Source organism: Tenacibaculum sp. (assembly GCF_050290165.1).
Classification (GTDB): domain Bacteria; phylum Bacteroidota; class Bacteroidia; order Flavobacteriales; family Flavobacteriaceae; genus Polaribacter.
This window is the reverse complement of the sequence record NZ_JBNKHD010000011.1, coordinates 173,015-288,357: the sequence shown is the minus strand read 5'-3', so window position 1 is coordinate 288,357 and position 115,343 is coordinate 173,015. Positions and strand designations below refer to the sequence as shown.

The window sequence follows — 115,343 nt, the reverse complement described above, 5'->3', positions numbered from 1 at the left end:
GTGCCGATGCGTCTATCGTAAACACTCCATTGGTTACGATTTCTTCACCTGACTCTAATCCTTTTTCCACCTGATAACTCTCTCCAACTCTTCCTCCTAACAACACTTCTCGCATTTCAAAAATTGGTTGTTCACTCTTCACTTTTACATACACCACAGAACGCTTTCCTGTCCATAAAACCGCTGTAACAGGAATACTTAACTGTTGCTCTGCTTGCTTTTCTTTAGTCGTTATTTTTCCTGTAACAAACATCGCTGGCTTAAACCTCCCTTGAGTATTATTCAACACAGCACGCATTGTTACCGTTCTTGTCTTAGAGTTCAACACAGGATCAATAAACGATATTTTTGCATCAAAAACTTCGTTTGGGTACGCATTGGTAGTAATCGCTATTTGTTGCCCGACATTAAAATTATTGATTTGACTTTCATACACATCAAAATTTGCCCATACAGAACTCAGGTTTGCGATTTTCAATAAGGCTTGTCCTTGACTTATATAATCACCTTGTTGCACTAATTTTTCAGAAACTGTCCCAGAAACTGTAGCATACACAGGAAAGTTTTCTTTAACTTCCCCTGTTTTTTCTATCTGATTGATTTGGTTTTCAGACAACTTCCATAATTTCAACTTATTTCGAACTGCTTTGTACAATGCTGGCTGACTTTCTTTTAGGGAAGCAGCAGTTAACAGCTCTTGTTGTGCTTTTACCAATTCTGGAGAATATACCGTTGCCAACAACTGACCTTTGTTTATTTTTTCTCCTGTAAAGTTCACATTTAAACGCTCAATTCTTCCTGCAAAATAGCTTACCTGTACCGCATTCGATTTTTCATTTTCTGCAATTTTTCCTGATACGGTAATTGTATTATCTGTATTGGCAACATCACCAATCACAGTAGTTTGCACATTCGCTAACGCTAAAGCATTTTTTGTCAATTTAAATTGATTTGCAGACAAACCTTCTGCTCCAACTTCTGCAGGAATTAACTCCATTCCACAAATAGGACAATCTCCCGGTTCTGGTTGCATAATTTGTGGATGCATAGAACATGTCCACATTTTCTTCGTTTCTCCAACTTCATCGGTATGTTTTTCTTCGCTATGAGTAGAACCTCCAAAGAGTAGCCACCCTAAAAATAATCCAGCGATTAAAATTCCTATATAGATTATATATTTTTTCATTTTATTGTATTAAGTAATTAATGATAGCACTTTGTGTATAATAATTTACCACCGACGTTATCATATTCGTTTGAAATTTTAACTGTAATTCTTGAATATCTAACACGTCGTTAAAGTCTATTGTTCCTGTTTCGTAACTTTTTACTAAAATTTGCTCTGCATTTTTTGCTTGACTCAAATTTTTAAGCTGTGTTTGATAACTTATTACAGCTGTATTTCTGTCTGAAACAGCTCTATACAACACAGCTTCTAACGTATTGTATCGTTGCTCTTTTTGTGACAGAATTTCCTCTTGTTGTAACCTATTTTGCTTGCTTATAGATTTGTTTTTCTTATTGAAAATAGGAATTGACAACGACACCATTGGCATGATAATATCCTTTCCATTATCTACCACATTCATATCCGTACGTTTTTCAACATTCACATAATCCAACCCAAAACCAATCATCGGTTGTTTTTCTTTTTGATTTAACAACTCTGATTTTTCAACAGATGCATATAACTTATCAAACTTCACCAACTCCGGATGCAGCTTTAAAGTATTTGGTTGCATCTTATCTACTTCTGTCGGAATTTGTAAACTATCAATTACCGAAACTGGTGTGTTCACCTCCTGATTCAACAGCTTATTAAAGGCTTTTTGCATTCCTAAAAAAGTTTCTTGCAATACTTCTTTCTGTTGATTTAATTCATTTTGTCTAATCTGTAATCTCAATACATCTACTACTGATGCCTTACCAACCTCTACTGAAGTTAATGCTAGCTTTTCGTATGTTTTCAGCAAATCAATATTTTCATCTAATACTTTTTGTTTGGCATTGATTTCATACAGCTTATAATATGATTGCGCAACGGAAGTCGCTAACTTACGTTTCACAATTACCATATCTTGGTAAGTAGCATCTGCCAACGACGATACATAATTTTCTCTTGCCGTTATGGTTCCGAAAAAAGGAATCATTTGTTTTACAGACAACTTAAATCGCTGTGGACCTGTTCGTGTTTCTGGAGTACTCACAAAATACCCTGCTCCAAATTCAGTATTTGGCAATGTATTTACTTCTTCCTTCTTTTCTGAAATACGCTTGTATTTTGTATCGAACTGCTGTACTTCTGGATTATTTTCTAAGGCTATCTTTATATATCCTTGTAAATCTTGCCCCTGCATATTCCAAACAAAGACCATAGATGCAAAAAATAAGATTATCTTGTTATTACTCATCTCTCTTTATTTTTTGTTTCAATAAAAATTCTTCACGCCAACTATACAGTACAGGCACTATAAAATAGGACGTCACATCTATAATCATTCCTCCAAAAGCTGGAATAGCCATCGGAATCATGATATCACTACCTCTTCCTGTTGAAGTCAATACAGGCAACAATGCTAAAATGGTAGTTGCTGTTGTCATTAAACAAGCTCGAATACGCTTGTTACCCGCATGCAATGCTGATGTTCTAATATTGTGAACCGTATCTGGTTTTTCTCTATCAAACGACTGCTTTAAATAAGTTGCCATTACCACACCATCATCTGTCGCAATTCCAAATAAGGCTATAAATCCTACCCAAACAGCAACACTCAAATTAATTGGATGCATTTGGAACAGTTCCCGTAAATTCTCTCCAAAGACACTAAAATTTAAGAACCAATCTTGTCCATACAACCACATCATGATAAACCCACCTGCAAAAGCTACCGTAATCCCCGTAAATACCATTAACGAAGTAGCTACCGAACGAAACTGGAAATACAATATTAAAAAGATAATCATCAAAGCTAACGGTACCACTACCGATAAAGTTTTCTCTGCTCTTAATTGATTTTCATACGTTCCTGTAAACTGATATGAAATCCCTTTAGGAACTTCCAATTCACCTGAATCAATCTTTTGTTGAATTACTTTTTGAGCAGTTTCTACCACATTTACCTCAGCAAAACCATCCAACTTATCGAACAACACATACCCTATTAAAAATGTATCCTCACTTTTAATTACCTGTGGACCCTGCTCGTAACGAATTGTTGCCAACTCACTTAATGGGATTGGAGTTCCTTTTGCTGTTGGTATGTATATGTTTTCCAAATCCGTTGGATTGGAACGCAATTCTCTAGGATAACGAACTCGGATTCCATAACGTTCTCTCCCTTCTACTGTTTGCGATAACTGCATACCTCCTACCGCTACTTTTAATACATCTTGCACCGTTTGAATTGCAATTCCGTAGCGAGCTAGTTTCTCTCGGTTAATATCAATTAACAAATAAGGTTTCCCTACAATTCTATCAGCGAAAACAGCTTCTTTTTTAACCCCTTTAACCTGTTTTAAAATTCCTTCAAGCTGTACTCCAAAAGTTTCAATCTGTTTTAAATCTTGCCCCTTAACTTTAATTCCCATCGGTGCACGCATCCCTGTTTGTAACATAACCAATCGGGTTTCAATAGGCTGTAACTTAGGCGCCGATGTTACTCCTGGCAACTTGGTTGCTTTTACAATTTCATTCCAAATATCATTAGGAGATTTGATATGCGGACGCCAATTACGGTAAAACTCTCCATCTTCATCAGGGATAAGTTCCCTATTCGCATCAATAGTTTGCCATACGCTACCTTCTTTCACTTTCAATAACGTTCCATCTTTCAGGATGAAATCACCATTTTCATCAACCTTAAATCGCTGACGTTCACCATCAGAATTTAAAGCATATTCTGGTTTATAATTAATGATATTTTCATACATCGATAAAGGTGCTGGATCTAATGCCGAATCTGTTCTTCCTGCTTTTCCAACCACTGTTACTATTTCCGGGATATTAGCAACTGCCATATCTAATTGCTGTAACACTCGCTTATTTTCCTCTGTACCTGAATGTGGCATTGAAGTTGGCATCAGTAAAAACGACCCTTCATTTAGTGAAGGCATAAACTCTTTCCCTGTATTTTTAAATATGAGAAATCCACAAATTAAAACTGTCATAGGAATCCCTAAAAACAATAACTTATTGTTCAGTGCCCATTGTAATATTCGACTGTAATATTTTTGAAGGAGGCTAAAAAATCCTAGCAAGCCAAAACAGATTATCGCTACAAACAACAAGTTTGTAAAAACAGATTTATCAACCCCCAAAGGCCTCCAATACTCAGCCAATAAACCAACAATTGCCAGAGTTGATATGATAATATTAATGGTATTTATTGAAAGAGAAAAATCATTCTTGGAAAATGAAAAACGAATTATTGTTTCTCCAGAATAGCTACTCCAGAACTGCAAACCTCCAAAAGTTACTAGTACCAATCCTAGCCAATATCCATAAAAAAGAGCTGCAATTCCTAGTACTACTAAAATTCCATTTAAAATGTATTTATACCCTTTGTTAAGGTTGCTCTTTTTGAATAGAACAGCAGCAAATGGCGGAATAAGGAATAGCGCTACAATAATTGCTGCTATTAACGCAAAAGTTTTGGTAAACGCTAGTGGACGGAATAATTTTCCTTCAGCTCCAATCATAGTAAATACTGGAATAAAACTAATAATAGTTGTCATTACAGCAGTAACTATAGCCCCTGAAACTTCTGCTGTTGCATTATAAACTAGTTTATTTATTGGTAGTTTATCTTTTTCTCTCTCCAAATGACTTATGATGTTTTCGGAGAGTATCACTCCAACATCTACCATAGTTCCAATAGCAATAGCAATTCCTGATAGAGCAACAATATTTGCATCTACACCAAAGGCTTTCATTGCTATAAAAACCATCAATACTGCCACAGGTAATAGTCCTGAGATTAATACAGAAGCTCGTAAATTAAACACCATTACCACAATTACCAGAATCGTAATCAATATCTCTAAAGTAAGTGCTTCGTTCAATGTACCTAAAGTCTCGTGAATCAATTCTGTTCGATCATAAAAAGGAACTATTGTCAACTGAGAAGTTCTGCCATCCTGTAATTTTTTACTAGGTAAACCTGCACTCAGCTCTTTAATCTTTGCTTTTACATTCGTAATTACTTCTAAAGGGTTTGCTCCATAACGCGATACAACTACCCCACCTACTACTTCTGCTCCTTCCTTATCTAAAATCCCTCTACGAGGCATCGCTCCTAGCGATACATTTGCTACATCTTTTACTCTAATTGCAGTATAATCTTCCGCAGTTACTACCGCGTTTTCGATATCTGCAATAGATTTGACATACCCTAAACCACGTACTAAATATTCTGCTTGATTTATCTCTATTGTTTGCGCTCCAATATCTTGATTACTTTTTTTAACAGCTGCTACAATCTGTTGTAAACTAATATTGTATTGACGCATCAACTCTGGTTTTACATCTATTTGATATTCTTGCACATATCCACCAATAGAACTTACTTCCGATACCCCGTTTGCTGATGACAAAGCATATTTAACATAGTAGTCTTGTACACTACGTAATTCATGCAAATCCCAACCTCCAGTTACATTTCCATTTTCATCGCGTCCTTCTAGTGTGTACCAAAAAATTTGCCCCAACCCTGTTGCATCTGGTCCTAAAGACGGACTTACTCCTTCTGGCAATAAGTTGCTTGGTAATGAATTTAATTTTTCAAGAATTCGAGAACGGCTCCAATAAAAATCGACACCTTCATCAAAAATGACATAAATACTTGAGAGTCCAAACATAGAAGAACTACGAATGGTTTTTACTCCTGAAATCCCTAGTAAAGAAGTTGTTAATGGATACGTTATTTGATCTTCTATATCTTGTGGAGATTGCCCATCCCACTTGGTAAAAACAATTTGTTGATTTTCACCAATATCAGGTATAGCATCTACCGCTACAGGATTACTAGGCAAAAAACCTGTATCCCAATTAAAAGGCGCATTCATAGTTCCCCATCCTATAAATAAAACGAGTAATATGACAGCTACCAGCTTATTTTCTATTAAAAATTTAATGCTTTTATTCAGCATAAGAAATGATTTTTAAACAATTAAACATTGATGTTAAAAAACACCGAATACGACAAATCATCCTTATGAGTTTTTCAAAAGGACAACTAGTTATTGTTTATAAATCATATTAAATATACCTCATCAAGTACATGAATATCCTTGACGACGAGTGGCGAAGTGTAGTTTTTAAAAGGAATTACTTTATCGTGTAATTCTTCAAAAAGATTTATATAGCTATAATAAAATGAAGCTACAAATACTTGCTGATCGAATGACAATTGATCAAAAGAAGTATTTTTTAAATCATCTTGCCCATCAATTACTGATGCTTCATCATGGCAACAGTTCTTTTTCATCACAGAACAATCATTTGATTTTGCTCCTTGTGACATTTCCATTCCGCAAGATTTCGCTTTTCCAAAATAACTTGTTTCCACTAGTACATCCCCACAAAAGTGACTACTTATGGTAAACGACATTGTAGAAAACACTACTATTAATGCCATTGCTATAGACGCTATTTTTTGAAATGCTTTTTTCATTCCTACCTACAAAAATACAAATTTTTCAATATCAAAAACTTAAACAAAACTTAAAACCACTTTTTGTACCTAAAAAAACCTAACATTATCACTACTATCAACATAATAACTCCCAACATAGCATAGTATCCGTAACGATAAGTTAGCTCTGGAATATACTCAAAATTTGTACCATAAATACCTGCTATAAATGTAATTGGTATAAAAATCACCGAGAATATCGTCAGAATTTTCATAATGTCATTTAAGCGGTTATTGACATTTGTTGAATACACCGTAAGTTGTTCACTCAACATATTCTTGTAATTCTCAACCAAGTCGTAACTTCTTTGAATTAAGTCTTGCAAATCATTAAAAAAGGGTTGTTCATTTTCAGTAATTAAATCGGTTTTAAATTCTTTAAAGTTACTTATTGCCTCTCTTGCTGGTCTTATCGCTTTTCTAAAATAATTAAGCTCAACCTTATTTTTATTGATCTCTTCTAAAATATTCTTATTGGGCTCTAGTAAAATTTTATCCTCTAAATCTTCTACTTTCTCCCCAAAAGTTTCCATTAAAAAATTGTAGTTGTCTACAATCAAATCCAACAAACAATATTTTAAATAGGTGACATTGTAATTACGAACTCTTCCTTTTTTGTTACGCAGCCTTTCTCTCACCGGCTCAAAAATATCTCCTTGCTTTTCTTGAAATGTGATAAGTATATTTTGTATTAAGTACATAGAAATTTGCTCTGCTTCTAGTCGATGTTTTTTTTCGTCTAAAAACATCATTTTAATACTCGTAAAAATGTAATTTTCACCAATATCTACCTTGGGTCTTTGACCTGTATTTGCAATATCTTCAAGAACAAGTGTATGAATAGCAAAAAGCTTTCCTATTTCTCCAAGTAACTCTACATCATGCAATCCATCAATATTAATCCATATTTTTTCATACTTATTTAAATAGTCTGAAAGCTCATTTACAGTTTGTAACTCTACCTCAATAATTGTATCTGTATCATAACCAATTAATCGTATTCTTGTATTTTCTTCCTTTTGATTCCCAACAAAAACTGGTTTTCCAGGAATTATGTGTTTTGTGTGTTTTTGTTTTGTAATAAATCGAGTCATGCTCTTACTTTAAGCGAGTTTGAATAGTTTATATAATTTAGCAAGAATTATGAGTTCAGACTTATTTTTTCCTGCATATGTACCTGTAATTTCATGTGAGGCAACTAGTAAATTATGAATTACTTCTTTTGAAAATTCTTTTTGATGCGTTAAATAATAACTTTTAAAATTCTCGTATGCTTCTTCTGAGCTCGCTTTTTCACTTATTAAATGCCTTAATCTTTCATAAATTAACTCGCTATCAGATTTATCTTCTGAAGTAGACCAATTTTTTTGTACTCTTTTAACAATACTTTTCTTTTCCTCTACAGTCATTTTTTTGTCTGCCATTGAAACCGCATAGAACAAGTTTGCTATATTCTCATAAAATTCTTCGGTAAAATTCATAATTATGCTATTTCTGGTAATATCAATATAGGTATCTTACTATGAAATGCCGATTTTTTAATCACATTCTCTTCCAATAAACGATTAAAGAAATTGTATTTATGATTTATTAAAACCAGCAATTCACTTTCGGTTTCATCTATATGTTTTTCAATAGTCAATGTCTCGGAACCTTCCCAATCAATTTTCCTGTAAGTAACATTTAAGTCTTGTAGTATTTCTCTTAACTTAACTTTGTTTCTTTGTTGATTCTCTGTCAAAAAGTTTTCTTCTGATAAATTTACTACTTCAAGTAAACATTTTTTTACAACACTTAAGTTAATCAAAAACTGCAATTCTTTTGTTGAGTATTGTCTTTTGTAATTTGTAGAAAACACAATTTGATGTAACGATTTATATTTATAATCCATAGGAACCACAATCAAAGGACAGCTATCTATAGCATTTATCATTTTCATAGTATTGGTACCTATAAATGTTTCTGCTAAACTTTTGGCTCCTTTTGTTCCCGTTACTACAACATCTATATTCTTTTCATCAATAATCTTATTTATAGCTTTAGTTAACGAATTTGATTCTACTAAATACTGGTAGTTAAAAGTACTTTCTTCTCTTTTCAAAACATCCAATAAATATTTTAGCTCATCTTCAATTTCATTATCCATTTCGTCGAACCATTTCTCATTTTCCTCATCACTCAATAATTCGGAAGGCTGACTTACATAAACATCTAACAAATAAATATTCGCTTCAATTCCTTTGAATAATTGTTTAGTGTAATTCAAAGCATTAATAGCAGCTTCAGTAAAATTATATGGAATTAAAATGTTTTTCATAACGATAATAAGATTATGATTACCTATCAAATATAATTTTTTATTTCGAGATTATATTTACGAAACCAGAAGTATATTTGTATTAAAAAACCTCAATCATGAAGAATCATTTTTTAGAATTGTCTATTTACAACCCTATCTTGCAATTCTTGCTTTTATTAACAACTTTATTTTTTTTGATTCACATTACTAAAAAACTTACAAGATCTTATATTGTAAAAAATGCTATTGAACCTCATAGAAGAAAGTTAATTTTAAATCTAAGCTACTTTTTATATTACACCTTAACTCTCTTTATATCATTAATTATTTTTGGTATCAATTTTAAAGAAGTAATTGTTTTTGCTTCTTCTATACTTGCAGTACTTGGTGTTGGTTTCTTTGCTCAGTGGTCTATTTTGTCAAATCTAACCGCTAGTATTATTTTGTTCTTTTACCACCCTATGCGTATAGGTGACACCATAAAAATTATTGATAAAGATTTCGATTTACAAGGTGTTGTAAAGAATATTACTGGTTTTTATGTTCTTTTGTACATGCCTGAAGAAAAAAGGGAAATTACCATACCTAATACAACTATTTTATACAAAGGAATTGAGTTAATCAAGAAACAAAACAACAGCTAAAAAACTACAAGACAACACTTTAAAAAAAATAAAAAAAAATTTATCGTATTAAAAAATAGTTTACATTTACGACATCTTATTATATAAGTCGAATGTTACGTTTTACTTATTTCGGTAATAACTTTTACGGGAAGATTAAGAGTTATTTAGTGTTTTGGAAACACAACGAAAAAATTAAGGTTTCTTCCACACCTCAATACTCTCTACCACTGAATTTTTACAAACAGTGCGGTGATTGTTTAGCTTTACGAATCTAACTATTCATTTTATTTCGGTTTAACAATCTTGTTATAAACAACAATGAAATTTGTTATCTAATTTATTTAAAAAAGTTTTGGCTTGCTCCTTAACTACTTTTTGAATAACTTTTCTGTACTCAAAACACAGATACAACTAAAATAATAATGAATACTAAATATAAAGATTTAATAGAACAAACATTTGATTTTCCTCAGGAGGAATTTCATACAGAAGAGAATAATTTATTTTTTCACGACATTGATTTGATGCAGTTAGTAAAGCAGTATGGCGCGCCGCTAAAGTTTACTTATCTGCCAAAAATTTCTGAAAATATAAATAAAGCTAAGAACTGGTTTCATACAGCTATTGAAAAACACAATTACCAAGGAAACTACAATTACTGTTACTGTACTAAGAGTTCTCATTTTAAATATGTGTTAGACGAAGCTTTAAAAAATGATATCCATATTGAAACATCTTCTGCTTTTGATATTGATATTGTAAAGTCATTAAAAAAAGAAGGAAAGCTTAAAGATGACACTTATGTATTGTGTAACGGTTTCAAGCGTGATCAATACATTGCCAATATTGTTAGTTTAATCGATGGTGGACATACGAACTGTATTCCTATAATTGATAATTATGAAGAACTTGATTTACTTTTAGATGAAACTAGAAGCAAATTTAAGGTAGGAATCCGTATAGCTTCTGAAGAAGAGCCTAAATTCGAATTTTATACCAGCAGATTAGGAATTGGTTACAAAAATATCGTATCTTTTTACGAGCGTGAAATTGCTAATAATCCACAAGTTGAATTAAAGATGTTACACTTCTTTATCAATACAGGGATTAGAGACAACGCTTACTATTGGAACGAATTATTAAAATGTTTAAGTGTATACATCAAGCTTAAAAAAGTTTGCCCTACACTAGACAGTTTAAATATTGGTGGAGGTTTTCCTATTAAAAACTCATTAGCATTTGATTTTGACTATGAGTATATGGTAGAAGAAATCATCAACCAAATTAATGTGGCATGTAAAGAAGCTGATGTGGATGTTCCTAACATTTTTACAGAGTTTGGAAGTTTTACCGTCGGAGAAGCTGGAGGTGCTATTTATGAAGTTTTGTACCAAAAAAGACAAAACGATCGTGAAAAATGGAATATGATTAACTCATCTTTCATAACAACATTACCAGATTCTTGGGCTATTAATAAGCGTTTTATTATGCTTCCTGTTAACAAATGGAACCATAGATACGAACGAGTATTGTTAGGTGGTTTAACTTGTGATAGTGATGATTATTACAACTCAGAACAACATGTAAATGCGATATATTTACCTGTGTATGAAAAAGAATCTCCACTATATGTCGGATTTTTCAACACAGGAGCCTATCAAGAAACCATCGGTGGTTTTGGCGGATTACAACACTGTTTAATTCCAACACCAAAGCACGTGTTAATTGATAGAAACGAAAATGGTGATTTCACCACTAAATTATTTAAAGAACAACAAAAAAGCGAAGAACTATTATCTATTTTAGGATACTAGTTTAATATTAATAAAAATGGAAAAAAGAAATTACGCAGGTATTCCTGATCAATACGCAAAGTTAGAAACTGCAAAAGTAGTATTAATCCCTGTTCCATATGATGGAACTAGCACTTGGCAAAAAGGAGCAGACAAAGGTCCAGAAGCATTTTTAAACGCTTCTGAGAATATGGAATTGTATGACATTGAAACTGATAGCGAAGTTTACAAAGAAGGTGTTTATTTAGCAGATCCTGTTACAGAAGCTTCTTCTCCTGAGGCTATGGTTGAAGCAGTACATGCAACTACCAAAAAATACATCAATAAAAACAAGTTTGTAACTCTTTTTGGTGGTGAACATTCAATTTCTATCGGAACTATCCGAGCTTTCAATGAGTGTTTTAACAACTTAACAGTGTTACACATTGATGCGCATGCCGATTTACGTAAAGAATACGAAGGAACTAAATGTAACCACGCTTGTGCTGTTTACGAAGCTAGCCAAACTACCAACTTAGTTCAAGTAGGAATTCGTAGTATGGACGTTACAGAAAAGTCTTCTATGAATATGGAAAAAGTATTCTTTGCGCATGATATGGCTGTAAATGAATATTGGATGGACGATGTAATCGATCAATTAACAGGAAATGTTTTTATTACGTTTGATTTAGATGCTATTGACCCATCTTTATTACCAAGCACAGGAACACCGGAACCAGGTGGGTTGTTTTACTACGAAACTTTAGAGTTTTTAAAGAAAGTGTTTACAGAAAGAAACGTAGTAGGTTTTGATATTGTAGAGTTATGCCCTAACGAAAATGAAAAATCATCAGACTTTTTAGCGGCTAAACTATATTATAAAATGTTGAGTTATAAATTCACTTCTAATATGGAAGATGAAGAAGATTATAGCGATGATGATAGCTCACCATTTAATAAATTATCAAAGTTTAAAAGCAACGACGACGATTATTAAAATGCGTTTACAAGCTATTGCATATCATTTAGAAAAACGGATTGCACTTAGTACTGTTCGCAAACAGTTTAAAACATACAATTTAGTAAAAAGAGAACATTCTTTTTTGTTGTATAAAATTGAAAACAATACATATATTTATGTAAAAGATTATGGAAGTGTTGTTTTTATTAATTGCGAAAATGTAATAATAAATGAAGTTGTTAGTTTTTTAATCGGTAAAGAAAATTCAACCACTAGTCATTTACCCTCAGAAGAGTATATCGTAACCTTTTCTAATACGGTTGAAGTTGATTTTGGAAGTATTCAGATTAAAGAATTAAACGATGATGTAGCACATACCATTATGCTCAACCTATCGCAATCGGTAGCATTAATGAATTATGTAAACAAAACATCTGATTTACACGATAAAACATTAGTATATTCAAGGCAATTGGAAAGAACTGGGAGCTTTAAGCTCTCTAAAGTTCAAATGAGAAAATTCATTGGTAAAACCATGAATTTAAAAAACAACATTGCAGAAAACCTATTTGTTTTTGACTCGCCAGATGTGGCTTGGAACAACAAAGATTTATCTGATTTAGATTATAAATTAAAAGATGAATTAGATATTATAAAACGTCATCAAGGAATTGAAAATAGTTTAAACGTAATTAAAGAAAATTTAGATTTATTCAGTGATATATTACAACACAAATACAGCAGTATGCTAGAATGGATTATTATTATTTTAATCCTCTTTGAAGTTGTACAAGTTATTATTGAAAAATTGATTTAAAAACATCCGAGTTTATGAAATCATCCCTTCTTTTAATAATAGAAGCAATTTCATAAACTCACAAAAAACAAAAAAATGAACACACCTATAACCAATTTTATAGAAAAATACTTCTTACACTTTAACGCAGCTGCATTGGTAGATGCCGCAAAAGGGTACGAAGCACAATTAGAGCAAGGTTCAAAAATGTTAGTCTCTTTGGCAGGTGCTATGAGTACTGCTGAATTAGGTAAAATTTTCGCTGAAATGATTCGCCAAGATAAGGTTGATATCATTTCTTGTACAGGAGCAAACCTTGAAGAAGACATCATGAATTTAGTAGCGCACTCTCATTATAAAAGAGTTCCTAACTACCGTGATTTAACTCCGCAAGACGAGTGGGATTTATTATTGAAAGGATTAAACCGTGTTACCGATACTTGTATTCCAGAAGAAGAAGCTTTTAGACGCTTACAAAAGCATATTTTCAAAATTTGGAAAGACGCTGAAGAAGCTGGTGAACGCTATTTTCCACATGAATTCATGTACAAACTATTATTATCGGGGGTTTTAGAAGAGTATTACGAAATCGATTTAAAAGATTCTTGGATGTATGCTGCTGCAGAAAAGAACTTACCAATTGTAGTTCCTGGTTGGGAAGACAGTACCATGGGTAACATTTTTGCTTCATATATCGTAAAAGGAGAATTAAAAGCTTCTACCATGAAATCAGGGATTGAATACATGACTTTTTTAGCTGATTGGTATACTGACAACTCAGAAAAAGGAATTGGATTCTTCCAAATTGGTGGAGGAATTGCTGGAGACTTCCCTATTTGTGTGGTTCCTATGTTATATCAAGATTTAGAGAGAGAAGACACTCCTTTCTGGAGCTATTTCTGTCAAATATCGGATTCAACTACAAGTTATGGTTCTTATTCAGGTGCTGTACCTAACGAGAAAATTACTTGGGGAAAATTAGATATTGATACACCTAAGTTCATTATAGAAAGTGATGCAACTATTGTTGCCCCTTTAATATTTGCTTATTTATTAAAAATGTAATTTTATGAAACGAGTTATTGTAGACTATGCAAAGTTAACTACCGATATTTTGGATTTATTGGTAGAAAAATATCCTGATGGATATGATCACTCAGACATTATCTCCTTCAAAAACAGTAAAGGTGAAACCGTAAAAGCTGTAGAGGTTAGTACTGATGATACATTATTTTTGGTTAAAATAAGTTCTCAATTACAACAAACAATGGAGGATTATGAACCTGAAGAAGATGAAGACAATGACGAGTTTGATGAAATAGAAGTAACTGACGATTTTGATAACGATTAAATGGACAGCTTATGAAATCAGCTTTTCACATATCTCTTCCATGTTTAAACATTGAAGAGACTATACAATTTTATACAGAAGAATTAGGTTTTGAATGCGGTAGAAAAAACACCAAATGGGTTGATATCAATTTATTTGACAATCAACTAACTTTTGTTTTAGCAGATCAATTCAATTTTGAATACCCAAGTTATTCTTTTGAAAAAGATATTTTACCTTCTTTTCATTTTGGTGTTGTTATAGATACTAAAACATGGGAAGAAATGTATCAAAAGGTAAATCGTGATTCTTCAGAAGGTATTCTTAAAAAGACCTTTTTAAAGGATAAAAACGGAGAGCATGTTTCTTTTTTCATAAAAGATCCTAATGGGTATACTTTAGAATTTAAATGTTTTTTAAAAGAAGATCAAGTGTTTGCCTCATAAATAAAATATAGGTAGCCATGACTCATTACAACTCACAACCAACAGTTACATTAGTCGGCGTTTATCAAGGATATACAAACGGCTATTATGTTTTTGAATTAGAAAATGGTGATATTATAGATTTTGAAAGAGTAAATAAGCAAAATTTAGGTCATTTAGACTTAAAATCATCTACACTCAAAAACAAAAAATTTGAAATTACCTACAAGGAAATTTTTGATGATCTTGATGAAGAAGACATCGTTATTTTTAAATTAGAAAATCTACACATACTTTAAAAAAAATCCCATTCTGAAAAGAATGGGATTTTCATTTTTATAAAATTTGGAGCATCGCTTTATATTGATCAAGATCTATTTTACCACTAAATATTTTAGTCGTTTTGATAATGATTTCCTCAGCTGTATCTTGAGAAAAACCTAACTGAATAGCATATTTTAAAATGAGTTTTCTTTCTGAATCGTCAATTTGATGATCTGCATAAATAATTTTAAATAAATCTAGTAATCGTTCTAATCTATCATCAGATCTTGGCTGTGGCACAACTGGATATTTTTTTGAATTTTTTATAATTTCAGCGTATTCAGCTTCTGTAATATCCAATTTTCTTGCAAAACGGTTTACCAATATTTCTTCATCTTTGTTTAAATCGCCATCAACCATAGCAATATTTACGATGGCGCTAAAGTGCGCTACATTATTTCTATGCTTACTTGACTCATATAAATCTACAATGCTCATAGTTATTCTATTTTTTTTATTGAATGTAATTTAGGAGCTTCGATTATTTCGTCATCATTTTCTGAAGTTTCATAATCGTATACAATTTCAAACTCCTGGTCTATAAATTTTTTATCGTTTAAATTATAAATTTCTAATAACTCTTCCGCAATAACCTCAAAAGTAATTGTCTCTTCATCACCTTCGTCATTTATGAATAAAAAGTTATATCCATAGTCATCATGCCCTTGAAAGGTTGCTCTTACTTTTATTGGATCAACTGTATTTGAATTATCAACAGTTACCCCAAAAACGCTAGTGGTTACAAATAGTATAAAAATTGTTTTAATTAGTATCGCTTTCATCTTCTTTAAAGTTTTTGATTATTAAATCTTTCTCTCTTGGATATTAGCCACAACAAGTCCAAGTCTTTTAGCAAAAACTTCCTAATAGTTATGCTCGTGACTATAAAGAAAATGGTTTTACATAGGCATCAATTTTTTTAACTACTATCGTTTAATCCCTATAAAGATACACTATTTTTTAATCAATTTCCACAGCTCTTTTTTATTTAACTAAAAAGATAATGTTAATTAAAAAGACCTTGAATTTAACACTCAAGGCCCTTTCGTCTAACCAAACTTAGTATAAAAACTAACTACTACTATTTTTAAATCTTATTTTCAAAAAACTTCTCCTTTCTGCTTTTACCACTTACTAAGAGAAGTTTCTTCATTTAAGGATTGTATTATATAAAAATCTGTTATTATCTCTTATTTACACTATTATGACACTATTATCTTAAAATAGTCACATAAAAACATAAAAAAACTCAAAAAAAGTTTTTTTTTTGAGTTTTTAATACAAATATCTTCTTAACACTACTCTGTGCTCTGGTATTGATTTATCATAATCTTCCACCAAAAGCTCAAGTATTTCTGGCGGATTTTTTCCTATTTCTTTTTTCGAATTATATTTCGAAACATACAAACTATACACTGGATTTGTGTCTTGATTTTTTTTCTCAAAAATTAGAAAATGTTCCTCATTTAACTCAGAGTAACATATTTCATTTTTTTGAAATGCTCCTGAATTATCAACAAAAAAGTCTGAAAATTCGTAGTATCTAAAAACGTTTTCCATTCTTAAACTATCTCTGCTGATAAACCTAATTCTAACAGTTTAGAACATCTTGGTTCTAAATCTTTATACTCTCCTGTTTTAACAGCGCATTGTCCCTTATAATGCACTAAAATGGTACATTGTTCAGCTTGCTCTAAAGTATGATCACATACTGCTACCAAACTATCAATTACAAAATCAAAAGTATTTACATCATCGTTATACAAAACAATTTCATGCTCTCTAGTACCTTTTAGTAGGACCTCAAGCTCTTCTTGAATTTTTTCTATCGTACTCATTTGTTTTATTTTTGATATTGCAAAGCTACCCAATTATTTCTTTCTATGGTATTTTTTAGTGTTAAACCATACTTAGAAACCTCATTATCAATCACTGGAATATCTTCTGTATAAAATCCACTTAATAATAAAACTCCTTTTTCATTTAAACAATTGGTATATGTTTTCATATCATTCAGCAAAATATTTCGATTGATATTAGCTATGATCAAGTCATATTTTTTCCCTTCTAAAAGAGACGCATCCCCTTCATAAACCGATATATGCTTACAGTTATTTCTCTCTACATTTTCTAACGAATTTTCGTAACACCAAGCATCAATATCAATAGCGTCAATAGGTTGTGCTCCTTTCATTTCAGCAAAAATTGCTAAAATTCCTGTACCACATCCCATATCCAATACTTTTTTATCAGCTACATCTAAGCTAATCAAATGCTGTACCATCATGTGTGTTGTTTCATGATGACCTGTACCAAAACTCATTTTAGGTTCAATGACAATGTCGTATGGTAAGTTAGGATTTTCATGAAATGGGGCTCTGATACTAACTATATCATCAACTTGAATTGGATTAAAATTCTTTTCCCATTCTTCATTCCAATTCGTTTGCTCTACTTCATTATGTTCATATTGAATTGAAAACTCTTTTGAATTTAAAACAAATACATCGTTTAAAATATCCTCGCTCCAATCTTCTTTTTGAATATAAGCTATTACTCCATTCTCATTTTCAACAAAGCTTTCAAATCCTAACGCTCCTAACTCAGCAATCAAAATTTCAGTTGCTGGTTCTTTAGGGCTTACTTCAAATGTATATTCTATATAAATATTGTCCATTAAATTGATTTAATAATTGCTACAAAATCCTCAGTTTTCAATGCTGCTCCTCCAATCAAACCACCATCTACGTCTGGTTTTGAAAAAATTTCTTTCGCATTGGCTGGCTTTACACTTCCGCCATATAAAATTGAAATCACATCCGCTATTTCATTTCCATATTCTTTAACAAAAAGCTCTCTTACAAAAGCATGCATTTCTTGTGCTTGTTCTGGGCTAGCAGTTTCACCTGTTCCAATTGCCCAAACTGGTTCGTATGCTAAAATGATATTCTTGAAATTATTTTTTTGTAAGTGAAATAACGCCTTTTTTATTTGACTTTCTACTACAGTAAAATGATTTCCCGACTTTCTATCTTCTAATAATTCTCCAAAACAAAAAATAACCTCTAAACCTTGTCCTAAAGCAGTATCAACTTTTTGCGCTAATAATTCATCTGTTTCTCCAAAGTATTCTCTACGCTCTGAATGACCTAGAATTACAATATTAACGCCAATATTTGTTAACATATCAGCTGACACTTCTCCCGTAAAAGCACCACTTTTTGATTGATGCATGTTTTGTGCAGCTACTTCTATAGTTGACTTTTTTGTTTTTTTAGCTGCATAGTGCAGATTCACAAAACTTGGAGCAATAATTACTCTTGTTCCCTCATTTAAATCTCCTTTAACTTCTTTCTTTATCCCTTTGATTAAGACTTTAGCTTCATCTAGGTTTTTATTCATCTTCCAGTTACCTGCAACTATCTTTTGTCTCACTTTTGTACTTTTTTCTGGTTATTGATTTTATGTTTGCAAAATTACATTATTTCTAAGCTTTGACGAATTAATTTATCAGTAGCTTTTGTTGCGTCAAAAACAACAATTTTTCCTTTTTCATCAATCACTAAAAACCTAGGAATCCAATTTAACCCTAGAAACTCACCAAATTTTCCTTCCCATCCTGATTGCATAAAATAATGATCTCCTTTAATTTTTAATCGGTCAACACCATTTTTCCAATCTGTTTGATTTCTATCTAAAGAAAGATACATATAGGCTATTTCAGGATTTTCTTCTTGCAGTTGCTTTATTACTGGCAAACTTTTTAAACAGTCAGTACACCAAGACGCCCAAACATCTATCAATACTTTTTTGCCTTTATGTTTTTCGATAACTTCTTTAAACGGAACTTCTTTCCCTTCTAAAGAAATAAAAACATCATTTAATGCTTCCTCTGTAAATTTAGTTGATTGTTTTGTAGTACAACTTAACATTGTTATTCCTACAAAAAATAGGATTATAATTTTTCTCATTTTATTGAACGTGATTTTCTAATTTCTCTGATACTTTAGATGATTTGAATACTTTAATTTTCCCTGCTTCATCGACTATCAAAAACCTAGGAATCGTTTTTAACTTTAAAAACTCGCCCAAGGCTCCTTTTCCTTTCTTTGGAATGTAATAATGCTGTCCTTTAACAGGAATATTTTCCAAACCTCTTTTCCAGTCAAAATAAGAATGATCAACTGACAAAAAGATGTATTCAATTTTTGGATTTTTTTCCTGAAAAACCAATACATCATCAAAACTATCTTGGCTTACTGGGCAGTACGTCGCAAAAACTTGTATAAATTTTTTCTTACCCTTATTGTTATTTAAAATTTCTTGAAATGAAATTGGATTTCGATCTAAAGTAAGTAGCTCTTCCTGTAATGCTTCTGTTGCAAAATTTTTTGGTTGAAAAACAGCACAACTTGTAAGTGTTAATAACACTAGTGATAGTAAAAAAAATCTCATAATTAATGTAATCTTATTCGTGGGTCTAACCAACTATATAAAATATCTACTAAAATATTGATGATGATAAATAACGTTGCTACAACTAATACAGCTCCCATAATGACTGGCAAATCTAGGGTATTTAATGAATTTACTATTTCTTTCCCTAATCCGTTCCAGTTAAAAATATACTCTACAAAAACCGCACCTGCCAACATCGATGCAAACCAACCAGAAATTGCTGTAATTACAGGATTTAAAGAGTTTTTTAAAGCATGCTTTCGAATTACTTGATACATGGTTAATCCTTTTGCTTTTGCTGTACGAATATAATCTTGATTTAAGGTTTCTAGCAATGAATTACGCATCAACTGAATTACTACTGCTAACGGACGAATACCTAATACTATTGCTGGCAACAGTAAGTTTTTCCATTGAATATAGGTTCCTTCTCCAAAATCATCTACCTCATATAAACTTCCTGTCATTTCTAAATTGGTGTATTTGTGCAACACAAAACCAAACAACCAAGCAAATAATATTGCCGAGAAAAAAGAAGGCACACTCATTCCTAAAGTACTTACAACAGCTATTATTCTATCAAAAAAAGTATCTTTAAATAATGCCGAAAATACACCTAATACAATCCCTAAAAACAACGCAATAGTTATAGCTACAATAGCTAAAATAGCGGTATTGGGTAAGGTTTCCTTAATTACTTCAGAAACATTTTTTCCATTTTTTTGAAAAGATTGACGCAAGTATGGTGTTTTTATAACAACAACAGAATTCCCAACAGAAAACAATGGTTGAGCACTATATTTTCCTTCAGACAAAAAAGTATAATCATCTACATTTTTACTATGAAACGACAATGGAGAAACATCATTCAAATAATATAAATACTGTGTAAATACTGGTTTATCAAATCCATATTTCTTTCGGATATTTTGTAGCTGTTCAGTATCTTCTCTTTGATCTAACATCATACGAGCAGGATCACCTGGTAAGATATTAAACAGTAAAAAAATTACAGTAACTACACCAAACAATGTTAAGAATCCGTAAAAAATTTTGTTGCTGATATATTGAAACATATGTAACAAAGATAATAGAAACTGCTAAATTTATGTACTTTTGCTTAACTTTTACAACAACACATGACAACACAACAACTTGTATCTGAAATTCGAAAAAAGAAATCGTTTTTATGTATTGGACTGGATGTTGATTTAGACAAAATTCCAGCACATTTACTCCAAAAAGAAGACCCAATTTTTGCTTTTAACAAAGCCATTATTGATGCTACTCATCATCTTTGTGTAGCCTACAAACCTAACACTGCTTTTTATGAAGCTTATGGAATTAAAGGCTGGAAATCTCTTGAAAAAACCATTAATTACTTAAACGAAAAACATCCTGAAATTTTCACCATTGCTGACGCGAAACGTGGAGATATTGGCAATACGAGTACCATGTATGCAAAAGCTTTTTTTGAAGATTTAGCTTTTGATTCGGTAACTGTAGCTCCATATATGGGTAAAGATTCTGTTGAACCTTTTTTAGCTTTTGAAGATAAACACACCATTATATTGGCATTAACTTCTAATGAAGGTGCTTTCGATTTCCAAACAAAAAATGTTGATGGTAAGGAATTGTACAAACAGGTTATTGAAATTTCTAAATCTTGGAAAAACTCACAAAACTTAATGTATGTTGTGGGTGCTACCAAGGCTGAATATTTAGCAGACATAAGAAAGATTATTCCTGAGAGTTTTTTATTAGTTCCAGGAGTAGGTGCTCAAGGTGGAAGTTTAGAAGAAGTATGTAAGTACGGAATGACTGACACTATTGGTTTGCTAATCAACTCTTCTCGTGGAATTATTTATGCTTCTAACGAAAATGATTTTGCTGAAGCTGCAGCTGCAAAGGCCACAGAACTACAACAGCAAATGGAAACTATTTTAAAATAAAAAAGTCAAGAAATCATAGGGTTAAATGGGGAGATTTACTCCCTTTTTTATATTTTTGATAATAACTTTATATTTTAAAAAACTTAGTACTCTACTACTTATAAACAGAACTTACTCTTCTTTTCTAAAACTAATACTCTTATTACTAAAAACTTGCATTTACAAAATGAAAAAGCCATAATATTTAAAAAAAATTATTGTTAAAAAGGGAGGTAAACACTACTTTTGGGCTAACAAAAACAGGTAGTCGAAAATGTAATAGAGTAGACAAAAACTAAAAAAATTATATGAAAAAATTTATTCTGCTATTAACCTTTTTTATAACCATAACTGTTAATAGCCAATCGAAATCTGAAGTAGAAACTATGGCTATAAAACATGCTGAGTCTGGTTTTAGCTTAATGAATGACTATTCTCAATCCTTAAACATAACTTTATTTGGATACTATGATGAAGCATTCAGAAAAAGAAAACAAGAAATAACAAATCAGAGCTCTGAAAGTACTAGCAGTTCTACTAAACCTTCGAGTATCTCTTCATCTGGGGATAATGTAGGTCTTATTGAAGGAGGTGCAACTTTAGACAAATTTCTAGATGAATTAATTGAAGAACTAAAGGATGTTTTTAATTAATTTTTTATAACTGGAAAATAAAATATTTAAAAAAGGGAGATACATATACTGTTTCTCCCTTTTCACCTTAATAATTATCCTTATAAAATTTAAAAACTTAGGAATAGTATCTTTTTCTACCTATCTTTTTATTATTGAATCATTATTTTTACGCAATGAGCTCCAATAAAAATTATAAACGAATTATTTCTTTAGTACCCAGCCAAACAGAATTATTGGTTGATTTAGGTCTTGAAGATAGTATTGTTGGTATTACTAAGTTTTGCATTCATCCTAAGCATTTAACTAAAGCAAAAACAATTGTTGGCGGTACAAAAAATATTAAAATTGATGTAATCAAAGCTCTAAACCCAGATATTATTCTGTGTAATAAAGAAGAAAACACCAAAGAAATTGTAGAAGCTTGTCAGCAAATAGCTTTTACTCACGTTTCTGATATTTTTACACTCACTGATGCTAAAGACTTAATTTCCTTATATGGAAACTTTTTTAACAAGCAAGCTGAAGCTTTCAAAATGACTAGTAACTTAGAGTCTAAAATAACAGATTTTAAAAATTTTATACAAAACCATAAAACAAAAAAAGTCGCTTATTTTATTTGGAGGAATCCATGGATGGTTGCAGCAAATAATACTTTCATAAATCATTTGCTAGAGCTAAACAAATTCGAAAATATTTACGCTGACGAACAACGATACCCAGAGGTAAATATTGAAAATATTTCATATAAAAACCCCGAGCTCATCTTACTTTCTTCAGAGCCTTTTCCTTTTAAAGAAAAACATATTTTAGAAATGGAGGAGTATACAAACAAAACCTCCTTTATTATGGTTGATGGAGAGTTTTTTTCTTGGTACGGTAGTAGGTTGTTAAAAGCCTTTGATTATTTTAAAAAATTACATAACAGTATTTGACAAATCTTCATCTAAATATTTAATTCTATTTAGTTTTTCCAAGATCTTCATTGCTTTAAATGCTGAGCGATCGCTTTTACATTCATCCACATACTTATAATCATTAGCCCTTTCAACCAACTTACGATATCTATCTTCTAAATGCATTCTATACCTGCGTAATTGGCTAATTCTTGACATTCTTATTAAAATTAAGTTATTTATAAATATACATAATTATTTGATTTACAAACAACTAAAAATACATCAAAATATAAAATGGGTGAATTTCCTATTTTCAACATCCCAAACAACAAAAAAGCCCTTGAGAAATCAAGGGCTTACATATTCATCATTTTTAATTCTATTTCTATCTATTGTCTTGTAACGCGAAAACTTGTCGTAACAAAGCTGTATCTCTCAACCCTACTTTTTCACGAATTCCTTTTTCTTCTACCGCAATCATAGTAAATACTCCTTCTAAAGCCTCCGTAGTAACATAATCTGTTAAATCTGGATTTACTTTTTTTACAAAAGGAATACTGTTGTATTTTGTGATTAAGTTTGACCAAATTTTATCGGCTCCTACTTTCGCAAACGAATTCTTAATTACTGGATTAAACTCACTATATAAAGCTGTTGTTGTTTTTCCTTCTAAATATGAAGTTGCAGCATTTTCTGCTCCTAATAATATATTCTTTGCATCTGCGAAGGTAATTTCTTTAACAGCATTTACAAAAATTGGAGTAGCTGTCTTTACAGCGTCTTCTGCAGTCCTATTAATTGCCTTTAAACCTTCATCTGCTAAACTTCCTAAACCAATCTTACGTAACCCTTTATCAACAGCCTGTAGTTCTTCTGGTAATAAGATTTTGACTAAGTCATTTTTATAAAACCCATCGGTAGCAGTTAGTTTACTTACTTGATGTCGTATACCATTATCTAATGCTTGTCGCAAACCATTTCCAATTTGCTCTTGCGTTAACACTCCTCCTTGCGGTAATTGGTTTACTACTTTTTGTAATTCTGCACAGCTCATAAAAGTAAGTGCAATAAAAAATACTGTAATTTTTTTCATGTTTACGTGTTTGATTTTATCTATTAGAAACAATAAACTAATTTTTGTCACATTTATTTGAAGCTATCCGTTTTTTTATCATATCCATAAGGACAATGCTTACAACCACTTTTACAACAATATCCGCGTCTTAAGTGGTATGTCTCTTTGAAAACTCGATACCCATCTTCATTTATATAATACTCGTCTGGAGTAGGCTTTAATATTTCATTTCTCATGTTACAAATATCATAAAAAAAATACGTTAAACAGGTTTTTATATTCCTGCTTAACGTATCAATATATTTAAAAATAAAATTTTACTTTTTTGCTGCTGGAGGATATTCCGCCATAATTTCAGCAACAAACTCTTTAATACGAGCTTCTTTACGTTGTACACTGCTTGTACTCAAAGCTCCGGTACCTATCCCTTGCCATACTAACTCTTTTTTGTTAGCATCTAGCAAATCAATAAACAAAGTTCCTTCAGTATATTGGGAAACAGTCACTGGACTTGGACCATAATACCATGGATAATAAAATCCTCCATAATAATTATCGTTCACATTGATACGTTCACGTGATTTGGTAAATAAACTTACCAATACATCCGGCGAAGCTGATTTAGTCATTCCTTTTGCCATCAACTCTGCTTCAATAGCACGCATAATGCGTTTCTTATCTAAATCAGAGATTGGAGCTTTATCTATTCCTGTTTTGTAAAACGCAAAAGTCTTATACTGATTAAAATTAGTTCGAGTATCATAATCAGTTGTTACTCTTACCGAGCTACACGAGGTTACCAATAAAGCTATAATTGGTAATACTAGTAATTTTATTTTTTTCATTTTCTTAGGATTTACATATTCTCTAACAATGCATCATCCACTAAATTTGGAAGTGTTACTTTTAATTTCTTTTCAACTTCCATCGCTCTCTTAATAGCAAAAACAGCTTCTTCATTTCTTGCCCAACTACGTCTTGCAATTCCGTTATTTACATCCCAGAAAAGCATTGATTTTAAGCGCCTTGATGCATCTTTAGAACCATCAAGAAGCATGCCAAATCCACCATTAATTACTTCTCCCCAACCTACTCCACCTCCGTTGTGGATAGAAACCCAAGTAGCTCCTCTAAAACTATCTCCAATTACATTATGAATTGCCATATCTGCTGTAAAACGAGATCCGTCGTAAATATTTGAAGTTTCACGGTAAGGTGAATCGGTTCCTGAAACATCGTGGTGGTCACGACCTAAGACTACTGGACCTATTTTTCCTTTCTTAATTGCCTTATTAAACGCTTCGGCTATTTTCATACGTCCTTCAGCATCTGCATATAAAATACGCGCTTGTGAACCTACTACTAACTTATTTTCTTGTGCTCCTTTAATCCACTGAATGTTATCCGCCATTTGCTGTTGGATTTCTTCAGGAGATTTTTTCATGATTTTCTCCAACACCTTACAAGCAATTGCATCCGTTTTTGCTAAATCTTCTGGATTTCCTGAAGTACATACCCAACGGAAAGGACCAAAACCATAATCAAAACACATAGGTCCCATAATATCTTGTACATAACTAGGATACTTAAACTCTCTTCCTAAAGTCGGATTTGGATTCATTACATCAGCACCTGCTCTACTCGCTTCCAATAAAAAGGCATTTCCGTAATCAAAGAAATAGGTTCCTTTTTCCGTGTGCTTATTAATAGCTTTTGCGTGACGACGTAAGGTTTCTTGCACCTTTTCTTTAAACAACTCCGGATTGTTAGCCATCATTTCGTTTGACTCTTCAAACGACATATTAACAGGATAATAACCTCCTGCCCAAGGATTGTGTAATGATGTTTGATCTGAACCTAAATCGATATAAATATTTTCTTCTGCAAACTTCTCCCAAACATCAACTACGTTTCCTAAATATGCTAAAGAAACAACTTCTTCGTTTTCTTTTGCTTTACGAACACGTGCTACCAATTCATCTAAATCGGTAATTTTTTCATCAATCCATCCTTGATCTAAACGAACTTGCGTTATTTTTGGATTTACCTCAGCACAAACCGTAATACAACCTGCAATATTTCCTGCTTTTGGTTGTGCTCCACTCATTCCTCCTAAACCAGCAGTAACAAATAAGTTTCCTTTTGGTGATTTTCCTATCTTTCTAAATCCATTTAACACAGTAATGGTAGTTCCATGCACAATTCCTTGCGGACCAATATACATGTAACTTCCTGCTGTCATTTGCCCGTATTGGGTTACTCCTAAAGCATTAAACTTTTCCCAGTCATCTGGTTTTGAATAATTCGGAATCATCATTCCGTTTGTTACCACAACTCTCGGTGCATCTTTATGTGATGGAAATAATCCCATTGGGTGCCCTGAGTACATTACTAACGTTTGCTTATTTGTCATTTCCGACAAGTACTTCATCGTTAATAAGTACTGTGCCCAGTTAGAAAATACTGCTCCATTCCCCCCATAGGTAATCAATTCATGTGGATGTTGTGCTACTGCATAGTCCAAATTATTTTGAATCATCACCATAATAGCTTTCGCTTGTTCAGATTTTCCAGGGTATTCCTCTATAGGACGCGCATACATTTTATAGTCAGGACGAAGACGGTACATATAAATTCGTCCGTACTTTTCTAATTCTTCAGCAAACTCTGGTAATAACTCTTCGTGATGTTGTTTATCAAAGTAACGCAACGCATTACGTAAAGCCAATTTTTTTTCTTCATCAGTTAAAATATCCTTACGCTTTGGTGCGTGATTTATTGTAGTATCATACTCCTTTTTTGGAGGTAATGCAGTTGGTATTCCTTGTTTTATTTGTTCTTTAAAAGTCATTTTATACGGTTTTTTAGTTTTCAATAAAAAGTTGAAAACTTGTTAAGTTTAAATCTGTTGATAATCGTAAAAATGAAAAAACTATGGATAACGGATATCTGCTCGGTGATACTGAGCTTCAATCCTCTTTTTATATTTTAAAGTTAAAAAATCCATCTTCTTTGAAGTTTGCACAAATATAAGTGTATACCGTTAAAAAAGCTGAATTTAAAAATCATAAATTTTCTATCACTACTTATTTATTCCTTCGTCCTAACAATAAATTGTACCTTTGACAAGTTTATTGTGTAAACTTATTTATGATATTTATTTCAAAACATATAATCCCTAAAGGTTTTGCTGGATTGACATTATATCCTTTTATCTTTTTAAAACGAGAAGACCTAAAAGGAAATCCTGTTTTGATAAATCATGAGAAAATACATTTAAAGCAGCAATTAGAATTGTTAATTGTATTTTTCTATCTTTTTTACTTTCTTGAATGGTTTATTAGACTACTAATTTACCGTAAATCATCTTTAGCTTATAACAATATAAGTTTTGAGCGAGAGGCTTATCAAAATGAAAATAATCTAGAATATATCACTACAAGAAAAAAATGGGCCTTTCTTAACTATTTATAGTTTTCAAAACATCCTCCTATTTTTTAATAATTCCGTAAATTGCGTACCCGAAAATTAAGTCAATTTACGAATGGAACAAATAACTCCCTATAAACCTAAACACAAAGTACGAATTGTAACCGCAGCTTCTCTATTTGATGGGCACGATGCAGCCATTAATATTATGCGCCGAATTATTCAATCTACTGGGGTTGAAGTAATTCACTTAGGACATGATAGAAGCGTTGAAGAAGTAGTAAACTGTGCTATTCAAGAAGATGCTAATGCAATTGCTATGACTTCGTACCAAGGTGGGCACAACGAGTACTTTAAGTACATGTATGATTTATTGCAAGAAAAAGGAGCTGGACATATTAAAATATTTGGTGGTGGTGGTGGAGTAATTCTACCAGAGGAAATCAAAGAATTGATGGACTATGGAATTACTCGTATTTACTCTCCTGATGATGGTCGTGAATTGGGATTACAAGGAATGATTAACGATTTAGTTCAACAATCAGACTTTGCCATAGGAGACAAATTAAATGGTGAGGTAGATAAGTTAGCTGATAAAGAAATAGGAAGTATTGCTCGCGTAATTTCTTCTGCCGAAAACTTTCCAGAGGTAGCTAAAGAAGCTTTAGACACCATCCACAAAAAAAACAAAAACTCTAAAACTCCTGTATTAGGAATTACGGGTACTGGTGGTGCTGGTAAATCAAGTTTAGTTGACGAATTAGTTCGTCGTTTCTTAATTGATTTCCCAAACAAAACAATTGGATTAATTTCTGTAGATCCATCAAAAAGAAAAACAGGTGGAGCTTTATTAGGTGACCGTATTCGTATGAATGCTATTAATAATGAGCGTGTATATATGCGTTCATTAGCTACACGTCAGTCAAACTTAGCCTTATCTAAATATGTAAACGAAGCGGTAGAAGTTTTAAAAGCTGCTGAATTCGATTTAATTATTTTAGAAACTTCAGGTATCGGGCAATCAGACACAGAGATTATCGAACATTCTGATACCTCTTTGTATGTAATGACTCCTGAATTTGGTGCTGCAACACAGTTAGAAAAAATTGATATGCTTGATTTTGCTGATTTAGTAGCTATTAACAAATTTGATAAAAGAGGAGCTTTAGATGCTTTACGCGATGTAAAAAAGCAATACATGCGTAATAACAATTTATGGGATGTTCACATGGATGACATGCCTGTTTTTGGTACGATTGCATCTCAATTCAACGACCCAGGAATGAACTCGTTGTACAAAGCGATCATGGATAAATTGGTTGAAAAAACTGGAGCCGATTTACAATCTACTTTTGAAATTACGAAAGAAATGTCTGAAAAGATATTTGTAATTCCACCTAGTAGAACGCGCTATTTATCTGAAATTTCAGAAAACAACCGTGCCTATGATAAAACGGTTAATGAACAAGAAAAAGTAGCTCAGAAGTTATATGGAATTTTCAAAACTATTGAAAGTGTTTCTGAATCTGAAATAGCAATAGACAAATCAGGAATTGAAGAAACTTCCATTAATAAAACAGAAGAAAACAAAGATTTTCTTAAGCTTTTAATTGCCGAATTTGATCGTGTTAAAATGGATTTAGATCCTTACAACTGGGAAATCATTTTAAACTGGCAAGAGAAAGTAAAAAAATACAAAGATCCTATATACTCGTTTAAAGTACGTGATAAAGAAATTAAAATAGAAACGCATACAGAGTCGCTTTCACATACACAAATTCCAAAAGTTGCTTTACCTAAATACCAAGCTTGGGGTGATTTATTACGTTGGAATTTACAAGAGAATGTTCCTGGTGAATTTCCATATGCATCAGGATTATATCCTTTTAAACGTACAGGAGAAGATCCAACACGTATGTTTGCCGGTGAAGGTGGACCTGAACGTACTAACCGTCGTTTTCACTATGTGAGTTTAGGTATGCCTGCAAAGCGTTTATCTACTGCATTTGACTCGGTTACATTATACGGTAACGATCCTGGACACAGACCAGATATTTATGGTAAAATTGGAAATGCTGGGGTATCTATTTGTTGTTTAGATGATGCTAAAAAATTATATTCTGGTTTCGATTTAAGTCATGCCATGACTTCGGTTTCTATGACCATCAATGGTCCTGCTCCTATGTTATTAGGATTCTTTATGAATGCAGCGATTGATCAGAATTGCGAGAAATACATCAAAGAACACAAGTTAGAAAAAAAGGTTGAAGCGAAACTTAAAGAATTATACGACGATAAAGGTATTGACAGACCTAAATATAATGGTGATTTACCAGAAGGTAATGACGGATTAGGATTATTACTTTTAGGAGTTACAGGTGATCAAATCTTACCTGCCGATGTATATGCCGAAATTAAAGCGAATACCTTAGCACAAGTACGTGGTACGGTTCAAGCAGATATCTTAAAAGAAGATCAAGCACAAAATACGTGTATTTTCTCTACGGAATTTGCTTTACGTTTAATGGGAGATGTACAAGAGTATTTTATTGAGAAAAATGTTCGTAATTTCTATTCAGTTTCAATCTCTGGATATCATATTGCAGAAGCTGGTGCGAATCCAATTACACAGTTAGCCTTAACCTTAGCGAATGGATTCACTTACGTAGAATACTACTTATCAAGAGGAATGGATATTAATAAATTCGGACCAAACTTATCGTTCTTCTTCTCAAATGGTATTGATCCAGAATATGCGGTAATTGGTCGTGTAGCTCGTAAAATTTGGGCAAAGGCCTTAAAGTATAAGTACGCAGCAAACCCTAGAGCTCAAATGTTAAAATATCATATTCAAACTTCTGGACGTTCATTACACGCTCAAGAAATTGATTTTAATGACATTCGTACAACGCTACAGGCTTTATATGCAATTTATGATAACTGTAACTCATTACATACAAATGCGTATGATGAAGCGATTACTACGCCTACGGAAGAATCTGTACGTCGTGCAATGGCAATTCAGTTAATCATCAATAAAGAATTAGGATTGGCTAAAAACGAAAACCCAATTCAAGGTTCATTTATTATTGAAGAATTAACCGACTTAGTAGAGGAAGCTGTATTAGCTGAATTTGACAGAATTACAGAACGTGGTGGTGTTTTAGGAGCTATGGAAACAATGTATCAACGTTCTAAAATTCAAGAAGAGAGTTTATACTATGAAACTTTAAAACACACAGGTGAATTTCCTATTATTGGTGTAAATACCTTCTTGAGCTCTAAAGGTTCTCCAACGGTTACTCCGCAAGAAGTGATTCGAGCTACTGAGGAGGAAAAACAGTTCCAAATAAAAACGAAAGAAAACTTAAATAAAGCTCATGAAGATAAAATAGAACAACTTTTATCTGAAATGCAATCGGCTGCCATTAACAATCAAAATCTTTTTGAAAAGTTAATGGACGCTACCAAAGTTTGTTCGTTGGGTCAAATTACTGCTTCATTGTTTGAAGTTGGTGGTCAATACAGACGAAACATGTAAGCAAACAATGTTTGCAAATAAGCATAATTAAACCTCTTAGAAATTTCTAAGAGGTTTCTTTTTTTATACTTTCGCTACTTAAAAAACTTATCTATGAAAAAAATATTTTTACTTTTTATTACAATTGTTACTATTTCTTGTTCAACCAACAATGAGCCTGTGGAAGACAAAATAGATTATGACGCAATTAATGAAACTGAAATTCAAGAATACCTGACACAAAACAACTTAGAAGCTGAAAAAAGTGATTCTGGATTATATTACGTAATAAATAATGAAGGTACAGGTAATTCTCCCTCCCAAAATTCTAACGTTACAGTTAACTATAAAGGATATCTGTTAAACGGAGAAGTTTTTGGAGAAGATTATGAAGTAGACTTTAATCTTTCTCAATTAATTCCTGGGTTTAATGAAGGTGTACAATACATTAAAGAAGGTGGAGAAATAACTTTAATTATCCCATCTAAACTTGCTTATAAAGACATTGAAAAAGGAATCATTCCTGCTGGCTCTGTTCTCGTTTTTGATGTAACTCTCCTATCTATTAATTAGTCATAAAATATTCATAACTATATAACCTTACTTAGTTCTCTAAGTGAGGTATTTTTTTATATAATTGTTTTGTTTTCTACACTAATTTTAGAACCTTCTAATAAAAATACCGAAGCAGGTTCTGTATTCTTTAAAAAAGAAAAACTTTCTCCATAAGTAGCTTTAAAGTCAATATCAATTGTGTGATTAACTACTGGATAATATTTCCATGTCGGATGCTTTACTTCGTATTCAGTTGTTCTATTTTTATCCTTTGCATAGCCCCAATAATGCTCAGCTATAAATTCAATTTTGGTATTAGGCTCAATAGCTACTGACTTTGATTTACTTTCAACAGCAATAGTATTAGATTCTCCATTTACATTCCAATGATAAGATACCTTGATTTCTTTTTCGTTAGAGTGCCAATTATGGCTCATAGGTAAAGTTTGATAATTTTCTTTATAAATGGTATTTGCAATGAATGTAATTGCAGACTTGGGTACAATTTCTTTAATAAAAACTACTCCCCTTTTATACTTATTTCCTTCTTTTCTTTTTACATAAAACCGAAGATTTACTTCTTCAAAATTTGTATGAAAAGGTACTTTTATTCCTAATAGTGCTGTATTAATAAACATAAACCCCACTAAACTCACATAACATTTATCATCATAATAATCTAACTCTGTTCCTTTAGGTACAAAAGGTAGCAATACTTTTGGGTTAACTTCGTAATTTGACATCACTAGTTTTCGCCATTCTGCTTTTAAAAAACTCATAAACTCAATATTTATTTAAACCAAATCACCCATGTTACAGTACTTATGTATACCCAAAAACAAGTAAAAAACACATGCACAATTGTTTCAAACTTTTTACCTCTCCACAGTTTGGGTGAATACACGAATAATTGCATAATCAACCTAATAGACCAAAAAATTGCAAGACCTAACGTAATTTTTTTTCCAAAATTTGTTTCTATTAAATCATTACTTTCTATAACAAAAACACACCCCATTAAAAACACAGTTAATGCAATAAAAAAAGTGTGAACTATCATCATTTGTCTATTCATCAAACTAAGACTCTTTAACTCTTCTTTCCAATGAAAATACTTTGGAAAAATAGCATGTACCAATGCTAGAGTAATAAGCATATACCCGATGATTTTTAAGTGAATTTCCATAACTATTTCTAATTTTTATTAAATTTTTCAAGAACAAACACCGACATAAATGGCGTAAATTTTATTTCCTTTTCTAGTTTCAAATTAGCTTTCTCAAATGCATTTTTCCAAGTTTTTCTTGAAAAGAAATGTGTAAACCCAATTGAAAAAGCTAAGAAATTAGGTAAATCTCTGAGGTGTTCAACAACTAAAATTTTCCCACTATTTTTTAAAACTCTAGAACATTCCTTCAAAAAAATTATCTTCTCTTTGTTTGATCTAATTTCATGTGCCGCTGACAATAAAAAAAGAAGCTCAACGGACTTATCTTTTAAAGGAATCTTACTTGTATTTATTATTTTGGTATTTGGATATACGAGACTAGCCTTTCTAGCCCTTTTTATGGCTTGCTCTGTATGCTTAGTTTTATCATAGAAATCAAAAACTTGTAAGTTTGATTGTTGAAACTTTTCTTTTAAAATGTAACTAGTTTCATCAAAACCTGCATTGATATTTACTATTCTACTATCAATAGAACCTCGTAAGTTTAACCTATCAATCCAGTTAAAATCATAATATCTTGTGAAATCATATACATAAGCAGATACTATTAAAGGAGCCAGCAAACCATAAGCAAAAATTATAATTAAAAACCAGTATAAATAATTATTATAAGTTAGAAAATGCTCGCTAAAAACAATTGTAAATAAAGCAATCAAGCCGGCAATATAAAAATGCCTATTAAAACTGAGTATATTTAACACTCCTTGAAATTTTCTTCTTCTTATTTCCATAATTCAACTTTTCCTTTTTTCCAGTAATACGGAATATTCTCAATAATAAACGCATTCGCAATTCTTACGTTTTCTAATTCAAGTTCTCTTATAAATGAAAAATTATAATCGACAATTTCAATAGGCTTTGGTTTCCAATTATTCCTTACTCCTTCAATAATTAATACTTCTTTTTTTTCTTTGTTATACGTAAATGTAAACGGTAATGGCCCCGCAAATTTTCTTGCTTCTTTCCAATCAGAAAAAGGTGAAAGTTTCGGGAGTAATATATTACTTGATTCCTCATTATAAACTAAATTAAAATCTGATTTTTTTGAATAAATAATCTTTTGATTATTTCGTTTTACTTGATTGATATCTGAAGTTGTATAATTGTAATGAGTAAATACATTACCTGCTATTTTCATTCTTTTACTATCCGTTTCCGATTTTAAAATATACAGTCCTCTTAATTTTTTCCCTTTTGAATTGATATACCTTACAAAAACACGATAACCAATCAAAAAGAAATCATTTCCTAAGAGTTTTGGAAATCCTTTTGGCCTCAAATTTTTAGTTTGTACCATTGCTACTGCTAAAAAAGCCCACTTATTATCAAAAGTATCTAGCTCTAAGCATTCTGGAATTAAGTTTTCTAAACTTTCCTTTCGAACTGCAAATGTTACTACAACTGAACTTTCGAAAAATGCTTCAACAGCAAATGGATGATTTTTTATCGATGGTATCATTTTATGCTGTTTTTATTTTTAAACTAAACTCATTAATATAAACTATAAGCACGAACAAGACTGCAAAAACCATATTGAACTTTCCCCAAAGCAACATGTCTGGTATCAATAAAAGTTCAATTATATTCATTACCATAACAATTATAATTTGTGTTATTACATTTAATTTTGGCTTATAATTAGATATAATCCATATAACCATGACAATTTCCAGCATTCCTATTATCACAGTTAACTCTCTTGAGTAATTACTATCAATTATTTTTCCTACTATTTCTTGATGCTTTGGAACGAGGTTAAAAACCTTACAAAAGAGTCCGTTTATCAACCAAACGCAAGCAATTAGATATATTAATATTGTGTGTAAGTACTTTTTGTTCATTTTAAATTTTCAGAAATTTTTGAAAGTTTATAAGCAAATTTTTTTTTACTTTTTTATCATTTTAGTAAAGTTTGATAACAGCCAATGCTCATCAGCTTTGATTGCGTTTTCTAGAATACTATTAACTGTTTTAGTTACTGAAGATAGGTCACTCATCACTTTTTTAAATGCTTCTGCCTCATCTGTATTCTCCTTAACATCCTCTTGCAATTCGTTTAATATTTTTAGAACAGGCTCTATTTCTCTTTTCTTACGCTCTTTAGTTATTTGCTTAAATAATTCCCAAATATCCTTATCTGCAACAAAAAACTCTTTTCGTTCTCCTACTACAAACTCTTTACTCACAATACCCCAATCAATCAAAGCACGCACATTCATATTTACATTACCTCTAGAAATTTTAAGAGTTTCCATAATTTCATCAGCAGAAAGTGGTTTAGTTGAAACTAATAATAACGCATGCACTTGTGCCATGGTTTTATTAATTCCCCAACTAGTTGCTAAACTACCCCAAGTATGAATGTATTTTAATTTCGCGTCTTCTAATTTCATAAAGCAAATATACAACTATTTATTAAATTTTCAATTATTTCTGAAAGTTTAATAAATAGTTGTGTTTTTAATCTTTATTCTATTGGATTTATTCTGGTTTATTTTTTTGTTCTAGTTCGTTTGCGAAGTTTAAAAATTCTATCATCATAATAAGCTTTCAATTCATCAACAAATGACATAGGATTTTTATATGTTGTTAAAACTTTGTAGGTATAGCTATCTAACAAATCGGTTAGTTGTTTTTCTAAATGCTCAATCTCATTTTTTAAATAAGTAGCATTACTAGTTGTTTTCTTAACTAATGAAATATCTTTATTAAAATTCATCATTGTATTACCTCCAAAGATATGTGCATGAAAAGCTTCTAACTCTTCTAAGCTTCCGTTTTGATATATTTCTATTAGCTTTGTTGTTGTTTCTAATGCCTTTTGTTGCTCTTTTTCTTGCATTGAAAATTTATCAGGATGCACATACAACATTGCCTCTTTATATAATCTTTTCTTCTCTTTTTGATTTGTTTTTTCTGCTACTTCTTTTTTTGAAATAGGCACAATACCTGTAGGTTCTTTGTAATTTTTTCCTTTTCGCTTTTGCTCTAACCTTTTCTCTTTTTTAACTTTTTTTTGCTCTTTATATAAAATGGTTAACTCTCGTTCTTCTATTAACAAATCAGCAATTGCATTTCGCAACGATTGTTCAAAAGGAAATAGCTTGGTTTCTACTTCTTCAATCTTAACTTTTAACGCTTTAATCTTTTCCTTTAAGTATGAAATAGCGTCTGAATTAGCATCAATAGGAAAATGGTTATCGTTCATAATGCACTATCCTTTCCTTTGTAAAATAGTCAACCCAACTCGTATTTTTTCATACGAAACTTTCTCTCCTAAAAACTCGAAATAGGGTTTTAAAGTAGTTTCATTTTTCAATACTTTTTTGGCATTTGCTACCAAAGCTAACGTATCTGCCTCAATAAATTCATCCAAACTCACGTCTTTTCCTTCTAAGTATAACTTAGATAGGTGAGAAAAAATAGTGGTAGGTTTTAGTCCACGGTTTTCAGCAATCTCTTCGACTGTAAAACCTTCTTTATATAACTTAAAGGTTTCTAAAGTAGTGTCTTTTTTAGTTTTCTTTTTTTCGTTTAAAAAAGTTTTAATCTCCTCCATAAACTCAGCACCATACACTTCTAATTTTCGTTGTCCTACTCCGCTTATTGCCAAAAACTCTTCATCGGACTGTGGTCTTTCGTTTTCTATTTCTCTAAGAGTGGCATCATTAAACACCAAATAGGCAGCTATATCTTCTTCTTGAGCAATTCGATAACGAAGTTTTCTCAAACGTTCAAATAAGGTATCCTTAACTGCTTTTTTCCTCTTTTCTTTTATTGTTTCCTTTACCTCCTTTTGAAATTCTACAGGTGTAGTTAACTGTACTTTTTCTCCTTCAAAGAGCACTTTATTTGAAAAATCGGTAAGCTGTAAACTATTATTTAAATGAAAAGCGATTTGACAATAGCCTTGGTTTGTTAATTGTATTAAATAATGCTGCCAATCTCTCCACGAAATATCTTTTCCAACTCCATAGGTTTTTAACGTTTGGTAATTCTTGTCTAAAACCCCAGTATTTTTTGCTCCTCTTAGCACATCTATTACAGTTCCCATAGCTTCTTTTCCTTGTAATCGATAAATAGCTGATAGTCCTTTTTGCGCGATAACTGTTCCATCAAAAAATTGCGGTGGGTTCTTACACACATCACAATTTCCGCAGTTTTCTTCAATTAATTCTCCAAAATAACTCAATAATATTTTTCTTCGGCAAACCGTAGCTTCAGCAAATTGCTTCATACGCTCTAGTTTTGCCTCTTGCACCTCCTTATTCCCTGTATTTTCAATAAACTGACGCAACTGAATAACATCTGCATAACTATGAAACAGTAAGGCTTTTGCAGGTAATCCATCACGACCAGAACGTCCTATCTCTTGATAATAGCCTTCAATATTTTTAGGCATATTATAATGAATTACCCAACGAACATTCGACTTGTCAATTCCCATTCCAAAAGCAATAGTAGCACAAATGACTTCACAATCATCTTTAATAAAAGCCTCTTGTGTTTTGGATCTTTCCTCAAAAGATAACCCTGCATGATATGCTCGAGCTTCAATATTGTTTTGCTGTAACTTATTAGCTAATTGCTCGGTAGCTTTTCTACTTAAACAATAAATAATTCCTGCTTCATTAGGTTTCTCATTAATAAACTTAATGATTTGTTGTACTCTATCATTTGCAGGACGAACTTCTAACGCTATATTCTCTCTGTTAAAAGAACTAATAAACTGCGTCGCATTAGGTACCGCTAATTGCTCTAAAATATCTTGTTGCGTTGCTTTATCTGCCGTAGCTGTTAATGCAACAATAGGAACTTCAGGTAATGATTTTTTTAAAAATGCTAACTGTTTATAAGAAGGACGAAAATCGTGACCCCACGCAGAAATACAGTGAGCTTCATCAATCGCAATACAACTAATATATGTTTGATTCAATATATTTTGAAGCAAAGACAAACTCTCAGGAGCCACATACAACAGTTTGATTCTTTTATTGATGACAGCCTCAAAAACCGCTTCTTGTTCTTCGGTTGATTGACTACTATTATAAAAAGTAGCTGGAATTCCGTTAGCTTTCAAACTATCCACTTGATCTTTCATCAAGGCTATTAATGGAGAAATCACTAAGGTAATTCCTTCAAAAAACAGTGCTGGTAATTGATAACAAATAGACTTTCCTCCACCCGTAGGCATAATAACCAACGTATCTTTTTTTGATAAAATATTTTCAATAATAGTTTGTTGTTCTAAGCGAAAACTATCGTAACCAAAATTTACTTTTAACTTTTCTAACAACTCTTGTTCTGTAACCTGCATCATTTGGCAAAAATAGCAATAAAAAAAGCGTAGAGTTTAAACTCTACGCTTGATATTCTTAGTGATTTATATTTTTACTTGATATCCTTTAACAACACCTCAACTGCTTTCTTTAATTGAGCATCTTCCCCTCTAGCTTTCCATCCTGGTGCATTCTTCACCAAATAATCTGGTACTGCTGGTGCTTCATTCTCCATATTCTCACCTGTTTTCTTTACATACCATGCTCTAAAAGGCATACGAATCATTCCATTTTGTAAACGTTTACCTCCTGTAGAAATTACTGCTCCAAAGGTTGGTTGCCCCACTAATTTTCCTAAACCTAAGTTTTTAAATGCATGTGAAAAAATTTCAGCGTTTGAATAACTATTTTCATTACATAAAGCCACCATAGGTTTTGTATTTACTGACAAAATAGCTCGTTCATTAAAAGGATAATTTTTATTAAATTTTTGATGATTTTTCAAACTCTTCGCCGCACCTCTCGGAACTGTATACGCATGTTGATCTACATTAAGCACTGCCATTAATCGGTCTGTAGTCCAACCTCCGCCATTGTAGCGAACATCAATAACAATTCCTTTTTTACCATAACCACTTGCTTTTAATTCACGTTCAAAACGCTCAAAACTTGGCATATTCATTCCTTGAATATGAATATATCCTAATTGACCATTGGAATATTCATCTACTAATTTCTTTCTAGAATTTACCCATTCTTCATATTGCAAAGTTCTTAACGAGCTTTCTGGACGCAACACTACATCTTTACCATTGTCTAAACTCAATAAAATCTCTTTTGTTTGTGTATTCTTTAATAAGCTATAGAAATTTGTATTCTTTTCAATTTGTTGTTCGTTAACAGCTGTAATAACATCACCAACTTTTAACTTACTTGAAGATTTATCTGCTACTGAATTTGGTAAAACATAAGAAACCTTAACTCCATTTTTAGTATTCTCTACTTCTAAACCTAATAAACCAATCTTGTCACTTGTATTTCTTGGTGAACTCCCACGATATCCCATGTGACTTGCATTTAACTGCCCTAACAGTAAATTATACATGTACTCATAATCTTCATGAGTAGTAGCCGACAACACCCATGGCTTGTATTTTTTTACTAAAGCATCCCAATTATACCCGTGAAATTCTGGATCGTAAAAACCAGCTGTTAACGCACGAATACCTTCTTCGAAAACTTGTTGATTTAATTTTTCTTTATTTACTGTATAGGTAGCACTATGAGGTAAATTAGTTACTTTATCTGACTTCGTATCTAATTCAGCTAATTTACCTTTAGATGTAAAGTAAATCTTTCCTTTATTATCAGTAAAATTTCCCCCGCTAACAATTCCTTTAATTATTTGAGGCTTACTACCATCCCATTTAACCTTGTAAGTACTTCTTTTCTTAGTTGCTGGATCGGTTGCTGAAAAATAAATAAACTCACTATCTGCACTAAAAACAGGGCTGAACTCATCATCTTGTAAAGAAGTTACTTGTACTAAACGGTCATAAATTTTGTCCTCATCAATTTTTACAATTACTTCTTTCTTCTTTTTCTTAGCTTTTTTATCATTTTTATCTTCAGCTTCTTCTTCCTTATTTTCAGGATAATAAGCTCCTTCTTCGTGATCTAACTTTGTTTTTTCCCAATCAGATTTTTCTAACCAAACCATCCATACATCATAATTGATTCCATTTCTATTCGATAAGAATGCTAATTTTTTCCCATCTGCACTCCAAACTGGATTACGATCACTTCTTGGATGCATAGACACATTCATTTTTGTTGATGGGTTTGCCACAGACTGAATAAAAATTTCACTATCAAAATTTAAATCTTCTTGTGAATATGCAATGTACTTACTATCTGGACTCCATGAAACCCCTTCTGTTGCTGCCCAAGAATTTGAATACTCTTTAGGGTTTACTATTTTTCTTTTTTTAATATCAGCAATCATCAAAACTCCTCTTCCAACCTGATACGCTATTTTTTTACCATCAGGTGAAACTAAAGAATATTCAATATCTTCTTTACTATTTGTTAGTTTAGATACTTTTGTTTTTAAACTACGATGTAATCCGACCAAAGTATCAGTAGACACAGCACTATATAATTGGTACACCCCTTCTCTATCTGATGAAAAAACAACTGTTTTATCATCTAACCATTGTGGGTTTATATCTCTATATGGATGCTTACTTACATTGTTTGAATGCTTCTTTTCTTTGTTATTTTCTTTTACAAAGATCTCTCCATTAATTTCAACTGCAATATTTTTTCCATTAGGTGAAACTGCATAACTATTAACTTCGTTTGTAACGGTTTTAGTTTCTTCCTCTGCAAAACGATTATCTGACACAATCTTCAAATCAATTTTTTGATTTTTCCCTTTCTCAAATTTATAAGTATCAATTCCACTTAAGTACACAATGGTTCCATTATTACTTACCGAAAAAGTACGAACTCCATCTTTTGTCTGTTTTGTTAATTGAGTTGCTTTTCCGCTTACAGTTCCGTTAGCTGAAATTTGTTGTTTATAGATATTATATCGTCCACTTTCTGCGCCTATATAATATAAGTTTCCTTCAGCATCCCAAGCTGGTGAATGATCATTTTTATTACTTGTAGTTATTTGATTGTACTGATTTGTTTCTGTATTATAAATCCAAACATCTCGTTGTGCTGAACCTATATAATCTTCACGAGAAATGCGACAAGCTCCTTTGGTAAAAGCAATTAATTTTCCATTAGGAGACACTGATGCCATTTCTCCATATGCAGTTAACAAACGACGAGGTGTTTCTCCTTTTACATTCACTGCATACATTTGTTTATCCCACTCTGGACCTTTTAATACACGAGCTGTAGTAAAAACAATGTCTCCTTCTTTCGTCCAATCAGTAGGTGTATTGGTGGTTGGATAATACGTTAATTGTTTAGGTTTCCCTCCATTTACCGATGTTATAAACAAGTTATCATTTCCTTTTCTATCAGATGAAAATGCTAATTCTGTTCCATCTATATTCCATACCGGATTACTTTCATATCCTTTATTAATGGTCAATCTTTTAGTTTGTTGGGTGTTAAAATTGTACAACCAAATATCACCATAATAACTAAATGCTATTTGAGATGCATCTGGGCTAATAGCTGGTTTACGTATAAAAGTTTGTTGAGCTGGCAAGAAGTTACTTGCTAATAATGCCAGCCCTAAGAATATCTTTTTGGTCATGTTTTTTTTATTTAGAGTGACCAAATTAATTCTTTACTATTATATTTTTACTAAAATTAGGAATACATTAACACTTCTTAACATTTGAAACAAAGTCAGACACCCCTTTCACTCCATCTTTATCTAAACTCTTAATAAAAGCAGATCCTATAATTGCTCCGCTTGCATATTCGCAGACAGTAGAAAATGTTTTTTGGTCAGAGATTCCAAAACCTACAATGAGTTTACTTTTTAAATTCATATTTTGAATTCTTCTAAAATAAGCTATCTGTTCTTCGGAAATTTCTCCTTTAGCTCCAGTTATAGAAGCCGAAGCAACCATATAAATAAAAGCTTTGGTTAAGCTATCAATTTTACGAATACGCTCTTCGGAAGTATGTGGTGTAATTAAAAACACATTTGTGAGTCCATAGTTATCAAATAATTGTTGGTAATGATTTTCATATTCTACCATTGGTAAATCAGGAATAATTACAGTATCAATTCCGCAATCTCTCACTTTTTGACAAAACTTATCTTCTCCATATTTAATAATTTGATTCAAATATCCCATTAACACCAAAGGAGTGTTATTCGTGTTTTTTATAGAAGATAACTGTTCAAAAACCACATCGAGATTCATACCATTTCTCAGTGCTACATCACTACTATGTTGAATGGTTGGTCCATCAGCTAACGGATCAGAATACGGCAAACCTACTTCAATAAAATCTACTCCGCTATTGCTTAACTCAGCAATAACTTTTGTGGTATCTTCTAATTTTGGAAAACCTGCGGTAAAGAAAATAGATAATAAATTATTTTCTTTTTGGTTGAATATGTTTTGGATTGAGTTCATTTCTAATAGCTTTTTGCTATTAGCCAGAGGCTATTAGCTTAAATGTTTTATATATGTTTCTAAATCTTTATCACCTCTACCTGATAAATTCACCACAACTACTTGATCTTTGTGTAAATCCATTTTTGGTAATACTGCCAAGGCATGTGCACTTTCTAAGGCAGGAATAATCCCTTCTATTTTTGTCAGTTCATATGCTGCATCTAAAGCTTCTTTATCAGTAGCATTCATAAATTTTGCTCGTTTCGTTTCATGTAAATAGGCATGCAACGGTCCCACTCCTGGATAATCCAATCCTGCGGAAATAGAATAAGGTTCTACGATTTGCCCATATTCATCTTGCATTAATATTGTTTTACTTCCGTGGATTACCCCTACTTCTCCTAATTGAGAGGTTGCGGCACTTTCACCTGAATCTACTCCTAATCCTGCTGCTTCAACAGCAATCAATTCAACTTCTTCGTCTTCTAAATAATGATAAAAAGCACCTGCAGCATTACTTCCTCCTCCTACACATGCTATAATGGTATCAGGATTTTCTTTACCCGTTTGTTCTTTCAATTGCACTTTCATTTCCTCAGAAATGACTGCTTGTAAGCGAGCCACCATATCTGGATACGGATGTGGCCCTACCACAGAACCAATTAAATAATACGTATCTGGATGTTGAATCCAATAACGAATAGCTTCGTTTGTAGCATCTTTCAGCGTTTTACTTCCACTAGTAGCTGGCACTACTTTTGCCCCTAACATTTTCATACGAGCTACATTTGGTGCTTGACGCTTGATATCAGTTTCTCCCATAAAAACAACACATTCCAAATCCATTAAAGCACAAACCGTCGCAGTAGCCACACCATGTTGACCTGCACCTGTTTCAGCAATAATCTTGGTTTTTCCTAAATGTTTTGCTATCAAAATCTGACCTACCGTATTGTTTACCTTATGTGCTCCCGTATGATTTAAATCCTCTCGCTTTAAATAAATAGTAGCTCCGTATTTCTCTGACAATCTCTTTGCTAAATACAATGGACTCGGACGGCCAACATAATGCTTCAACAAATCTTTATATGCTGTTTGAAACTCTTCAGATTCTATAATTTGTATATAATTATCTTCTAATTCTTTTACGTTTGGGTACAATAATTCAGGAATAAATGCTCCTCCAAATTGCCCATAATAACCGTTATTGTCTGGTTGAAATTTCATCTTATTATCGTATATTATTTAGTTACAGAGAGATTTCTTACTTCGTTCGAAATGACGCTTAACTCTTTTTGACTAATATTTCTTTAAACTTCTTTAATTCTTTTACTGATTTTACTCCTGATTTTGTCTCAAACTTGCTATTTACATCGATGGCATGGCAATATTGAGATACTTCTCTTTTAAAAAACGATTGTAATTCGTCTATCCCTTCTAAACCTATTCCTCCACTTAAAAAGTAAGGTTTTGTCGAATTATAATTTTTTAAAATTCCCCAATTAAACACTTCTCCATTTCCTCCTCGTTCTTTTCCTTTTGTGTCAAACAAAAAGTAATCAACCACCTCTTCATAGGGTTTCAAAATTTCAAAATTAAATTCGTCTTTAATTCCAAACACCTTAATAATTTCTACTTTTGGTAAATGTTGTTTTAACTCTTTTATATAATCGATTGTTTCATCTCCATGTAACTGAACTACATTCAGTCGATACTCTTCAACCAATGAAACTACTATTTCTACATACTCGTTAACAAAAACACCAACTTTTTTAATTCCTTTGGGTAATTCTGGAATAATTCCTTCAAAATTTCTCGGTGATTTTTCATAGAAAATAAACCCTAAATAATCAGGTTGTAATTCAGCCACTTGCTGAATATTCTCTATGAACTTCATTCCACAAACTTTTAGTTTCATTTTATCTTATTTGATTAATAAACTCTTGACATGCTTGTCCTGGGTTTTCTGTCTTCATAAAGTTTTCACCTATTAAAAAACCTTGAAAATCGTATTCTTTTAACCCTGTTATTATTCTTGGGTTAGAAATTCCACTTTCAGAAACTTTTATTGCACTTGTTGGAATTTGATTTGCTAACTTTATAGAGTGTTCTAAATCCACTTCAAATATTTTTAAGTTTCTATTGTTAATTCCTATGATTTTATTATCCAATTCTCCTATTTTATCTAAATCTTCCTGTGTATGGATTTCATACAAGACTTCCAATCCTAAATCATGAGCTAATTGTCCGTAGTTTTTTAATTCTTGCGCTGTTAAGCAAGTCGCTATTAGTAAAATCACATCAGCACCAATAGCTTTGGCTTCTACTATTTGAAATCCATCAACAATAAAATCTTTTCTTAAAATAGGTTTCTGCTCATTAATCGTTCTTGCTTCCATCAAATCTGCCATGGTACCTCCAAAAAATGATGTATCTGTTAAAATCGATAATGCTGCAACGTTAGCATCTAAATACCCTTCAACAACTTCAGAAACAGTAACTTTATCATTGATAATCCCTTTAGAAGGTGATTGACGTTTAAATTCTGCTATAATTCCTGTTGAATACGGATCCAACAATGATTTTTTTAGTGAAATTGGCTGTCTTTTAAAATTTGGACTTTCCACTAATTTTTTAACTGGAACCTCAGCTTTGATTTTTGCTACTTCCCTTTTTTTAAATGCGATGATTTTATCTAATATTGTCATTTTATTTTCTTCTTTTACTAAAAGATTCCTTCATTTCTACTTCGACAAATCTTAGTGTCCGTTCGGAATGACTATTTTTATTTTAATTTACTAATTTCTCTAATGATTGTTTCGCTTTTAATCCTAATAACGAATCTTTTACTTCTTCAAAAGCAACTTCAAAACTCTTATGTTTATCAATAGTTTTTAAGGCAAATGCAGCATTTGTTAACACTACATTGTTCTGTGCTTCTGTTCCTTTTCCTTTAATAATATTAACAAATATTTCGGCAGCTTCTTTAACGGTATTTCCTCCAAAAATATCGGATGGAGCAATTTGCTTTTGTCCTAAATCAGATGGAGAAACTTGTTGCTCAGCTTCTTTAGTAAATAATTTAAAATCTCCTGTTAATGAAATTTCATCATATCCATCTAATGCATGTACTACTCCATAATTTGTATTGGATTGTTGCAGCATGTAATTGTATACTCTAGCCACCTCTAAATTAAACACACCTACCAACTGATTTTGTGGTTGACTTGGATTTACCAGCGGCCCCAACATATTAAAAAATGTTTTTACCCCTAATTCTCTACGGATCGGAGCTACTACCTTCATCGCTGGGTGAAATAAAGGAGCATGCAAAAAACAAATGTTTGCTTCTTCTAACTGTCGCTTCAATGTAGTTTCATCATTTGTAAAATTATACCCTAAAAACTCTAGCATATTAGAGGATCCTGAGGCTGAAGAAACTCCATAATTTCCATGTTTAGCTACTTTATTACCTGTTCCTGCAACAATAAATGAAGTTAATGTTGAAATGTTGAACGTGTTTTTTCCATCACCTCCTGTTCCACATAAATCAATAGTATTAAAATCTGATAAATCTACTTTTATCGCTAACTCCAACAAAGCTTCTCTAAATCCAGATAATTCATCTACTGAAACCGGACGCATTAAAAACACGGTAATAAATGCAGCTATTTGTGAAGCATTGTATTTTTCTTGTGCAATGTTTATCAACACTTCTTTCGATTGCTCTTTGGTCAATCGTTTTTGTTCAAATAGAGTGTTTAGTATTTTTTTCATTTCTTTTTTGTTTTCTACAGAATAAGTTGACTCTCTTTTAACAGATTTCTCACTTCGTTCGAAATGACATTATTTATTTACACTTTCTATAAAATTCTGAATCATCTTTTTACCTTCTGGTGTTAAGATACTTTCTGGGTGAAACTGAACTGCTTCAATAGCAAATTCTTTATGACGTAATGCCATAATACTTCCATCTTCGTCAATTGCAGTCACCTCTAATTCCTCTGGAAAATTAGTATGAGAAGCAATCCAAGAATGGTAACGAGCTGCTTCAAATGCTTCTGGAATATCTTTAAAAGTGACTGTATCACTTTTAGTCACTTTCATTTCTGTAGCAACTCCGTGAAAAACCTCGCTTAAATTTTCTAATTCCCCTCCAAAAACTTCAGTAATGGCTTGCAAACCTAAACAAACTCCAAAAATTGGAATTTTACCAGCATACGTTTTGATAGTTTCTTTTAAAATACCTGCTTCATCAGGAATTCCTGGTCCTGGTGATAGAATAATAGCATCATAATTTTTAATTTCTTCTACAGAAATTTCATCGTTACGATACACATCAGGCAACTTCCCTGTGATATCTTCTACATAATGTACCAGATTGTAGGTAAATGAGTCGTAGTTATCTAAAATTAGTATATCCATCTTATATGTTTTCTGCTAACACTAATGCTTTTTTTAATGCTGCTAATTTGTTATTTACTTCTTGTAGTTCGTTTTCTTCTTTCGAATTGATTACTATTCCAGCTCCTGCTTGATAAAACAAGGTATTGTTTTTACTCACGAAAGAACGAATCGCAATAGCTTGATTTACATTTCCGTTTAAACCAATAAAACCAACACATCCACCATAAAACCCTCGAGTTTGATTTTCATAGGTATCTATCAATTCCATGGCTTTGTATTTTGGAGCTCCACTTAGTGTCCCTGCTGGAAACGTATCTCCTACAATTTCTATCGGATTTCCTGTAATTTTACCTGTTACTGTTGATACCAAATGAATTACATGACTAAAATACTGTACTTCTTTATAGGTTTCAACGGTTACGTTAGTTGCATGTTTACTTAAATCATTTCTTGCTAAATCAACTAACATTACATGTTCTGCATTCTCTTTCGGATCATTAGCTAATTCTTTAGCTAATTTTCTATCTTTCTCATCGTCTCCTGTTCTTCGAAAAGTTCCTGCTATTGGATTGATTACTGCCTGACCTGCATCAATTTTAATTTGCGCTTCTGGTGAAGACCCCATCAATTTAAAACTTCCGTAATCAAAATAGAACAAATAAGGTGACGGATTGATGGAACGTAAAGCTCTATACACATTAAATTCGTCTCCTTTAAACTGTTGTTGAAATTGACGCGATAACACCAACTGAAAAACATCTCCTCTCTTGCAGTGTTCTTTTGCTTTCACTACATTCTGCTTAAATTCTTCATCTGTAATATTAGAAGTTTCTTCTCCTTGAAAAGTAAAATCGTATTGAGCAAACGATTGAGAATTTACCAAATTTTCTACCTCAGATAATCGAGAGTCTTCACCTTCAGAAATATTCTCTATCAAAATCATTTCATTTTTAAAATGATTGATTGCCACAATAAATCGAAAAAAACTGTATTGTAATAATGGGATGTTAGAAGGTGCTTTTTTAGAGTTAAGCTTTATGGTTTCAAAATATTGAACTGCATCAAATGTAGTATACCCATACAACCCATTGAATGACTTAATCTCTTCTGAACAATCCACTTCAATTAAATTACTGTACGCATCAAACTTTCCATAAAAATCTCTTTGTATAGATTCTCTTTTCTTTTCTTCTTTTTTATAAAACAATAACAGTTCATCATTTTCTGCCTTAATTGTCACCAAAGGTTCTATACATAAAAATGAATAGCTATTTTCTTTACTGTGATAATCAGAACTTTCTAACAGTAAACTATTTGCATACTTATCTCTTGTTCTTAAGTACAAACTTACTGGCGTAACCATATCCGCCAATTGTTTTTTTGCTATCGTTTTAAATTTTATTTTTTTCATTTTAGTTTGATGTATAAAAACAAAAAAGGCTTATCATGAGATAAGCCTTTTCTTTGTATTATAGATATAACAAGATGGTCTCACTAACGTAAGTTATGAGTTTTCCACCACCAGTTATTTAATTGTTGATTCATCATTATGGCACAAATGTATAAAGTGATTTTGATTTTTACAAAATTTCTTTCAATTTATTTCTGCTACCTAAAAACTATAAGCTTTAACATACTTTTCTGCAAAAACAATTTACATTTTAAATAAAAAATAATTAAAAAAGCTATAATTTAAAACCATTTAAACAGTTTTAATTTACAAAAACAAACAACATCTAGTTATTTGCATTGTAAATAAAACGAATCAATAATTACATCCTGAAATAAATTAAGGATACAAAATGTAAAATTATGTGTGGAATTGTATGTGCTTTCGATTTGAAAGAAAAATCTGAGAAACTGAGACCTCAAATTTTAGAGATGGCTAAGAAAGTTCGTCATAGAGGTCCAGATTGGAGTGGTATTTATAGTGATGAAAAAGCTATAATGGCGCATGAACGATTAGCTATTGTTGACCCTGCTTCAGGACAACAACCTTTATTTAGCCATGATCGTCGATTTGTGTTAGCTGCCAATGGAGAGATATACAACCACAAGGAAATTAGAAAACAACTTAAAGAGCAACACGAGTTTTTAACAAAATCTGACTGCGAAGTTATCTTAGCTTTATACAAAGAAAAAGGTGTTGAGTTTTTAGATGATTTAAACGGAATTTTTGGTTTCGCGGTATATGATTCCATTACTGATGAATATTTGGTAGCTCGTGATCATATGGGAATCATCCCCTTATATATGGGATGGGATAAAAACGGTACTTTCTATGTTGCTTCTGAATTAAAAGCTTTGGAAGGAGTTTGCAACAAAATTGAAGTATTTCCTCCTGGGCATTATTACACTCGTGAAGATGGATTGCAACAATGGTATTCTCGCGACTGGATGGAATATGAAGCCGTTAGAGACAACCTAACTTCAATTGATGAAGTACGTGATGCTTTAGAAGCCGCTGTTCACCGTCAATTAATGAGTGATGTACCTTACGGAGTTTTATTATCTGGTGGCTTGGATTCTTCTATTACCTCAGCTATTGCTAAAAAATATGCAGCTAAGCGTGTCGAATCTGACGATAAAGATGCTGCATGGTATCCTCAATTACATTCATTCTCTATTGGTCTAGAAGGCTCTCCTGATTTAGCAGCTGCAAAAAAAGTATCAGAACATATAGGTACTATTCACCATGAAATCACTTTTACCATTCAAGAAGGATTGGATGCTATAAAAGATGTGATTTATAACCTAGAAACTTATGACATCACTACTGTTCGTGCTTCCACTCCTATGTATTTAATGGCACGTGTTATAAAATCGATGGGAATAAAAATGGTCTTATCTGGTGAAGGTGCTGACGAACTTTTTGGAGGGTATTTATACTTCCACAAAGCGCCAAACGCTGAAGAATTCCACAAAGAAACAGTACGAAAATTAGATAAACTATATCAATACGATTGTTTACGTGCTAACAAAAGCCTAATGGCTTGGGGAATTGAAGGACGTGTTCCATTTTTAGATAAAGAATTTATGGATGTTGCTATGCGTATTAACCCAGAAGATAAAATGATTAATGGTGAACGTATGGAAAAATGGGTGTTGCGTAAGGCTTTTGAAAGCTATTTACCAAAAGAAGTAGCCTGGAGACAAAAAGAACAATTCTCTGACGGAGTTGGGTATAACTGGATTGACACTTTGAAAGAAGTAGTAGAAATTGCTGTTACTGATGAAATGTTGGAAAACGCCGCACATCGTTTCCCTACCCAAACACCAAGAGCTAAAGAAGAATATTACTATCGTACCATATTTGAAGAGCATTTTCCTAGTGAAGCGGCTGCATTAACAGTTCCTTCAGTACCTTCAATTGCTTGTAGTACCCCTACCGCATTGGCTTGGGATGAAAGTTTTCAAAACCAAAACGAACCTTCAGGTAGAGCCATCAAAGCTGTACACGAAGACGCTTACTAAGAAAAATTCTTAGTCTTTCAAATTTTAGTTGTGAAAAAAAACCTCGCTAAATAGCGAGGTTTTTATATTTACTCTTCTCATTTTTAATTTGAAGCTATAAAATAAGGTGATAAGTTCACTTTTGCATTTCCTCTTGCTCCATAATAATTTGTATAGCTTTTATTCTTTTCAATAGTATAAAAAGAATCTACATAATCATCATTATTGGTATACCAGCTATCTGGCATTGCTTGAATTATAGCCCCTGCAACTTGTCCTAGAACACTTACCCAAGGCTGAGTTGATACAGTTCCTATAATCTGAAATACACCATTTATAATTGCAGAAACTAAATCCTTATAATTCACATTATCATCTTTTTCAAATAATTGAATATTAGCTGCCTGATATTGGTAATCATCCCAAAACAACATAATCTGATTTGGATAATAATCTGTACCATCATAATCTAAATAATACATAGGTATCACCTTAATTTCCGGATTATTATCTCCATCTTTTATACCTGATGTAATTGCATAAACTTCAGCCGCCCCACTTATCCAAGGCTCTTCATCATCATTCAACCTAATCTTATCTAATTTTGTTGTTTCTAGACCTGCACTTTTTGAAGAGACAGTTTGCATATTCAAATCATTAAATCTAGCATTTTGAACTCCTTCTTCTCTAAGATATTTATTCATGTATGCTACCTCTCTTTTTAATGTTTCAAAGCCATCTGTTTCAATTACAATTACTGGTTGGTTGGGTGCTTCGTTTACATCTAAAAACACCTCTTTTTTATCAATAGTAAAAGCTTTAATTTTTGACCAAGTACTTTCATCTCCTTTAGGAGCAAAAGAGAATAAAACATTAGAGAAATCAATATTCCCTTTTGGGTTATTCATCCAAACTTCAACAATTTCTATCTTGTCTGGAGCCTCTTCTTGGTTTGCTCTTTTTTCTAATGTGCTTGTTTCTTTAACCAAGCTTTTATATGATTCTTGATTTTGGACAAACTCAGACGTTTTCTCTAAAATGTCTGACATCACTACACTAGGCTTTTGATTTTTAAGCAACTCCAACGTAACTTTTTCAAAATCTTTGTTTTGCATTAAGTCGATAAACTTAAGAGCTACCTCTTCCTTATTTACCAAGTTTAATTCAGCTTGTTCAGAAGGTTCTAATTGAGTATTTAGCTCATCAGAACTATTACAACTTACTACAAATAATGAAACCAATAAGGTTTTCAAAAGAAATCGGGGGGTTTTCATTTTTCTTAATTTTAATGTTATTTAATTTTTACTTAAACATACAAAAAAATATACATAAATCAACAAAAAAGCAAAAACTAAACAAAAAACTTAAACAAAATAACATTTTAACAAAAAAAATATATTTTATTAACATTATATAATACTTGTTCCTCTGAAAAATAATACTTCATTAATCTAATTATTTAATAACACTTTAACTAACTAAAACATATAAGCTGTATTCTTAGCTTGTTGGGTTAAGTTTTAATCTTTTTACAAAATACTTAAGGTTATGTTAAACCTTGTCCTTTGAATCATTTTTAATATTAATATGAACAATTTTGATAATTCTTTATCAATCTCATATCTAATTTTGTTCTTCCAAAAGCTGAATACCATTTAACATTATACTCCTTGCTTTTTAACAACCATAAAATCTTAGTATTATGAAAAAATTTGTACTTGGTTTATTTCTTCTAGGCTTAACCAACCTAGTCCATTCGCAAAACAATGGCACTGCTACTAACATTATTTTAGAACCCGTTACTATTAAACCATTAAACTTAAGTTACCTTAAAGAAGTTCAACACGAAGACACTCCAGAATTAGTTAAAAATCTAGAAAATGAGGCTGCTAGATATGATATCACAGAAGACCCTATTTTTGACAGAGAATTTGAAGCTTACGAAGTTATATTTGAAACAAAAAAAGACGGAGGAACTACCGGTTTAATTACTGCTACTTATGATTCAGAAGGTAAAATTTTAAGTTCTATTGAACACTACAAAAATGTACTACTCCCTAAAACTGTAAGAACTGCTATTTTAAATAAATATCCTGGATGGAGCATATACAAAGATGTTTATCTAGTTACTTACAGAAACAATAGTAATTCAAAAAAAGTATTTAAAGTTCAAGTTAGAAAAGATGGGCAACGAAAAAACTTAAAATTAGATTACGACGGTAACATTCAATAAAATACAAATCTTTAAAAAGAATACTCTCCCAATAAAAAAGTATTTTACTATTGAGTAAAATACTTTTTTATTCCAGTCTGTAACAATATCGTTTTTCTGTATAAAATTAGAGTTTTTCCCCTTTAACACCTAGTTAACGATTTATTACTCTTTTATTTATTAATTTTATACATGTCGGTATATTTAATTCAACATATAACCAATAATAAAATAACAGTAGATTTTGTTGTATCTTTTTACACTAAACTACAAAGAATATATCATGAGAAGTGTTTTAACTGTTGGGTAGATTATAAAAAGAATAGTGTATTCTTTCTGATAAAAGCTGTGGATAAGGAATTTATCAAACAGTTGTACCGTAATTCTCCCAATATTACTCCTTATAGAATATCTCAAGTTAACAGTAACTTAGCATATGCCTTTTTAAATAGTAAACAACAAATCAGAAACTTACAATTAAATTCAATAAATGACTCAAAAAAATATTTAATAATCTTAACCCCTAAAACGCTTAATAAAAAATTATGGCATAATAAACTTAGCAAAATAGATGCTTTTGAAACCTACTTATATAAAAAGGCAATCATTCAAAATCTTATTCATTCATATGATGGTATCCATCATAATATTAAAGACAAAGGTATTTTTGCCATATTCTCTTCTGGCAATAAAGCATTAGAGTGCTGTATTTCAATTCAAAATAAATTAAACCAAAAAAAAGATGTTTTTTCTCTAAAAACCCTTCTCTATTCATATTATGAAAACGATGAAGATAAAATAACAACTAATAAAATAACGACCCTTTTGGATTCATTAAACATCTTAAACACTAAAGAACAGCTAGTTTTTTCATCAAACATCCAAAACTTATATAAAAATCACTTTATAAACAACAAATCTGATAAAAAAATTAAATGGTTATACCCTGAAGAAGAAGCATTTTTATTTTCCCTTATTAATATTCTTTCTAACAATTATCACAATCCTAAATTTAATATCTCTGCTATTTGTAAATTAATGATGATGTGTAAAACCAAATTATACAGAAAATGTAAAATAATTACTGGAAAATCTATTAATCAAGTATTAAAAGAATTTAGACTTTTAAGGTCATTGAATTCATTAACACAAAACAAAGCTAACATTAATCAAACCTCAATAGATATGGGATTTAGTAGTAGTTCTTACTTCTCAAACTGCTTTAAAAAACAATTCGGAATTTCTCCTAACCAATTACTAAAACAACAATTACGCCTTACATACTAAATATCTTACCTTTTATCTCCTTATATACCACAATGAATTGCTCTAAAAATTCACTTTTAAGCCATTTTTCAACTTATAGCTTTTAATTACCTAATAAAAAAACACTAAAACCTCACACAAAGGCATTTTCAAGCGTTTTAAGACACTTTTTTCTTTTAAATAAATGTTGATAATTTTTAAACCAAACAGCTTAAAAACTTTATTTTAAGGTTAAAAAACCGTAAATTTGTAAGACAAAAGAAGTCGCTTTCGGGCGATTTTTTCACGAAAAGACTTAAACTTAATTCACTTAATAATGAGCGAAGAAAAAAAACATAATTATTCAGCCGACAGTATCCAAGCACTGGAAGGAATGGAACACGTACGTATGCGTCCATCCATGTATATTGGTGATGTTGGTGTACGTGGTTTACACCACTTGGTATACGAAGTAGTAGACAACTCTATTGATGAAGCTTTAGCTGGGCACTGTGATACTATTTCAGTTACTATTAACGAAGATAACTCTGTCACAGTTATTGATAATGGTCGTGGTATACCTGTTGGTTTACATAAAAAAGAAGGAGTTTCTGCTCTTGAAGTAGTAATGACTAAAATTGGTGCTGGTGGTAAATTTGACAAAGATTCTTATAAAGTATCCGGAGGTTTACACGGTGTTGGAGTTTCTTGTGTGAATGCACTTTCAGATCATTTAAAAGCTACTGTATACAGAGAAGGAAAAGTTTGGCAACAAGAGTACGAACGTGGTAAAACTTTATATCCAGTAAAAACTATTGGTGAATCTGATATTACAGGTACTGAGGTTACATTTTTACCAGACAGGTCAATCTTTCAACAAACCATCGTATACAATTATGATACCTTAGCTACTCGTATGCGCGAATTAGCATACTTAAACAAAGGTATCACCATTACGCTTACTGATAAACGTGAACAAGATGATGAAGGGAATGACATTTCACAAATATTCCACTCTACGGAAGGTTTATCAGAATTTGTAAAGTTTTTAGATGGCACAAGAACGCAAATCATTCAAGATGTGATTGCTATGGAAGGGGAGAAAAATGGAATTCCTGTTGAAGTAGCAATGGTTTACAACGATTCGTATGCTGAAAACTTACATTCATACGTAAACAACATTAACACACACGAAGGAGGTACACACTTATCCGGTTTCCGTCGTGGATTAACAAATACTTTAAAAAAGTATGCAGATGATTCTGGGTTACTTAAAAATGTAAAATTTGAGATTTCTGGGGATGACTTCCGCGAAGGATTAACAGCGATTGTATCGGTAAAGGTTGCAGAACCTCAGTTCGAAGGACAAACCAAAACCAAATTAGGTAACCGTGAAGTTACTTCTGCAGTATCGCAAGCGGTATCTGAAATGTTAACGGATTACTTAGAAGAAAACCCAAATGATGCTAAAACCATCGTTCAAAAAGTAATTTTAGCAGCTCAAGCGCGTCACGCAGCTCGTAAAGCTCGTGAAATGGTGCAACGTAAAACTGTAATGAGCATTGGAGGATTACCTGGTAAATTATCAGACTGTTCTGAAACTGATCCAGCTGTTTGTGAAATATTCTTAGTTGAGGGAGATTCTGCAGGTGGTACTGCAAAACAAGGTCGTGACCGTAACTTCCAAGCTATTCTTCCTTTAAGAGGTAAAATCTTAAACGTAGAAAAAGCAATGCAACATAAAGTTTTTGAGAATGAAGAAATCAAAAACATGTTTACTGCATTAGGGGTTACTATTGGTACCGAAGAAGATCCTCGTGAATTAAACTTAACAAAATTACGTTACCATAAAGTGGTTATTATGTGTGATGCCGATGTTGATGGATCTCACATTGCTACCTTAATTTTAACATTCTTCTTCCGTTACATGCGTGAAATGGTAGAACAAGGATATGTATACATTGCTACTCCTCCTTTATACTTAGTGAAGAAAGGGCAAAAACGCGAGTATGCTTGGGATGACAATCAACGTGATTTAATTGCTCAAAAAATGGGTGGTGGAGTAACTATTCAACGTTATAAGGGTCTTGGAGAGATGAATGCTGAACAATTATGGGATACTACTATGAACCCTGAGTTTAGAACCTTACGACAAGTTACTATTGACAACTTAACAGAGGCTGACAGAATCTTCTCTATGTTAATGGGAGATGAAGTTCCACCTCGTAGAGAGTTCATCGAAAAGAATGCTAAATATGCAAATATCGACGCATAATTAAATAGACTATATCTAAAAAAGCTCAATAAAATTATTGAGCTTTTTTTTTATTTTATACTTTTAGCAACTTAAAACATAACCCCATATTATGAAAAAAATTAAATTATTAGCTTTTCTTTTTCTAATATCTTCTTCACTATTTTCACAAGTGGTAGATACTGGTTTTGAAGCAATTCTATTAGCCCCAAAAAATGATGCAAATAAACTTGTTAACGCTTATATGAATCCTGCTATGAAGGGATTAATTTACAGTATGAATAACGGTTGGTACCATACCGCCAAAGTGCACAAAAAGTTTGGTTTTGACATCTCAATCGGTTTTAATGGTTCAATGATTTCTTCTAAAGATGAAACTTTTGCTTTTAAAGATTTAAATTTATCAAGTGATGTTATTCCTTTACAAGCGACTACCCCAACCGTTGCTGGGGAAGATTCAAATAAAGCGATAGTTGATGTTAATACAGATATTAATGGCACTCCTGTTACTGCAAGATTCGAAATGCCAGGAGGTATTAAAGATGATCTTCCTTTAAATGCTGTTCCTGCTCCAGCTATTCAAGCAAGCATGGGATTACCTTTTAAAATGGATGTTATTTTACGATTTGTTCCAAAAGTAGGTAGCGATGATGTAAAAGGAGGCTTGTTTGGTATAGGATTAAAAAAAGAAATTACTGATTGGTTTGGTCCTTTAGATAAAACCCCTTTACATGTTTCCTTATTAGCCACATATACAAATATGGGAGTCGATTACACTATTGTAGATGATAACTCTAGCGATAATATTGATATAGAAAACGGTAAAGTTGACTTTGATTTGAACTCGTATACTGTGCAGGCAATTGCTTCTTTAAATTTTCCTGTAATTAATGTATATGGAGGTGTTGGATATACTGGAGGTTCTTCAAGCATGAATATGTTAGGTACTTATACTTTAAGATATAATGGTTTAGCTCAACCACGTGTTTTAACAGATCCTTTAAACATAAAATCTAATGCTAGTGGCTTCAAAGCTACATTAGGTACTCGTTTAAGCGTAGGTTTCTTTAAATTATTTGCAGACTATACACTTCAAGAATACAATGCCTTTAACGCTGGTATTGCTTTTAGTTTTAGATAAAGCTCACTTTATAAAATGCATTATATAAAAATCCTATTAATTACAATAGGATTTTTTTATTACCTATATTCGCTACCAATTTAATTTTAACATATTTTCAACCCCATATTTTAAATGTTATGAAAACAAAAATTTCACTATTATTCCTTTTAACCTCTTTATTAAGCTTTTCTCAAAGTAAAACATGGGAAAAAGACCTAAATAAGGAACTTTATCAAGTAGGATGGATAAAACAAGCCAGTGATGGAAACATTATTGCTTCTGGTGCTAAAGGATTACTTGCTATGGATAATAAAACAGGAAACATTCTGTGGCACAACAAAGAATTAAAAGCTATAGACAAAAGCACATTTTTAAATATAGATGGTCTACCTTTTTTCTATGTTGAATACGCTCCTGTAGTAGGAAAAGTACGAGGAATTATACTTAACTCTAGTAATGGTAATATTGTTTTTGACACCAAAGACAAAGGATACAGAATTAAAGATTACACATTACTTCATGATAAAGGTATTGTTCTTTTTGAATTGCTTGAAGACAAGAAACAAAAACTTATGAGTTTTGATTTAGCCAAAAGTCAATTAAACTGGATAACAGATTTAGGTGAAGTAAGTAGTATTTTCAAAAAACTACTAGGCAATTCATTCATAGATCATGGTCCATTTTTTACTTCTCCTAACAATTTAATTGTTGGTATAAAGGATCAAATTTTTGCTATTAATTTTACGAATGGAGAAATCACATGGCAACACAAAACCAAAAAGAAGGTTAATGCTCTAGTATATTCAGAGAAAAACAACAATTTATATGTTGGAATAAAGAAATCTAGTAAATTATTAGTTCTTAACCCTGATAATGGTACTGACATCACTCCTGGAAAATTAAAATTAAGAGGAGAATTAATAGATGTTACTACGAATAATAATGGCGATTTAATTTTGGTAGAAACGGAAGGTTTTAATATCATAAACCCTGAAACTAATTTATTTAAGTGGAAAAAAAGTTTCAAAATCGAATACCTTGATGAAGTTATCCCTCATGAAAAAGGATTTATCGCTATTGGTAAAGATGAGAAAAAAGGTTCTATTGCATTAGTTTCTCCAGAAGGTAAAAAAATATGGAATACCAATGTTAATGGATACGCTTACTACATAACTCCAACAGAAAAAGGTGTTTTATACATTTCAACAGAAAGGTCTAATATTTTAGACTATGGAAAAGGGAAAGACGTTTGGAGAAGAGATGTAAAATTCAAATCAATTCCAGCTGTAACTTTTGATGAAAATGAGAACAAAGTAATTCTTTTTGAAAATAAAAAAGGATATAAATTCGATTTAGAATCTGGTGAAATTAATCAGTTTGCTGACGACATTAGATTAGAAGAAGTTAAAAGAAAAACTCCTTTAGTAGCTGAATATATAAAAGATGAAGGATATTTACTATATACCGACCAACATATATCTTTATTAAAACCTGATGGAACAATTAAATATTCTAGTTATTACAAACCTGCCTCTTCAATTGAAGGGTTAACTGGTGTAGCACAACTTGGTCTTGCATTTGCAGGTGTCGATTTTGACATACAAGGTTCATTAGACAATATTGAAATGTTAAGTAGTTTATCCAATGGAGCCTACAGAACTTCAAAAGACCAAACTGACGGAACCTCTGAAACTTCTCAAATAGCTGGTTTATATATAGGAACAGGTGATGGAAATATGCACGAAATTTTCAATGTAACTTCAAAGCGTTTTTATAATTCAAAAATCACTAAAAACAGCCAATTTATTGTTACTAAAATAAAAAGAGAAGATGCTCCTTCCATTCATAAAATTATTAAGGTAAATAAAGCATCAGGAAAAATTGAAACTGAAATTACCTTATTAGACAAAACACCAAATTATGTAATTGACACAGTAGATGACATGGTATTTATCAATGAGAAAAATCACCTAATTTCTGCTCATAAGTTCTAATTACTTCTAGTAAGATAAAAAAGAAAAGCTTCCTGAAATTTCAGGAAGCTTTTCTTTTTTATCCTTAGTCAAATCGCTATTTTTGTGCATCTTGTGCGGATTCCGCACTTATAAACATATTAATTACAAAAAACATATATAAAATGAAAGTAACGGTTGTAGGAGCAGGTGCAGTAGGTGCAAGTTGTGCTGAGTACATTGCTATTAAAAATTTCGCTTCTGAAGTTGTTTTAGTAGACATTAAAGAAGGTTTTGCAGAAGGTAAAGCTATGGATTTAATGCAAACTGCTTCTTTAAATGGTTTCGACACTAAAATTACAGGAACTACTGGTGATTATAGCAAAACTGCTGGATCTGATATTTGTGTAATTACTTCTGGTATTGCTCGTAAACCAGGAATGTCTCGTGACGAGTTATTAGGAATCAACGCTGGTATTGTAAAAACAGTAGCAGCTAGTTTAGTAGAGCAATCTCCTAACACAATTATTATTGTAGTATCGAACCCAATGGATACTATGACGTATTTAGTACACAAAGCAACTGGATTACCAAAAAACAGAATTATTGGTATGGGTGGTGCATTAGATTCTGCTCGTTTCAAATATCGTTTAGCTGAAGCTTTAGAAGCTCCTATTTCTGATGTTGACGGAATGGTTATCGGAGGTCACTCTGACAAAGGAATGGTACCTTTAACTCGTTTGGCTACTCGTAACTCTGTTCCTGTATCTGAATTCTTATCAGAAGAAAGATTAGAACAAGTAAAAGAAGATACTAAAGTTGGTGGTGCTACCTTAACAGGTTTATTAGGTACTTCTGCTTGGTATGCTCCTGGTGCTGCTGTATCTGGATTAGTACAAGCAATTGCTTGTGACCAAAAGAAAATCTATCCTTGTTCAGCTTTAGTAGAAGGTGAATACGGATTATCTGGTTTATGTATTGGTGTACCTGTAGTATTAGGTAAAAACGGAATTGAAAAAATCGTTGAAATTAACTTAAGCGAAGAAGAAAAAGAAGCCTTAACTTCTTCAGCTGAAGCTGTAAAAAACAACAACGCTGCGTTAACTTTCTAAAAAGTTAAGAGCACATAATTTCAAAAGTCCTGAGCAATTATTTGTTCAGGATTTTTTTATAAAAAAATGTTAAAGTTATAATGATGGCGTAAGATTCTGTGGAATTATACGTCTTTATAGTAGAGAAACATTAGTAGTGTTTCTTTTCATAGTTTTTCATAGCAATTTTCCCACTTCATCCTTGAAGTGGGTTTCTTTTTTATAATACTATACTGCTTGTTGTACTACTTCAAACAGTTCTCCACCCTCACATTTAATCACTTTTTGCTTAAACTTTACAATTAATTGATAATCGTGAGTTGCCATCAAAATTGTTTTTCCACTTTGGTGAATTTCATTCAACAGTTCCATTACCTCAAGTGAAGTTTTAGGATCTAAATTCCCTGTAGGCTCATCTGCTAATATTAATTCAGGATCATTTAATAAAGCTCTTGCAATAGCTACACGTTGTTGTTCACCTCCTGAAAGTTCAAAGGTTTGCTTGTAGTATTTTTCCTTCATCCCTACTTTATCTAAAACTTCATGAATTTTATCTTTCATCTCGTTTTTATCTTTCCAACCCGTAGCTTTTAATACAAATTCTAAATTTTCAAAAACATTTCTATCGTTCAACAATTTAAAATCTTGAAAAACAATCCCTAGTTTTCTTCGTAGGAATGGAATATCCTTCTCTTTCATTTGCTTTAAATCAAAGTCAACTATACTCCCCAGACCACGTTGCAAACGTAAATCTCCATACAAGGTTTTTAACAAGCTACTTTTTCCGCTTCCAGTCTTTCCTATCAGATAATAGAAATCTCCCTTATTCAATGTAAAATTTACTTTTGACAATACTAAATTGTCTTGTTGATAAATGTCTGCATTTTCAAGGTGTAAAACCGGATTTTCCATGTAGTATATGTTTTTTACAAATCTAAAATTTTATAATGTAATTCTGTAACATTTCTTACTTTTGGTAAAAAATCTTCCAACAAAAATAAAAAACTAACGTTATAGTTTCTAGATAACTAAAAAATATGAGATTTAATTGTTTCAAAAAAAGCTATTGTTTATTCTTTTTTTTAACCATCACCGCATCAATGGTAGCACAACAAACGGCTATCAATTCAGATATTAATACCGATTTTCACAAAGCTACACGCTTGTATAATAATAAAGCATATGCTGCTTCTCAAGTTCTTTTTAGAGAGGTTTCAAAAAAATCAGAAAAGCACCATAGTTTAAAAGCTGACGCCGATTACTATGATGCAATGTGTGCCATAAAATTGCAACAAGATGATGCTGATGAAAGAGTTTTACAGTTTGTAAAAAACTATCCTTATAACAACAAAAAGGAAAAAGCATTTTTAAATGTTGGAAACTATTATTTTGCCAATAGAAAAGCGGCTCATTCTTTAAAGTGGTATCAAAAAGTAAACGAAAAGCTATTAAATCAAGAAGAAAAAGATGAGCTCAACTATAAAATGGGATATGCTCTTTTAGTTTCTAATTATTTAAAAGATGCTAAACCACGCTTTCAATCCTTATTAGGAAATCCCGTTTACGGTAACGACGCTCGTTATTACTACGGATTTATCGCCTATAAACAAGAAAATTTTGGAGAGGCTGAAGATAATTTAAGTCAATTAGCTAACGATGCTACTTATCAAGCAAAAGCGAATTATTATATCTTAGATATCAGTTTTAAGGCTGGAAGGTTTGACAAATCAATTCAAATTGGAGAAAAATTATTAGAAACTACTAAAGATCCGAAAGAGATTTCTGAGATTTCTAAAATAGTAGGGGAAAGTTATTTCAATCTAAAACAATACGATAAAGCGATTCCCTTTTTAATAGAATACAAAGGTAAAAATGGTCGTTGGACAAACACCGACTATTATTATTTAGGCTATGCTTACTATCAACAAAAAGACTATGAAACTGCTATTAGCAATTTCAACAAAATTATTGATGGAAACAACAAAGTAGCTCAAAATGCTTACTATCACTTAGCAGAATGTTATTTAGAACTGGATAAAAAACATGAGGCTTTAAATGCTTTTAAGAACGCTAGTGAAATGGATTTTGACGCTAAAATTACAGAAAGCGCTTCATTAAATTACGCTAAATTGAGCTATGAAGAAGGAAATCCTTACGAAAGTGTTCCTGATGTTTTAAAAGGCTTTTTGGCAAAGTACCCAACTTCGCCAAATACTGCTGAAATTAGTAATTTATTAGTTACCTCGTACTTACACCAACAAGACTACCAGGGTGCATTAGACTTTTTAAATACTTCTGAAACACCAGATAGTAAAAGTATCATTAATGAAGTTTCATTGTACAGAGGTATTCAGTTATTTAATGAAAATAAGGTAAGCGAAGCCAAACCTTATTTTATTAATGCTTCACAATCGGAAAACGCAATAGTAAGCAGCAAAGGAGCTTATTGGTTAGCTGAAACAGAATATTTATTAGGAAATTATCAAAATGCTTTAGAGCGTTTCTTATCTGTTACCGATAAGGAGATTGACGAAGCTAAGATGTTAAACTATCAAATTGGATATACTAATTTCAAACTAAAAAGCTACCCAAATGCTGCAAAATACTTTCAGCAATTCTTAGATCAAAATCTTGATGATAATGATTTAAACGATGATGCTTCAAATCGTTTAGGAGATTCTTTTTATGCTTCAAAAAGCTATACAAATGCTATTAATGCTTATAACAAAGTAATTCAAGAAGGTGGTGTGGGTGCAGATTATGCACAATATCAAACAGCTATGAGTAATGGTTTCTTAGGGAAAAATGATGTTAAAATTAAAGACCTTGAAACACTGATTAACGAATACGAAGGATCTCAGTTAAAAGATGATGCTTTATTCCAATTGGCAACAACTTATACAACCTTAAATAAGGACTCAAAAGCACAAAAAGCATACGAGCGCTTATTAGCCAATTACCCTACAAGTAACTACGTTCCAAACGTTCTTTTACGTCAAGGATTATTATACTATGGAAGTAATAACAATAGAAAAGCAATTGAAAAATATAAAGAAGTTGTTGCAAAACATCCAAACTCTAATGAGGCAAGACAAGCAGTTACCAACATTAAAAATGTATATATTGATTTAGGTAAAGTTGATGAGTATGCTGCTTGGGTAAAAAATGTGAGTTTTGCTAACGTTACCAATGCAGAGTTAGACAATGCTACTTACCAATCTGCTGAAAACAAATTCTTAGAAAATAACAACGCCAAAGCTATTGAAGGTTTTAATAAATATTTACAAACATTCCCTAATGGAATTAATGTATTAAAAGCTCATTTTTATTTAGCTCAAGCGTATAACAATACTAAGTTATTTGATAATGCTGTTCCTCATTACACTCATGTAGCTAAAGAAAATAAAAGTGAATTCACTGAAGAATCGTTGACTAAACTTGCGAACATCTATCTTAAAAAACAAGATTGGAATAATGGTATTTTAGTACTTCAACAATTAGAAAAGGATGCTAATTATCCACAAAACATCATTTTTGCTCAAAGTAATTTGATGAAAGGATACTATAAAAAAGACGATTACGCGAATGCTATTACTTATGCTGAAAAGGTCTTAGCCATAGGAAAAGTAGACACCAATATTGCAGAAGATGCTAAAATCATTTTAGCTCGTTCTTCTTTCAAAAACAATGATTTTTTAACTGCAGAAGAATATTTTAACGAAGCTAGCAGAAAAGCAACAGGAGAGTTAAAAGCCGAGTGTTTATACTACAATGCATTCTTTTTGCATGAAAATAAAGAATACGAAGCATCTACCAAAGCTGTTCAAGACTTAATTGCTAATTACTCATCATATAAGTACTGGGGGGTGAAAAGCTATATAATTATGGCAAAGAATTATTACGCTTTAAAAGATGCCTACCAAGCTACTTACATCTTAGAGAATATCATCAAAAACTTTACACAGTATAAAGATGTAATTGAAGAAGCTAAAAATGAACTTCGTACCATCAAAAATAAAGAAGCAAAGACAAACGAATCAGTAACTACCCAAAACTAAAATTTGTTAACAACAAACGAAAGTTAAATGATTAGATCGATGAAAAAGCACCTAAGTTTACTTGTTTTATTTGTGATAGCATATGCAAATGCACAAGAAAAGAATGTTACCAATAAAGCAAAAGACACTATAATAAAAACAGAAGTTGTAAACGTAGTAACTTCATATGTCCCAAAAATTACGGATGCCTTTAAAATAAAGCAAAAACCGGTAATTGAACACACCAAAGAAACTCAGAAAAAAGCGTTAGAATATCAAATATTTTCAGTTCCAGTAGCTTCTACCTTTATTCCTAAAAGTGGAACTATGAAAAAAGTAGATCTTGGAAAAAGAGAAAAGCTATACGACAACTATGTGTCTATTGGTCTTGGAAATGTCCTTTCTCCTTTTTTGGAGGCTTATGTTAGACGTAGTCAAAGCTACAACAGTGAATTAGGGGCGCATTTAAAGTTTTTACTGTCTTCTGATCCAGTTGCTGACACTAAATTAAGTAGCAGTTTTTACAATATCGATTTAAACTTAACTTATACACAACAAGAACGTTATTTTCAATGGACGGCTGGTTTAGATGCTGAAAAAGACAAATACAACTGGTATGGTTTACCTACTAATATCACATTTACTAAAGCTACTATAAGTGCTATCGAAGAAGCTCAAAGCTACAATCACTTTAAAATATTTGGTCAGGTAAAACCTGATGATTCTTATTTAGAAGAAGCTAACGGGCAAATTGCTTTTTTCTCAGACTCTTTTGAAAGTGCTGAATTTTTAGTAGATGGTAATGCGCAATTCAAATTTCCGCTTGACAATTTTCACCGTCAATTAAATGATTTGTATGTAAACACTACTCTTAATTATTTAGGAGGATCTTATGCTTATGCATACGATGCTACTACACCTATTGATTTTAATTTTATTACGTTAGGTGTTCATCCAACCTATAAATTTAATGTACAAGATTTAGCAATTTTATTAGGCGCAAAAAGTTACTTCTCTATGGATACAGAACGTAGTGAAAATAGCTTTTTCATCTACCCTGATGTAGAAATCTCATATCCAATTATTAAAGATTTTGCGAATGTATTTGTAGGGGCTTCAGGTGATTTAACGACCAATATGTATCAAACTTTTACAGATGATAATCCGTACTTATCTCCTACTCTTGACATGCGTCAAACTAATAAAAAATATGATGTTTTTGGGGGTATTAGAGGTAATTTAGATCACGAATTCAGTTATAATGCTAAAGTAAGCTATGCTGATATTGAGAACAATCCATTTTTTGTACTAAATCAATCAAAATCAGATGGTGATAACATTGCAGGAACTAACGGATTTACTTTTTATGGATATGAATACGGGAACTCTTTTAAAGTAGTGTATGATGACATTAAATTGATGTCCTTTTTAGGTGAAATTGCTTATGACGGCATAAAGAATCTGACTATTGGAGCCAATGCTCAATTCAATAAATTTACGTTAACCAATGAAGCAGAAGCTTGGAACACCCCTAAAATAAAAGGTGAAATTTTCGGAACCTACAAAACTGACAAATGGTATGCTGGAGCAAATTTCTATTTTGTTGGAAACAGAAAAGGAAGAGTTTATGATGCTTTGCCTGCTGATACCTTTACTGCTACAGACCTAGAAAGCTATTTTGATGTGAATTTTAATGGTGGATATCATTTTGATGATTCATTCTCTGTCTTTTTAAACTTAAACAATGTTTTGAATAACAGCTATCAGCGATTTAATAACTTTAATGTACAAGGATTCCAAGCAATGGGAGGTTTAACTTGGAAGTTTGATACGCTGTTCTAGCATTTAAAATATAAAACTTACATTTAGGGTATTAAAAATTAATACCCTAAATGAAAAAAACTACCTTTTTGCTAGCGGCAAGTATTGCTTTCTTTGCCTGTAAAACAGAAAAAAAACAAATCACAACAGCTTCAAACAACTACACAGAAGCTAGTTATAAACAAGATTCAACACAAATTAAACAACTATTCAATTCGGCTCTTACCGAAGGGAAATCCTACGGATGGTTGCGTGATTTAACTCAAAACATTGGTAGCCGTTTATCAGGTTCTGAAGGTGCTGCGAAATCAGTTATTTGGGGAGAACAACTGATGAAAGAAGTTGGTTTAGATTCTGTTTGGTTGCAACCAGTTATGGTACCTCATTGGGTTCGCGGAGAAAAAGAAGTCGCTAACTATGAATTTAATGGAGAAAAAATTAATGTTCCTATTTGTGCTTTAGGAGCCTCTATAGCTACACCTTCTAATGGAATAACTACAGAAGTTATCGAAGTAAAAAATATTGAAGAAGCTAAAAACCTAGGAGATAAAGCCAATGGTAAAATTGTATTCTTCAATGGCGCTTTTGACAATACATTGATTAGTACATTTCGTGCCTATGGTGGTTGTGTAGCGCAACGCTTTGCAGGTGCAGCTACTGTTGGTAAATTTGGAGCTAAAGGAGTTATTGTTCGTTCTATGACCAATGGAATTAACGATTATCCACATACAGGCACTATGGGGTATGGTGATATTCCTAAAGAAGAATATATACCCGCAGCTGCAATAAGTTCTCGTGCAGCAGAAAATTTAAGTAAACACTTAAAAGAAAATCCTAATTTACAATTCTACTTTAAGCAAAGTTGTCAAACTCTTCCAGATGCACCTTCGTATAACGTAGTTGGGGAAATTAAAGGAAGCGAACATCCTGATAAAATTATGGTGATTGGCGGACATTTAGATTCGTGGGATTTAGGTGATGGTGCACACGATGACGGAACAGGGATTGTACAGTCACTAGAGGTAGCCTATTTATTAAAAAAGAACAACATCAAGCCAAAAAACACCATCCGTATTGTGTTTTTCATGAATGAAGAAAATGGCTTACGTGGTGCTACAGAATATGCTCGTTTAGCAAAAGAAAATGGAGAACTTCATATTGGAGCATTAGAATCTGATGAAGGCGGACATACCCCTAGAGGTTTTTCTATTGATGCCAATAAAAATAATTTGGCTTTATTACAAGGGTGGAAAAAATTATTAGCTCCTTACGGATTACATGACATTACAAGTGGAGGTAGCGGTGCCGATATTGGTCCTTTAAAAGAAGATCACGTTACTTTAGTAGGATACAGACCTGATTCACAACGCTATTTTGATTATCATCACGCAGCTACAGACACCTTTGACAAAGTAAACAAACGTGAACTAGAATTAGGAAGTGCCTCTATGGCTAGTATAGTATATTTAATGGATAAATACTTGTATAATAACGAAACTTTAAAACCTTAACAATAAGGATGAATGAAAAGTTAAACAAAGAGTATTTTAAAACTAAAAGAAAGTATAAAGAAGGACTTAGAAAAAATCGTATTACTTTAAAAAAAAGTATTTTCAATTTAATTATTGCGCTTATTTTAATTTTCTTGTACAATATTTTTAACAATTATCTATCTAAGAAAATTGAGCAAAATAAAAAGAAAGACACTTCTAAACTATACTATCAACTTTATAACAAACATAGTTAATGAACACATTAATACTAGTGCTGCGAATAATATTCGGTCTTTTTTTAGGTTTTGCAGGTGTTATGCATTTTGTGAAACCTAAAATGTTTAATCGGTTTATTCCTAATTTTCTTCCAAAACTAACAGTAAATTATATAGCTGGTTTTTTGGAATTTACCATAGGTGTTTCTTTACTTATCAATCAAACAGCAAAACAAGCAGGCTTGGCCATGTTTGTGTTAATGCTTATTTTTTTACCAATTCATATTTGGGATGTTTTTAGAGAAAAACCAGCCATTGGTTCAAAAAAAATAGCCATCATAAGAGTACCACTCCAATTTTTATTGCTATACATTGCCTATTTAATTTATACTCACTAATGAGAACTCTTCCTTAATAAGGCTAGAAAACCTCATATCTTTTAGATGGTTATTTCATAAAAAAACTACATTTAAGTTTAAAAATCTTGAATGTAGTTTTCGTCCTTTTCAACTATATTATTAGTAATAAAATACATGAAGAGCATTTTTTTTGTAAAAAAATAAAATTTATTTTAAAATTTATTCGTCAGAACACATAGCAAACTATAATACTATTAACCAAAACACTAACTAACTTTTGTTTTTATACTTTTTACATTAAAATAATACAAAATTCATTTCTTTTTAACATTATTCAAAATAAAACATTAGGGTTTTCACCTATTCATCTGTTTTAGTACCGCAATTTTATTCTAGAAAAAAATTACGCTATATCCATATTCGGATACCATTTATTATTTATTAATTTAAACATTAACACGCATGAAAAATAAAAAAACTCATGGGCGAAAGCATTCTTTTATCCCTAAAGTATTCTTACTCCTCTTTGTTTCCTTTTTGATTAACTCTTCCCTTTCTGCCCAAAACAAGTTTAGGGTAAGCTTCTCTGGAGGATTGAATAACAATAATATTACATATAGTGCTAGTAATAGAGTAGATACTAAGTATGTAGATGAGAATGGAAATTACTTTAAAACTGGAGTCAACTTTAAAGTATATAAACATATTAGTATACAAACAGGGTTAACCTACCTTAATAAAAACTATAGGTTTCAAAGAACAGGAACACGTGAAGGTGTTTCAACCCTTCATAAATCGAGATATTTTAACATCCCAGTAATGGTAGGAATACAACCACTACATCAAGCTTTAAAAAGCACCAAATTCAACTTTGAGGTTTTTGCTGGAACCTATGTAGGCTGGTGGAACTCACTTAAAAGAGAAAGTACAGTTGAAGTTTTTGGAGAATTGGATTTTGATGGCTTCCCTAAGAAAACAGTGACAGAGTCTTACGACTTTGATAAAAATGAAAATCATTTTAACAGAGTAGATTATGGTTTACAAGCTGAAACCAGAATAGGCTATAACTTTTACAAAAACCTAAGTCTATTTGTTGAGTATTCTTTTATGTATGGTTTATCTGATAACCAGAAAAAACAATTAAGAAAAACTTCTAATTATTATTATACCACCTCTAATTACGGTATGGGAATATCTTACAACTTTTAAAAACTAATTATTATGAAAAAACTTAAATACTTATTACAAATATTTATACTAGTTCTATCATTACATACTCTTCAATCTTGTAGAGAAGATTCTTTAGATGTAGCAGAGTTAAACAGAACTGAAGTTGCTAATTATTCTGATCTTTTCAATGCTTTTTGGGATACCATGAATAACGATTACAACTATTTTAACGAACAAGAAGAAAGTTGGGATAATGTATATAAAAAATATAGTCCTAAGTTTAAAAAACTAACAACTTTTAATAAGGCGGATGCAAATCCTATTGACGCTGAAAAAGAAGCTAATTTAGCTTTTAAATATTTTGCTGAAATTATTACTGGAAAAGTTTTAGACCAACATTTCGGTTTAAATGTAACCATCCCTTTACCAAGTGTTAAATTACCTGGTCGTAGCGCTTCTATCTCAGCTGGTTTTTCTAGCAACATGAAGTACAAATACACTAAAGAAGACGGCTTTGTTAGCTTTGGAAGAAATCAAAGAAACCCAAAAATTGACAAAAGTGAAGTAAGCTTCATTATGACTAATGATAAGCTAGACCCTACTACAATTGTTCAAGAAGGTCCTATTTTAGCTGGTTTCTTAAAAAGTGATCCAGAAACAATGTATATTCAGTTAACTGGTTTTGAAGTTTACCCAACTGCTATAACAGACGGAGCATTCCCTTTATTAGAAGACATAAGTGATATTGAAGGAATTAATCAATCGTATTTTGATGACTTAAAAAAATTAGATAACGAAGCTGGTACTGAGTTTGAAACTCTATTGAAAGAAAACTTAAGTTCTTTTAAAACATTAGTAAGTACAATAATTAACTCTAACGAGTACAACACTTACATAGAGGCTCTTAACAAATTTAAAAACACTGAGTTAATTGACGATTTTGAAAACAGTTTAACTCCTTTAGCCAACTTCACACAAGCTGCTAAAAATGAGTTCAAAACAAAACATGCAAATGTGCTACCTACATTAGGTGCTTATTATAATGCTTCAAGTACTACTGAAGCACAAAAAGAAGCTGTTAGTATACTTTACGGAATTTACAATAAACGCATAGCAACTTATCAAAAAGTTTCTAGCTTTGCTAGTACCGTTTCTTTCTTTGGTTTTACTTTTACTGATGAATTTGATGTACTCTTAAACTCTATTACTTCTAATTACAATTTTAATCTTTATCAAAAATTATACAATCCTATAACCAATGGTAATGCAAAAAAAATAATTTTAGATTTACGTGGTAACGGCGGTGGATATGTAATTGATGCTCGCATTTTCACTGAAAGATTTATAACTCAACAAAAAGTTTGGGGATACCAAAGAACTAAAGAAGGAAACGGTCGTTTCAACTACAGTCCATGGACACCTGTAGAAACAAAACCTCACAAATTTGCCCTTCAACAAAATATTCCTATCGCAGTCTTAATTGATGAAAACTCTTTTAGTATGTCTGAAATTAGTACTATGATGATTAAATCTCAAGGAGATCATATAACTATTGTTGGAGATAATAGTGGTGGTGGTACTGCTGGTTTAGGAGGTCAAGATTCATTTAACGGAGGTAATAGATTAAGTAATGGTTATTTAGAGTTTTACATGCCTTTAATGGCGTTTAAAAACAGTGAAGAAAAAGTTGTTGAAGCTATTGGTGTTGCTCCAGATGTAAAAACTATCCCTACACAAAAACAAGTAGACGAACTAACAACAACTTATATTGATCCTGCTTTTGACGCTGCTTTAAAAGCCGTTAGTAAATAGGGACTTTTTTTCTTATGTATTTTTATAAAAGGAAAACTAGTTTTAGTTTTCCTTTTTTTGTTTAAGTTTAAATACATTTGAACATCTATACTTTTAATGTAATGCTACCATGAAAAAAACACTACTTCCCCTACTCGCTTTTAGCCTATTATTTTCTTGCAAACCTCAAGAAAAAGTAGACGCTATTGTTATCAATGCCAAAGTTTACACGGTAAATGCTAACTCAGATAAAGTAGAAAGCTTTGCTATAAAAGGTGGAAAATTTATCGCTGTAGGGAACAACAAAGAAATTCAAGAAAAATATACAGCTACGAATCTCATTGACGCAAAAGACAACCCTGTATACCCTGGATTTATAGATACACATTGTCATTTTTACGGGTTAGGTTTACAACAGCAAAAAGTAGACTTGGTGGGTACAGAAAGTTACGATGATGTACTTCAACGTTTGATTGATTTTCAAAAAGAAAAAAACACAAGCTACATCACAGGTCGTGGTTGGGATCAAAACGATTGGGAAATCAAAGAATTTCCTACCAAAGAAAAATTAGATAGTATTTTCCCTAGTATTCCTGTAGCAATTACACGAATAGATGGTCATGCAATGTTGGTAAATCAAACAGCTATAGATTTAGCTGGAATTACTCTTGACTCAAAGATTGAGGGTGGTGAGTTTATTAAAAAAGATGGAAAATTAACAGGGGTAATTATTGATAATGCGATGAACTTTGTCAACATTCCTAAACCTTCTAAACAAGCACAAATTCAAGCTTTAAAAGATGCAGAAAAAATCTGTTTCAATCTAGGATTAACCACTGTTGACGATGCAGGATTGGACAAAGAGGTTATTGAATTAATTGACAGCTTACAGCAATCAGGTGATTTAAAAATGCGAGTGTACGCTATGATTTCAAACTATCCAGCAAATCTTGATTATTACCTCAACAAAGGCATTGTAAAAACGGATAGATTAAATGTTCGCTCTGTAAAAGTGTATGCCGATGGCGCTTTAGGTTCACGAGGAGCTGCCCTTAAAGATGAATACTCTGACAAGAAAGGACATTTTGGAGCTTTGGTAAACTCGTATGAAAACTTGCAAAAAGTAGCTAAAAGAATTGCAGATTCAGAGTATCAAATGAATACCCATGCTATTGGTGATTCTGCCAACTATGTAATGTTGAAAACCTACAATGAAGTATTAAAAAACAAAAACGATAGACGCTGGCGTATTGAACATGCTCAAATTGTTGATGTAAAAGATTTCGATTTATTCAAAAACGTACTTCCTTCTATACAACCAACACATGCCACTTCTGATATGTATTGGGCAGAAGACCGTGTAGGTTCTGAGAGAATAAAAGGTGCCTATGCATACAACGATTTATTAAAAGAATATGGAAAAGTTGCTTTAGGAACCGATTTCCCTATCGAACATGTAAGTCCAATATATACTTTTTATGCAGCTACTATTAGAAAAGATTTAAAAGGTTATCCAGAAAATGGATACCAAATGAACAACGCTCTATCAAGAGAAGATGCTTTAAAAGGAATGACCATTTGGAATGCCTATGCTAATTTTGAAGAAAATGAAAAAGGAAGTATCGAAGTTGGTAAACTAGCCGATTTCATTATCCTTGATAAAGACATTATGACTGTTGATGGAAAAGAAATACCAAAAACAAAAGTGTTAGCTACCTATGTAAATGGTAAAAAAGTAAACTAACAAGAAAACTTTATAACTAGATACCATCAGTTTAAAAGACACTTGAGAGCAACAGCTTTTAAGTGTCTTTTTTCATTTAGAACATGCTTCAAAAATATTTTACAAAATAAATGCATCTTTTTTCGCTTTTTCATGTCTACTATATGAACTTAAAAAATACACATCATGAAAAATAATAATCAATGTACTTGCACCTGTGAAGGATGTAAAACAGGAGACTGTTCTAATTGCACTTGTGAAAACTGCACATGTAGCAATTGTAACTGTTAATTAAATCAAACTCTTAATATTTTGTCATTCTGAATAAAATGAAAACCACAACTATCATTTTACACAGAGTGACATTTTTTGTAAATTTATAGGATGACAACACAACAAGTTTGGACAAAATATGCGGATGATATAAAACACTTTATTTTAAGTAAAGTGAAGGATATTACTGTGACTGATGATCTTTTACAAGAAACATTTATAAAAGTTCATACAAAACTCCATACACTAAAAGACATCACTAAACTAAAACCGTGGATTTTTTCGATTGCTCGTAACACTGTGATGGACTATTTTAAAAATACCAATCAAACAGTTGAGCTTGCAAGTTTTGAAGTACAAACAGAATTAGAAGAACATTCCCATACTGAAAAAGATTGTCTACGTGGAATCTTACAAAGCTTGCCAAAAAAATACCGAGACCCTCTTTTCCTTTCAGATATCAAAGGACTAAAACAACAGGAAGTTGCTAATCAACTAAATCAAAATTTGCCCACGACCAAATCACAAATTCAACGTGCCCGTAAACTGATAGCACGAGGTTTTATGGATTGCTGTGGATTTGTTTTAAACGAAGAAGGGAAATTAGTAGGTGAAATTCAGGAGAAAGAGGATTGTAAGGTTTGTAAATAAATTATATATTAAAACTCTTAATATTTTTTGCTTTAAACTATGATATCCTTTTTCATTAACTTTTATCGGTTTGTTAAACTTGTGATTATAGGGATTAAGAAAGATCCTGAATTTAGATTCTTATCTTTTTTCCTCGTTTTATTACTCACCAGTGCTACTGTATTTTATACCAGATTTGAACAATGGGCTGTTATCGATTCCTTATATTTTTCTGTAATGACAATGGCTACTGTAGGGTACGGAGATTTTGTCCCTACTCATAACATTAGTAAACTTTTCACCATTATTTATACTTTTTTATCCATAGGAACTTTTGTAACCTTTACAGCCAAAATTGTACAATTTACACTTCAAAAAGACCATAAAAAGACACCTTTACATAAACTAACATCCAAGTTTAAAAATAAGAATCCATAGTTTTTTAAAACTTTCGTAATTTTGTGTAAATTCAACACTAAATGAAGATATCACAAAATATAAAAGTTGCTGTAGATGCTGTTGTTTTTGGTTACCAACAAAAAGAACTCTCTGTCCTATTAATAAAAAGAGGTATTGAACCTTTTAAAGGAATCTGGGCGCTACCTGGCGGATTAGTTTTGGAAAACGAATCATTAGAGGAAGCTGTGCAAAGAGAGTTATTAGAGGAAACTGGGGTTACTATTGATTATCTTGAACAGTTGTACACGTTTGGTTCACCTAAAAGAGACCCTAGAAATAGAGTTATTTCTGTTACCTATTTTGGCTTAGTAAGTCCTAAGCATTTTAAAATTAGTGCTGATACCGATGCAGATGAAGTTCAATGGTTTTCTATTCACAAACTTCCAAAGTTAGCATTCGATCATAATCTTATTTTAACCACTGCTTTAAAAAGACTACAAAGTAAGATAAACTACCAACCAATTGGATTCGAACTACTTAATCAAGAATTCCCTTTTTCTGACTTAGAAAACTTATATCAAACAATTCTTGATAAAAAAATTGATCGCCGTAATTTCAGAAAAAAAATTATGGGCTTCGGAATACTTACCGAAACAGACAAAATACACCAACCTTCTAGTGGTAGACCTGCTAAACTTTTTAAATTCAATACTAAAAAATACAAAGAATTAGAAAAAGAAGGGTTCCACTTTGAAATTAAGTTTGCGTAAAAAAAACACTAAAACATTTTTTCTTTTAAGAAATCATAGTATTTTTGTGTAAAAATTACGCAATATGATTTTAAACTTAGATAAAAACTTTACTCCTTACGGAACAGAAAACAGTATAGATTATAATTTCTTCACTTTTTCAGGAGGGGAACCACATATTAAAATCATTTCTAATCTTGAAAATGTAGCAGAAGTAACGATTACACATCGTATTCAATCATTTAACGATATGGGTACTTTGTTATTAGCTTCTAATGCCTTAAAAAATATGGGGATTCAAAAGTTACAGGTAGTTCTTCCCTATTTTCCGGCTGCTCGTCAAGACAGATTGATGGTATCGGGTGAACCTTTATCTGTAAAGGTATATGCAGATATTATAAATGCACAGAATTATGATTCAGTAACCATTTTTGATCCACACTCTGAAGTTACTCCTGCTCTATTAAACAATTGTAAGGTTATCGATAATCACAAATTCATAGAGTTAATAACACAACAGCTTTCAGAAAGTTTGGTATTAATTTCTCCTGATGGTGGCGCTCTAAAAAAGATTTATAAAGTTGCTGCGCATCTTCAAAATTATGAAGTAGTCGAATGCTCAAAAAGCAGAAACGTAAAAACTGGTCAACTAACAGGTTTTAAAGTATATACTGACGACTTACAAGGAAAAGATTGTTTGATTGTAGATGATATTTGCGATGGAGGAGGTACCTTTTTAGGACTAGCTAAAGAACTAAAAGCTAAAAATGCTGGCAATCTATATTTAGTAGTAAGTCATGGAATATTTAGTAAAGGTTTCGAAGAGCTTGAAAAACATTTTAATAAAATTTTCACTACAGATAGTTTTAAAACTACTGAAAACAAGAATTGTATACAAATTGAATTGGGAAAATTGCTATAAAGACTAAACAAAAAATTGTTATAAGAAATAAAACTATTAATTATGAATGATGTTAAATATATAAAAGGAGATGCAACTCAACCAAAGCAAGATGGTAATAAAATTATTGTTCATGTTTGTAATGATATTGGTGGCTGGGGTAAAGGTTTTGTAATGGCTGTTTCTAAAAGATGGAAAGCTCCAGAAAAAGCATATCGTAACTGGTATGTAACTCAAGAAAATTTTAATTTAGGTGAAGTTCAATTTATACAAGTTGAAGAAGATTTATGGGTTGCAAATCTTATAGGACAACACAAAATCCGAAAAGATGAGAATGGTAATCCACCTATTCGTTATGAAGCTATTCAACAAGGATTACAAAAAGTACATAATAAAGCAAAAGAATTAAACGCATCCGTTCATATGCCAAGAATTGGCTGTGGATTAGCTGGTGGAACGTGGGATAAAATAGAACCTTTAATAATAAAAGAGCTCATTGAAAATTCTATTTCCACTACAGTTTATGATTTTTGATAAAAATTTAAAAAATATGAATGAAAAAGACCTTAAAAGAACAAGTAAGTTTTTAAGTCTCATTTTAAGGCATCAACCAGAAAAAATTGGATTGACCTTAGATACACATGGATGGGCTTCAGTAGATGAACTTATTAAAAAGTCAAACAGTAATAATATTTCTTTTACAAAAGAAGAATTGGACTTTGTTGTAAGAACAAACGATAAACAACGGTTTACATTCAATGAGGATAAAACTAAAATAAGAGCCAATCAAGGACATTCTTTAAAAAATGTTACAATAGTAACTGAAACAAAGACCCCTCCTCCTTTTTTATACCATGGAACGGTTGCTAAATTTATTCCTTCAATAAAAGAAAACGGATTGCAAAAAATGAGCAGACAACATGTTCATCTTAGTTCCGATTTAGAAACTGCAAAAAAAGTAGGTAGCAGAAGAGGTAAACCTATAATCTTGACTGTGCAATCAGATCATATGCATAAAAAAGGATTTAAATTCTTTTTATCAGAAAATGGAGTTTGGTTAACTAATCTTGTTCCTACTCAATTTATCAAATTTGAAGATTTATAATTATGAGAACATTTGTTATTGGAGATATTCATGGAGGGCTAAAAGCTATTCCGCAAGTTTTAAAAAAAGCACAAATTACCCTTAGAGACACACTCATTTTTCTTGGCGATTATGTAGATGGTTGGAGCGAATCAGCTCAAGTTATTGACTTTTTAATCGAATTAAATAAAAAACACCAATGCATCTTCATTAAAGGAAATCATGATTTATGGTGCGAGGATTGGTTAAAAACAGGTAATGGTGAAACTGTATGGCTAACAAATGGAGGTGAAGAAACTAAAAAAAGTTATGAATCTTATTCAGAAAAAGAAAAACAAGAACATTTAGCCTTTTTTCAACAAATGAAACCTTATTATATTGATAACAAAAATCGTTTGTTTATCCATGCTGGTTTTACCTCTATGCATGGAGTAGAAAAAGAAACATTTAAACTTAATTATTATTTCGATAGAACTTTATGGGAAACAGCTCTAGCTACTGATAAAAATTTACCTAAAAAATCAAAATTATATCCTGAGAGGTTTATACACTATTCAGAAATATATATTGGTCACACCCCCACAATACGCTATAATTCAACTACCCCTATAAATATGTTAAACTTATGGAATATTGATACTGGTGCAGCATTTACAGGCTGTTTAACAATTATGAATATTGACAGCAAAGAGTTCTGGCAAAGTGATCAAGTAAAAAGTTTATATCCTAACGAAAAAGGTAGAAATAAAAAATAAGAAAAGTTTCATTTATAATTTAATTTGCGTAATTTTGACACAAATAAAAATAACAAGTTATGAATCCATTATTATATACAGACGGTTATAAAGTAGACCACAGAAGACAATACCCTAACAATACTACTTTAGTATATTCAAACTGGACACCAAGAAAAAGCAGAATTCAAGGAGTTGAAAAAGTAGTCTTTTTCGGACTGCAATACTTCATTAAAAAATATATCATTGAAGAATTTCAAACCAACTTCTTTAACAAACCAAAAGAAGAAATTTGCAAACAGTACAGTAGAAGAATTAATAATTATTTAGGTGAAAATTCTGTAGGTATTGAACATATTGCTGATTTACACGATTTAGGATACATTCCTATGTCTTTTAAAGCATTACCTGAAGGCGCAGAAGTTCCTGTCAGAGTACCAATGTTTACCATGTACAATACATTGCCAGAATTCTTTTGGCTAACCAACTATTTTGAAACCTTATTATCTACTACAGTTTGGTTACCATGTAATTCTGCAACCATCGCAAAACAATACAGAAAAATATTAGACAAATATGCGCAAGAAACCTCATCTATCCCTGAATTAGTAGATTGGCAAGGACACGACTTTTCTATGAGAGGAATGGCTGGTTTAGAAGCCGCAGAAATGAGTGCCGCTGGTCACTTATTGAGTTTTACTGGGACAGATACCATTCCTGCAGTAGACTTTTTAGAAAAATATTACAATGCAGATTCTGACAACGAATTAATTGGGGGTTCTGTTGCTGCGACTGAACACTCTGTTATGTGTATGGGAACCAACACTGGTGAAGAAGAAACTTTTAAAAGATTAATTACTGAAATATATCCAAAAGGCATCGTTTCAATTGTTTCAGATACTTGGGATTTATGGAAAGTACTTACCGAATATTTACCAAACTTAAAAGAAGAAGTATTAGCTAGAGACGGTAAAGTAGTAGTTAGACCAGATAGTGGTGACCCAGTTGATATTATTTGCGGAAATCCAAACGGAAAAACCGAGGAAGAACAAAAAGGTGTTATACAATTACTTTGGGAAGTTTTTGGAGGGACAACCAATGAAAAAGGCTATAAAGAATTAGACAGTCATATCGGAGCTATTTATGGGGATAGTATTACCCTTGAAAGAGCCACACAAATTTGTGAACGCTTAAAACAAAAAGGATTTGCATCAACCAATGTTGTTTTAGGAATTGGCTCTTTCACATATCAATACAATACCAGAGATACCTTTGGGTTTGCTATGAAAGCTACCTATGGAGAAGTAGATGGAGAAGGAAGAGAAATTTTTAAAGATCCTATTACTGATGATGGAACCAAAAAATCTGCCAAAGGATTATTAAAAATTACTTTAGAAGACGGAGAATACAACTTACATGATCAAGTAAGTTGGGCTGAAGAACAAGAAGGTGAGCTAAAAGAAGTCTTTAGAGACGGAAAGTTATTGATAGATGACAAACTTAGTGAAATAAGACTTCGCGTAAAAAACAGTGTATTAGAACTTTCTGAGTAATACATAAAAGCAGGATTTAACTCCTGCTTTTTATTTTTCGCTACAAAAAACCTAAATATCAACACCTTACAAAACAACCAATTTGCTTAACTCTTGATTTTTTCATATCTTAATAGAAATTCAAAAAAGAAACTTATGACAGATCAAGAACAAAAAAGGCTCAATACCATGAATGCGGTTTTGGTCAAAATGGAAGATATTAAAAACACCCAAAAAAGTTTAATTGAAAAAATCGGGGTTGTTGAAGTTCAATTATTTGACATCCAATCTAAAGATCTTGATAAAGAATTAGAAAAAGTGATGATCAGAGCTTCTGATACACTAAATATTATCAAACAAGCGACAGAAGCTTTTGAAATGAAAAGAAATCGCTTAGAAAACGAAGCATAAAAAAAATCCGCTTTATTGCGGATTTTTTATTTGTATTATATCTCAGAATTATCTTCTTTTCTTTTTAAAACCTTTGTTCTTCCTTCTTGATGGCTTTTCTTTATAAGTTACAGTATCATTGAAAGTGTTCTTTGTTTGTCCTGGCTTATTTTTACGCCACGAAGTATCTTCTGGTAATAACTTTTTCAACAAATCAGTACGACCAACTTTGGTTAGCGTATCCTTAATCCATTGCTTATTTTCTTTTTTATACCAAAAGAAAAACTTGTGCTGATCTTCCTTCTCCTTTTTAGTCTTTGGAGTTTTTACCTCTTTTAAGGTATACGGATGATAACCGCTATAATAAATTACCGTAGCCACTGTCATAGGTGTTGGTGTAAACCCTTGCACTTGTTCTAACTGAAAGCCCATATCTTTGGTTTCAGCAGCTAAGTTTGCCATGTCTTCCGCCTCACAAGCTGGGTGACTCGAAATGAAATACGGTATTAGTTGAAGCTTTAATTTCTTTTTGACATTGATACGATCAAACCTATCTTTAAATAAATGAAAATATTTAAAAGATGGTTTACGCATCAATTTTAATACTGGATCAGAGGTGTGTTCAGGTGCTACTTTTAATCGACCAGAAACATGCTTTGTCATTACCTCCTCCGTATATGCATCTAACTCTTTAGGATCAGCATTCTTATTGAACTCAGGCACCAACATATCATGTCGAATTCCACTACCAATAAATGATTTTTTTACTTTTGGATGTGCATCAACAGCCTGATATAACTTGGTTAACGGCTTATGCGAAGTATCTAAATTACTACAAATTACAGGTGAAATACACGATGGAGCTACACATTTATCGCAAATTGCCTGTACTTTTCCTTGCATCTTGTACATATTTGCCGAAGGACCTCCAATATCAGATAAATACCCTTTAAAATCATCCATCTGCGCAACTTGATCTACTTCTCTTAAAACAGATTCTTGGCTTCGGCTAGCAATAAACTTCCCTTGGTGTGCAGAAATAGTACAAAAGCTACAACCTCCAAAACAACCACGGTGAATGTTGATAGAAAATTTAATCATTTCAAACGCAGGAATTGGTCCACGCTTGTTATATTTTGGGTGTGGTAATCGTGTATATGGTAAATCAAACGACGCATCAATCTCTTCTTCCGTCATGGTAGGAAATGGCGGATTGATCATCAACTTTCTATTTCCTACTTGTTGAAAAATACGACGTGCATATAATTTATTCGATTCCTGCTCTATCACTTTAAAGTTAGAAGCATAGGCTTTTTTATCCTTTAAACAAGTTTCATGCGAACTAATTTCAATATCCTCCCAGTTCTTATTCTTAGGAACACTTTCTCCTTCCCCTAATAAAACTGCCGTTTGCTTAATCGTTTTTAAACTCGAAAACGGAACTCCCTTTTGTAGCAACTCTACGATTTCGCGTAGTGGTTGTTCTCCCATTCCGTATACCAACATATCAGCTTTTGAAGTTTCCAAAATAGTTGGCAACAGTTTATCTGACCAGTAATCGTAATGAGTTACCCTACGAAGTGAAGCTTCAATTCCTCCAATTAATACAGGAACATCAGGAAACTTTTCTTTTAAAATTTTAGAATATACCGAAGTAGCATAATCAGGTCTGAACCCTTTATCTCCATTAGGAGTATAGGCATCTTTATCTCTACGGCGTTTACTTGCTGTATAATTACTTACCATCGGATCCATACAACCTCCTGTAACCGCAAAAAACAAACGAGGAGTTCCTAACTTCTCAAAATCTTGCAAATTATCATGTACACTAGGTTGTGGTACAATAGCCACTCGTAAGCCGTAACTCTCTAAAATACGACCAATTACTGCAGGTCCAAATGATGGATGATCTACATATGCATCTCCACTGAATAGAATTACATCTAATTCATCCCATCCACGTAACTTAACCTCCTTATTTGTAGTAGGTAACCAATCTGAAACTCGTCTTATTCTCATGCCGTCGCAAAGGTACGTTAATTATCAATTAGTTTATATAATTGATATACTTCTCTGTAGAAAAAATTGAAGTAAATGCATGAATTTTTCTATTACTAATTAACTACGTTGATAATTTATAATGCATTAAAAAATAATTCCTACTATTTTTTATATTTACCCTAAATCAAACACATTATGAAAAATCTTTTCAGACTTGCAGTGTTATTGCTATTTATAACTGTGAGCTGCACAAAAAAAACGACCGATAAAAAGGCTGAAACACTTGAAGACACCTATGTTAAAGACAACTACACAAAAAAAGAAGTAAAAATTACAATGAGAGATGGTGTAAAACTTCACGCAACCATCTACTCTCCTAAAGATACTAGTAAAACGTATCCTATATTATTACAACGTACCCCCTACAGTTGTCAACCCTACGGAGAAAATGAATTCAAAGAAAAGATTGGTCCTAATCCAGTTTTAATGAAAGAAGGAAACATTATTGTGTATGAAGATGTTCGTGGGCGCTGGATGAGTGAAGGTGTATATGACAACATGCGTGCTTATATTCCGAATAAAACAGGAAAGCAAACCGATGAAACCAGTGATACTTACGATACAATTGATTGGTTAGTTAAAAACGTTCCTAACAATAATGGTAAGGTAGGTACTTGGGGAATTTCATATCCAGGTCATTACACAACTGTTTCTACCATTGATGCGCATCCTGCGTTAAAAGCTGCTTCACCACAGGCTTGTATTGCTGATTTCTTTTTTGATGATTTTCATCATAATGGAGCTTTTTTATTAAGCTATTTTAAAGCCATTTCTTTATTTGGAACCTATAAAGATCAACCTACAGATTCTGCTTGGTATTCGTTTCCTGATATGAAAACACAAGATCAATATCAGTTCTTTTTAGATAAAGGTCCGTTAAAAAACCTGAATGAATATTTTCAATACGATAAATTAGATACTAAAACAGTAGATAGCAAAGAGCGTATTGATGATTTCTTTTGGAAAGAAATGGTGGAGCATCCAAACTACGATGCTGTATGGCAAAGCAAAGGGCTTGTTCAACATTTAGATAAAGTTCCTTCTAGTGTAGCTACCATGGTAGTTGGTGGATGGTTTGATGCGGAAGACTTATACGGTCCTTTAGCTACTTATAAAAACATCGAAAAGAATCAACCTAATAATTACAATACTTTAGTTTTTGGACCTTGGGATCACGGTGGATGGTCAAGAAACAAAGTAGCTAACTCTGTAGGAAACTACTATTTTGGTGATTCGATTTCTTTAAAATTCCAAAGAGATATTGAAACCAAATTCTTTAATCACTTTTTAAAAGGAGATGGTACTAAAAACTCTGGTTTACCTGAAGCGTATGTTTTTGACACTGGAAAAAAAGCATGGAAATCGTATGATGTATGGCCTCCAGAAAATGCTCAAAAACAAACATTTTTCTTATCAGAAAACCAAGAGTTAACAGCAACTCAAAAAGGAAACGAGAAAATAAATTTTATCAGTGACATTAAACACCCTGTACCTTATTCAGAAGATATTAAAACCGTATTTACACCTCGTAAATATATGACCGACGATCAACGTTTTGCGGCTCGAAGACCTGATGTATTGGTTTTTGAAACCGATGCTTTAACAGAAGATTTTACGCTTGCTGGAGATATTTTAGCTAAATTACAAATAGCTACAACAGGTACTGCTGCCGATTGGATTGTCAAAATTATTGATGTACATCCTGCCGATTTAAAAAACGACAATGACGAAATGCAAACGCATTTAAAATTGAGCAACTATCATTTAATGGTGCGTAGTGAGGTAATGCGTGGGCGTTTTAGAAATAGTTTTTCGAATCCTGAACCTTTTACTCCTAATAAGAAAACTACTGTAAATATTAAATTACAAGATGTTTTCCATACCTTTAAAAAAGGACACAAAGTACAAATACAGGTGCAAAGTACTTGGTTCCCATTAATAGATTTGAATCCACAAACCTATGTAGACAATATTTACAAAGCAGACGAAAAAGATTTTAAAACACAAACACATTCGGTATTTACCGATTCTAGTATAGAATTTACAGTTTTAAAGTAAAATAAGAGCTTTTCTAAGTTAGAATAGCCCACAAAATAATTGATATCAATTATTTTGTGGGCTATTCAATGTATTAAAGAGAGGTTGTTTATCGTTTTAAAAATAAAACAGTATCTTTAAATCACCCGATAAACAAAACCTTAAATGAAAAAAAATGTCTTTATAACACTATTTGCATTTGCTATGATTTCTTTTTCTTGTTCTTCATTAAAAAACATGAATAGCAAGCAACTTTACGGATCTAAATGGGAATTAGAGTACATTTCAGGTCCTCGAATTGCTTTTCAAGGATTGTATCCAGATAGAAAACCACAAATTTCATTTAATAAAGACAGTCAAAAAGTCGAAGGAAATAATAGCTGTAATGGATATTCGGCATCGTATACATTAGATGGTAAAGCAATTTCTTTTAGTGACCCTATTTCTACAACCATGATGTTTTGCGGACAAGGAGAGCAAGTATTTCTATACACAATAAAAAAAGTTAACAGATTCAATATTGATACAGAAGGTAAACTAAACTTATTGATTAATGATGTATCAATGATGCGCTTTAAAAAAACTGAATAACATGAAAAATTTCATACCTCTGTTACTAAGCTTATGTTTAGTAGTAGCATCGTGTTCAAACAAAAAAGAAAAAAGTAATTCCCCAGAAAATACTGTTACTATCGATTCTGTAACTCAAGTAAAATCTTCGGTTAACAAACAACTTATAACTGATGATTATTTTAAAGGTCATGGGGTTGAACCTTTTTGGACTGTGACCATCTCAGACAAAATGATCAAGTTTAAAACACCCACCGATTCTATTTTAACACCACATACAGAACCAATTTACGCGCAAGACAACAATGTAAAAATGTATACTATACATACCGAATTAGCTGCAATTAGGATTGAAGTTATTCAAATGGAGTGCATCAATGCCATGTCGGGTAAATCGTTTCCGTACTCGGTAACCCTTAAATATAAAAAAGGTAAGGATAAAGAATTTACGACCTTAGAAGGATGTGGTCAATACATTACCAATTACCGACTGCATGACATATGGGCTTTAGAAGAGTTAAATGGCACCAAGGTTAGCAAAGAAGATTTTGGCAAAGAACTTCCTTATATAGAAATAAATACTGGTGAAAACACCTTTATGGGAACTTCAGGATGCAACAGCGTTAGAGGGGAACTTTTTTCTGAAAGAAACAAAATTCGATTTACCAATATCATTTCAACAGAAATGTTATGTGCTACTGGTAATGAAAAAGAACAAGAGTTTACAAAAGCATTAGCAAGTACTATTTCTTATACAATTGGTAATAACCGATTAACACTTTCTAACCCTGATAAAACCCTATTGGTATTTAAAAAAGTAGACTAATCAATTTTACGCTATAAAAATGAAAAAAATCTTAGTACTCTTCTTAGTAACAACAGTAGCTATAAGCTGTAAAAAGAAAGAATCAAAAAATGATACACTCCAAGAATCAAAAGAGGTTGTGGTTGAAACTCCTACTACGTTATTACAAGTAGGATGCTACGAATACAGTAAAGATGGGAATCAAATTTCACTCGAAATTATCGAGATTGATAATACCATTAAAGGGAACATTACATACGCATTAGCTGAAAAAGATAGCAATACAGGAACATTTATAGGTGAATTAAATGAAGATAAATTGATTGGTACTTATACCTTTTCTTCTGAAGGAACAGAAAGTACTAGAGAAGTGGCTTTTATGGTAAAAGACAATCAGTTAATTGAAGGGTTTGGTGAATTAAACGAAACGGGAAATGCATTTAAAGATAAAACTAACATTAGTTATACCTCAACCATGCCATTAACCAAAATAGATTGCACTAAATAAAGTCCTTATTTATTTTATTACAATAGTTCATTTGTTCAACTAGGTTAAGTAAACAACTCATATAACGACAAGTTAAAAATTGATATCAAATGAAAAAGATTGGATTGGTAGGTGGTATTAGCTGGACCTCAACTTTAGATTACTACAAGTATATAAATGAAGGAATAAACCAAAGATTAGGAGGTTTAAATTCTGCCGAATGTTTAATTTATTCATTGAATTTTTCAGATATTCAAGACAAAGGATGGTTAAATTCTTTTGACCTAATTTATAATGCTTGTACAAATTTAGTTGCTAGTAATGTAGACGCTATAGTTTTAAGCGCCAACACAGCACACTTATTTGCGGATGAAATTCAATCAAAAATCGATATTCCAATTATTCATATTGCTGAAGCGACAGCTAAAGCTATAAAAAAAGAAAAGCTTCGTAAAGTAGGATTATTAGGTACAAAATTTACAATGGAAATGGACTTTTACAAAGACAAACTAAAAGAAAGTAATATCGAGCCCCTTATTCCATTAGAAAAAAAAGATATTGAAGAGATACAGCACATTTTAAAAAATGAACTTGGAAAAGGAATTGTAAATAAAGAATCGAAGCTAAAATTTATACGATACGCAAACGAGTTAATGGACCGAGGTGCAGAAGGAATCATTTTAGGTTGTACCGAAATTCCTATGCTAATTGGACAAAACGATTTCGACTTCCCTGTATTTGACACAACAAAAATCCACGTTGAAAACATTATCGATTTTATTTTAACCGTTTAAGTTTTACATAGAAATAAGGTAATCCTTGTGCTAGCCTAACTAAAAATCAAAAACTATAAAAAGCCATTGAATAACTAGGTAGTTGGTACCATAATTGACGTGTTTTTTTAGTAAATTTAGATACACCTACATTCTTCTAAGTTTTAAAACTACCGAGATGACGCTAAACGAAATTGAAATAAAAACAACTGATATAAAACCTATTAAGGAATTTTATAAAAATGTATTGGAGCTCCCAACCACAAAGGTTGACGACAAATTGATACATATCAAAATTGGTACTTCCCTTTTAAAATTTATAGAAGATTCTGAAACCCCTTCACCCGCTTATCATTTGGCTTTTAATATCCCCGAAAACAAATTACAGGAAGCAATTGAATGGTCAACAAACAAATTTGAATTCGTAAAAAAAGATAATGAGGTACTGATTACTAATTTCGAGAATTGGAATGCCAATTCAGTATACTTTTTTGATATTGATGGAAATATCTTAGAATTTATTGCTCGACACGATTTAGACAATCCCGCTACAGATCAGTTCAATAGTAGTCAAATTTTAAATATCAGTGAATTTGGAATTGTTAAAGATCAGCCTGATGTGTATGGAAAACATCTAGTTGACACCTATGGACTGCATTTATTCGAAAAAAATCACAATAATGAAACGTTCACTGTTGTTGGTGACGATAATGGATTGCTGGTTATCGTAAAAACCAATCGTAATTGGTATCCAACCGAAACTCCATCTAAAGCTAGTTGGGCTACTATTAAATTAACCAACTCAGGTACCGAAACTACTTTAAAGATAACCCCATAAAACGGGTTTGAATTCTACTTCAAAACTTCTAAAACACCATTTAAAAAACACGATTAGCTAACCTACTACAACTTTCATTTTTTATACTTAAAAAAAGCACTTTTATACCCTATTATTAGGGTGTAAGAACATCAATAGTACTTATGTAAACTAGTTATTAGTAATTTAGAAAATAAAACTATATACAACAACGGTTACTAAGTAATAACTACTACTTAAAAGAATCAACTATAAAATTCTTTCTCAATATTAAAACTAACTAAACAAATTAAAGCTATGTCTAATCAAACCACTATTAAAGGAGACACAACATTAAAATCAACTAAGGCTATATCTAACCAAATCACTATTAAAGGAGAGGTATCGTTTAATCAATCTAATGATGTTACTGCAATTGTAAAGTTGTGGGAAGCAAACAATAAAGATGCAATTGGTGAGCATATCATTGCACCTGAGGCAAAAGGAAAATTTACCCTAAAAGCAACTCCAACATCAAATGATGCTGTTCTCTACATTACTGCTGAATTAGCTGACCTTAAAGTAGTACTGCTATCTGTGCTTTCTCCTAATTTTAAAGAGGACATTACAAAAAATGGAGTTGTTGTAAACGAGTTAACTACGGTGGCTTCTGCTTTTACCTGTGCTCAGTTTTTTAACGGCCTTCAGTTGTCAGGAAACTTACACGGAATTAGAATTGCCGCTAAAAACACTCCTAACCTTATCAATCCTGTAACAGGATCATATGGAGAGGTGTTAATGGATCCTTTCAATATTACACAAAATGAAACACTGGCTCGATTAAATACATTAGCAGCCTTAATCACAGCCTACGGTACGGTAGAGATTGAAGGATACAACTGGAAGGAAAACTTCATGAAATACACAACACCGTTAGGCGGTAAAAAACCACAAAATACCGCTGAAGCTATGATTGGTGTCGCCCAATCTCCTTGGTTATATCCAACAGATTTATTTCATCTTTTTGACAAAGCCTATCCATCACCAGAAGATGGTTTCCCTGCCAAACCTAACAGCAAAGTTCCTGTGAGCCGACGCAATGCGCCTTTTGTACCTTATCTAAGTTTTGCTCCAGAAGATTTCGCTATGATTTTAGGTTTTGGTCAAGGGGGAATCTGTGCTCCTGGAAAACTGTCTCTTGACAAAGAAGGAAACTTATGGACGGGTTTAAACTGGATGCCAGGAGCACAAAATGGTGTATACCAAGGTATCGGCGGCGGACTTGTTAAATTGGATTCAACAGGTAAACTACTATCTCCACCTGTAACGGGTTATACCGGAATGGGCGTTGATGGTGCTGGTTGGGGTACGGCTGTTACCAAAAACGGTACTTGCTGGGTAACGAGTTTTAACGGTTCTATTGGAGTGTATAAATTAGAAGACGGTTCACCAGTCGTTGAAAAAGTTCCAGAACATATAGCGGAAGCTTTAAATGAAATTGGAGGGTTACAAGGTATTGGAGTAGCACCGAATGGTGATATTTGGATTGTTGGAACCTCATCTAACATCATGCTTCATTTTCCTGAGGGAGACCTTACCAGAGGTAGAGTTGTTGTAAATGAAAAGCTTAATGAATCTCTTTCTGCTCCATTTGCTGCTTCGATAGATGCTAACAACCGTGTATGGATTAGTAATACCAACGGTGTATCGCTAGTACGTTATGCTCCAAATGAAAAAAACAGACCTGTAGAACGCTTTATACTTGCTGGTGGCGGACGTGGAGTTGCTTTGGACTCCAAAGGAAATTGTTGGGTAGCCTGCAATACAAGTCCAGACTTCCCTCATACCACTACTACAGACGGCGTTTCTATTATTGAAGGATTTGCGCTTGGATATCCGCACCTACAACAAACAGTGGGACGTAAGAATAAAACAGGATCCGTTTTTATGATTCCTGCAGATGCTAAGCCTATAGATACGATTGATAAAATTACCCATAAATCAAATTTAACACCTTACGGAGATGGGGAACTAAACGCTCCTTGGGGAGTATCTATTGATGGGAATGATGATGTTTGGGTTGCCAATTTTATGGGGAGAGGTGTATCGTTTATGGCAGGTGCTTCACCAACTGGACGAACCGAAGATTTTACTACAGGAGAGGTGATTCACACCATTCATTCGGGCAGTATCCAAATGTTGACTGATGTAGTGGTTGACCAAGCCGGAAACCTTTGGTGTGCCAATAACTGGAACCTCCCTCAAACAGTGATGGAAGCAAAACCCGACCCTGCCTATTCTACCTGGGGTGGCGGCTCTGGGGTCGTAGTGGTTTATGGAATTGCCAAACCTGCTCAAACTCCGCTTACAGGTCCCGTGAGTGCTACTTAAAACCTATACTACTAAATAAGCGTCTGTTTTAAGGGCGCTTATTTAGTTAACCCTATTGAATTAGACTCTTAGTACTCTTTTTATTTTTTTATATTTGGATAAAAAAGTGCTATTATACCTCCATATCATTCGTATAAAAACACTAAAAACACTTATATAAACAAGTTAGGTGCAAGCTAAAAACCACCGCACGGTCAAGCACATTTCATTTTGCTCGTTCCTCACAAAATAAAAAGAGCTTGCCCTTTCCTACCGCCACCCACACAATAAAACGAGAAGAAAACTCACAACTTTATAAGATAATTTTAAAAAACTACTTACATTAGTTGTTGAATAAACAACATCTGAAAATGAACAGAATTAAGGAAGTGTTGGAAGAAAAAGGGATAAAGCAAATTTGGCTTGCGGAAAAATTGGGAAAAAGCTACAATATGGTAAATGCTTATGTACAGAACAGACAACAACCAAGGTTAGAAATACTAATGGAAATTGCTATAATTCTAGATATAGATGTTAAGGATTTAATCGTCTCTAATAAATGCTGATTATCCATAAGACAAGAAATATCAGAGCAACAAAAAAACATACAACCAAATGTTATCAAACGAATTAAAATCGAAAATCAATAAACTCTGGGATAAGTTCTGGAGCAGAGGTATTACTAATCCTATTACAGCTATTGAACAAATCTCTTATTTGCTATTTATGCGAAGAATTGATGATTCGGATTCATTAGAAAAAGCTAAGGCTGTCTATGAAGAAAAAGAACATAAATCAATTTTTGAAGGTCAGGAAGATTGTCGTTGGTCTCATTTCTCGCAACTCGAACCTGATGCTATGTTGGATATAGTTACAAATAAAGCATTTGAGTTTATTAAAAACTTAAATGATCCTTCACAACCTTATTCAAGGTATATGGAGAACGCAACATTTATCATCAACAATTCAGCATTATTGAATGAAGCTGTCAAATCTATTGATGAACTTTTAGAAGATATAAAGCAACAACAAGACGAAGGACAGCAATTTCAGGACACACAAGGCGACTTGTACGAATATTTGATTGACGAAATGGGGTCAGGAGGAAAAAACGGACAGTTTCGTACGCCAAGACACCTAATCCAGTTGATGTGTGAAATCATAGACCCAGACCTGAATGATAAAATTTGTGACCCTGCTTGCGGTACTGGCGGTTTTTTAGTCGGTGCTTATCAACATATATTAACAAAATACACCAATCCTAAAGAAGTTATTGAAGATGAAAACGGCTTAAAAAGATTTAGACGTTTTGGAGGAAATAAAATAACCAAACAAAAAGACTGGGCTAATCTTTGGGAAAAATCATTCTATGGATTTGATGTTGACCAAACAATGGTTCGTATTGGTTTAATGAACTTAATGCTACACGGCATCAAAATTCCTCAAATAGAAAATACAGATACACTTTCCAAAAAATATGACGAAGAATATAAGGATGGAGAATACTCAGTGATTTTAGCTAACCCACCATTTACAGGTAGAATTGACAAAGACGGTATGAGTGATAAACTCAAAATTACTGGAACTAATAGTGAATTGCTTTTTCTTATGCGTATTTCAAAAATGCTCCGAACAGGAGGAAAAGCTGCCGTAATAATCCCTGAAGGTGTTTTATTTGGAGGTAGCAAAGCACAAAAACAAACTAGAGAAATACTTTTAAAGGATAATAAACTAGAAGCAGTTATATCTCTTCCAAGTGGTGCGTTTAAGCCTTATACAGGAGTTAAAACATCCATTTTGGTGTTTACCAAGGTAAAAGAAGAAAGCTCAATTTGGAATACCGAAAAAGTATGGTTTTATGAATTGAAAAATGATGGTTATAGTCTTGACGAAAACAGAAAAAAACTAGCAGAAAATCCTTTACCAATAGTAATAGATGCTTATAAAAATAAGAATACAAAAACACCTGTTGAAAGAACCAATCATTTTTATGTGCCAATAACTGAAATACAGGAAAATGGACTTGACCTAAACTATAACCGTTATAAGAAATTTGAGTACGAAGAGCAAACATACGAGCCACCTCAAAAGATTTTAAAAACCTTATTTGTTTTGGAAGATGAAATCCGTAAAGAGATGGAAGAACTTAAAAACTTGATTGGATGATGGAAATCATAACAAAAAATATTGGTTCTTTTACCAAAAGAATAAAAACAGGTTCAACACCAAAAACAGCTAATTTATTAAATTTTGAAGATGCTAATTATAATTGGTTTACACCTAGTGATTTTTCTACTTCAAATTTAATTTTAGTAAATTCATTAAGAAAAATTTCAGAGTATGCTGTCAATAATTCAGCCACTCTTTTTGAACCTTTAACTGTTTTAATTACTTGTATTGGTGATATAGGAAATTCAGGAATAATTGAAAAAGAAGCGTCTTCAAATCAACAAATAACAGGTGTTTTAGTAGATGATAATATAATTAACCCATATTTTTTCAACTATTTAATTCGTCATAACAAAAGGATATTACAAGATAAATCAAATCAAGCAGTTGTTCCAATCCTTAATAATAAAAATTTAAAGGAAATTAAGTTAAGTTTTCCAAAAAATATTGAAGACCAAAATAAAATAGTAGCCATACTTGACAAAGTAAAAAGTATTTTGAATAAGCGAGAAAAAACCATTGCTAAATATGATGAATTGTTAAGAGCTACGTTTTTGGAAATGTTTGGTAGTCCAATGAAAAGGCCTAATCAATGGGAAATAAAACCAATTAATGATTGTATTAAAAAAATCACTGCGGGAACAAGCTATGGAGGCGAAAATAAAAAAGAGCTACAAGATGATGAACTTGGTGTATTAAAGACTGGAGCTGTCACAAAAGGAATATTTAATCCAGATGAATATAAAGCAGTAAAAAAGAAGACTATAAAAAAGAAGTTAGTACATCCAAAAAAAGGAGATTTACTCTTTAGTAGAGCAAATACATTAGAGCTAGTTGGTGCAACTTCTATAGTTGATAAAGACTATAATGACCTGTTTTTACCTGATAAAATTTGGAAAATTGATACTAATGAAACTTTAATAAAAAAGGTTTATCTGCATTATGTTTTACAACATAAGGATGTTAGAAAATCATTTCATTCAATAGCCACAGGATCTAGTGGTTCTATGCTCAATATTTCTATGGAAAAATTCAGAAATATTCATATCCCCTTCCCTAGTATTGAATTACAAGAACAATTTGAAACGAAATACAACAAATACATTGAACTAAAAAGAAAACTTACCCTGTCTAAAGAGGTTTTTGAAACTTTAGAAAGGGCATTATCTCAACTAGCGTTTAAAGGAGAATTAGAATTTGGGGATGATATTGATTTAGAAGTGCTATTGGAAAATAATTATACTTTTTTTAAAGAAAACAGTAATATCAAGTCAATTCGATTACTTCTAGAACGATTAGATAAAAATGAATTAAATGAAAAAAAGTTTTACGAACAGGAAATATATGATAAGGCTAAAGCCTTTGTATTTGAGTTATTGAAAGAAGGAAAAATAAAACAAGTATTTGATAAAAAAACAAACCGAGTAAAACTAACCGTCTAAATGAAACTACTAAGACTTAAAATAGAGAATGAAGACGGTTTCAGAAGCTTACAACAAGGGTTTGAAATAAACTTCCATTCATTAACAGATACAGAAGCAATGGAACAGTTTAGACCGTTCTGCTTTGCTGGATTAAACGGAAGCGGAAAATCTAATGTACTAGAAGCATTGGCAAATATCTTTTATCATTTAGAAGTTTGTGTTGCTAAATATTTACCTGAAAGCATTAAAGATCCAAGGAACTTTAAAAGAACCGAATGTTCACCAAATGCCTTTACACTAGAATACTTGATTGGTCAGCACAATAGAAGACAATACACATTATATTATTTTGATAAGGTAATTATAATAAAAAAAGAAGGAAAAGAACCTCAAATGTTCATTCAACCGTTTCCATTTGACAGCTCTACTGAAATCAGAGAAATTTCACTTACTCCACCAAAAGTCAGAAACAGTTCCGCTGATGGGAAAGATTATTTACCTGCTCACGTCATTGGCTATTCATCTGGCGAAAACGAGATTTTAAGTTTACCTTTTATCAAAAGTCGTTTAATGCACCTAGATGAGTATAAACAAGCAACTAGAGATAATTACGACCGTTTTGATGAACCTGAAAACAGTTTGATTTATATAGACAATAATATGAGTCAGGCAGTACTATTGGCTTGTTTATTATTTGAAAATGAGAAGACGCTTGAACCTTTAAGACATATTGACAATACAGGTATTTTGGGATTGAGAAGCTTCAGAATGAATATTAATTTACACGATTTTGAATTTCAAGATGAGAAAATAAAAAAAACTATAAAGGTTCCTATTCTTAAACTTCTTGAACAAAACCAATTAGATGATTTAAAAAAATGCGCTACCTCTTGGTTTTTAAACCAAAAAACAAAAACTCTATGGTTAGATTTTTACGTAAATGATGCAACAAAATTAGCTTTCAAAGAGCATTTTCATTCCTCTTTGGAATGCTTCCAATTTTTCAGATTGTTATATGAATTAAACAATCATTTTGTTGATGAAGAAACTAAAATTGATGTGTATCGCTCTAAAGGTATTTATACTGATGGTAAATTACCAGTTGGCAGTCCTCGCCAAGATATGTTTCACTTTTTAGATTTCTATATTAACAAAGAGCTTAAAACAGGTAAAGTTAAAGATTTACTTTTAAGAAGTTTTTCAGATGGAGAACATCAGTTTCTCCATACTATGGGGATTTGTTTATTACTCAAAGACAGGCGTTCCCTTTTACTTTTAGACGAACCAGAGACACATTTTAATCCAAGCTGGAGAGCAAAATTTGTAAAAACACTTAATGACAGTATTTCATCAGGCAATCCAAAAGGCTTACCAAACGGAGACTTCAATGTTCACTTATTGAAAGATGTATTACTTACTTCACACTCACCGTTCATTATTTCTGATTGTTTACCTGATAATGTAGTACTTTTTGAAAAAAGCGAAGATGGCCATACTACAGCAAAGAAAGCTAGTGAATTAGGAATTGATACCTATGGAACATCTGTAAATCTTCTAACTAATAGGATTTTTAAAAACAAAGAGACAATTGGATCTTACGCTATGTCAAAAATGACAGAATTTAAAAAACGCTTCGATAGTGGAGAGAAAACAGAAGATTTAATAGAGGAATTAAACAATGAATTTGGTGATTCAATTGAGAAACTAATGCTAATTAAAGAAGTTACGGACAAGAAATAGACTATGCTTAAACCATATAATTATTCATATTCCAAAATTCAGAAAGTACAATCATTCGTAAATCACGTAATGCTTGATGTGATTTTTAATGCCAATAAAATTGCAGCACCAACTTTTAGTTCTGCATTGGTTTTACATAAATATAGAAACCTTATTGACGATATCAATTCGGATTATATTTTAACTCCATTATCAGAAGCTTACATAATTTGCAAAACACTTAATCGTAAACAAATTAAACTGTTAAAAACCGCTGTTCATAACAATAATAAAATACGAGAATTGTGTAATGGTGACATTCAACCTGTAAAATATGATCAAATTGAAAACATTAATGTCAATCTAAAAAAAGCAATAAAAACTTTTTGTGATTGTCTTTACGATCATTGCATAAAACTTGCTCCATTTTATAATATATACGAAGATATAAACGCTTATTACAAAACAGTTGTAAAAAAATCTTCTGTATGTAAATGTTGTGGTATTAATAAAGTATTAACCCAATTTCATACTCACAGGAGTGCACTAGACCACTATTTACCAAGAAAACATTATCCATTCAACTCTCTGAATTTTAAAAACCTTATACCAATCTGTGACATTTGCAATAGTAAATATAAATTGAGTGAAGACACACTTTATATTACAAACAACAAAGGAAAAAAGGATGAAAGTAAAACAAGAACAGTTGCTTTTTATCCTTACAGCAGAACAACTCCAGATATTGAAATTGATATAACATTTAACAAAACGTTTGATTCTACAATTGAACCAAAAGATATTGAAATCGACCTCACGAGCGCTGTTAGTCCTGACAAAGTAACTTCTTGGGACAGAATATTTGGAATAAAGGAAAATTTTAAAGCAGAATGTTGTACTGATGAAATGAGAATGTATTACGAAGAACAATATATTGCAGATATGAATTTTGGTAAGACACATGAACAATACATAGATATATTAGAAAGAAATAAATATGGTGATATGAATTTTTTGAAAATACCTTTTCTAGAAGCAATTAATAAATAACGAATTAATTGAAAGTTTACATTCAGCAAACGCAAGTTCAAGCACATTTAAAGTTTGTTCGCGCCTCTCAAATTTAAAAGAGCATTCACGCCAACACTAGCCACTTGCGGAAAGAAAAGCCAGCACCTAACAACGTATAAAATTAATTGCTAGTTATAGCCTACTTACGAAAGTCCTCGCAGACTTTCTATTTGTGATTTATTTTCTAACTTTAGTGTTTAAAATACGCAACTAATCTTATACAAACACGTTCACAACCACCCCAAAAACTCCTCTCTAGGAATTTCTCTCGCACCTAAACTTGCTAAATGGTCGTTATATACTTGGCAATCGATGAGTTTGTAACCTCCTTTTTGAGCTAAATGGATAAACGCTACTTTGCTCATATTACTTACTTTGCTAAACATGCTTTCGCCACAAAACACCTCGTTTCCTAAATCTACTCCGTACAAACCAGCTACCAGTTTGTCATCAACCCATACCTCAATAGATTTTGCATAGCCTTTGTCGTGCAAGTTTATGTAAGCATCTTCCATTTCATCGGTAATCCAAGTACCTAATTGATCAAAACGATTGATGTGTCGGCAATTAAAAATAACATCGTCAAAAGCTTTGTTTTCTGTTATGGTAAAATCACCTTTTTTCAATACTTGCTTCATCGATTTGGAAATCTTCACCTCTTCAGGAAACAACACCATACGTTCCCATGGAGAATACCAAACTATCGGCTCATCTTCATTAAACCACGGAAAAATACCATGTTGGTAGGCATACACCAATCGTTCAGCCGATAAATCACCGCCCAAGGCTAAAATGCCATCATCTGTAGCCAATTCATATGGCGGAAATTCTATTTTATCTGAAAGCCAAATCATATTAATCTGTTATAATAAAAATCGTCACTGCGAGGTACAAAGCAGTATCTTGTTTAAAAAGATTACTTCACTCATCTCTTCGTTCGTAATGACACTAAAATAGTAATAATCCCAGCAAATATATAGTACTTCCTACCACCATTGCAATTAATGTATAGGGTAAAATTTCTTTCGCTTTTAACTTTGTAATTCCCAATAAAGGTAATGCCCAAAAAGGTTGTAACATATTGGTGATTTGATCTCCGTAAGCCAATGCCATAATTGCTTTAGGTAACGAAACTCCTAATTGTAAAGCACTCTCTACCACAATAGGTCCTTGCACTACCCATTGTCCACCCCCACTCGGCACAAAAATATTTACCAAACCTGCACTAAAAAAGGTAAAAATAGGCAAGGTCGTCGCTGTTGAAATCGATACAAAAAAATCAGAAATTAAAGTAACCATCCCCGTACTTTTCATCACGCCCATAATACCAAAATACAACGGAAACTGAATTAAAATCCCAGAAACATCACTAATCGATTCTCCCACAGCATTGGTGAACTTTTTAAAACTTCCATGAAGGATAATTCCCAATCCTAACATAAAAAAGTTAATCAGGTTAGGCGTAATTTTTAACTGCTGAATATCTGCCCAATAACGATACCCAAAGGCTATTAAAATCAAAGCTCCAAAAACTATTGCCAAAAGTTTAGAGCTATCCAATTTTTCTGCTTGGGTAGTTGCTTTCTCTTCAGCATTCATTTGATATTCTGGTAAATTAATAGGGGTCGGATTCGCTCTTTTCCCTAAGAAATAAAAAGTCGCAGATACTGTAATTACCACCAGTAAAAAAATCAACAAATTCCACCAACTAAAGATGGTTTGTGAATAGTCAATTACATCTGGTATTTGAGCCAAAACCTCTTCCGAAGAAACCGATTGCATAATACTTTTGATATGTCCGCTCTCATTAATCTTAATCGGTGCTGAACCAGAAATTCCACCATGCCAAACCATCAACCCCATATAACCTGCGGCTCCAATAATTGGATAATTTAGTTTGATATTATTTTTTTGCGCATGTTCCGCAACTTTACGTGCTAACAACGCTCCAAAAATGAGTCCTAATCCCCAGTTAAAGAAAGCTACCAACATCGTTGTACAACTTACAATAGCGGCACTATTTGCCGTATTAGTACAATACTTTGTAGCTTTTAAAATTAAATTACTCACAGGTTTACTCAACACTAATACATGCCCTAACACCAAAATCAACATCATTTGATAGGCAAAAACCAACAATCCGTTAGACCATACTCCACTTTCCCAAAATTGTAAAACCTCTAACGAATAGATAATCGCAGAACTCTCTTCTGGTTTGGTAAAAATCAACGCTAACAAAAGTGTGATTAGAGTTAATAAAATAGCAATGGTAAAAGGTGAAGGCAAGTATTTTTTAAATACATTTTCTATAACCTGTGTAATTTTCATAGTGTAGGGTTTGATTTGCTAAAATAATTAAATAGACTGAATCTTATTTTAGCTAGTTTTGCAGTATGGTAAAAGAACTTCAATTACGTGTTAATCTAGTAGAAGAACGTAAAGACAATATATTACAGCTAAAAGCTGCTAAAAAACTAGGTATTAGTATTGCTGATATTACTAGCGTAAAAGTGTTGCGTAAATCAATTGACGCACGTAAAAAAGAAGTTGTTTTTAATTATAAAATTGCAGTCTACATCAACGAACCACAACCTGATACTCCCGACTACATTTTTGAATATAAAGATGTGTCGAATGCGAAAGAAATTCATATTGTAGGGTTTGGTCCTGCGGGAATGTATGCAGCGCTTCGTTGTATTGAACTAGGGTATAAACCTATCGTATTAGAACGTGGTAAAAATGTGCAAGACCGTCGTAGAGATTTACGTGCCATTAACCAATTTCATGAAGTAAATCCAGATTCTAACTATTGCTTTGGTGAAGGTGGTGCTGGAACCTATTCTGACGGAAAATTATATACTCGAAGTTTAAAACGCGGTGATGTTCGTAAAATATTTGAAAACTTGGTATATCACGGAGCTACTGACCAAATCTTGGTAGATGCACATCCTCATATTGGAACCAACAAGCTTCCGAAAATTATTCAAAATATTCGTGAAACGATTTTAAAACACGGTGGCGAAATTCATTTTGAAACCCGTGTTACCGATTTCATCGTTAAAAACAATAAACTACAGGCCATACAACTACAAAATGGTTCTGAAATGGCTGTAAATGCTGTGATTTTAGCTACAGGTCATTCAGCAAGAGACATATACGAACTACTGCATAAAAAAGATATTTTACTAAAAGCGAAATCGTTTGCTATGGGAGTTCGTGTAGAGCACCCACAAGAGATCATTGACCAAATTCAGTACAGTTGTACAGGTCAACGTGATGAATTATTACCTGCTGCTGCTTATAGTTTAGTCCACCAAGTTGGGAACCGCGGAGTATATTCCTTCTGTATGTGTCCAGGTGGATTCATCGTTCCTGCGGCAACAGCCAATGGTGAAGTTGTCGTAAACGGAATGTCGCCATCACGTCGTAATAACAAGTTTGCCAATTCAGGTATCGTTGTTGAAATTAATGTTGACAAAGACTTGCCTAAGTATGAGAAATACGGAGTTTTAAAAGGCTTACAATATCAAAAAGATTTAGAAAAAATGGCATTCAATGCTGGCGGAAGAAGTCAGGTTGCCCCAGCACAACGTTTAACAGATTTTGTAGAAGGCAGACTTTCTTCTTCATTAAATGATTGTTCGTATCAACCGGGATTGAATTCTTCGCCTTTACACTCGTTACTTCCTAAATTAATTGGTAGTAGATTACGCAAAGGTTTTGCTGCATTCGGGCAAAAAATGCACGGGTATTATACAGCAGAAGCAAATATTGTTGGGGTAGAATCTAGAACCTCATCTCCAGTAAATATTCCTCGAAAAGAAAACTTAGAACACCCACAAATTCAAGGTTTATTTCCATGTGGAGAAGGTGGTGGTTATGCGGGTGGAATTATTTCTGCAGCCATGGATGGTGAACGATGTGCTGAAGCAGCAATTGCAAACCTTTAATAATTAACAAATATTTGTTAGCCTAATTTCTTATTACCTCGTACCTTTGCATCTCCTAAAAACAGAGGCTTTTTGGCGATGAGTAAAAAGAATAAAAAGAAAATAGACAAACCCCATTATAAACGACTGCATAACTATTACAATCGTACTGGTTTTTATATGTTTATATGGGAAAGCTTAAAAAAGGCTTTTTGGCCAATAGTAGGTGTAGTTATTGCCCTGATATTATTTAACAAATACGTGTATAATATTAACGATGGATTACAAACCATGACCGAAACCTTTTCAAGGGCTGGTGTTTTAATCACTTTTTTTATTTCTGAAACAATTTTAGGATTAGTTCCACCAGAAATTTTTATTGCTTGGTCTAAAAAAACAGGTAGTCCATTTATCAACCTTACCCTATTAGCTACTTTGTCTTATTTAGGTGGACTATGCGCTTACTTTATTGGAAGAGCTTCGTTAAAAATTAACTCTGTTAGAAATTATTTAGAAGTTAAAATGGCTAAGAACCTTAAAAATACCAGTAAATGGGGAGGTTTCTTAATTTTAGTAGGAGCTTTATTACCGCTTCCTTTTGCTATTAGCTGTTTAACTGCTGGTATGATTAAATATCCATTTAAAAATGTAGTTTTTGTAGGCTTATTTCGTTTTGCACGTTTTGCCGTTTATGCTTGGGCTATATTTTCTGTTGTAAACTAATATAAATATGGCACTAACGAACAACGACATTTTTAAAAAGCTACGAGTAGCGCACAAACTAAGAGACACTGATATTATTGATATTTGCGCTCTGGTTGATTTTAAGGTTTCTAAATCTGAAATCAATGCTATTTTTCGAAAAGAAGACCACCCAAAGTATGTGGAATGTGGCGATCAGTTTTTACGTAATTTTTTAAACGGACTGATTATTCATCTGAGAGGTCCAATGCCTGAAAAGAAACAATCATAAATACATTGTAAATAAAAAACCTTCTGAACTCAATCAGAAGGTTTTTATTTTTCCCCTTAAATTTCTCACTCAATAATTCTTATTGAATGATTATGTTACAAATATACTACCGTTACTTTGTGTACAAAAGTGGATATACGCAATAGAAAATGTATTTTTCCGCAAAATAAAAAAGAGAGCTAAAAAGCTCTCTTCTATATCAATATCCTTTCTAATTAAAAAGGTAAATCATCTGGTTCGTTTGCAGATAAATCTGGCGCTGGTTCAAACTGATCTGCAGGTGGAATATTTTGAGAAGCTCCTTGTGCTAAGTTTTCAATTCTCCATCCTTGAACAGAGTTAAAATACTTTGCTTCCCCTTGAGGATTAATCCACTCTCTTCCTCTTAAATTAATAGAAACTTTAACATCTTGCCCTACTTGATAATTGTTTAACAAATCACATTTATCTTGAACAAATTCAATTAAAATCATTTGAGGATATTGCTCATCGGTAGTCACTACCAATTCGCGTTTTCTAAATCCGTTAGAACCAAACGTTTGTGTCTCGTTAATTAATTTAATTTTCCCTATTACTTCCATTTCTATTCTATTTAATTAAAAGTACCTTCCAAGCACTTTCTACATCATTATTTTGTAAATACTCTTGTGCAAAAGTATGTTTTTTTTCAGTTGAAATGCCTACATACTGCGTATGTTCTTTCGCAAAGTTATTAACAGCTTCTTCGTTAGGCAGCTCCTCTACATTAGCTAACATCCCTAAATTATTCCCTGTTAACACCGAACTATTTCTTATTTCTGAAGGAATTTGATCTACTCCGATTCCCAATGTAGTTAATGGTTTAGGTATTTCAAAAAAACCATCTCTAGCTCTACTGTAATAGTTCCCTCCTGCTCTGGCTACCAAATCAATTTTGTATTGATCTATACTTCCATCTTCTGCTAATACGTTTTCATTAATATGAAGCTTTACTACTTCACATACAATTAAATTCCCTGCACCACCTTCTTCTCCAGTGTAAATAATGTCTTTTACTTTACATTCAAATTGCACTGGTGATTCTGCTACCCTGAAAGGCTTCACCTCATCAGAAGGTAACATGGTAAAACCAGCTTTAACAAACTCGTTTACTCCTTTTGGATACATAGTACTACTCAACGACATTTGCTGTACAATATCGTAATTTACGATATTTATAACTACTTCTTTGGTAGCTGCTGCATTGTCTAAAGTATGCTTAGTTTTATTTCCTCTAACACTTCTTGATGGAGAAAAAATCATGATAGGTGGATTTGCTCCAAATACGTTAAAGAAACTAAATGGTGATAAATTAGGGTTTCCTTCTTCATCAATTGTGCTAGCAAAAGCTATAGGTCTTGGAGCCACAGCTCCTAATAAATAACTATGAAGTTTTGCCGTAGGTATATCTTTAGGATTAATTGATAACATCTATAATTGTTTACATCATCACTCCACACTAATTAAAGGAATGACATACATTAATATTCTTGATTTTCAACTGTAAATATACTACCAATTTATAAATTTAGTTATTGTACAGAATAGTTTATATTTGATTTATGAGTTTTTTCACAAACACGTATTGGATAAAAAGAATTGCGATTAGTATTTCCCTACTTATTGTTTCTTTCATCTTATGGAACACCTATGTATTCTTTCAAAAATTTAAAAACGAAGAGCGTGCTAAAATGGAACTTTTTGCGGCAGCTATGAAAGAGTTTGAAAGCAATAAAGACCTTAATGCTAGTTTTAACTTAGAGTTTAAGGTTTTTGAAAATATTGAGAATATTCCTACAATTTTAGTTGATAAAGACGGCAATATAAAACAGTTTCACAACCTAGATTCTATAAAATCAAAAGAAGCTGAATACCTTCAACAACAATTGGCCATAATGAAAAAGCAAAATGAGCCAATTTTACTCGAATATTTGAATGTAAAAGAATATATATACTACAGAAACTCCGATATTTTATACAAACTTAAATACTACCCTCTTGCGTTGGTACTTATTTTAGGATTATTTCTAATCATTATTTATATGGTGTATAAATCCAATAAAGTGGCTGAACAAAACAAACTTTGGACAGGAATGGCTAAAGAAACAGCTCATCAAATAGGAACACCTCTTTCTTCTCTATTAGGTTGGATCGCTATCTTACGCACAGAAAACATCAGTAGTGATTATGTAGATGAAATTGAAAAAGATGTGCGCCGTTTAAATACCATTGCAAATCGTTTTTCTAAAATAGGATCGTTACCTGAACTCAAACAACACAATATTGTTGCCGTTACCAAAACGGCATTTGACTACTTAGAAAATAGAAGTTCAAAACAAATCTCTTTTTCTTTCAATGCTGAAAAAGATGAAATTCTTAGCAATTTAAACACCGAACTATACGGTTGGGTCGTAGAAAACCTTATTAAAAATGCTATCGATGCTATGCTTGGAAAAGGAAGTCTTACCCTACACTTGAAAGAAACTCCTAGACATGTAAAAATTTTGGTTACTGACACAGGAAAGGGAATTCCTAAATCACAATTCTCTCAAATTTTTAAACCTGGATTTACTACCAAAAAACGTGGTTGGGGCTTGGGATTATCTTTATCAAAACGAATTATTGAAGATTATCACAATGGGAAAATACACGTGTTAAAATCAGAACTCGGTAAAGGAACTACTTTTGAGATTTTATTGAATAAGGTTTAATCCTTTTTATTTAAATTTATATTCATAGTATACCCAAAAAACAAACCTCCAACTCCCCAAACAAGTGCTCCTACAAGTATTCTTTTCAGAGTTATTTCTTCTCCATCATACAAAGGGAAAAATATTGTCATTACCAAAAACATCATAAATCCCCAACTTAAACCAGTTTTAATCCATTCTTTCATAGCTCTTTTTTATTTATTCAAAATTCTTAGCAATACCTTCCGCTACTGCTACAAACTCTTCACTCGATAACTTTTCTTTCTTTGTAAACCGAATATCCTCCATTGTTTGTAACGGAATTAAATGTACATGTACATGAGGTACTTCTAAACCTATTACACTCATTCCTATACGTTCACATGGAATTGTTTTTTCTATAGCCTTCGCTACTCTATATGAGAAAGACATTAATCCGTTATACTCTTCTTTCGATAAGTCAAATAATTTATTTTCTTCTCGTTTAGGTACTACCAAGGTATGCCCTTTCGCATTTGGGTTTATATCTAAAAACGCAAAATAATTGTCGTCCTCTGCAATTTTATACGATGGGATTTCTCCGTTGATTATTTTAGTAAAAATACTAGCCATGTTATTTTATTTAGTTTACTGTAAAAATAAAAAAGAAAACGGGTTTTAGCGTAGCTAAAACCCGAATAAATCTTTAGTCTTTTTTCTCTTATCGAGAAATTTCAATAACTTCAAATTTCATAATTCCATTAGGAACTTGTATTTCAGCTGTCTCACCTACTTTTTTACCAAGTAATCCTTTACCAATTGGTGAGTTCACAGATAACTTTCCGTTTCTTACATCACTTTCACTATCTGCTACTAATGTATAAGTAAACTCCATTCCGTTGGTTGCATTTTTAATCTTAACTATTGAATGGATTAAAATTTTAGAAGTATCTAACTGGCTTTCATCAATAACACGAGCATTTGCTACCACATTTTTAAGCTTCGCAATTTTTGTTTCTAATAACGATTGTTCTTCTTTTGCTGCATGATATTCGGCATTTTCACTCAAATCTCCTTTATCACGTGCGTCTGCAATTTCTTGAGATACACGAGGTCTTTCTACTTGTTCTAAGTGCGCTAATTCTTCTTTAAGTTTTTTTAATCCTTCTTCCGTGTAATACGATACGTTACTCATCTCTTCTCTTCTTTTAAAATCAATAAACTTCTTTCTTTATTTATAAACTCCTTCTGTACTTAATTAGTGTTTATAAAATTTAAAAATCTCAAACCGCTAGGAATGAGATTGAAAACAAATGTACAAAATTTTCGTAAATTCGTTGCGTTACTATAATAACTCCATTCAAAAAATGAAAAAATTATTCTTTTTATTTCTAATTACAATATGTTTTAATTGTAGTGATAATGTCCCTGTAAATAATTGTTTTTCTGGTATAACAATGAACGCCATTATTGATTTATCGCTACCTGAGTTTAGTGGCTTACTAGTTCCTGGAGGAGAATCTCAAAACACAATACAAGGGAGAAATATTTTTATTTTTAGAACAGGAACTAATGGATATAAAGCTTTTGACCAACAGTGCCCTGAAAGAAACTGCAATTCTTTAATGACCTTAGAAGGAGTAGAAATTGTATGCCCTTGTGATGGTAAAAAATACAATTACTTAGCTGATGGTGCTCCCATTGATAGTGAAGGATGCAATGCTTTAATGTATTTTGTAACTCCTATAAATAGCAGTCAATTAAGAATATCTCGTTAATAACATTTGTACTAACAATTAGATTCTTATTTTTGCGCTAACAACAACACACTAACAACAATACAGTGAAAAATTATTTTTCTTCAAACTTTAAATTGGGCGTTCTTGGTGGCGGTCAATTAGGAAGGATGTTACTTACAGAAACGCAAAAATTTGACATCTATACTGTAATTTTAGACGGAAATGCCGAAGCCCCTTGTGCTCAAATTTGCAATGAATTTCACCAAGGAGATTTATTGGATTACGATACCGTTTACAATTTTGGAAAACAAGTAGATTTACTAACCATAGAAATTGAAAATGTAAACATTGATGCCTTAGATGCTTTGGAAGCAGAGGGACTTACTATTTTCCCAAAGCCTAAGAACTTAAGAACCATTCAAAACAAAGCGCATCAAAAAGTTTTTTATCACGATAAAGGTATTCCTACTGCCGATTTTTCAAGATTTACTTCTTTAGAAGAATTGAAACACTCTATTAGTAATGAAGCCATCACCTTTCCTTTCGTTTGGAAATCTGCAAGATTTGGTTACGATGGTAATGGCGTAAAAATAGTCCGCTCAATCAACGATTTAGAAAATTTACCTACTGGAGAATGTATTTCTGAAAAGTTAGTTCCTTTTAAAAATGAATTAGCTGTTATTGTAGCCAGAAATGCCAATGGAGAAACCAAAACCTACCCTGTAGTTGAAATGGAATTTCATCCAGAAGCTAATCAGGTAGAATACGTTATCTGTCCTGCAAGAATTGATGAAACTGTAGCTAAAAAAGCACAAGAAGTTGCTCTTAATGTGGCCAATGCTTTTGACTTTGTAGGCTTACTAGCAGTAGAAATGTTCCAAACCGAAAACGATCAAATCTTAGTGAACGAAGTAGCTCCAAGAACTCATAATTCTGGGCACTATTCTATCGAAGCAAGTTATACCAATCAATTTGAACAACATTTACGTAGTATTTTAAACCTTCCTTTAGGAAATACCGAAAGTAAAGTAGCTGGAATCATGGTGAATTTAGTGGGGGCTGAAGGATATACAGGTGATGTTGTATATGAAAACATCGAAGAAATTTTAAAAATTGACGGAGTTACCCCTCATATTTACGGAAAAAAGAGGACAAAACCATTCCGTAAAATGGGACACGTAACTATTGTGAATCAAGATATAAATGAAGCGAGAAAAGTCGCTCAGCAAGTAAAGGAAACCATTAAAGTAATAGCAAAATAAAAAACACGTCATTACGAGTGAAACGAGGTAATCTCACCATTAACAGATTGCTTCGTTATAAATTCCTCGCAATGACAATAAAATAAAAATTATGGTAGGAATTATCATGGGAAGCGATTCAGATCTTCCAATCATGCAAGAAGCAATTGAGATTTTAGAAAGTTTTGACATCGCTGTTGAAGTAGACATCGTATCTGCACACAGAACTCCAGAAAAATTATTTGATTATGCAAACAATGCACACAAACGCGGAGTACAAGTTATCATTGCAGGTGCTGGTGGTGCTGCACATTTACCTGGAATGGTAGCTAGTATGAGTCCGTTACCTGTTATTGGAGTTCCTGTAAAAAGTAGAAACTCTATAGATGGTTGGGATTCTGTTTTATCTATCCTTCAAATGCCTGGAGGTGTTCCTGTGGCAACTGTAGCTTTAGACGGAGCAAAAAATGCAGGAATCTTAGCAGCTCAAATTATTGGTGCTTCAGACAAATGTGTCTTAGATAAGATTGTTGCTTATAAAGAAGGCTTAAAACTTAAAGTTGAACAAGCCTCTAAAAGAGTAAAAAAATAATAGTATTTTAGTGCTATAAAAAGTAAACCTCACAGAGTATCTTTGTGAGGTTTCTTCAATTTTTAAACTTATTATTTATGACTAAGAATCCTCTTTTACAAGATTTTAATACACCTCCTTTTTCTAAAATAACTGAAAAGGATTACAAACCTGCCATTCAAAAAGCTATTGAATTAGCTAAAGAAGAAATCAATACAATTGTAGAAAATTCAGAGGCACCTACTTTTGAAAACACTACTGCTGCTTTGGATTTCACAGGTGAAAAACTAGATAAGGTCACATCAATTTTTTTCAATTTAAATTCCGCTGAAACCAATGATGAGATCCAAAAAATAGCAAAAGAAATTTCGCCATGGCTTAGTGAATTTAAAAACGATATGATTTTAAATGAAGCCTTGTTTAAAAGAGTAAAAACTGTTCATGAACAAAAAAACAGTTTAGAATTAACTCCTGAACAGGACATGTTATTAGACAAGCAATACAAAGGTTTTGCAAGAAACGGAGCTAATTTGAATGATGCAGATAAGACTGAGTTACGTAAACTAGATGCCGAATTAGCGAAACTATCATTACAATTTGGAGAGCATGTGTTAGCAGAAACGAATGCTTTTGAACTATTAATTACTAATGAAGAAGATTTAGCAGGATTACCTGAAAGTGCTAAAGAAGCTGCACAAGAACTGGCTAAATCAAAAGGAAAAGAGGGTTGGATGATTACCTTAGATTATCCTAGTTATATTCCATTTATGACCTATGCTGATAATAGAGAACTACGAAAAAAGCTGGCGATTGCTTTTGGTAAAAAAGGATTTCAGGAAAACGAATTTAACAACGAGCAAATTGTAAAAGACATAGTAACCTTGCGTCATAAACGAGCTAACTTACTAGGTTACAAAACACATGCACATTTTGTATTAGAAGAACGTATGGCTGAAACTCCAGAGAAAGTGATGGAGTTTTTACATGAATTGTTAGAAAAGGCTAAACCTGCTGCAAAACGTGAATTTGAAAACTTAGAAAATTATGCCAAAAAGTTAGACAACATTGACCTATTACAAAAATGGGATAGTGCCTATTATTCTGAAAAATTAAAAAAGGAACTATTTAGTTTAGATCAAGAATTACTAAAACCTTACTTTAAATTAGAAAACGTTATTAAAGGTGTTTTTGAAGTTACTCAAAAATTATACGACTTACATTTTGAAGAAGTGTTTGATATTGATAAATATCACGAGGATGTTAAAACCTATTTGGTAACCGATTCAAAAGGAAATTTCATTTCTTATTTCTATGCTGATTTTCATCCAAGACCAGGAAAGCGTAACGGTGCGTGGATGACTTCTTATAAATCTCAACAGGTTAAAAACGGAGTAAATGAGCGTCCACAGGTTTCCATTGTTTGCAATTTTACCAAACCAACACAAACCAGGCCTTCTTTATTAACTTTTAACGAAGTTACTACCTTGTTCCATGAGTTTGGTCATGCTTTACACGGAATGCTTGCTAACACAACATATAGTAGCTTGTCTGGAACTTCTGTTTCTTGGGATTTTGTTGAATTGCCTAGTCAGGTTTTAGAAAATTGGTGTTACGAAAAAGAAGCCTTAGAGCTATTTGCGAAGCATTACGAAACAGGTGAAACAATTCCAATGGAATATGTTCAAAAAATTAAAGAGTCGGCTAGTTTTCACGAAGGTATGCAAACACTTCGTCAGTTAAGTTTTGGTTTGCTAGATATGGCTTGGCATTCAAATGAATCTCCAGAAACAATTGTTTCTGTAAAAGATTTTGAAAGTGCTGCTTTTGAAAGTACTCAATTATACCCTGATGTAGCTGAAAATTGTATGAGCACTTCTTTTTCTCATATTTTTCAAGGCGGATATTCAGCTGGATACTACTCTTATAAATGGGCCGAAGTATTAGATGCCGATGCTTTTGAATACTTTTTAGAAAAAGGTATTTTTAACAAAGAGGTAGCTGATAAATTTAAAGATAATGTGTTATCGAAAGGAGGTACAGAAGAACCTATGGAATTATACAAACGTTTTAGAGGTAGAGAGCCTAAACCAGACGCTTTATTAAAACGTGCTGGACTTTTAAAATAATTACAACCATTTAAATTACGAATTATGGATTTAAACCTTCTAATCCATAATTCGTAATTATTTTTTATTCTTTTCCTCAATCCACTTGCTCATATATTTAGTGGCTTGTAATGTTTGATGTTGTAATAAACTCCCAATAAAATTATCAGTGCGATGTGCTTCTAAATTATTCTGAAGCTCAATAACTTTATCTATAAAGGATGTCGTTAATTTTTCTTTATCATATATTGAATTGATAATTGTTATTCCTTTTTGCTGAGATTTCTTCCACAAAATTTCATAGGAATACAGTTCTACAGCTTTATTAGCAAACTGTTCAAAATCATCTTCAATAAACCCATTCCAAGGTAAATTATCATGCATTCCCTCTGCACCTATTGAAGTTGTAGCACTTGGAGTTCCACATTCCATTGCTTCGGTCAACTTACCTTTAATTCCTGCTCCAAAACGAATTGGAGCAAGCACAACTCTGGCTTCTTTAACCACTTGCAAAATATCCTTTGCAAAACCTTTTACTAGAAACCCTTCTTTTGGGTTATGCAATTGTTGAATTTGTTGTGTTACATACGCTCCATAAATATGAAGTTCAGCTTTAGGAAGTAGTTTTCTTATATGTTTCCAAAGTTTTTTCAACTGTAGAGTAGCATCTACATTGGGTGCATGAAAAAAGTTCCCTACAAATACAAAATGTTGTCGTTCTTCGAATGGTTTCCAGTTATGAATCGTTTCATCATCAATTTTATCCAGTAAAAAAGGTAAATGATGCAACAAAGCCTCATCAACCTTAAAGACTTCTTTTAATAATTGAAATTCATAGGCAGAAATAATCAAACTTAAGTCACAACGTAAAATAGCAGCCACCTCTCGTTTTGCATCATCCGATCTTAATAATGCTTTAGTAGAAAACTCTTCTCTTTTTTTTAGTTGTTGATGACGTACTTTTCTTAAAAAATGTAAGTCTTCAGTATCTAAAATTCGTAGAGCATTGGGACAATTTTCAGCAACACGCCAACCAAATTGTTCTTCCATCATAAAGCGATCAAATAGAACAATATCGGGTTGCAATGCTGTTACAAAATCATCAAAAGAAGTAGCGTTCAACTCAATTGATTGCTCTTCTATCCCCAATTCTGTTAAATCTAAAGAATTGTCTGTTTTTTGGGCAGGTGTGGCAAAAGTAATGCTATAATTGTTAGCTTTAAAAACATTGATTAGCTGTAGCATTCGGTTACCAGCTCCCGTTGTTTTTTCTACCCAAACATACCCAATTATTAAAAGTTGCTGCATTAATTTGCTAACTGTTGCTGGTACTTAGTTTGCGCATCTTTAGCCCAATCTATCACTTGTTGAATTTGCTCTTGCGTTAATTTTGCATCGGTATGTGTCCAAGTATACGATTTTATTGGCATTTTACCTTTTTCTACTTCTTCCCATACTTCTTTCATCTTATGCTCTTTTCTTTTTAAAGAGTACGATGCCCAATCAGAAAAATTTAATTCTTCTTTTCCTTCCTCTACATGATGTGCCATCCAATAGTTAACTGGAGTAATTCTACTATACCAAGGATATTTTGTTGTATTGCTGTGACAATCAAAACAAGCCGTTTTTAAAATCTGATGCACCTCGTTAGAAGGAGCTACTTCTGCAATAAATGGTTCCAGTGCGGTCACTTCTCCTTCATTTTTTCCTGGTTGAAAAAACTGTGCAATCACTAATAGAATTAATAATAATCCAACTATTTTTTTAAGAATTCTCATCTTTCATTTTTTAAGTTTTTAAAGATATGAAAACTAAATTTATCGGCAAATAATTGTACTTTTGTATCCATTATTTATGAAAAAATAAAACACAACTCATGAAATACGATGTTATCGTTATTGGTTCTGGTCCAGGAGGATACATTTCTGCTATCAGAGCTGCACAATTAGGTTCAAAAGTTGCAATTATTGAAAAATACTCAACTTTAGGTGGAACTTGTTTAAATGTAGGATGTATTCCTTCAAAAGCTTTATTAGATTCTTCTCACCACTATTATGATGCCGTACATCATTTTGAGGAGCATGGAATTTCGGTTGAAAAGCCATCTTTCGACTTCAAAAAAATGGTAGACCGTAAAGCAAACGTAGTTGAAACAACTACTGGTGGTATTAAATATTTAATGGATAAAAATAATATTGATGTTTACGAAGGTGTTGGTTCTTTTGAAGATGCTACACATGTAAAAATCAGTAAAAATGATGGCACTTCTGAAGTAATTGAAGGAACTAATATCATCATTGCTACAGGTTCTAAACCATCAACTTTACCATTTATTTCTATTGATAAAGAACGTGTAATTACTTCTACTGAAGCTTTAAAATTACAAGAAGTGCCTAAGCACTTAATCGTAATTGGTGGAGGTGTTATCGGATTAGAATTAGGATCAGTTTACAAGCGTTTAGGTGCTGAAGTAACTGTTATCGAATACATGCCTGCAATTACTCCAACTATGGATAAAGACGTTTCTAAAGAACTAACAAAAGTTTTAAAGAAACAAGGTATGAAAATCAATACTAGTCACGGAGTAACTTCTGTTGAAAGAAATGGTGACGAGGTAATTGTTAAAGCTACTAACAAAAAAGGAGAGGAAATTACCTTTACTGGTGACTACTGTTTAGTTTCTGTAGGTCGTCGTCCATATACTGATGGATTGGCTTTAGAAAAAGCGGGTGTAAAAGTTACTGAAAGAGGTATGGTTGAAGTAAATAATCATTTACAAACCAACGTTTCTAACATTTATGCTATTGGTGATGTGGTTCGTGGAGCTATGTTAGCACACAAAGCTGAAGAAGAAGGTGTAGTGGTTGCTGAATATTTAGCAGGACAAAAACCTCATATCGACTACAACTTAATTCCAGGAATCGTATACACATGGCCAGAAGTAGCGGCTGTTGGTAAAACAGAAGACGAATTAAAAGATGCTAAAGTTGATTACAAAGTTGGAAAATTCTCTATGCGTGCACTAGGACGTTCTCGTGCCAGTGGAGATTTAGACGGATTTGTAAAAGTATTGGCTGATAAAAATACAGATGAAGTATTAGGAGTTCACATGGTAGGTGCTCGTGTTGCTGACTTAATTATGGAAGCTGCCGTAGCAATGGAATACAGAGCTTCTGCGGAAGATTTAGCTCGTATTTGTCATGGACACCCAACCTACTCTGAAGCTGTAAAAGAAGCAGCAAAAGCAGCTTGGGACGGACAACCTTTAAATGCTTAATAAAAAGCTTTAAAACATACTTAAAAAAGCAATCTCTTTCGAGGTTGCTTTTTTTATATTAATTATCTATGATTATTTATTCTACTAGTTCATCTTCGAAAATTTAATTTGTAAATTGTAAACACTAAATCTTAATTTATATAAATATTGAAATATTATGATTGAGCAATTAGATAAATTTTCTGGAAACACACTTGCATTTGAAGTAATAGATGGGTTCACAGAAACAGATGAAAAATATGCACAAAAACTTTTTAAAGAAAAAATTGAGAAAGGTTTCGACTACGTAAATATTTTAATCAAACTTGATGAGTTAAAATTAAATCATAGCAGCACAAAAGCTTTTTTAGAAGATACAATATGGACTTTGAGGAATTATAAGAAGATGGGGAATATTGCTATTATTGCGCACTCAAAAATCCTGAAAGCACTCGTACCAATTGATAATTTTTTCTTTGAAAGACTACGTAAAGGATTTGAAGAACGCTATTTTGATGTCTCTCAAATGGAAAAAGCAATTGAATTTGTTTCCAACAAATAAAAACTACATCACACAAAATTATTTTGCTAAAATTACTCTTGAAAACAAAAATCCCGAACTATTCAGTTCGGGATTTTTTATATGTATGACTTTTATACTTATTGAATTCCGTAGAAAGAACTCATGTTATCTTCAATCTTAGCCGCTTTTTTAACAGCTTCATACATTTGGAAAGTTTTACTCTTTCTTTCGTTTGCTATACGCTTTCTAAATGTATCGTAGTTAGGTAATGCTGTTGGTAATTCTTTTTTCTCAACTACAAAAGCAAATACTCCTTTATCACCTGCTACATTTTTAATCACTTCGTTTTCTTTTGCGTTTAACATAGCTCCTACAATCTTAGGCTCGTATCCTACTCCTGAAATTGTTGGTGATTGTAAGTTTACGTCAGTAGCTACTCTTACTGTTTGACTAGTAGATTTAGCAATATCTTCTAATGTAGATCCGCTAATTTTATCTTCGATCATTTTAGCTTTTCTCTCGTTTGTTAAAATAGGACGTACACTTGAAATTGCTTTATCAACAGGCATTAAACCTTTTGCTACTTTAGCAGTTAACACAGCTACTACATACCCTCCATCAACATCAAAACGCTTATAATCTCCTTCTTTTGCATCTTTATCAAATGCCCAAGTAATAATTTCTCTTTCGTTTCCTACTCCTGGTACATTTTCATCTAACGACTTTAATCCAATAGCAGGTAAAGAACTTAAGTTCTTTTCTTTTACAGCTTCGTCAAAGTTTTTACCATTTGCTAACTCTAATGCAAAAGTTTCAGCATTTTGGAAAACTGTATTTTCAGTAGCTTCTGAAGCTTCTATTTTACGTCCGTAAGTTGCTAATTTTACAACTGATTGGAAGTTCTTTTGTCCGTCAATTTTAATTACGTGGAATCCAAATTGAGATTTTACAACTCCCATATCTCCTTCTTTACCTTCAAAAACAAAATCTCTAAACGATGGCACCATTCTGTTATAAGAGAACCAATCGTAGAAGCCTCCTTTATCAGCTGAACCTTTATCAGAAGACATTTCTTTAGCTAAATCAGCAAACTTAGATTTATCAGCTTTCACAACTGCTAATAAACTATCTGCTGTTGCCTTTGCTTCTTCTTCCGATTTTACTACTGTAGCATCTGCACTTGCAGCACCAACGAAAGGTATTAAAATATGACTTGCTTGTGCAGAATCTGGTAATTGAGTAACCTTAGTTACTTTAGATATTTTGAAGTAACCAGCATCTTTGTATGGTCCAAAAACATCACCTTCTTTACCATTAAAAACTTCCTCTGCAATTACTTGCGGTACTTGTACCTTAAACTTGTAGTTATCATCTAAAGCAATATCAGAGTTGTTTTCCTCTAAAAACTCATGATAATCTACTGCATTTTTCAATCCCTTAACTGATGTGTTATTTACCTCAGAATCTTCAATTAACTTAGCTACTTCAGCTTTGATAGCTTCTTCATCTTGTGAAGTAGGCTCTATATCAAACTTTACAAACTTAATATCTCTTGAAGCCTCAACTTGAAAAGCATCTTTATGACTGTTGATGTAATTGCTAACATCACTTTTCTTTAAGGTTACTAAACTATCAGCAATAGTAGAATATGGTACGTATACATATTTACCTGATACTTTAGTATTTTCAGTTAAATATTGAGCTTCACCTTCTTTTAATGAAGCACCTAAACCAGCTGCTACTAAGTTATCGTAAGTAGTTTTTTCTATATTATTTTTTAAAGAAGCCATGTAGTTTTGCCACGCAGCCCACTCTTGACCATTTTCTTCTTTAATAGTAGCTAAATGCTCTTTTAATTTATTTTTATCGAAAATACCTGAAGTTTGGAATCTTGGATCTCCTTGAAGTGCTGGTGACTCATACAATGCATTCATAATATCAGCTTCACCAACAGTAATTCCTGCCTCTTCTAATTGTGTTTCATAAATTTTTTGGCGGATTAAATTATTCCACACAGTTTTAGCTGCTTGCATTTCAGAAACTCTGTTCCCAGTTTGTGCTTTATAAGCATCTAAAGCCTCAGCAAATTCTTGGCGTGAAATACTTTCACCATTAACTTCTCCTATTTCGTTTACCTTACTTGCACTAAAAAAATCTGATATTGTAGAAGGATCCAATACAAAAGCAAAAAGTGCTAAACCAATCACAAGAATTAAGAACATTGAACGCTCTCTAATTTTCGATAAAATTGTCATACGTTATTTTTTTTATTAACAGTGTGCGAAAATACAATTTCATAGTTAATAATGCAATGTTTTTTTATGCTGTTTTTGAGGGAGTTCCTTAAAAAAAGCAGAAAAAGTTACCCTTCTTTATTGGTTACTTTGAAATAAATATCATCAATTTTAGTAGCACTAACTTTTAGAATCTTAATTTGAAAGTTTTCTATATGTAAAACTTCATCTTGTAGTGGTATGGTTTCTGTGTGATTCAAAATAAAACCTCCTAAGGTTTCGTAAGCTTCTTCTTTAGGGATATTTAACCCATATTCTTCATTTAAATAATCCACTTCTAATCGTGCAGAAAAATTAAACTCAGTTTCACTAATTCTTTCTTCTAACAATTGTAGCGTGTCATGTTCATCTTCAATTTCGCCAAATAACTCTTC

At 32.2% G+C, this 115,343-nt stretch carries 110 protein-coding genes (2 of these 110 running past the window's edge); 59 read left to right on the top strand and 51 right to left on the bottom strand.

Translation table 11 applies throughout. The annotated features are described in order from the left end of the window. The 7 genes from ACQY6M_RS09165 to ACQY6M_RS09135 form a co-directional block, all read right to left on the bottom strand. Nucleotides 1-1,186, bottom strand: the 5' portion of a protein-coding gene (locus ACQY6M_RS09165; RefSeq protein ID WP_428740850.1) for an efflux RND transporter periplasmic adaptor subunit. 515 nt of this gene lie to the left of the window's left edge; the window shows 1,186 of its 1,701 coding nt (coding positions 1-1,186); the start codon lies at nt 1,184-1,186; its stop codon lies off the left edge, out of view. Nucleotide 1,187: 1 nt separating this feature from the next. Further along, nucleotides 1,188-2,411 carry a TolC family protein gene (locus ACQY6M_RS09160; RefSeq protein ID WP_428740849.1) on the bottom strand — a complete coding sequence of 408 codons (1,224 nt, stop codon included), beginning with the start codon at nt 2,409-2,411 and terminating at the stop codon, nt 1,188-1,190. After that, entirely contained in the window at nt 2,404-6,147 is a 3,744-nt protein-coding gene (locus ACQY6M_RS09155) for an efflux RND transporter permease subunit (RefSeq protein WP_428740848.1), read from the bottom strand. Before ACQY6M_RS09155 ends, ACQY6M_RS09160 begins: the two co-directional genes overlap by 8 nt. A 104-nt stretch (nt 6,148-6,251) precedes the next feature. Continuing rightward, entirely contained in the window at nt 6,252-6,671 is a 420-nt protein-coding gene (locus tag ACQY6M_RS09150) for an HYC_CC_PP family protein (RefSeq protein ID WP_428740847.1), read from the bottom strand. A 50-nt stretch (nt 6,672-6,721) separates the two neighbouring features. Next, entirely contained in the window at nt 6,722-7,786 is a 1,065-nt protein-coding gene (gene corA / locus ACQY6M_RS09145) for a magnesium/cobalt transporter CorA (protein ID WP_428740846.1), read from the bottom strand. A gap of 9 nt (nt 7,787-7,795) precedes the next feature. Continuing rightward, on the bottom strand, nt 7,796-8,173 hold the full coding sequence (locus ACQY6M_RS09140; protein WP_428740845.1) for a hypothetical protein: 378 nt from the start codon (nt 8,171-8,173) through the stop codon (nt 7,796-7,798). Between the two features lie 2 nt (nt 8,174-8,175). Continuing rightward, entirely contained in the window at nt 8,176-9,009 is an 834-nt protein-coding gene (locus ACQY6M_RS09135; RefSeq protein WP_428740844.1) for a universal stress protein, read from the bottom strand. A 98-nt stretch (nt 9,010-9,107) separates the two neighbouring features. On the opposite strand from ACQY6M_RS09135, the gene ACQY6M_RS09130 reads away from it, so the two are divergent. From ACQY6M_RS09130 to ACQY6M_RS09095, 8 genes are all read left to right on the top strand, one after another. Further along, nucleotides 9,108-9,635, top strand: a complete 528-nt coding sequence (locus tag ACQY6M_RS09130) for a mechanosensitive ion channel domain-containing protein (protein ID WP_428740843.1) — start codon at nt 9,108-9,110, stop codon at nt 9,633-9,635. A 404-nt stretch (nt 9,636-10,039) separates the two neighbouring features. After that, the gene (locus ACQY6M_RS09125; RefSeq protein WP_428740842.1) at nt 10,040-11,431 is read left to right on the top strand and encodes an arginine decarboxylase; all 1,392 of its coding nucleotides are present in this window, start codon (nt 10,040-10,042) and stop codon (nt 11,429-11,431) included. 16 nt (nt 11,432-11,447) lie between these two features. Further along, nucleotides 11,448-12,386: an agmatinase gene (speB, locus tag ACQY6M_RS09120; protein ID WP_428740841.1), complete on the top strand. Its 939-nt coding sequence runs from the start codon at nt 11,448-11,450 to the stop codon at nt 12,384-12,386. Beyond that, nucleotides 12,307-13,167, top strand: coding sequence for an RMD1 family protein (locus ACQY6M_RS09115; RefSeq protein WP_428740840.1), 861 nt, complete (start codon nt 12,307-12,309; stop codon nt 13,165-13,167). The genes speB and ACQY6M_RS09115 overlap by 80 nt, the downstream gene beginning before the upstream one ends. 75 nt (nt 13,168-13,242) lie before the next feature. Continuing rightward, nucleotides 13,243-14,211, top strand: a complete 969-nt coding sequence (locus ACQY6M_RS09110) for a deoxyhypusine synthase family protein (RefSeq protein WP_428740839.1) — start codon at nt 13,243-13,245, stop codon at nt 14,209-14,211. A 4-nt stretch (nt 14,212-14,215) separates the two neighbouring features. After that, entirely contained in the window at nt 14,216-14,497 is a 282-nt protein-coding gene (locus tag ACQY6M_RS09105; protein WP_428740838.1) for a hypothetical protein, read from the top strand. An 11-nt stretch (nt 14,498-14,508) separates the two neighbouring features. Further along, the gene (locus ACQY6M_RS09100; protein WP_428740837.1) at nt 14,509-14,922 is read left to right on the top strand and encodes a VOC family protein; all 414 of its coding nucleotides are present in this window, start codon (nt 14,509-14,511) and stop codon (nt 14,920-14,922) included. A gap of 17 nt (nt 14,923-14,939) precedes the next feature. Next, entirely contained in the window at nt 14,940-15,200 is a 261-nt protein-coding gene (locus ACQY6M_RS09095; RefSeq protein WP_428740836.1) for a hypothetical protein, read from the top strand. A 37-nt stretch (nt 15,201-15,237) separates the two neighbouring features. On the opposite strand, the gene ACQY6M_RS09090 is transcribed toward ACQY6M_RS09095, so the two are convergent. The 9 genes from ACQY6M_RS09090 to ACQY6M_RS09050 all read right to left on the bottom strand — a co-directional run bounded on the left by ACQY6M_RS09090 (nt 15,238) and on the right by ACQY6M_RS09050 (nt 20,759). Next, a complete protein-coding gene (locus ACQY6M_RS09090; RefSeq protein WP_428740835.1) occupies nt 15,238-15,663 on the bottom strand; it encodes a TerB family tellurite resistance protein in 426 nt (141 codons plus the stop codon). A gap of 2 nt (nt 15,664-15,665) precedes the next feature. Then, nucleotides 15,666-16,007, bottom strand: coding sequence for a hypothetical protein (locus ACQY6M_RS09085; RefSeq protein WP_428740834.1), 342 nt, complete (start codon nt 16,005-16,007; stop codon nt 15,666-15,668). Between the two features lie 493 nt (nt 16,008-16,500). Beyond that, a complete protein-coding gene (locus tag ACQY6M_RS09080; protein ID WP_428740833.1) occupies nt 16,501-16,785 on the bottom strand; it encodes a hypothetical protein in 285 nt (94 codons plus the stop codon). A 2-nt stretch (nt 16,786-16,787) separates the two neighbouring features. Continuing rightward, a complete protein-coding gene (locus ACQY6M_RS09075) occupies nt 16,788-17,063 on the bottom strand; it encodes an ATP-dependent Clp protease adaptor ClpS (protein WP_428740832.1) in 276 nt (91 codons plus the stop codon). 5 nt (nt 17,064-17,068) lie between these two features. Continuing rightward, on the bottom strand, nt 17,069-17,902 hold the full coding sequence (gene prmA, locus ACQY6M_RS09070) for a 50S ribosomal protein L11 methyltransferase (RefSeq protein WP_428740831.1): 834 nt from the start codon (nt 17,900-17,902) through the stop codon (nt 17,069-17,071). Next, nucleotides 17,902-18,660, bottom strand: a complete 759-nt coding sequence (tpiA, locus tag ACQY6M_RS09065; RefSeq protein ID WP_428740830.1) for a triose-phosphate isomerase — start codon at nt 18,658-18,660, stop codon at nt 17,902-17,904. The genes prmA and tpiA overlap by 1 nt, the downstream gene beginning before the upstream one ends. A gap of 41 nt (nt 18,661-18,701) precedes the next feature. After that, on the bottom strand, nt 18,702-19,196 hold the full coding sequence (locus ACQY6M_RS09060) for a TlpA family protein disulfide reductase (RefSeq protein WP_428740829.1): 495 nt from the start codon (nt 19,194-19,196) through the stop codon (nt 18,702-18,704). A 1-nt stretch (nt 19,197) separates the two neighbouring features. Continuing rightward, nucleotides 19,198-19,680, bottom strand: a complete 483-nt coding sequence (locus ACQY6M_RS09055) for a TlpA family protein disulfide reductase (protein WP_428740828.1) — start codon at nt 19,678-19,680, stop codon at nt 19,198-19,200. Nucleotides 19,681-19,682: 2 nt separating this feature from the next. After that, nucleotides 19,683-20,759 carry an ABC transporter permease gene (locus tag ACQY6M_RS09050; RefSeq protein ID WP_428740827.1) on the bottom strand — a complete coding sequence of 359 codons (1,077 nt, stop codon included), beginning with the start codon at nt 20,757-20,759 and terminating at the stop codon, nt 19,683-19,685. A gap of 63 nt (nt 20,760-20,822) precedes the next feature. Between ACQY6M_RS09050 and pyrF the strand changes: the two genes are divergently transcribed. From pyrF to ACQY6M_RS09035, 3 genes are all read left to right on the top strand, one after another. Then, the gene (gene pyrF, locus ACQY6M_RS09045; RefSeq protein ID WP_428740826.1) at nt 20,823-21,635 is read left to right on the top strand and encodes an orotidine-5'-phosphate decarboxylase; all 813 of its coding nucleotides are present in this window, start codon (nt 20,823-20,825) and stop codon (nt 21,633-21,635) included. A 287-nt stretch (nt 21,636-21,922) separates the two neighbouring features. Further along, on the top strand, nt 21,923-22,267 hold the full coding sequence (locus tag ACQY6M_RS09040) for a hypothetical protein (RefSeq protein ID WP_428740825.1): 345 nt from the start codon (nt 21,923-21,925) through the stop codon (nt 22,265-22,267). A gap of 155 nt (nt 22,268-22,422) precedes the next feature. Beyond that, nucleotides 22,423-23,181 (top strand): ABC transporter substrate-binding protein, encoded by a 759-nt coding sequence (locus ACQY6M_RS09035; RefSeq protein ID WP_428740824.1) that lies wholly within the window; start codon nt 22,423-22,425, stop codon nt 23,179-23,181. Here ACQY6M_RS09035 and ACQY6M_RS09030 read toward each other — a convergent pair. The 5 genes from ACQY6M_RS09030 to ACQY6M_RS09010 form a co-directional block, all read right to left on the bottom strand. Next, nucleotides 23,164-23,361, bottom strand: coding sequence for a hypothetical protein (locus ACQY6M_RS09030; protein WP_428740823.1), 198 nt, complete (start codon nt 23,359-23,361; stop codon nt 23,164-23,166). The genes ACQY6M_RS09035 and ACQY6M_RS09030 overlap by 18 nt on opposite strands. Before the next feature lie 169 nt (nt 23,362-23,530). Beyond that, nucleotides 23,531-24,238: a DUF4197 domain-containing protein gene (locus tag ACQY6M_RS09025; RefSeq protein WP_428740822.1), complete on the bottom strand. Its 708-nt coding sequence runs from the start codon at nt 24,236-24,238 to the stop codon at nt 23,531-23,533. A gap of 53 nt (nt 24,239-24,291) precedes the next feature. Then, entirely contained in the window at nt 24,292-24,456 is a 165-nt protein-coding gene (locus ACQY6M_RS09020) for a DUF5522 domain-containing protein (RefSeq protein WP_428740821.1), read from the bottom strand. An 81-nt stretch (nt 24,457-24,537) separates the two neighbouring features. Continuing rightward, nucleotides 24,538-25,065, bottom strand: a complete 528-nt coding sequence (locus ACQY6M_RS09015) for a DUF4136 domain-containing protein (protein ID WP_428740820.1) — start codon at nt 25,063-25,065, stop codon at nt 24,538-24,540. A gap of 11 nt (nt 25,066-25,076) precedes the next feature. Next, on the bottom strand, nt 25,077-27,071 hold the full coding sequence (locus ACQY6M_RS09010; RefSeq protein WP_428740819.1) for a urocanate hydratase: 1,995 nt from the start codon (nt 27,069-27,071) through the stop codon (nt 25,077-25,079). Between the two features lie 299 nt (nt 27,072-27,370). On the opposite strand from ACQY6M_RS09010, the gene ACQY6M_RS09005 reads away from it, so the two are divergent. The 3 genes from ACQY6M_RS09005 (at nt 27,371) to ACQY6M_RS08995 (ending at nt 31,742) form a co-directional block, all read left to right on the top strand. After that, nucleotides 27,371-27,694, top strand: coding sequence for a hypothetical protein (locus ACQY6M_RS09005; protein ID WP_428740818.1), 324 nt, complete (start codon nt 27,371-27,373; stop codon nt 27,692-27,694). 70 nt (nt 27,695-27,764) lie between these two features. Then, nucleotides 27,765-31,190: a methylmalonyl-CoA mutase family protein gene (locus ACQY6M_RS09000; protein ID WP_428740817.1), complete on the top strand. Its 3,426-nt coding sequence runs from the start codon at nt 27,765-27,767 to the stop codon at nt 31,188-31,190. A gap of 93 nt (nt 31,191-31,283) precedes the next feature. Continuing rightward, nucleotides 31,284-31,742 carry an FKBP-type peptidyl-prolyl cis-trans isomerase gene (locus ACQY6M_RS08995; protein WP_428740816.1) on the top strand — a complete coding sequence of 153 codons (459 nt, stop codon included), beginning with the start codon at nt 31,284-31,286 and terminating at the stop codon, nt 31,740-31,742. Between the two features lie 56 nt (nt 31,743-31,798). On the opposite strand, the gene ACQY6M_RS08990 is transcribed toward ACQY6M_RS08995, so the two are convergent. The 16 genes from ACQY6M_RS08990 to ACQY6M_RS08915 form a co-directional block, all read right to left on the bottom strand. Next, entirely contained in the window at nt 31,799-32,503 is a 705-nt protein-coding gene (locus ACQY6M_RS08990; RefSeq protein WP_428740815.1) for a YqjF family protein, read from the bottom strand. Nucleotides 32,504-32,514: 11 nt separating this feature from the next. Beyond that, nucleotides 32,515-32,910, bottom strand: coding sequence for a hypothetical protein (locus ACQY6M_RS08985; protein ID WP_428740814.1), 396 nt, complete (start codon nt 32,908-32,910; stop codon nt 32,515-32,517). Nucleotides 32,911-32,918: 8 nt separating this feature from the next. After that, entirely contained in the window at nt 32,919-33,683 is a 765-nt protein-coding gene (locus ACQY6M_RS08980) for a methyltransferase domain-containing protein (protein ID WP_428740813.1), read from the bottom strand. Continuing rightward, the gene (locus ACQY6M_RS08975) at nt 33,674-34,411 is read right to left on the bottom strand and encodes a DUF2071 domain-containing protein (RefSeq protein WP_428740812.1); all 738 of its coding nucleotides are present in this window, start codon (nt 34,409-34,411) and stop codon (nt 33,674-33,676) included. The genes ACQY6M_RS08980 and ACQY6M_RS08975 overlap by 10 nt, the downstream gene beginning before the upstream one ends. Before the next feature lies 1 nt (nt 34,412). Next, a complete protein-coding gene (locus tag ACQY6M_RS08970) occupies nt 34,413-34,793 on the bottom strand; it encodes a DoxX-like family protein (RefSeq protein ID WP_428740811.1) in 381 nt (126 codons plus the stop codon). A 45-nt stretch (nt 34,794-34,838) separates the two neighbouring features. Beyond that, nucleotides 34,839-35,345, bottom strand: a complete 507-nt coding sequence (locus tag ACQY6M_RS08965; RefSeq protein ID WP_428740810.1) for a GbsR/MarR family transcriptional regulator — start codon at nt 35,343-35,345, stop codon at nt 34,839-34,841. A gap of 98 nt (nt 35,346-35,443) precedes the next feature. Further along, on the bottom strand, nt 35,444-36,160 hold the full coding sequence (locus ACQY6M_RS08960; RefSeq protein WP_428740809.1) for a hypothetical protein: 717 nt from the start codon (nt 36,158-36,160) through the stop codon (nt 35,444-35,446). Nucleotides 36,161-36,166: 6 nt separating this feature from the next. Beyond that, entirely contained in the window at nt 36,167-38,272 is a 2,106-nt protein-coding gene (gene recQ / locus ACQY6M_RS08955) for a DNA helicase RecQ (protein ID WP_428740808.1), read from the bottom strand. 71 nt (nt 38,273-38,343) lie between these two features. Continuing rightward, nucleotides 38,344-41,511, bottom strand: a complete 3,168-nt coding sequence (locus tag ACQY6M_RS08950; protein ID WP_428740807.1) for a S41 family peptidase — start codon at nt 41,509-41,511, stop codon at nt 38,344-38,346. 67 nt (nt 41,512-41,578) lie between these two features. After that, the gene (trpA, locus tag ACQY6M_RS08945; RefSeq protein ID WP_428740806.1) at nt 41,579-42,349 is read right to left on the bottom strand and encodes a tryptophan synthase subunit alpha; all 771 of its coding nucleotides are present in this window, start codon (nt 42,347-42,349) and stop codon (nt 41,579-41,581) included. A 33-nt stretch (nt 42,350-42,382) separates the two neighbouring features. Continuing rightward, a complete protein-coding gene (gene trpB / locus ACQY6M_RS08940; RefSeq protein WP_428740805.1) occupies nt 42,383-43,558 on the bottom strand; it encodes a tryptophan synthase subunit beta in 1,176 nt (391 codons plus the stop codon). A 58-nt stretch (nt 43,559-43,616) separates the two neighbouring features. Continuing rightward, nucleotides 43,617-44,228, bottom strand: coding sequence for a phosphoribosylanthranilate isomerase (locus tag ACQY6M_RS08935; protein WP_428740804.1), 612 nt, complete (start codon nt 44,226-44,228; stop codon nt 43,617-43,619). 22 nt (nt 44,229-44,250) lie between these two features. Further along, nucleotides 44,251-45,039 carry an indole-3-glycerol phosphate synthase TrpC gene (gene trpC / locus ACQY6M_RS08930; protein WP_428740803.1) on the bottom strand — a complete coding sequence of 263 codons (789 nt, stop codon included), beginning with the start codon at nt 45,037-45,039 and terminating at the stop codon, nt 44,251-44,253. An 82-nt stretch (nt 45,040-45,121) separates the two neighbouring features. Then, nucleotides 45,122-46,108 (bottom strand): anthranilate phosphoribosyltransferase, encoded by a 987-nt coding sequence (trpD, locus tag ACQY6M_RS08925; RefSeq protein ID WP_428740802.1) that lies wholly within the window; start codon nt 46,106-46,108, stop codon nt 45,122-45,124. 69 nt (nt 46,109-46,177) lie between these two features. Further along, entirely contained in the window at nt 46,178-46,756 is a 579-nt protein-coding gene (locus ACQY6M_RS08920) for an anthranilate synthase component II (RefSeq protein ID WP_428740801.1), read from the bottom strand. Nucleotide 46,757: 1 nt separating this feature from the next. Beyond that, nucleotides 46,758-48,149, bottom strand: a complete 1,392-nt coding sequence (locus tag ACQY6M_RS08915) for an anthranilate synthase component I family protein (protein WP_428740800.1) — start codon at nt 48,147-48,149, stop codon at nt 46,758-46,760. Between the two features lie 401 nt (nt 48,150-48,550). On the opposite strand from ACQY6M_RS08915, the gene asnB reads away from it, so the two are divergent. Continuing rightward, entirely contained in the window at nt 48,551-50,212 is a 1,662-nt protein-coding gene (asnB, locus tag ACQY6M_RS08910; RefSeq protein WP_428740799.1) for an asparagine synthase B, read from the top strand. 83 nt (nt 50,213-50,295) lie between these two features. Here asnB and ACQY6M_RS08905 read toward each other — a convergent pair whose 3' ends face one another. Beyond that, on the bottom strand, nt 50,296-51,465 hold the full coding sequence (locus ACQY6M_RS08905) for a DUF3103 family protein (RefSeq protein WP_428740798.1): 1,170 nt from the start codon (nt 51,463-51,465) through the stop codon (nt 50,296-50,298). Between the two features lie 428 nt (nt 51,466-51,893). Between ACQY6M_RS08905 and ACQY6M_RS08900 the strand changes: the two genes are divergently transcribed. From ACQY6M_RS08900 to mdh, 6 genes are all read left to right on the top strand, one after another. Continuing rightward, nucleotides 51,894-52,424, top strand: a complete 531-nt coding sequence (locus ACQY6M_RS08900) for a hypothetical protein (RefSeq protein ID WP_428740797.1) — start codon at nt 51,894-51,896, stop codon at nt 52,422-52,424. 171 nt (nt 52,425-52,595) lie between these two features. Beyond that, nucleotides 52,596-53,690 carry a helix-turn-helix domain-containing protein gene (locus ACQY6M_RS08895; RefSeq protein ID WP_428740796.1) on the top strand — a complete coding sequence of 365 codons (1,095 nt, stop codon included), beginning with the start codon at nt 52,596-52,598 and terminating at the stop codon, nt 53,688-53,690. Nucleotides 53,691-53,985: 295 nt separating this feature from the next. After that, nucleotides 53,986-55,923 carry a DNA topoisomerase (ATP-hydrolyzing) subunit B gene (gyrB, locus tag ACQY6M_RS08890; protein WP_428740795.1) on the top strand — a complete coding sequence of 646 codons (1,938 nt, stop codon included), beginning with the start codon at nt 53,986-53,988 and terminating at the stop codon, nt 55,921-55,923. Between the two features lie 91 nt (nt 55,924-56,014). Next, complete coding sequence (locus tag ACQY6M_RS08885) at nt 56,015-57,043, top strand: DUF6588 family protein (RefSeq protein WP_428740794.1); 1,029 nt, start codon at nt 56,015-56,017, stop codon at nt 57,041-57,043. A 119-nt stretch (nt 57,044-57,162) separates the two neighbouring features. After that, nucleotides 57,163-59,019, top strand: coding sequence for a hypothetical protein (locus ACQY6M_RS08880; RefSeq protein ID WP_428740793.1), 1,857 nt, complete (start codon nt 57,163-57,165; stop codon nt 59,017-59,019). Nucleotides 59,020-59,162: 143 nt separating this feature from the next. After that, a complete protein-coding gene (gene mdh, locus ACQY6M_RS08875) occupies nt 59,163-60,089 on the top strand; it encodes a malate dehydrogenase (RefSeq protein WP_428740792.1) in 927 nt (308 codons plus the stop codon). Nucleotides 60,090-60,296: 207 nt separating this feature from the next. On the opposite strand, the gene ACQY6M_RS08870 is transcribed toward mdh, so the two are convergent. Further along, nucleotides 60,297-60,980 (bottom strand): cell division ATP-binding protein FtsE, encoded by a 684-nt coding sequence (locus tag ACQY6M_RS08870; protein WP_428740791.1) that lies wholly within the window; start codon nt 60,978-60,980, stop codon nt 60,297-60,299. A 188-nt stretch (nt 60,981-61,168) separates the two neighbouring features. Here ACQY6M_RS08870 and ACQY6M_RS08865 point away from each other — a divergent pair, with 188 nt between their 5' ends. From ACQY6M_RS08865 to ACQY6M_RS08790, 16 genes are all read left to right on the top strand, one after another. Next, entirely contained in the window at nt 61,169-64,126 is a 2,958-nt protein-coding gene (locus ACQY6M_RS08865) for a tetratricopeptide repeat protein (RefSeq protein ID WP_428740790.1), read from the top strand. A gap of 39 nt (nt 64,127-64,165) precedes the next feature. Further along, nucleotides 64,166-65,947: a hypothetical protein gene (locus tag ACQY6M_RS08860; protein WP_428740789.1), complete on the top strand. Its 1,782-nt coding sequence runs from the start codon at nt 64,166-64,168 to the stop codon at nt 65,945-65,947. A gap of 50 nt (nt 65,948-65,997) precedes the next feature. Further along, a complete protein-coding gene (locus tag ACQY6M_RS08855; protein WP_428740788.1) occupies nt 65,998-67,437 on the top strand; it encodes a M20/M25/M40 family metallo-hydrolase in 1,440 nt (479 codons plus the stop codon). Between the two features lie 235 nt (nt 67,438-67,672). Further along, nucleotides 67,673-68,032 carry a DoxX family protein gene (locus ACQY6M_RS08850; protein WP_428740787.1) on the top strand — a complete coding sequence of 120 codons (360 nt, stop codon included), beginning with the start codon at nt 67,673-67,675 and terminating at the stop codon, nt 68,030-68,032. 423 nt (nt 68,033-68,455) lie between these two features. Beyond that, nucleotides 68,456-69,202, top strand: a complete 747-nt coding sequence (locus ACQY6M_RS08845; protein WP_428740786.1) for an outer membrane beta-barrel protein — start codon at nt 68,456-68,458, stop codon at nt 69,200-69,202. A 12-nt stretch (nt 69,203-69,214) separates the two neighbouring features. Further along, entirely contained in the window at nt 69,215-70,975 is a 1,761-nt protein-coding gene (locus ACQY6M_RS08840) for a S41 family peptidase (protein WP_428740785.1), read from the top strand. 109 nt (nt 70,976-71,084) lie between these two features. After that, complete coding sequence (locus ACQY6M_RS08835; RefSeq protein ID WP_428740784.1) at nt 71,085-72,698, top strand: amidohydrolase; 1,614 nt, start codon at nt 71,085-71,087, stop codon at nt 72,696-72,698. 363 nt (nt 72,699-73,061) lie between these two features. After that, nucleotides 73,062-73,601, top strand: a complete 540-nt coding sequence (locus ACQY6M_RS08830) for a sigma-70 family RNA polymerase sigma factor (RefSeq protein WP_428740783.1) — start codon at nt 73,062-73,064, stop codon at nt 73,599-73,601. A 39-nt stretch (nt 73,602-73,640) separates the two neighbouring features. After that, entirely contained in the window at nt 73,641-74,018 is a 378-nt protein-coding gene (locus ACQY6M_RS08825; protein WP_428744948.1) for a potassium channel family protein, read from the top strand. Nucleotides 74,019-74,059: 41 nt separating this feature from the next. After that, complete coding sequence (locus tag ACQY6M_RS08820; protein WP_428740781.1) at nt 74,060-74,749, top strand: NUDIX domain-containing protein; 690 nt, start codon at nt 74,060-74,062, stop codon at nt 74,747-74,749. Between the two features lie 64 nt (nt 74,750-74,813). Continuing rightward, nucleotides 74,814-75,650 (top strand): ribose-phosphate diphosphokinase, encoded by an 837-nt coding sequence (gene prs, locus ACQY6M_RS08815; protein ID WP_428740780.1) that lies wholly within the window; start codon nt 74,814-74,816, stop codon nt 75,648-75,650. A gap of 42 nt (nt 75,651-75,692) precedes the next feature. Continuing rightward, nucleotides 75,693-76,163 (top strand): Appr-1-p processing protein, encoded by a 471-nt coding sequence (locus tag ACQY6M_RS08810; protein ID WP_428740779.1) that lies wholly within the window; start codon nt 75,693-75,695, stop codon nt 76,161-76,163. Between the two features lie 16 nt (nt 76,164-76,179). Further along, nucleotides 76,180-76,734, top strand: coding sequence for an RNA 2'-phosphotransferase (locus ACQY6M_RS08805; protein ID WP_428740778.1), 555 nt, complete (start codon nt 76,180-76,182; stop codon nt 76,732-76,734). Nucleotides 76,735-76,736: 2 nt separating this feature from the next. Next, nucleotides 76,737-77,468 (top strand): metallophosphoesterase, encoded by a 732-nt coding sequence (locus ACQY6M_RS08800; protein WP_428740777.1) that lies wholly within the window; start codon nt 76,737-76,739, stop codon nt 77,466-77,468. A gap of 59 nt (nt 77,469-77,527) precedes the next feature. After that, nucleotides 77,528-79,000, top strand: a complete 1,473-nt coding sequence (locus ACQY6M_RS08795; protein ID WP_428740776.1) for a nicotinate phosphoribosyltransferase — start codon at nt 77,528-77,530, stop codon at nt 78,998-79,000. Between the two features lie 135 nt (nt 79,001-79,135). Further along, nucleotides 79,136-79,390 carry a hypothetical protein gene (locus tag ACQY6M_RS08790; RefSeq protein ID WP_428740775.1) on the top strand — a complete coding sequence of 85 codons (255 nt, stop codon included), beginning with the start codon at nt 79,136-79,138 and terminating at the stop codon, nt 79,388-79,390. 48 nt (nt 79,391-79,438) lie between these two features. On the opposite strand, the gene ACQY6M_RS08785 is transcribed toward ACQY6M_RS08790, so the two are convergent. Then, on the bottom strand, nt 79,439-81,388 hold the full coding sequence (locus tag ACQY6M_RS08785; RefSeq protein WP_428740774.1) for a YgiQ family radical SAM protein: 1,950 nt from the start codon (nt 81,386-81,388) through the stop codon (nt 79,439-79,441). 177 nt (nt 81,389-81,565) lie between these two features. On the opposite strand from ACQY6M_RS08785, the gene ACQY6M_RS08780 reads away from it, so the two are divergent. The 12 genes from ACQY6M_RS08780 (at nt 81,566) to ACQY6M_RS08725 (ending at nt 95,630) form a co-directional block, all read left to right on the top strand. Beyond that, complete coding sequence (locus tag ACQY6M_RS08780; RefSeq protein ID WP_428740773.1) at nt 81,566-83,488, top strand: CocE/NonD family hydrolase; 1,923 nt, start codon at nt 81,566-81,568, stop codon at nt 83,486-83,488. A gap of 144 nt (nt 83,489-83,632) precedes the next feature. Continuing rightward, nucleotides 83,633-84,058, top strand: a complete 426-nt coding sequence (locus ACQY6M_RS08775) for an META domain-containing protein (RefSeq protein ID WP_428740772.1) — start codon at nt 83,633-83,635, stop codon at nt 84,056-84,058. Nucleotide 84,059: 1 nt separating this feature from the next. Then, nucleotides 84,060-84,863 (top strand): META domain-containing protein, encoded by an 804-nt coding sequence (locus ACQY6M_RS08770; RefSeq protein ID WP_428740771.1) that lies wholly within the window; start codon nt 84,060-84,062, stop codon nt 84,861-84,863. A gap of 19 nt (nt 84,864-84,882) precedes the next feature. Next, the gene (locus ACQY6M_RS08765; protein ID WP_428740770.1) at nt 84,883-85,350 is read left to right on the top strand and encodes a hypothetical protein; all 468 of its coding nucleotides are present in this window, start codon (nt 84,883-84,885) and stop codon (nt 85,348-85,350) included. Nucleotides 85,351-85,439: 89 nt separating this feature from the next. Further along, nucleotides 85,440-86,123, top strand: coding sequence for an aspartate/glutamate racemase family protein (locus tag ACQY6M_RS08760; RefSeq protein WP_428740769.1), 684 nt, complete (start codon nt 85,440-85,442; stop codon nt 86,121-86,123). A 157-nt stretch (nt 86,124-86,280) separates the two neighbouring features. Next, nucleotides 86,281-86,940, top strand: coding sequence for a VOC family protein (locus ACQY6M_RS08755; RefSeq protein ID WP_428740768.1), 660 nt, complete (start codon nt 86,281-86,283; stop codon nt 86,938-86,940). Nucleotides 86,941-87,216: 276 nt separating this feature from the next. Continuing rightward, on the top strand, nt 87,217-89,289 hold the full coding sequence (locus ACQY6M_RS08750) for a hypothetical protein (protein ID WP_428740767.1): 2,073 nt from the start codon (nt 87,217-87,219) through the stop codon (nt 89,287-89,289). 350 nt (nt 89,290-89,639) lie between these two features. Next, nucleotides 89,640-89,834 (top strand): helix-turn-helix domain-containing protein, encoded by a 195-nt coding sequence (locus tag ACQY6M_RS08745; protein WP_428740766.1) that lies wholly within the window; start codon nt 89,640-89,642, stop codon nt 89,832-89,834. A 49-nt stretch (nt 89,835-89,883) separates the two neighbouring features. Beyond that, nucleotides 89,884-91,434, top strand: coding sequence for a type I restriction-modification system subunit M (locus ACQY6M_RS08740; RefSeq protein ID WP_428740765.1), 1,551 nt, complete (start codon nt 89,884-89,886; stop codon nt 91,432-91,434). Next, nucleotides 91,431-92,879 (top strand): restriction endonuclease subunit S, encoded by a 1,449-nt coding sequence (locus ACQY6M_RS08735; RefSeq protein WP_428740764.1) that lies wholly within the window; start codon nt 91,431-91,433, stop codon nt 92,877-92,879. The genes ACQY6M_RS08740 and ACQY6M_RS08735 overlap by 4 nt, the downstream gene beginning before the upstream one ends. Continuing rightward, complete coding sequence (locus tag ACQY6M_RS08730; RefSeq protein WP_428740763.1) at nt 92,880-94,601, top strand: restriction system-associated AAA family ATPase; 1,722 nt, start codon at nt 92,880-92,882, stop codon at nt 94,599-94,601. Nucleotides 94,602-94,604: 3 nt separating this feature from the next. Further along, the gene (locus ACQY6M_RS08725) at nt 94,605-95,630 is read left to right on the top strand and encodes a hypothetical protein (protein ID WP_428740762.1); all 1,026 of its coding nucleotides are present in this window, start codon (nt 94,605-94,607) and stop codon (nt 95,628-95,630) included. A gap of 251 nt (nt 95,631-95,881) precedes the next feature. Here ACQY6M_RS08725 and aat read toward each other — a convergent pair whose 3' ends face one another. Beyond that, nucleotides 95,882-96,505: a leucyl/phenylalanyl-tRNA--protein transferase gene (gene aat / locus ACQY6M_RS08720; RefSeq protein ID WP_428740761.1), complete on the bottom strand. Its 624-nt coding sequence runs from the start codon at nt 96,503-96,505 to the stop codon at nt 95,882-95,884. Nucleotides 96,506-96,599: 94 nt separating this feature from the next. Further along, on the bottom strand, nt 96,600-97,979 hold the full coding sequence (locus ACQY6M_RS08715; protein ID WP_428740760.1) for a short-chain fatty acid transporter: 1,380 nt from the start codon (nt 97,977-97,979) through the stop codon (nt 96,600-96,602). A 65-nt stretch (nt 97,980-98,044) separates the two neighbouring features. Here ACQY6M_RS08715 and ACQY6M_RS08710 point away from each other — a divergent pair, with 65 nt between their 5' ends. The 3 genes from ACQY6M_RS08710 to ACQY6M_RS08700 all read left to right on the top strand — a co-directional run bounded on the left by ACQY6M_RS08710 (nt 98,045) and on the right by ACQY6M_RS08700 (nt 100,553). Beyond that, the gene (locus ACQY6M_RS08710; protein WP_428740759.1) at nt 98,045-99,601 is read left to right on the top strand and encodes an NAD(P)/FAD-dependent oxidoreductase; all 1,557 of its coding nucleotides are present in this window, start codon (nt 98,045-98,047) and stop codon (nt 99,599-99,601) included. Nucleotides 99,602-99,679: 78 nt separating this feature from the next. Further along, nucleotides 99,680-100,303, top strand: coding sequence for a YqaA family protein (locus tag ACQY6M_RS08705; RefSeq protein WP_428740758.1), 624 nt, complete (start codon nt 99,680-99,682; stop codon nt 100,301-100,303). A gap of 7 nt (nt 100,304-100,310) precedes the next feature. Beyond that, nucleotides 100,311-100,553: a DUF1456 family protein gene (locus tag ACQY6M_RS08700; protein ID WP_428740757.1), complete on the top strand. Its 243-nt coding sequence runs from the start codon at nt 100,311-100,313 to the stop codon at nt 100,551-100,553. 215 nt (nt 100,554-100,768) lie between these two features. On the opposite strand, the gene ACQY6M_RS08695 is transcribed toward ACQY6M_RS08700, so the two are convergent. Both ACQY6M_RS08695 and ACQY6M_RS08690 read right to left on the bottom strand, forming a co-directional pair. Further along, the gene (locus ACQY6M_RS08695) at nt 100,769-101,134 is read right to left on the bottom strand and encodes a DUF3127 domain-containing protein (RefSeq protein ID WP_428740756.1); all 366 of its coding nucleotides are present in this window, start codon (nt 101,132-101,134) and stop codon (nt 100,769-100,771) included. Nucleotides 101,135-101,141: 7 nt separating this feature from the next. Continuing rightward, nucleotides 101,142-102,002 carry a flavin reductase family protein gene (locus ACQY6M_RS08690; RefSeq protein ID WP_428740755.1) on the bottom strand — a complete coding sequence of 287 codons (861 nt, stop codon included), beginning with the start codon at nt 102,000-102,002 and terminating at the stop codon, nt 101,142-101,144. Between the two features lie 131 nt (nt 102,003-102,133). On the opposite strand from ACQY6M_RS08690, the gene ACQY6M_RS08685 reads away from it, so the two are divergent. After that, on the top strand, nt 102,134-103,282 hold the full coding sequence (locus ACQY6M_RS08685) for a sensor histidine kinase (RefSeq protein WP_428740754.1): 1,149 nt from the start codon (nt 102,134-102,136) through the stop codon (nt 103,280-103,282). On the opposite strand, the gene ACQY6M_RS08680 is transcribed toward ACQY6M_RS08685, so the two are convergent. From ACQY6M_RS08680 to greA, 3 genes are all read right to left on the bottom strand, one after another. Continuing rightward, nucleotides 103,279-103,467 (bottom strand): hypothetical protein, encoded by a 189-nt coding sequence (locus ACQY6M_RS08680; protein WP_428740753.1) that lies wholly within the window; start codon nt 103,465-103,467, stop codon nt 103,279-103,281. The two genes, ACQY6M_RS08685 and ACQY6M_RS08680, sit on opposite strands and share 4 nt — an antisense overlap. A 13-nt stretch (nt 103,468-103,480) precedes the next feature. Next, a complete protein-coding gene (locus tag ACQY6M_RS08675; protein WP_428740752.1) occupies nt 103,481-103,873 on the bottom strand; it encodes an HIT family protein in 393 nt (130 codons plus the stop codon). Nucleotides 103,874-103,961: 88 nt separating this feature from the next. Beyond that, nucleotides 103,962-104,435 carry a transcription elongation factor GreA gene (greA, locus tag ACQY6M_RS08670; protein WP_428740751.1) on the bottom strand — a complete coding sequence of 158 codons (474 nt, stop codon included), beginning with the start codon at nt 104,433-104,435 and terminating at the stop codon, nt 103,962-103,964. Nucleotides 104,436-104,607: 172 nt separating this feature from the next. Between greA and ACQY6M_RS08665 the strand changes: the two genes are divergently transcribed. From ACQY6M_RS08665 to ACQY6M_RS08650, 4 genes are all read left to right on the top strand, one after another. Then, nucleotides 104,608-105,018: a Rieske (2Fe-2S) protein gene (locus ACQY6M_RS08665; protein ID WP_428740750.1), complete on the top strand. Its 411-nt coding sequence runs from the start codon at nt 104,608-104,610 to the stop codon at nt 105,016-105,018. Nucleotides 105,019-105,083: 65 nt separating this feature from the next. Continuing rightward, nucleotides 105,084-106,241: a 5-(carboxyamino)imidazole ribonucleotide synthase gene (locus ACQY6M_RS08660; RefSeq protein WP_428740749.1), complete on the top strand. Its 1,158-nt coding sequence runs from the start codon at nt 105,084-105,086 to the stop codon at nt 106,239-106,241. A gap of 91 nt (nt 106,242-106,332) precedes the next feature. Further along, a complete protein-coding gene (purE, locus tag ACQY6M_RS08655; RefSeq protein ID WP_428740748.1) occupies nt 106,333-106,812 on the top strand; it encodes a 5-(carboxyamino)imidazole ribonucleotide mutase in 480 nt (159 codons plus the stop codon). A gap of 77 nt (nt 106,813-106,889) precedes the next feature. After that, on the top strand, nt 106,890-108,917 hold the full coding sequence (locus tag ACQY6M_RS08650) for a M3 family metallopeptidase (protein WP_428740747.1): 2,028 nt from the start codon (nt 106,890-106,892) through the stop codon (nt 108,915-108,917). Nucleotides 108,918-108,974: 57 nt separating this feature from the next. On the opposite strand, the gene ACQY6M_RS08645 is transcribed toward ACQY6M_RS08650, so the two are convergent. Both ACQY6M_RS08645 and ACQY6M_RS08640 read right to left on the bottom strand, forming a co-directional pair. Further along, on the bottom strand, nt 108,975-110,204 hold the full coding sequence (locus tag ACQY6M_RS08645; RefSeq protein WP_428740746.1) for a glycosyltransferase: 1,230 nt from the start codon (nt 110,202-110,204) through the stop codon (nt 108,975-108,977). Then, entirely contained in the window at nt 110,204-110,674 is a 471-nt protein-coding gene (locus ACQY6M_RS08640) for a heme-binding domain-containing protein (RefSeq protein WP_428740745.1), read from the bottom strand. The genes ACQY6M_RS08645 and ACQY6M_RS08640 overlap by 1 nt, the downstream gene beginning before the upstream one ends. A gap of 98 nt (nt 110,675-110,772) precedes the next feature. Here ACQY6M_RS08640 and lpdA point away from each other — a divergent pair, with 98 nt between their 5' ends. Both lpdA and ACQY6M_RS08630 read left to right on the top strand, forming a co-directional pair. Further along, nucleotides 110,773-112,173: a dihydrolipoyl dehydrogenase gene (lpdA, locus tag ACQY6M_RS08635; RefSeq protein ID WP_428740744.1), complete on the top strand. Its 1,401-nt coding sequence runs from the start codon at nt 110,773-110,775 to the stop codon at nt 112,171-112,173. 157 nt (nt 112,174-112,330) lie between these two features. Next, nucleotides 112,331-112,714 carry an STAS/SEC14 domain-containing protein gene (locus ACQY6M_RS08630; protein WP_428740743.1) on the top strand — a complete coding sequence of 128 codons (384 nt, stop codon included), beginning with the start codon at nt 112,331-112,333 and terminating at the stop codon, nt 112,712-112,714. A gap of 98 nt (nt 112,715-112,812) precedes the next feature. On the opposite strand, the gene ACQY6M_RS08625 is transcribed toward ACQY6M_RS08630, so the two are convergent. Next, on the bottom strand, nt 112,813-114,930 hold the full coding sequence (locus tag ACQY6M_RS08625) for a peptidylprolyl isomerase (RefSeq protein ID WP_428740742.1): 2,118 nt from the start codon (nt 114,928-114,930) through the stop codon (nt 112,813-112,815). A 107-nt stretch (nt 114,931-115,037) separates the two neighbouring features. After that, nucleotides 115,038-115,343 carry the end of a hemolysin family protein gene (locus ACQY6M_RS08620; RefSeq protein ID WP_428740741.1) on the bottom strand. 987 nt of this gene lie beyond the right edge of the window, so 306 of the gene's 1,293 nt are visible here — the last part of the coding sequence; its start codon lies off the right edge, out of view — the gene reads right to left on this strand; the stop codon is at nt 115,038-115,040.

Excerpts from the sequence above, each read along its gene's own strand:
- ACQY6M_RS09160 (WP_428740849.1), bottom strand. The coding sequence starts at position 2,411 with ATGAGTAATAACAAGATAATCTTATTTTTTGCATCTATGGTCTTTGTT.
- ACQY6M_RS09155 (WP_428740848.1), bottom strand. The coding sequence starts at position 6,147 with ATGCTGAATAAAAGCATTAAATTTTTAATAGAAAATAAGCTGGTAGCT.
- ACQY6M_RS09150 (WP_428740847.1), bottom strand. The coding sequence starts at position 6,671 with ATGAAAAAAGCATTTCAAAAAATAGCGTCTATAGCAATGGCATTAATA.
- corA (WP_428740846.1), bottom strand. The coding sequence starts at position 7,786 with ATGACTCGATTTATTACAAAACAAAAACACACAAAACACATAATTCCT.
- ACQY6M_RS09140 (WP_428740845.1), bottom strand. The coding sequence starts at position 8,173 with ATGAATTTTACCGAAGAATTTTATGAGAATATAGCAAACTTGTTCTAT.
- ACQY6M_RS09135 (WP_428740844.1), bottom strand. The coding sequence starts at position 9,009 with ATGAAAAACATTTTAATTCCATATAATTTTACTGAAGCTGCTATTAAT.
- ACQY6M_RS09130 (WP_428740843.1), top strand. The coding sequence starts at position 9,108 with ATGAAGAATCATTTTTTAGAATTGTCTATTTACAACCCTATCTTGCAA.
- ACQY6M_RS09125 (WP_428740842.1), top strand. The coding sequence starts at position 10,040 with ATGAATACTAAATATAAAGATTTAATAGAACAAACATTTGATTTTCCT.
- speB (WP_428740841.1), top strand. The coding sequence starts at position 11,448 with ATGGAAAAAAGAAATTACGCAGGTATTCCTGATCAATACGCAAAGTTA.
- ACQY6M_RS09115 (WP_428740840.1), top strand. The coding sequence starts at position 12,307 with ATGAAGAAGATTATAGCGATGATGATAGCTCACCATTTAATAAATTAT.
- ACQY6M_RS09110 (WP_428740839.1), top strand. The coding sequence starts at position 13,243 with ATGAACACACCTATAACCAATTTTATAGAAAAATACTTCTTACACTTT.
- ACQY6M_RS09105 (WP_428740838.1), top strand. The coding sequence starts at position 14,216 with ATGAAACGAGTTATTGTAGACTATGCAAAGTTAACTACCGATATTTTG.
- ACQY6M_RS09100 (WP_428740837.1), top strand. The coding sequence starts at position 14,509 with ATGAAATCAGCTTTTCACATATCTCTTCCATGTTTAAACATTGAAGAG.
- ACQY6M_RS09095 (WP_428740836.1), top strand. The coding sequence starts at position 14,940 with ATGACTCATTACAACTCACAACCAACAGTTACATTAGTCGGCGTTTAT.
- ACQY6M_RS09090 (WP_428740835.1), bottom strand. The coding sequence starts at position 15,663 with ATGAGCATTGTAGATTTATATGAGTCAAGTAAGCATAGAAATAATGTA.
- ACQY6M_RS09085 (WP_428740834.1), bottom strand. The coding sequence starts at position 16,007 with ATGAAAGCGATACTAATTAAAACAATTTTTATACTATTTGTAACCACT.
- ACQY6M_RS09080 (WP_428740833.1), bottom strand. The coding sequence starts at position 16,785 with ATGGAAAACGTTTTTAGATACTACGAATTTTCAGACTTTTTTGTTGAT.
- ACQY6M_RS09075 (WP_428740832.1), bottom strand. The coding sequence starts at position 17,063 with ATGAGTACGATAGAAAAAATTCAAGAAGAGCTTGAGGTCCTACTAAAA.
- prmA (WP_428740831.1), bottom strand. The coding sequence starts at position 17,902 with ATGGACAATATTTATATAGAATATACATTTGAAGTAAGCCCTAAAGAA.
- ACQY6M_RS09060 (WP_428740829.1), bottom strand. The coding sequence starts at position 19,196 with ATGAGAAAAATTATAATCCTATTTTTTGTAGGAATAACAATGTTAAGT.
- ACQY6M_RS09055 (WP_428740828.1), bottom strand. The coding sequence starts at position 19,680 with ATGAGATTTTTTTTACTATCACTAGTGTTATTAACACTTACAAGTTGT.
- ACQY6M_RS09050 (WP_428740827.1), bottom strand. The coding sequence starts at position 20,759 with ATGTTTCAATATATCAGCAACAAAATTTTTTACGGATTCTTAACATTG.
- pyrF (WP_428740826.1), top strand. The coding sequence starts at position 20,823 with ATGACAACACAACAACTTGTATCTGAAATTCGAAAAAAGAAATCGTTT.
- ACQY6M_RS09040 (WP_428740825.1), top strand. The coding sequence starts at position 21,923 with ATGAAAAAATTTATTCTGCTATTAACCTTTTTTATAACCATAACTGTT.
- ACQY6M_RS09035 (WP_428740824.1), top strand. The coding sequence starts at position 22,423 with ATGAGCTCCAATAAAAATTATAAACGAATTATTTCTTTAGTACCCAGC.
- ACQY6M_RS09030 (WP_428740823.1), bottom strand. The coding sequence starts at position 23,361 with ATGTCAAGAATTAGCCAATTACGCAGGTATAGAATGCATTTAGAAGAT.
- ACQY6M_RS09025 (WP_428740822.1), bottom strand. The coding sequence starts at position 24,238 with ATGAAAAAAATTACAGTATTTTTTATTGCACTTACTTTTATGAGCTGT.
- ACQY6M_RS09020 (WP_428740821.1), bottom strand. The coding sequence starts at position 24,456 with ATGAGAAATGAAATATTAAAGCCTACTCCAGACGAGTATTATATAAAT.
- ACQY6M_RS09015 (WP_428740820.1), bottom strand. The coding sequence starts at position 25,065 with ATGAAAAAAATAAAATTACTAGTATTACCAATTATAGCTTTATTGGTA.
- ACQY6M_RS09010 (WP_428740819.1), bottom strand. The coding sequence starts at position 27,071 with ATGACTTTTAAAGAACAAATAAAACAAGGAATACCAACTGCATTACCT.
- ACQY6M_RS09005 (WP_428740818.1), top strand. The coding sequence starts at position 27,371 with ATGATATTTATTTCAAAACATATAATCCCTAAAGGTTTTGCTGGATTG.
- ACQY6M_RS09000 (WP_428740817.1), top strand. The coding sequence starts at position 27,765 with ATGGAACAAATAACTCCCTATAAACCTAAACACAAAGTACGAATTGTA.
- ACQY6M_RS08995 (WP_428740816.1), top strand. The coding sequence starts at position 31,284 with ATGAAAAAAATATTTTTACTTTTTATTACAATTGTTACTATTTCTTGT.
- ACQY6M_RS08990 (WP_428740815.1), bottom strand. The coding sequence starts at position 32,503 with ATGAGTTTTTTAAAAGCAGAATGGCGAAAACTAGTGATGTCAAATTAC.
- ACQY6M_RS08985 (WP_428740814.1), bottom strand. The coding sequence starts at position 32,910 with ATGGAAATTCACTTAAAAATCATCGGGTATATGCTTATTACTCTAGCA.
- ACQY6M_RS08980 (WP_428740813.1), bottom strand. The coding sequence starts at position 33,683 with ATGGAAATAAGAAGAAGAAAATTTCAAGGAGTGTTAAATATACTCAGT.
- ACQY6M_RS08975 (WP_428740812.1), bottom strand. The coding sequence starts at position 34,411 with ATGATACCATCGATAAAAAATCATCCATTTGCTGTTGAAGCATTTTTC.
- ACQY6M_RS08970 (WP_428740811.1), bottom strand. The coding sequence starts at position 34,793 with ATGAACAAAAAGTACTTACACACAATATTAATATATCTAATTGCTTGC.
- ACQY6M_RS08965 (WP_428740810.1), bottom strand. The coding sequence starts at position 35,345 with ATGAAATTAGAAGACGCGAAATTAAAATACATTCATACTTGGGGTAGT.
- ACQY6M_RS08960 (WP_428740809.1), bottom strand. The coding sequence starts at position 36,160 with ATGAACGATAACCATTTTCCTATTGATGCTAATTCAGACGCTATTTCA.
- recQ (WP_428740808.1), bottom strand. The coding sequence starts at position 38,272 with ATGATGCAGGTTACAGAACAAGAGTTGTTAGAAAAGTTAAAAGTAAAT.
- ACQY6M_RS08950 (WP_428740807.1), bottom strand. The coding sequence starts at position 41,511 with ATGACCAAAAAGATATTCTTAGGGCTGGCATTATTAGCAAGTAACTTC.
- trpA (WP_428740806.1), bottom strand. The coding sequence starts at position 42,349 with ATGAACTCAATCCAAAACATATTCAACCAAAAAGAAAATAATTTATTA.
- trpB (WP_428740805.1), bottom strand. The coding sequence starts at position 43,558 with ATGAAATTTCAACCAGACAATAACGGTTATTATGGGCAATTTGGAGGA.
- ACQY6M_RS08935 (WP_428740804.1), bottom strand. The coding sequence starts at position 44,228 with ATGAAGTTCATAGAGAATATTCAGCAAGTGGCTGAATTACAACCTGAT.
- trpC (WP_428740803.1), bottom strand. The coding sequence starts at position 45,039 with ATGACAATATTAGATAAAATCATCGCATTTAAAAAAAGGGAAGTAGCA.
- trpD (WP_428740802.1), bottom strand. The coding sequence starts at position 46,108 with ATGAAAAAAATACTAAACACTCTATTTGAACAAAAACGATTGACCAAA.
- ACQY6M_RS08920 (WP_428740801.1), bottom strand. The coding sequence starts at position 46,756 with ATGGATATACTAATTTTAGATAACTACGACTCATTTACCTACAATCTG.
- ACQY6M_RS08915 (WP_428740800.1), bottom strand. The coding sequence starts at position 48,149 with ATGAAAAAAATAAAATTTAAAACGATAGCAAAAAAACAATTGGCGGAT.
- asnB (WP_428740799.1), top strand. The coding sequence starts at position 48,551 with ATGTGTGGAATTGTATGTGCTTTCGATTTGAAAGAAAAATCTGAGAAA.
- ACQY6M_RS08905 (WP_428740798.1), bottom strand. The coding sequence starts at position 51,465 with ATGAAAACCCCCCGATTTCTTTTGAAAACCTTATTGGTTTCATTATTT.
- ACQY6M_RS08900 (WP_428740797.1), top strand. The coding sequence starts at position 51,894 with ATGAAAAAATTTGTACTTGGTTTATTTCTTCTAGGCTTAACCAACCTA.
- ACQY6M_RS08895 (WP_428740796.1), top strand. The coding sequence starts at position 52,596 with ATGTCGGTATATTTAATTCAACATATAACCAATAATAAAATAACAGTA.
- gyrB (WP_428740795.1), top strand. The coding sequence starts at position 53,986 with ATGAGCGAAGAAAAAAAACATAATTATTCAGCCGACAGTATCCAAGCA.
- ACQY6M_RS08885 (WP_428740794.1), top strand. The coding sequence starts at position 56,015 with ATGAAAAAAATTAAATTATTAGCTTTTCTTTTTCTAATATCTTCTTCA.
- ACQY6M_RS08880 (WP_428740793.1), top strand. The coding sequence starts at position 57,163 with ATGAAAACAAAAATTTCACTATTATTCCTTTTAACCTCTTTATTAAGC.
- mdh (WP_428740792.1), top strand. The coding sequence starts at position 59,163 with ATGAAAGTAACGGTTGTAGGAGCAGGTGCAGTAGGTGCAAGTTGTGCT.
- ACQY6M_RS08870 (WP_428740791.1), bottom strand. The coding sequence starts at position 60,980 with ATGGAAAATCCGGTTTTACACCTTGAAAATGCAGACATTTATCAACAA.
- ACQY6M_RS08865 (WP_428740790.1), top strand. The coding sequence starts at position 61,169 with ATGGTAGCACAACAAACGGCTATCAATTCAGATATTAATACCGATTTT.
- ACQY6M_RS08860 (WP_428740789.1), top strand. The coding sequence starts at position 64,166 with ATGAAAAAGCACCTAAGTTTACTTGTTTTATTTGTGATAGCATATGCA.
- ACQY6M_RS08855 (WP_428740788.1), top strand. The coding sequence starts at position 65,998 with ATGAAAAAAACTACCTTTTTGCTAGCGGCAAGTATTGCTTTCTTTGCC.
- ACQY6M_RS08850 (WP_428740787.1), top strand. The coding sequence starts at position 67,673 with ATGAACACATTAATACTAGTGCTGCGAATAATATTCGGTCTTTTTTTA.
- ACQY6M_RS08845 (WP_428740786.1), top strand. The coding sequence starts at position 68,456 with ATGAAAAATAAAAAAACTCATGGGCGAAAGCATTCTTTTATCCCTAAA.
- ACQY6M_RS08840 (WP_428740785.1), top strand. The coding sequence starts at position 69,215 with ATGAAAAAACTTAAATACTTATTACAAATATTTATACTAGTTCTATCA.
- ACQY6M_RS08835 (WP_428740784.1), top strand. The coding sequence starts at position 71,085 with ATGAAAAAAACACTACTTCCCCTACTCGCTTTTAGCCTATTATTTTCT.
- ACQY6M_RS08830 (WP_428740783.1), top strand. The coding sequence starts at position 73,062 with ATGACAACACAACAAGTTTGGACAAAATATGCGGATGATATAAAACAC.
- ACQY6M_RS08825 (WP_428744948.1), top strand. The coding sequence starts at position 73,641 with ATGATATCCTTTTTCATTAACTTTTATCGGTTTGTTAAACTTGTGATT.
- ACQY6M_RS08820 (WP_428740781.1), top strand. The coding sequence starts at position 74,060 with ATGAAGATATCACAAAATATAAAAGTTGCTGTAGATGCTGTTGTTTTT.
- prs (WP_428740780.1), top strand. The coding sequence starts at position 74,814 with ATGATTTTAAACTTAGATAAAAACTTTACTCCTTACGGAACAGAAAAC.
- ACQY6M_RS08810 (WP_428740779.1), top strand. The coding sequence starts at position 75,693 with ATGAATGATGTTAAATATATAAAAGGAGATGCAACTCAACCAAAGCAA.
- ACQY6M_RS08805 (WP_428740778.1), top strand. The coding sequence starts at position 76,180 with ATGAATGAAAAAGACCTTAAAAGAACAAGTAAGTTTTTAAGTCTCATT.
- ACQY6M_RS08800 (WP_428740777.1), top strand. The coding sequence starts at position 76,737 with ATGAGAACATTTGTTATTGGAGATATTCATGGAGGGCTAAAAGCTATT.
- ACQY6M_RS08795 (WP_428740776.1), top strand. The coding sequence starts at position 77,528 with ATGAATCCATTATTATATACAGACGGTTATAAAGTAGACCACAGAAGA.
- ACQY6M_RS08790 (WP_428740775.1), top strand. The coding sequence starts at position 79,136 with ATGACAGATCAAGAACAAAAAAGGCTCAATACCATGAATGCGGTTTTG.
- ACQY6M_RS08785 (WP_428740774.1), bottom strand. The coding sequence starts at position 81,388 with ATGAGAATAAGACGAGTTTCAGATTGGTTACCTACTACAAATAAGGAG.
- ACQY6M_RS08780 (WP_428740773.1), top strand. The coding sequence starts at position 81,566 with ATGAAAAATCTTTTCAGACTTGCAGTGTTATTGCTATTTATAACTGTG.
- ACQY6M_RS08775 (WP_428740772.1), top strand. The coding sequence starts at position 83,633 with ATGAAAAAAAATGTCTTTATAACACTATTTGCATTTGCTATGATTTCT.
- ACQY6M_RS08770 (WP_428740771.1), top strand. The coding sequence starts at position 84,060 with ATGAAAAATTTCATACCTCTGTTACTAAGCTTATGTTTAGTAGTAGCA.
- ACQY6M_RS08765 (WP_428740770.1), top strand. The coding sequence starts at position 84,883 with ATGAAAAAAATCTTAGTACTCTTCTTAGTAACAACAGTAGCTATAAGC.
- ACQY6M_RS08760 (WP_428740769.1), top strand. The coding sequence starts at position 85,440 with ATGAAAAAGATTGGATTGGTAGGTGGTATTAGCTGGACCTCAACTTTA.
- ACQY6M_RS08755 (WP_428740768.1), top strand. The coding sequence starts at position 86,281 with ATGACGCTAAACGAAATTGAAATAAAAACAACTGATATAAAACCTATT.
- ACQY6M_RS08750 (WP_428740767.1), top strand. The coding sequence starts at position 87,217 with ATGTCTAATCAAACCACTATTAAAGGAGACACAACATTAAAATCAACT.
- ACQY6M_RS08745 (WP_428740766.1), top strand. The coding sequence starts at position 89,640 with ATGAACAGAATTAAGGAAGTGTTGGAAGAAAAAGGGATAAAGCAAATT.
- ACQY6M_RS08740 (WP_428740765.1), top strand. The coding sequence starts at position 89,884 with ATGTTATCAAACGAATTAAAATCGAAAATCAATAAACTCTGGGATAAG.
- ACQY6M_RS08735 (WP_428740764.1), top strand. The coding sequence starts at position 91,431 with ATGATGGAAATCATAACAAAAAATATTGGTTCTTTTACCAAAAGAATA.
- ACQY6M_RS08730 (WP_428740763.1), top strand. The coding sequence starts at position 92,880 with ATGAAACTACTAAGACTTAAAATAGAGAATGAAGACGGTTTCAGAAGC.
- ACQY6M_RS08725 (WP_428740762.1), top strand. The coding sequence starts at position 94,605 with ATGCTTAAACCATATAATTATTCATATTCCAAAATTCAGAAAGTACAA.
- aat (WP_428740761.1), bottom strand. The coding sequence starts at position 96,505 with ATGATTTGGCTTTCAGATAAAATAGAATTTCCGCCATATGAATTGGCT.
- ACQY6M_RS08715 (WP_428740760.1), bottom strand. The coding sequence starts at position 97,979 with ATGAAAATTACACAGGTTATAGAAAATGTATTTAAAAAATACTTGCCT.
- ACQY6M_RS08710 (WP_428740759.1), top strand. The coding sequence starts at position 98,045 with ATGGTAAAAGAACTTCAATTACGTGTTAATCTAGTAGAAGAACGTAAA.
- ACQY6M_RS08705 (WP_428740758.1), top strand. The coding sequence starts at position 99,680 with ATGAGTAAAAAGAATAAAAAGAAAATAGACAAACCCCATTATAAACGA.
- ACQY6M_RS08700 (WP_428740757.1), top strand. The coding sequence starts at position 100,311 with ATGGCACTAACGAACAACGACATTTTTAAAAAGCTACGAGTAGCGCAC.
- ACQY6M_RS08695 (WP_428740756.1), bottom strand. The coding sequence starts at position 101,134 with ATGGAAGTAATAGGGAAAATTAAATTAATTAACGAGACACAAACGTTT.
- ACQY6M_RS08690 (WP_428740755.1), bottom strand. The coding sequence starts at position 102,002 with ATGTTATCAATTAATCCTAAAGATATACCTACGGCAAAACTTCATAGT.
- ACQY6M_RS08685 (WP_428740754.1), top strand. The coding sequence starts at position 102,134 with ATGAGTTTTTTCACAAACACGTATTGGATAAAAAGAATTGCGATTAGT.
- ACQY6M_RS08680 (WP_428740753.1), bottom strand. The coding sequence starts at position 103,467 with ATGAAAGAATGGATTAAAACTGGTTTAAGTTGGGGATTTATGATGTTT.
- ACQY6M_RS08675 (WP_428740752.1), bottom strand. The coding sequence starts at position 103,873 with ATGGCTAGTATTTTTACTAAAATAATCAACGGAGAAATCCCATCGTAT.
- greA (WP_428740751.1), bottom strand. The coding sequence starts at position 104,435 with ATGAGTAACGTATCGTATTACACGGAAGAAGGATTAAAAAAACTTAAA.
- ACQY6M_RS08665 (WP_428740750.1), top strand. The coding sequence starts at position 104,608 with ATGAAAAAATTATTCTTTTTATTTCTAATTACAATATGTTTTAATTGT.
- purE (WP_428740748.1), top strand. The coding sequence starts at position 106,333 with ATGGTAGGAATTATCATGGGAAGCGATTCAGATCTTCCAATCATGCAA.
- ACQY6M_RS08650 (WP_428740747.1), top strand. The coding sequence starts at position 106,890 with ATGACTAAGAATCCTCTTTTACAAGATTTTAATACACCTCCTTTTTCT.
- ACQY6M_RS08645 (WP_428740746.1), bottom strand. The coding sequence starts at position 110,204 with ATGCAGCAACTTTTAATAATTGGGTATGTTTGGGTAGAAAAAACAACG.
- ACQY6M_RS08640 (WP_428740745.1), bottom strand. The coding sequence starts at position 110,674 with ATGAGAATTCTTAAAAAAATAGTTGGATTATTATTAATTCTATTAGTG.
- lpdA (WP_428740744.1), top strand. The coding sequence starts at position 110,773 with ATGAAATACGATGTTATCGTTATTGGTTCTGGTCCAGGAGGATACATT.
- ACQY6M_RS08630 (WP_428740743.1), top strand. The coding sequence starts at position 112,331 with ATGATTGAGCAATTAGATAAATTTTCTGGAAACACACTTGCATTTGAA.
- ACQY6M_RS08625 (WP_428740742.1), bottom strand. The coding sequence starts at position 114,930 with ATGACAATTTTATCGAAAATTAGAGAGCGTTCAATGTTCTTAATTCTT.